The 110,961-nt window shown below is 53.6% G+C and carries 101 protein-coding genes and 2 pseudogenes (1 of these 103 running past the window's edge); 56 read left to right on the top strand and 47 right to left on the bottom strand.

Features of this window, described 5'->3' with window-relative positions; translation table 11 throughout:
- Positions 1-63: 63 nt before the first annotated feature.
- Together hyi and gcl are read right to left on the bottom strand one after the other, a co-directional pair.
- The gene (gene hyi / locus IAE39_RS03240; RefSeq protein WP_201199330.1) at positions 64-846 is read right to left on the bottom strand and encodes a hydroxypyruvate isomerase; all 783 of its coding nucleotides are present in this window, start codon (positions 844-846) and stop codon (positions 64-66) included.
- A gap of 54 nt (positions 847-900) precedes the next feature.
- Positions 901-2,676, bottom strand: coding sequence for a glyoxylate carboligase (gcl, locus tag IAE39_RS03235; RefSeq protein WP_201199329.1), 1,776 nt, complete (start codon positions 2,674-2,676; stop codon positions 901-903).
- A 257-nt stretch (positions 2,677-2,933) separates the two neighbouring features.
- Between gcl and IAE39_RS03230 the strand changes: the two genes are divergently transcribed.
- Positions 2,934-3,374 (top strand): GlcG/HbpS family heme-binding protein, encoded by a 441-nt coding sequence (locus tag IAE39_RS03230; RefSeq protein WP_043197231.1) that lies wholly within the window; start codon positions 2,934-2,936, stop codon positions 3,372-3,374.
- 122 nt (positions 3,375-3,496) lie between these two features.
- Here IAE39_RS03230 and IAE39_RS03225 read toward each other — a convergent pair whose 3' ends face one another.
- Positions 3,497-4,108 carry a TetR/AcrR family transcriptional regulator gene (locus IAE39_RS03225; protein WP_014590197.1) on the bottom strand — a complete coding sequence of 204 codons (612 nt, stop codon included), beginning with the start codon at positions 4,106-4,108 and terminating at the stop codon, positions 3,497-3,499.
- A gap of 132 nt (positions 4,109-4,240) precedes the next feature.
- Here IAE39_RS03225 and IAE39_RS03220 point away from each other — a divergent pair.
- From IAE39_RS03220 to IAE39_RS03200, 5 genes and pseudogenes are all read left to right on the top strand, one after another.
- Positions 4,241-4,969: pseudogene (locus IAE39_RS03220) on the top strand (DUF808 domain-containing protein); the annotation flags it as partial.
- 79 nt (positions 4,970-5,048) lie between these two features.
- Positions 5,049-6,497 carry a tyrosine-type recombinase/integrase gene (locus IAE39_RS03215; protein WP_236548388.1) on the top strand — a complete coding sequence of 483 codons (1,449 nt, stop codon included), beginning with the start codon at positions 5,049-5,051 and terminating at the stop codon, positions 6,495-6,497.
- Positions 6,494-8,443: a hypothetical protein gene (locus tag IAE39_RS03210; protein WP_201199326.1), complete on the top strand. Its 1,950-nt coding sequence runs from the start codon at positions 6,494-6,496 to the stop codon at positions 8,441-8,443. The genes IAE39_RS03215 and IAE39_RS03210 overlap by 4 nt, the downstream gene beginning before the upstream one ends.
- Positions 8,440-10,434, top strand: a complete 1,995-nt coding sequence (locus IAE39_RS03205; protein ID WP_201199325.1) for a hypothetical protein — start codon at positions 8,440-8,442, stop codon at positions 10,432-10,434. Before IAE39_RS03210 ends, IAE39_RS03205 begins: the two co-directional genes overlap by 4 nt.
- Positions 10,431-10,874, top strand: a complete 444-nt coding sequence (locus IAE39_RS03200) for a hypothetical protein (RefSeq protein ID WP_201199323.1) — start codon at positions 10,431-10,433, stop codon at positions 10,872-10,874. The genes IAE39_RS03205 and IAE39_RS03200 overlap by 4 nt, the downstream gene beginning before the upstream one ends.
- 43 nt (positions 10,875-10,917) lie before the next feature.
- Here IAE39_RS03200 and IAE39_RS03195 read toward each other — a convergent pair whose 3' ends face one another.
- Entirely contained in the window at positions 10,918-11,409 is a 492-nt protein-coding gene (locus tag IAE39_RS03195) for a helix-turn-helix domain-containing protein (protein ID WP_201199321.1), read from the bottom strand.
- A gap of 193 nt (positions 11,410-11,602) precedes the next feature.
- Here IAE39_RS03195 and IAE39_RS03190 point away from each other — a divergent pair, with 193 nt between their 5' ends.
- The 4 genes from IAE39_RS03190 to IAE39_RS03180 all read left to right on the top strand — a co-directional run bounded on the left by IAE39_RS03190 (position 11,603) and on the right by IAE39_RS03180 (position 14,150).
- Positions 11,603-11,830, top strand: coding sequence for a hypothetical protein (locus IAE39_RS03190; protein ID WP_201199319.1), 228 nt, complete (start codon positions 11,603-11,605; stop codon positions 11,828-11,830).
- A complete protein-coding gene (locus IAE39_RS30050) occupies positions 11,831-12,001 on the top strand; it encodes a DUF6957 family protein (RefSeq protein ID WP_442968417.1) in 171 nt (56 codons plus the stop codon).
- A 560-nt stretch (positions 12,002-12,561) separates the two neighbouring features.
- Complete coding sequence (locus IAE39_RS03185) at positions 12,562-12,945, top strand: hypothetical protein (RefSeq protein WP_201199318.1); 384 nt, start codon at positions 12,562-12,564, stop codon at positions 12,943-12,945.
- 623 nt (positions 12,946-13,568) lie between these two features.
- Positions 13,569-14,150: a hypothetical protein gene (locus IAE39_RS03180; RefSeq protein WP_201199317.1), complete on the top strand. Its 582-nt coding sequence runs from the start codon at positions 13,569-13,571 to the stop codon at positions 14,148-14,150.
- Positions 14,151-14,373: 223 nt separating this feature from the next.
- Here the strand turns inward: IAE39_RS03180 and IAE39_RS03175 are convergent, their stop codons facing one another.
- The 8 genes from IAE39_RS03175 to IAE39_RS03140 form a co-directional block, all read right to left on the bottom strand.
- On the bottom strand, positions 14,374-15,000 hold the full coding sequence (locus IAE39_RS03175; RefSeq protein ID WP_201199316.1) for an RraA family protein: 627 nt from the start codon (positions 14,998-15,000) through the stop codon (positions 14,374-14,376).
- A complete protein-coding gene (locus tag IAE39_RS03170; RefSeq protein ID WP_201199315.1) occupies positions 14,997-15,386 on the bottom strand; it encodes a RidA family protein in 390 nt (129 codons plus the stop codon). The genes IAE39_RS03175 and IAE39_RS03170 overlap by 4 nt, the downstream gene beginning before the upstream one ends.
- A 39-nt stretch (positions 15,387-15,425) precedes the next feature.
- The gene (locus tag IAE39_RS03165) at positions 15,426-16,733 is read right to left on the bottom strand and encodes an OprD family porin (RefSeq protein ID WP_201199314.1); all 1,308 of its coding nucleotides are present in this window, start codon (positions 16,731-16,733) and stop codon (positions 15,426-15,428) included.
- Between the two features lie 74 nt (positions 16,734-16,807).
- Positions 16,808-18,133, bottom strand: coding sequence for an MFS transporter (locus tag IAE39_RS03160; protein WP_201199313.1), 1,326 nt, complete (start codon positions 18,131-18,133; stop codon positions 16,808-16,810).
- Positions 18,134-18,272: 139 nt separating this feature from the next.
- Positions 18,273-19,499: a Zn-dependent hydrolase gene (locus IAE39_RS03155; RefSeq protein WP_201199312.1), complete on the bottom strand. Its 1,227-nt coding sequence runs from the start codon at positions 19,497-19,499 to the stop codon at positions 18,273-18,275.
- 28 nt (positions 19,500-19,527) lie between these two features.
- Complete coding sequence (locus IAE39_RS03150) at positions 19,528-20,457, bottom strand: 2-hydroxyacid dehydrogenase (RefSeq protein ID WP_201199310.1); 930 nt, start codon at positions 20,455-20,457, stop codon at positions 19,528-19,530.
- On the bottom strand, positions 20,454-21,209 hold the full coding sequence (locus tag IAE39_RS03145; protein WP_201199308.1) for a class II aldolase/adducin family protein: 756 nt from the start codon (positions 21,207-21,209) through the stop codon (positions 20,454-20,456). Before IAE39_RS03145 ends, IAE39_RS03150 begins: the two co-directional genes overlap by 4 nt.
- A 12-nt stretch (positions 21,210-21,221) precedes the next feature.
- Positions 21,222-22,517: an MFS transporter gene (locus IAE39_RS03140; protein WP_201199306.1), complete on the bottom strand. Its 1,296-nt coding sequence runs from the start codon at positions 22,515-22,517 to the stop codon at positions 21,222-21,224.
- A gap of 155 nt (positions 22,518-22,672) precedes the next feature.
- On the opposite strand from IAE39_RS03140, the gene IAE39_RS03135 reads away from it, so the two are divergent.
- The 5 genes from IAE39_RS03135 to IAE39_RS03115 all read left to right on the top strand — a co-directional run bounded on the left by IAE39_RS03135 (position 22,673) and on the right by IAE39_RS03115 (position 29,986).
- Positions 22,673-23,650 (top strand): LysR family transcriptional regulator, encoded by a 978-nt coding sequence (locus IAE39_RS03135; protein WP_201199304.1) that lies wholly within the window; start codon positions 22,673-22,675, stop codon positions 23,648-23,650.
- 70 nt (positions 23,651-23,720) lie between these two features.
- Positions 23,721-24,626: a LysR substrate-binding domain-containing protein gene (locus IAE39_RS03130; protein ID WP_201199302.1), complete on the top strand. Its 906-nt coding sequence runs from the start codon at positions 23,721-23,723 to the stop codon at positions 24,624-24,626.
- A gap of 120 nt (positions 24,627-24,746) precedes the next feature.
- Entirely contained in the window at positions 24,747-26,381 is a 1,635-nt protein-coding gene (locus IAE39_RS03125) for a hydantoinase B/oxoprolinase family protein (protein ID WP_201199300.1), read from the top strand.
- Positions 26,378-28,471: a hydantoinase/oxoprolinase family protein gene (locus IAE39_RS03120; protein WP_201199298.1), complete on the top strand. Its 2,094-nt coding sequence runs from the start codon at positions 26,378-26,380 to the stop codon at positions 28,469-28,471. Before IAE39_RS03125 ends, IAE39_RS03120 begins: the two co-directional genes overlap by 4 nt.
- A gap of 165 nt (positions 28,472-28,636) precedes the next feature.
- On the top strand, positions 28,637-29,986 hold the full coding sequence (locus tag IAE39_RS03115) for an MFS transporter (RefSeq protein ID WP_201199296.1): 1,350 nt from the start codon (positions 28,637-28,639) through the stop codon (positions 29,984-29,986).
- 87 nt (positions 29,987-30,073) lie between these two features.
- Here the strand turns inward: IAE39_RS03115 and IAE39_RS03110 are convergent, their stop codons facing one another.
- The 3 genes from IAE39_RS03110 to IAE39_RS03100 all read right to left on the bottom strand — a co-directional run bounded on the left by IAE39_RS03110 (position 30,074) and on the right by IAE39_RS03100 (position 32,488).
- The gene (locus tag IAE39_RS03110; protein WP_201199294.1) at positions 30,074-30,307 is read right to left on the bottom strand and encodes a ribbon-helix-helix protein, CopG family; all 234 of its coding nucleotides are present in this window, start codon (positions 30,305-30,307) and stop codon (positions 30,074-30,076) included.
- A gap of 18 nt (positions 30,308-30,325) precedes the next feature.
- The gene (locus tag IAE39_RS03105; protein WP_201199286.1) at positions 30,326-31,741 is read right to left on the bottom strand and encodes an amino acid permease; all 1,416 of its coding nucleotides are present in this window, start codon (positions 31,739-31,741) and stop codon (positions 30,326-30,328) included.
- A gap of 324 nt (positions 31,742-32,065) precedes the next feature.
- A complete protein-coding gene (locus IAE39_RS03100; RefSeq protein ID WP_201199284.1) occupies positions 32,066-32,488 on the bottom strand; it encodes an Lrp/AsnC family transcriptional regulator in 423 nt (140 codons plus the stop codon).
- 184 nt (positions 32,489-32,672) lie between these two features.
- Between IAE39_RS03100 and IAE39_RS03095 the strand changes: the two genes are divergently transcribed.
- Together IAE39_RS03095 and ctlX are read left to right on the top strand one after the other, a co-directional pair.
- Positions 32,673-33,725, top strand: coding sequence for an ornithine cyclodeaminase (locus tag IAE39_RS03095; RefSeq protein ID WP_201199282.1), 1,053 nt, complete (start codon positions 32,673-32,675; stop codon positions 33,723-33,725).
- A 34-nt stretch (positions 33,726-33,759) separates the two neighbouring features.
- Positions 33,760-34,698 (top strand): citrulline utilization hydrolase CtlX, encoded by a 939-nt coding sequence (gene ctlX, locus IAE39_RS03090; protein ID WP_236548377.1) that lies wholly within the window; start codon positions 33,760-33,762, stop codon positions 34,696-34,698.
- Between the two features lie 61 nt (positions 34,699-34,759).
- On the opposite strand, the gene IAE39_RS03085 is transcribed toward ctlX, so the two are convergent.
- Positions 34,760-35,947: an amino acid aminotransferase gene (locus IAE39_RS03085; protein WP_201199280.1), complete on the bottom strand. Its 1,188-nt coding sequence runs from the start codon at positions 35,945-35,947 to the stop codon at positions 34,760-34,762.
- A gap of 77 nt (positions 35,948-36,024) precedes the next feature.
- Positions 36,025-37,455, bottom strand: a complete 1,431-nt coding sequence (locus tag IAE39_RS03080) for a M20 family metallopeptidase (RefSeq protein ID WP_201199278.1) — start codon at positions 37,453-37,455, stop codon at positions 36,025-36,027.
- Between the two features lie 160 nt (positions 37,456-37,615).
- Between IAE39_RS03080 and IAE39_RS03075 the strand changes: the two genes are divergently transcribed.
- A complete protein-coding gene (locus IAE39_RS03075; RefSeq protein WP_201199277.1) occupies positions 37,616-38,617 on the top strand; it encodes a LysR family transcriptional regulator in 1,002 nt (333 codons plus the stop codon).
- Here IAE39_RS03075 and IAE39_RS03070 read toward each other — a convergent pair.
- From IAE39_RS03070 to IAE39_RS03055, 4 genes are all read right to left on the bottom strand, one after another.
- Positions 38,547-39,782, bottom strand: coding sequence for an OprD family outer membrane porin (locus IAE39_RS03070; protein ID WP_201199276.1), 1,236 nt, complete (start codon positions 39,780-39,782; stop codon positions 38,547-38,549). The two genes, IAE39_RS03075 and IAE39_RS03070, sit on opposite strands and share 71 nt — an antisense overlap.
- Positions 39,783-39,902: 120 nt before the next feature.
- Entirely contained in the window at positions 39,903-41,192 is a 1,290-nt protein-coding gene (locus tag IAE39_RS03065; protein WP_201199275.1) for an MFS transporter, read from the bottom strand.
- A 643-nt stretch (positions 41,193-41,835) separates the two neighbouring features.
- Positions 41,836-42,870: a histone deacetylase family protein gene (locus IAE39_RS03060; RefSeq protein WP_201199274.1), complete on the bottom strand. Its 1,035-nt coding sequence runs from the start codon at positions 42,868-42,870 to the stop codon at positions 41,836-41,838.
- A 209-nt stretch (positions 42,871-43,079) separates the two neighbouring features.
- Entirely contained in the window at positions 43,080-44,057 is a 978-nt protein-coding gene (locus tag IAE39_RS03055) for a LysR family transcriptional regulator (RefSeq protein ID WP_201199273.1), read from the bottom strand.
- A 168-nt stretch (positions 44,058-44,225) separates the two neighbouring features.
- On the opposite strand from IAE39_RS03055, the gene IAE39_RS03050 reads away from it, so the two are divergent.
- From IAE39_RS03050 to IAE39_RS03035, 4 genes are all read left to right on the top strand, one after another.
- Complete coding sequence (locus IAE39_RS03050; RefSeq protein ID WP_201199272.1) at positions 44,226-45,548, top strand: MFS transporter; 1,323 nt, start codon at positions 44,226-44,228, stop codon at positions 45,546-45,548.
- A gap of 39 nt (positions 45,549-45,587) precedes the next feature.
- Positions 45,588-46,886, top strand: coding sequence for an ArgE/DapE family deacylase (locus IAE39_RS03045; RefSeq protein WP_201199270.1), 1,299 nt, complete (start codon positions 45,588-45,590; stop codon positions 46,884-46,886).
- 299 nt (positions 46,887-47,185) lie between these two features.
- The gene (locus tag IAE39_RS03040; protein ID WP_201199269.1) at positions 47,186-48,478 is read left to right on the top strand and encodes an MFS transporter; all 1,293 of its coding nucleotides are present in this window, start codon (positions 47,186-47,188) and stop codon (positions 48,476-48,478) included.
- Between the two features lie 174 nt (positions 48,479-48,652).
- Positions 48,653-49,972 carry an OprD family porin gene (locus IAE39_RS03035; protein ID WP_201199267.1) on the top strand — a complete coding sequence of 440 codons (1,320 nt, stop codon included), beginning with the start codon at positions 48,653-48,655 and terminating at the stop codon, positions 49,970-49,972.
- Between the two features lie 36 nt (positions 49,973-50,008).
- Here the strand turns inward: IAE39_RS03035 and IAE39_RS03030 are convergent, their stop codons facing one another.
- Positions 50,009-51,427 (bottom strand): amino acid permease, encoded by a 1,419-nt coding sequence (locus IAE39_RS03030; protein ID WP_201199265.1) that lies wholly within the window; start codon positions 51,425-51,427, stop codon positions 50,009-50,011.
- Between the two features lie 338 nt (positions 51,428-51,765).
- Here IAE39_RS03030 and IAE39_RS03025 point away from each other — a divergent pair, with 338 nt between their 5' ends.
- On the top strand, positions 51,766-52,242 hold the full coding sequence (locus IAE39_RS03025) for an Lrp/AsnC family transcriptional regulator (RefSeq protein ID WP_201199263.1): 477 nt from the start codon (positions 51,766-51,768) through the stop codon (positions 52,240-52,242).
- Between the two features lie 33 nt (positions 52,243-52,275).
- On the opposite strand, the gene IAE39_RS03020 is transcribed toward IAE39_RS03025, so the two are convergent.
- The 3 genes from IAE39_RS03020 to IAE39_RS03010 all read right to left on the bottom strand — a co-directional run bounded on the left by IAE39_RS03020 (position 52,276) and on the right by IAE39_RS03010 (position 54,511).
- Positions 52,276-52,896, bottom strand: coding sequence for a cysteine hydrolase family protein (locus IAE39_RS03020; protein ID WP_201199261.1), 621 nt, complete (start codon positions 52,894-52,896; stop codon positions 52,276-52,278).
- A 394-nt stretch (positions 52,897-53,290) separates the two neighbouring features.
- A complete protein-coding gene (locus IAE39_RS03015; RefSeq protein WP_201199259.1) occupies positions 53,291-54,061 on the bottom strand; it encodes an SDR family NAD(P)-dependent oxidoreductase in 771 nt (256 codons plus the stop codon).
- Positions 54,062-54,097: 36 nt separating this feature from the next.
- Positions 54,098-54,511 (bottom strand): (R)-mandelonitrile lyase, encoded by a 414-nt coding sequence (locus tag IAE39_RS03010; protein WP_201199354.1) that lies wholly within the window; start codon positions 54,509-54,511, stop codon positions 54,098-54,100.
- A 132-nt stretch (positions 54,512-54,643) separates the two neighbouring features.
- Between IAE39_RS03010 and IAE39_RS03005 the strand changes: the two genes are divergently transcribed.
- The 3 genes from IAE39_RS03005 to IAE39_RS02995 all read left to right on the top strand — a co-directional run bounded on the left by IAE39_RS03005 (position 54,644) and on the right by IAE39_RS02995 (position 57,141).
- The gene (locus IAE39_RS03005; protein ID WP_201199258.1) at positions 54,644-55,543 is read left to right on the top strand and encodes a LysR family transcriptional regulator; all 900 of its coding nucleotides are present in this window, start codon (positions 54,644-54,646) and stop codon (positions 55,541-55,543) included.
- Positions 55,544-55,907: 364 nt separating this feature from the next.
- A complete protein-coding gene (locus tag IAE39_RS03000; RefSeq protein WP_201199257.1) occupies positions 55,908-56,075 on the top strand; it encodes a hypothetical protein in 168 nt (55 codons plus the stop codon).
- A gap of 157 nt (positions 56,076-56,232) precedes the next feature.
- Positions 56,233-57,141, top strand: a complete 909-nt coding sequence (locus IAE39_RS02995; protein WP_328825461.1) for an MBL fold metallo-hydrolase — start codon at positions 56,233-56,235, stop codon at positions 57,139-57,141.
- On the opposite strand, the gene IAE39_RS02990 is transcribed toward IAE39_RS02995, so the two are convergent.
- The 4 genes from IAE39_RS02990 to IAE39_RS02975 all read right to left on the bottom strand — a co-directional run bounded on the left by IAE39_RS02990 (position 57,138) and on the right by IAE39_RS02975 (position 62,355).
- Positions 57,138-58,028, bottom strand: a complete 891-nt coding sequence (locus IAE39_RS02990; protein WP_201199256.1) for a LysR substrate-binding domain-containing protein — start codon at positions 58,026-58,028, stop codon at positions 57,138-57,140. The genes IAE39_RS02995 and IAE39_RS02990 overlap by 4 nt on opposite strands.
- A gap of 1,049 nt (positions 58,029-59,077) precedes the next feature.
- Positions 59,078-59,665 (bottom strand): DUF3237 domain-containing protein, encoded by a 588-nt coding sequence (locus IAE39_RS02985; RefSeq protein ID WP_201199255.1) that lies wholly within the window; start codon positions 59,663-59,665, stop codon positions 59,078-59,080.
- Positions 59,666-59,736: 71 nt separating this feature from the next.
- Complete coding sequence (locus IAE39_RS02980) at positions 59,737-61,602, bottom strand: CocE/NonD family hydrolase (RefSeq protein ID WP_201199254.1); 1,866 nt, start codon at positions 61,600-61,602, stop codon at positions 59,737-59,739.
- A gap of 24 nt (positions 61,603-61,626) precedes the next feature.
- On the bottom strand, positions 61,627-62,355 hold the full coding sequence (locus IAE39_RS02975; RefSeq protein WP_201199247.1) for a TorF family putative porin: 729 nt from the start codon (positions 62,353-62,355) through the stop codon (positions 61,627-61,629).
- 218 nt (positions 62,356-62,573) lie between these two features.
- On the opposite strand from IAE39_RS02975, the gene IAE39_RS02970 reads away from it, so the two are divergent.
- From IAE39_RS02970 to IAE39_RS02950, 5 genes are all read left to right on the top strand, one after another.
- Positions 62,574-63,443 (top strand): AraC family transcriptional regulator, encoded by an 870-nt coding sequence (locus IAE39_RS02970; RefSeq protein WP_201199245.1) that lies wholly within the window; start codon positions 62,574-62,576, stop codon positions 63,441-63,443.
- Between the two features lie 215 nt (positions 63,444-63,658).
- Entirely contained in the window at positions 63,659-64,837 is a 1,179-nt protein-coding gene (mhpT, locus tag IAE39_RS02965) for a 3-(3-hydroxy-phenyl)propionate transporter MhpT (protein WP_201199243.1), read from the top strand.
- A 102-nt stretch (positions 64,838-64,939) separates the two neighbouring features.
- Positions 64,940-65,770 (top strand): p-hydroxycinnamoyl CoA hydratase/lyase, encoded by an 831-nt coding sequence (locus tag IAE39_RS02960; protein WP_201199241.1) that lies wholly within the window; start codon positions 64,940-64,942, stop codon positions 65,768-65,770.
- 60 nt (positions 65,771-65,830) lie between these two features.
- On the top strand, positions 65,831-67,273 hold the full coding sequence (locus IAE39_RS02955; protein WP_201199239.1) for an aldehyde dehydrogenase: 1,443 nt from the start codon (positions 65,831-65,833) through the stop codon (positions 67,271-67,273).
- 35 nt (positions 67,274-67,308) lie between these two features.
- Positions 67,309-69,189 carry a feruloyl-CoA synthase gene (locus tag IAE39_RS02950; RefSeq protein WP_201199237.1) on the top strand — a complete coding sequence of 627 codons (1,881 nt, stop codon included), beginning with the start codon at positions 67,309-67,311 and terminating at the stop codon, positions 69,187-69,189.
- Between the two features lie 219 nt (positions 69,190-69,408).
- On the opposite strand, the gene IAE39_RS02945 is transcribed toward IAE39_RS02950, so the two are convergent.
- Together IAE39_RS02945 and IAE39_RS02940 are read right to left on the bottom strand one after the other, a co-directional pair.
- On the bottom strand, positions 69,409-69,879 hold the full coding sequence (locus tag IAE39_RS02945; protein WP_201199235.1) for a MarR family winged helix-turn-helix transcriptional regulator: 471 nt from the start codon (positions 69,877-69,879) through the stop codon (positions 69,409-69,411).
- Positions 69,880-70,252: 373 nt separating this feature from the next.
- On the bottom strand, positions 70,253-70,867 hold the full coding sequence (locus IAE39_RS02940; RefSeq protein WP_201199226.1) for a TetR/AcrR family transcriptional regulator: 615 nt from the start codon (positions 70,865-70,867) through the stop codon (positions 70,253-70,255).
- A 203-nt stretch (positions 70,868-71,070) separates the two neighbouring features.
- Between IAE39_RS02940 and IAE39_RS02935 the strand changes: the two genes are divergently transcribed.
- From IAE39_RS02935 to IAE39_RS02920, 4 genes are all read left to right on the top strand, one after another.
- Positions 71,071-72,390, top strand: coding sequence for an alginate export family protein (locus IAE39_RS02935; protein ID WP_201199224.1), 1,320 nt, complete (start codon positions 71,071-71,073; stop codon positions 72,388-72,390).
- A gap of 17 nt (positions 72,391-72,407) precedes the next feature.
- Positions 72,408-74,075 (top strand): amidohydrolase, encoded by a 1,668-nt coding sequence (locus tag IAE39_RS02930; protein WP_201199222.1) that lies wholly within the window; start codon positions 72,408-72,410, stop codon positions 74,073-74,075.
- Positions 74,076-74,147: 72 nt separating this feature from the next.
- Positions 74,148-75,269 (top strand): MFS transporter, encoded by a 1,122-nt coding sequence (locus IAE39_RS02925; RefSeq protein WP_201199220.1) that lies wholly within the window; start codon positions 74,148-74,150, stop codon positions 75,267-75,269.
- 184 nt (positions 75,270-75,453) lie between these two features.
- The gene (locus IAE39_RS02920; RefSeq protein WP_201199218.1) at positions 75,454-75,672 is read left to right on the top strand and encodes a hypothetical protein; all 219 of its coding nucleotides are present in this window, start codon (positions 75,454-75,456) and stop codon (positions 75,670-75,672) included.
- A gap of 67 nt (positions 75,673-75,739) precedes the next feature.
- On the opposite strand, the gene IAE39_RS02915 is transcribed toward IAE39_RS02920, so the two are convergent.
- A complete protein-coding gene (locus tag IAE39_RS02915; RefSeq protein WP_201199216.1) occupies positions 75,740-76,609 on the bottom strand; it encodes a LysR family transcriptional regulator in 870 nt (289 codons plus the stop codon).
- Between the two features lie 109 nt (positions 76,610-76,718).
- On the opposite strand from IAE39_RS02915, the gene IAE39_RS02910 reads away from it, so the two are divergent.
- Positions 76,719-77,327 (top strand): LysE family translocator, encoded by a 609-nt coding sequence (locus tag IAE39_RS02910; protein WP_201199214.1) that lies wholly within the window; start codon positions 76,719-76,721, stop codon positions 77,325-77,327.
- A gap of 113 nt (positions 77,328-77,440) precedes the next feature.
- Here IAE39_RS02910 and IAE39_RS02905 read toward each other — a convergent pair whose 3' ends face one another.
- From IAE39_RS02905 to IAE39_RS02895, 3 genes are all read right to left on the bottom strand, one after another.
- Positions 77,441-78,610: a PAS domain-containing sensor histidine kinase gene (locus IAE39_RS02905; protein WP_201199212.1), complete on the bottom strand. Its 1,170-nt coding sequence runs from the start codon at positions 78,608-78,610 to the stop codon at positions 77,441-77,443.
- Positions 78,607-79,416 carry an alpha/beta fold hydrolase gene (locus IAE39_RS02900; protein ID WP_201199351.1) on the bottom strand — a complete coding sequence of 270 codons (810 nt, stop codon included), beginning with the start codon at positions 79,414-79,416 and terminating at the stop codon, positions 78,607-78,609. The genes IAE39_RS02905 and IAE39_RS02900 overlap by 4 nt, the downstream gene beginning before the upstream one ends.
- A 143-nt stretch (positions 79,417-79,559) precedes the next feature.
- A complete protein-coding gene (locus IAE39_RS02895) occupies positions 79,560-79,973 on the bottom strand; it encodes a response regulator (protein ID WP_201199348.1) in 414 nt (137 codons plus the stop codon).
- Between the two features lie 397 nt (positions 79,974-80,370).
- On the opposite strand from IAE39_RS02895, the gene ligD reads away from it, so the two are divergent.
- Entirely contained in the window at positions 80,371-83,148 is a 2,778-nt protein-coding gene (gene ligD, locus IAE39_RS02890; protein WP_236548373.1) for a DNA ligase D, read from the top strand.
- 92 nt (positions 83,149-83,240) lie between these two features.
- Here ligD and IAE39_RS02885 read toward each other — a convergent pair whose 3' ends face one another.
- Positions 83,241-83,603, bottom strand: a complete 363-nt coding sequence (locus IAE39_RS02885) for a response regulator (RefSeq protein WP_201199209.1) — start codon at positions 83,601-83,603, stop codon at positions 83,241-83,243.
- A gap of 155 nt (positions 83,604-83,758) precedes the next feature.
- Between IAE39_RS02885 and IAE39_RS02880 the strand changes: the two genes are divergently transcribed.
- Positions 83,759-84,892, top strand: a complete 1,134-nt coding sequence (locus IAE39_RS02880) for a sensor histidine kinase (RefSeq protein WP_201199207.1) — start codon at positions 83,759-83,761, stop codon at positions 84,890-84,892.
- Positions 84,893-84,951: 59 nt separating this feature from the next.
- Here the strand turns inward: IAE39_RS02880 and IAE39_RS02875 are convergent, their stop codons facing one another.
- On the bottom strand, positions 84,952-85,323 hold the full coding sequence (locus IAE39_RS02875; protein WP_201199345.1) for an NUDIX domain-containing protein: 372 nt from the start codon (positions 85,321-85,323) through the stop codon (positions 84,952-84,954).
- A gap of 207 nt (positions 85,324-85,530) precedes the next feature.
- Between IAE39_RS02875 and IAE39_RS02870 the strand changes: the two genes are divergently transcribed.
- A complete protein-coding gene (locus IAE39_RS02870; RefSeq protein ID WP_201199205.1) occupies positions 85,531-85,821 on the top strand; it encodes a hypothetical protein in 291 nt (96 codons plus the stop codon).
- Between the two features lie 241 nt (positions 85,822-86,062).
- Here IAE39_RS02870 and IAE39_RS29605 read toward each other — a convergent pair whose 3' ends face one another.
- Entirely contained in the window at positions 86,063-86,404 is a 342-nt protein-coding gene (locus tag IAE39_RS29605; RefSeq protein ID WP_236548372.1) for a hypothetical protein, read from the bottom strand.
- A 159-nt stretch (positions 86,405-86,563) separates the two neighbouring features.
- On the opposite strand from IAE39_RS29605, the gene IAE39_RS29600 reads away from it, so the two are divergent.
- Positions 86,564-86,797, top strand: coding sequence for a hypothetical protein (locus IAE39_RS29600; RefSeq protein ID WP_236548371.1), 234 nt, complete (start codon positions 86,564-86,566; stop codon positions 86,795-86,797).
- Between the two features lie 145 nt (positions 86,798-86,942).
- Here the strand turns inward: IAE39_RS29600 and IAE39_RS02865 are convergent, their stop codons facing one another.
- Positions 86,943-87,857: an AraC family transcriptional regulator gene (locus IAE39_RS02865; protein WP_201199203.1), complete on the bottom strand. Its 915-nt coding sequence runs from the start codon at positions 87,855-87,857 to the stop codon at positions 86,943-86,945.
- A 218-nt stretch (positions 87,858-88,075) separates the two neighbouring features.
- Between IAE39_RS02865 and IAE39_RS02860 the strand changes: the two genes are divergently transcribed.
- From IAE39_RS02860 to IAE39_RS02840, 5 genes are all read left to right on the top strand, one after another.
- Entirely contained in the window at positions 88,076-89,104 is a 1,029-nt protein-coding gene (locus IAE39_RS02860) for an alpha/beta hydrolase (protein WP_201199201.1), read from the top strand.
- Positions 89,105-89,183: 79 nt separating this feature from the next.
- Complete coding sequence (locus IAE39_RS02855) at positions 89,184-90,359, top strand: MFS transporter (protein WP_201199199.1); 1,176 nt, start codon at positions 89,184-89,186, stop codon at positions 90,357-90,359.
- A gap of 146 nt (positions 90,360-90,505) precedes the next feature.
- A complete protein-coding gene (locus tag IAE39_RS02850) occupies positions 90,506-90,904 on the top strand; it encodes an NUDIX domain-containing protein (RefSeq protein ID WP_201199197.1) in 399 nt (132 codons plus the stop codon).
- Positions 90,905-91,814: 910 nt separating this feature from the next.
- Positions 91,815-92,243 (top strand): LexA family protein, encoded by a 429-nt coding sequence (locus IAE39_RS02845; RefSeq protein WP_201199189.1) that lies wholly within the window; start codon positions 91,815-91,817, stop codon positions 92,241-92,243.
- Positions 92,230-93,510 carry a Y-family DNA polymerase gene (locus IAE39_RS02840; protein ID WP_201199187.1) on the top strand — a complete coding sequence of 427 codons (1,281 nt, stop codon included), beginning with the start codon at positions 92,230-92,232 and terminating at the stop codon, positions 93,508-93,510. Before IAE39_RS02845 ends, IAE39_RS02840 begins: the two co-directional genes overlap by 14 nt.
- A gap of 55 nt (positions 93,511-93,565) precedes the next feature.
- On the opposite strand, the gene drt4 is transcribed toward IAE39_RS02840, so the two are convergent.
- Positions 93,566-95,212, bottom strand: coding sequence for an antiviral reverse transcriptase Drt4 (gene drt4 / locus IAE39_RS02835; protein ID WP_328825455.1), 1,647 nt, complete (start codon positions 95,210-95,212; stop codon positions 93,566-93,568).
- A gap of 358 nt (positions 95,213-95,570) precedes the next feature.
- Between drt4 and IAE39_RS02830 the strand changes: the two genes are divergently transcribed.
- From IAE39_RS02830 to IAE39_RS29595, 3 genes are all read left to right on the top strand, one after another.
- On the top strand, positions 95,571-96,452 hold the full coding sequence (locus IAE39_RS02830; protein ID WP_201199185.1) for a restriction endonuclease: 882 nt from the start codon (positions 95,571-95,573) through the stop codon (positions 96,450-96,452).
- 81 nt (positions 96,453-96,533) lie between these two features.
- Entirely contained in the window at positions 96,534-96,902 is a 369-nt protein-coding gene (locus tag IAE39_RS02825) for a histone-like nucleoid-structuring protein, MvaT/MvaU family (protein WP_201199183.1), read from the top strand.
- 254 nt (positions 96,903-97,156) lie between these two features.
- Positions 97,157-97,447 carry a hypothetical protein gene (locus IAE39_RS29595; RefSeq protein ID WP_236548370.1) on the top strand — a complete coding sequence of 97 codons (291 nt, stop codon included), beginning with the start codon at positions 97,157-97,159 and terminating at the stop codon, positions 97,445-97,447.
- Positions 97,448-97,647: 200 nt separating this feature from the next.
- Here the strand turns inward: IAE39_RS29595 and IAE39_RS02820 are convergent, their stop codons facing one another.
- Positions 97,648-97,878, bottom strand: a complete 231-nt coding sequence (locus IAE39_RS02820; protein ID WP_110676602.1) for a hypothetical protein — start codon at positions 97,876-97,878, stop codon at positions 97,648-97,650.
- A 277-nt stretch (positions 97,879-98,155) separates the two neighbouring features.
- Between IAE39_RS02820 and IAE39_RS02815 the strand changes: the two genes are divergently transcribed.
- From IAE39_RS02815 to IAE39_RS02800, 4 genes and pseudogenes are all read left to right on the top strand, one after another.
- Complete coding sequence (locus tag IAE39_RS02815) at positions 98,156-98,386, top strand: hypothetical protein (protein WP_201199181.1); 231 nt, start codon at positions 98,156-98,158, stop codon at positions 98,384-98,386.
- A gap of 65 nt (positions 98,387-98,451) precedes the next feature.
- Positions 98,452-98,660, top strand: a pseudogene (locus IAE39_RS29590) (hypothetical protein).
- A 237-nt stretch (positions 98,661-98,897) separates the two neighbouring features.
- On the top strand, positions 98,898-100,643 hold the full coding sequence (locus IAE39_RS02805; RefSeq protein ID WP_201199177.1) for an ATP-dependent nuclease: 1,746 nt from the start codon (positions 98,898-98,900) through the stop codon (positions 100,641-100,643).
- Positions 100,644-100,656: 13 nt separating this feature from the next.
- Positions 100,657-102,390 (top strand): ATP-dependent helicase, encoded by a 1,734-nt coding sequence (locus tag IAE39_RS02800; RefSeq protein ID WP_201199175.1) that lies wholly within the window; start codon positions 100,657-100,659, stop codon positions 102,388-102,390.
- Between the two features lie 692 nt (positions 102,391-103,082).
- Here IAE39_RS02800 and IAE39_RS02795 read toward each other — a convergent pair.
- Entirely contained in the window at positions 103,083-103,712 is a 630-nt protein-coding gene (locus IAE39_RS02795) for an HAD family hydrolase (protein WP_236548368.1), read from the bottom strand.
- Between the two features lie 24 nt (positions 103,713-103,736).
- Positions 103,737-104,723, bottom strand: a complete 987-nt coding sequence (locus IAE39_RS02790; RefSeq protein WP_201199173.1) for a tyrosine-type recombinase/integrase — start codon at positions 104,721-104,723, stop codon at positions 103,737-103,739.
- Positions 104,724-104,869: 146 nt separating this feature from the next.
- Here IAE39_RS02790 and IAE39_RS29890 point away from each other — a divergent pair, with 146 nt between their 5' ends.
- Positions 104,870-105,001, top strand: a complete 132-nt coding sequence (locus IAE39_RS29890; RefSeq protein ID WP_268934101.1) for a hypothetical protein — start codon at positions 104,870-104,872, stop codon at positions 104,999-105,001.
- A gap of 231 nt (positions 105,002-105,232) precedes the next feature.
- A complete protein-coding gene (locus IAE39_RS29580) occupies positions 105,233-105,451 on the top strand; it encodes a hypothetical protein (protein ID WP_442968416.1) in 219 nt (72 codons plus the stop codon).
- A gap of 448 nt (positions 105,452-105,899) precedes the next feature.
- Here the strand turns inward: IAE39_RS29580 and IAE39_RS02785 are convergent, their stop codons facing one another.
- Complete coding sequence (locus IAE39_RS02785) at positions 105,900-106,232, bottom strand: DUF7693 family protein (RefSeq protein WP_201199170.1); 333 nt, start codon at positions 106,230-106,232, stop codon at positions 105,900-105,902.
- Positions 106,233-106,250: 18 nt separating this feature from the next.
- Positions 106,251-106,877 (bottom strand): histidine phosphatase family protein, encoded by a 627-nt coding sequence (locus tag IAE39_RS02780; protein ID WP_201199168.1) that lies wholly within the window; start codon positions 106,875-106,877, stop codon positions 106,251-106,253.
- A 190-nt stretch (positions 106,878-107,067) separates the two neighbouring features.
- Here IAE39_RS02780 and IAE39_RS02775 point away from each other — a divergent pair, with 190 nt between their 5' ends.
- Together IAE39_RS02775 and IAE39_RS02770 are read left to right on the top strand one after the other, a co-directional pair.
- Positions 107,068-107,382, top strand: a complete 315-nt coding sequence (locus IAE39_RS02775) for a hypothetical protein (protein WP_201199335.1) — start codon at positions 107,068-107,070, stop codon at positions 107,380-107,382.
- A 497-nt stretch (positions 107,383-107,879) separates the two neighbouring features.
- Entirely contained in the window at positions 107,880-108,389 is a 510-nt protein-coding gene (locus tag IAE39_RS02770; protein ID WP_201199166.1) for a GNAT family N-acetyltransferase, read from the top strand.
- 195 nt (positions 108,390-108,584) lie between these two features.
- Here IAE39_RS02770 and IAE39_RS02765 read toward each other — a convergent pair whose 3' ends face one another.
- Together IAE39_RS02765 and IAE39_RS02760 are read right to left on the bottom strand one after the other, a co-directional pair.
- Positions 108,585-110,864, bottom strand: coding sequence for a Mov34/MPN/PAD-1 family protein (locus tag IAE39_RS02765; RefSeq protein WP_201199164.1), 2,280 nt, complete (start codon positions 110,862-110,864; stop codon positions 108,585-108,587).
- Positions 110,861-110,961, bottom strand: the 3' end of a protein-coding gene (locus tag IAE39_RS02760) for a metallohydrolase (protein ID WP_201199161.1). Its footprint extends 1,075 nt past the window's final position; 101 of the gene's 1,176 nt are visible here — the last part of the coding sequence; its start codon lies beyond the right edge, outside the window — the gene reads right to left on this strand; its stop codon occupies positions 110,861-110,863. Before IAE39_RS02760 ends, IAE39_RS02765 begins: the two co-directional genes overlap by 4 nt.

Raw genomic sequence — 110,961 nt, 5'->3', positions numbered from 1 at the left:
CCCCCCCCCCCCCCCCCCCCCCCCCCCCCCCCCCCCCCGCTCCTACAAGGTGCGTGTGCGCCCTTAGATTGCGTTATGGGTCTTCAGCCAGCCCAGGCCTGCTTCGGTGGTGGTCAGCGGCTTGTACTCCGCGCCCACCCAGCCCTGGTAACCGATGCGGTCCAGGTGCTCGAACAGGAAGCGGTAGTTGATCTCGCCGGTGCCTGGCTCGTTGCGGCCGGGGTTGTCGGCCAGCTGGATGTGGTTGATCAGCTTCAGGTTGGCTTCCATGGTACGCGCCAGGTCACCTTCCATGATCTGCATGTGGTAGATGTCGTACTGCAGGAACAGGTTGTCGCTGCCCACTTCGGCCTGGATTTCCAGGGCCTGCTGGGTGGTGTTCAGGTAGAAGCCCGGGATGTCGCGGGTGTTGATCATTTCCATGACCAGGCGGATCCCGGCAGCTTTCAGCTTGTCAGCGGCATACTTGAGGTTGTCGACGAAGGTCTTGCGTACGTCGGCGCACTGCAGGCCTTGCGGGCGAATGCCAGCCAGGGCGTTGACCTGGGTGTTGCCCAGCACCTTGGCGTATTCGATGGCCTTGTCGACCCCGGCGCGGAACTCTTCGATGCGGTCAGGGTGGCAGGTGATCCCGCGCTCGCCCTTGGCCCAGTCGCCCGCCGGCAGGTTGAACAGCACCTGGGTCAGGCCGTTGGCGTCCAGCTGCTGCTTGATTTCGGCTGCGCTGAAGTCGTACGGGAAGAGGTATTCGACGCCGCTGAAACCAGCATCGGCGGCAGCCTTGAAGCGGGCCAGGAAGTCCTGTTCGGTGAACAGCATGGACAGGTTGGCAGCGAAGCGAGGCATGAGTTGTCTCCTTGCGATGAAGGCCCCCAGTGCAAGCCTGGGGGCGTCAGGCGATCAGTCCAGCATCGAGATGGCGGTTGGCGCGTCGTTGCCGACCAGCGCCAGGTCTTCGAACTCGTTGACCGCGTTGATCTCGGTGCCCATGGAAATGTTGGTCACACGCTCGAGGATCACTTCGACCACCACCGGCACGCGGAACTCTTCGGCCATCTTCTGCGCCTTGATCAGGGCAGGGGCGATTTCGGCCGGTTCGAATACGCGGATGGCCTTGCAGCCCAGGCCTTCGACCACGGCGACGTGGTCGACACCGTAGGTGGCAGCATCGGTCGAGTTGATGTTCTCGAACGCCAGTTGTACACAGTAATCCATGTCGAAGCCACGCTGCGCCTGACGGATCAGGCCCAGGTAGGCGTTGTTCACCAGCACGTGGACGTACGGCAGGTTGAACTGCGCACCCACTGCCAGTTCTTCGATCATGAACTGGAAGTCGTAGTCACCCGACAGCGCGACAACCTTGCGCTTTGGATCGGCCTTGACCACGCCCAGGGCAGCAGGGATGGTCCAGCCCAGTGGGCCGGCCTGGCCGCAGTTGATCCAGTGGCGTGGCTTGTACACGTGCAGGAACTGCGCGCCAGCGATCTGCGACAGGCCGATGGTGCTGACGTAAGTGGTGTCCTTGCCGAACACTTCGTTCATTTCCTGGTACACGCGCTGCGGCTTGACCGGGACGTTGTCGAAGTTGGTCTTGCGCTGCAGGCTGGCCTTGCGCTGCTGGCAGTCTTCCAGCCAGGCCTTGCGGCACTTCAGCTTGCCGGCGGCTTTCCACTCGCGGGCCACTTCGAGGAACACGTCCAGTGCCTTGCCAGCGTCGGAAACGATCCCCAGGTCCGGGGTGAACACGCGGCCGATCTGGGTCGGTTCGATGTCGACGTGCACGAACTTGCGGCCTTCGGTGTAGACGTCGACCGAGCCGGTGTGGCGGTTGGCCCAGCGGTTACCGATACCGAACACCAGGTCGGACTTCAGCAGGGTGGCGTTGCCGTAGCGGTGCGAAGTCTGCAGGCCGACCATGCCGACCATCTGCGCGTGGTCGTCCGGGATGGTGCCCCAGCCCATCAGGGTCGGGATCACCGGTACGCCGGTCAGTTCGGCGAACTCGACCAGCTTGTCACTGGCGTCGGCGTTGATGATGCCGCCACCGGCTACCAGCAGTGGGCGCTCGGCGTCATTGAGCAGGGCCAGGGCTTTTTCGGCCTGTACGCGGGTGGCGGACGGCTTGTTGATTGCCAGTGGCTCGTAGGCGTCGATGTCGAATTCGATTTCGGCCATCTGCACGTCGAACGGCAGGTCGATCAGTACCGGGCCCGGGCGGCCGGTGCGCATTTCATAGAAAGCTTTCTGGAAGGCGTAAGGCACCTGGCCTGGTTCCAGAACGGTGGTGGCCCACTTGGTCACCGGCTTGACGATGCTGGTGATGTCGACAGCCTGGAAGTCTTCTTTGTGCAGGCGCGCACGCGGAGCCTGGCCAGTGATGCAGAGAATCGGGATGGAGTCGGCCGAGGCGCTGTACAGGCCGGTGACCATGTCGGTACCGGCTGGGCCGGAGGTGCCGATGCACACACCGATGTTGCCCGGGTTGGCACGGGTGTAGCCCTCGGCCATGTGCGAGGCACCTTCGACGTGGCGAGCGAGGACGTGATCGATGCCACCGACTTTCTTCAGGGCCGAGTACAACGGGTTGATGGCAGCCCCTGGGATGCCGAACGCGGTATCTACACCTTCACGGCGCATGACCAGAACGGCTGCATCGATTGCTCTCATTTTGCTCATGGGTTGTGCCTCATCGATTTTGTAATTGTATACAACTTGCTTTGCGACAGAGTGTATTCACGGCTGGCGGCTCAGGTCAATGGGTTTTCATCGGCTGAAGAGGGTTTCGTCAGAGCACCCGTGAAAACGGGGGTTTGCGCCATCGCATACGATCGTTTCAAAATATTGTATACAAAAATACCTTTCGTTGTGTTCTATTTGTTGTATCGGTTTTCAACTGCCCTCAGGGCTTCTCACAACAAGAAGAGGACCTTTCCATGAACGTTTTGAACCTGAAAGTCGCTGTCAGCCTGGTAAATGCAGCGTTGGCGGCGGGCCGCAAGATCAACGCCGCGCCGCTGACCGTGGCGGTGCTGGATGCCGGCGGGCACCTGTTGGCACTGCAGCGTGAGGATGGCGCCAGCCTGATTCGCCCTGAAGTGGCCACGGGCAAAGCCTGGGGTGCGATTGCCCTGGGCAAGGGCTCGCGCCTGCTGGCGCTGGATGCGCAGCAGCGGCCGGCGTTTTTTGCTGCGTTGAACGGGATGGGGGAACGGCCGGTGGTGCCGGCACCGGGTGGGGTGCTGATTCGTGATCAGGACGGCAAGGTGCTGGGTGCTGTCGGGATCAGCGGCGATACGTCGGATATCGACGAGCAGTGCGCGATCAGTGCGATCGAGGAGGTGGGGTTGCGGGCGGATGCCGGGGTAGCAGCCTAAATCTTCATTGCCTGTTCTGGCCTATTCGCGGGTGAACCCGCTCCCACAGGAACTCCACAGCCTCCAGGCCTGTGGTAATCCTGTGGGAGCGGGTTCACCCGCGAAAAAGCCCCCACCGATGTTCAGGCTACCTCTGGCTCACAGCCCTTGAGCACCATGCGGATGATGGTCTCAGCCGCGGCGTCATAATCACTATCCGCCAGCTTTGCCTTACCCGTCACCGCAGAAATCTGCCAGTCGAAATCGGCATAAGTCTGTGTCGCCGCCCAGATGCTGAACATCAGGTGATGCGCATCCACATGGGCGATCTGCCCGCGGTCGATCCAGCGCTGGATGCACTCGATGTTGTGCCGTGCCTGTTCGTTCAACTGCTCCACCTGGTTCGGCGACAGGTGCGGGGCGCCGTGCATGATCTCGCTGGCAAACACCTTGGACGCATGCGGCAGGTCGCGCGAAATGCGGATCTTCGAGCGAATGTAGGCACTCAGCACTTCTTTCGGGTCGCCGTCGGCATTGAACGGCGTGGAGGCCTGCATGATCGGCGCGATGATGCTTTCCAGGACCTCGCGGTAGAGGTTGTCCTTGGACTTGAAATAGTAATACACGTTCGGCTTGGGCAGGCCGGCCTTGGCCGCGATATCGCTGGTCTTGGTGGCGGCGAAGCCCTTGTCGGCGAATTCCTCGCTTGCCGCGCGCAGGATCAGTTCCTTGTTGCGCTCGCGAATGGTGCTCATGGTCAGGGATCTTCCTCGTGTCTGGCCACCTCTAAGAGGGATCGGGCATGGTAGCACCGCGCTCGACGGGCGCTCAAGGCAGCGGCTTTGGGCTAGACTCGGGCTCATTCACACATCTGGAAACATCAAAACATGGCAGGAAGCAGTCTACTGGTACTGATCGACGACATCGCCACGCTGCTGGATGACGTTTCGCTGATGACCAAGGTCGCGGCAAAAAAGACCGCAGGCGTGCTCGGCGACGACCTTGCGCTGAATGCCCAGCAGGTGACCGGCGTGCGTGCCGATCGCGAGCTGCCGGTGGTGTGGGCGGTGGCCAAAGGCTCGATGCTGAACAAGGCCATCCTGGTGCCGGCGGCGCTGCTGATCAGTGCGTTCATCCCGTGGGCGGTGACGCCGCTGCTGATGCTGGGCGGTGCCTACCTGTGCTTCGAGGGTTTCGAAAAGCTGGCGCACAAGTTCTTGCACAGCAAGGATGAGGACGCCGCCGCGCACGAAGCGCGCAAGGAAGCCGTGGCGGATGCCAATGTCGACCTGGTGGCGTTCGAGAAAACCAAGATCAAGGGCGCGGTGCGCACCGACTTCATCCTTTCGGCGGAAATCATCGCCATTACCCTGGGGACTGTGGCGGATGCGCCGTTGCCGCAGCAGATCATCGTGCTGTCGGGCATTGCCATTGTCATGACCATCGGCGTTTACGGGCTGGTGGGCGGTATCGTCAAGCTGGATGACCTGGGGCTGTGGATGAGCAAGAAGGCATCGCGCCTGGCCCAGGTGCTTGGCAACGGCATTCTGCGGGCTGCGCCGTACATGATGAAGAGCCTGTCGGTGATCGGTACGGTGGCGATGTTCCTGGTGGGTAATCCAAAGGTAGGTGCATGGACGTCAAAATCAGCATGTGCTAGCATGTGGACAAATGGACATTCAGTGAGTGGGTCGAATGGTGGTGGGTATAAGGGGGTCAGGTACGCGTGATGATCGTTATGACTCGAGCGCACATCGCCTGCTGATACCAGAGTTTCGACTACTCAGCGTCTCTTTTGCTGTTTCAAATGATTCGGAAGCTCCAATCCCGCACGAGTTTCTCGAAAGTCCATCAGGGTATTTCCCGAACTTTCCTGTGATTATTCAAGGCAATGGCGAGCCTTGGGATATTGCAAATGCTTTCCTTGTCACGACTTTATTAAAAACAAGTTCATATGAGTCTCGAAGCTTTCGGGGTACTGCTGATCATCTTCTAGATTATTTAAGGTTCTTGGAGGATGAAGGTCTAAGCTACCTCTATTTTCCAGAAAATGATCTGCTGAAAGTTACTTATCGGTATCGTCAGCGTTTAATAGATCAGATTTTTTCGGGTGAGTTAAAGCGAAAGACAGGCAGTGCACGGATGAATGCCGTGGTGCGGTTCTATAAAGGAATAATGGATAGCGGCCTGGTTGCTAAGGAGTGCTTTGTTCATCAGCCGTATGAGGCTGTACAGCTATATCTGTCGATTGAGACTAATTTCGGCCTGACCAGGTTGCTCAAAGTCGAGTCTCATAATCTGGCTATTAGGGCTCCTAGGGCCAAGACGCCAGCCGGCTATATTAATGATGGCGGTTTGCTTAGGCCGCTGACAATCCAGCAGCAGGAGACTCTGCTTAAAGAGCTGTTGAAATCTTCGCGCGAGTACCAGCTGATTTTTTATTTGGCTTTGTTTACCGGCGCAAGAATGCAGACGATATGTACTATTCAAGTGAGGCATATCTGGAAGGATTTGGATGGCAACGGTGATCTTCGCTTGCCAATAGGTGCTGGTACTGGGGTGGACACGAAGTCTGGCACGAATATGACCTTGCTCATACCTGGGTGGTTAGTTCACGACTTAAAAGTGTATAGCCGTAGTAATGAATCGCAAAGGCGGCGCGGGAAGTCATTCTACGGAGAAACTGATGAAAATTACCTGTTTCTCGCAAATACAGGCTGTGAGTTTTATACAAGTAAACGTGAGATATTAGGTCGTGCAAATCCTAATGTCCATCAGCGTGCGAGTAGTTATGACCGCGCTTTCAACTCTATACGTGAAGGCGCGAATATTAGGCAATACATTTCCGATACATTGTTGCCTAGGATCAGAGAGCGTGACGAAAATTATCAAAGGTTTCGTTTTCATGATTTGCGGGCGTCGTTCGGGATGAATCTTTTAGAAGAAGAAATTCCTGTGCGTGGTACTACAGGTGCCCTTGATTATGTCCAGCAGCGCATGGGGCACAGTAGTAAAGAGATAACATTGCAGTATCTCAACTACAAGGCGGATTTGGCGAGAAAGATTGATGTGCAAAGTCGGTATGAGCACGGGCTATTTAAATATGTGAATTCAGCTCAAAAATCTGTCGGCGATCACTCATGAGTGATAAGTTTGTTAATCGGCCGGTTGTTCACCTTGAGTATGATGATATTGGTACTGAAGTGCTGCATCCCGAATTGGTCGTATTTATTTACAGGCAGTCTGTAAATAGTCCTAGCCGTAAAACCGCAGATCTGGGAAGTTTTTGTTACCGCTCGAGGAACAAAGTAGCAGGTAAAAAAGGCGTGGGTACTGCTGTAGACCTCGAAACACTGGATGTCGAGAGGATTCCAGTAGTTAAGCGGACTATAGACTTCTTGCGAAGTGCAGGTTCACGGTCGGTTGAAACCAGATATGGCGATTTCAAGAAATTCTATGACTGGATTGATTGCCAGGACATTTTCTACCGCTTCAATGATCCTGAGTCGATGAAGGCGGCCTATTGTGACTACTCTAGATATTTGAATCACATGTCCGATCTGGCGAGTGTCGGAAGCGGCGGCCTTAACAAAACTACTGCTAGTGGATACCAAAACTCGGCAGCTATTCTAGTCTCGTTAGTGCTGGGCATTCCTGTACGTAAGGTAAGGAGCTTCACATTTGTAATTCCTAGGAATCGCGGGAAAATTGATCGGCTCAGTAATCTCAGTTCTCAAGAAGAGCGTTCAAGGACTTTCTCTGCTCTTGTGAATTTCATTGATGAGGTGCATCGGATCGTAGTTGAGGGCGGCAGTCTGCCCATAAAATTCACCTCGCCAAATGACGAAGATTTTTATTATTATCTTCCTCAGCAGATAGGGGTAAAAAAGGAAGATTCTGAGTCGTTCGCTTACTATTTGAAGGCCTTCAGGGAATTCCCTAAGTTTGTTTCTGTGATTGAGTCTTTGGGGTTGGATGTTGAAGGGCAGCGTCGAAAAATTCTTCGGTCTGCTCATAGTAACTGCCGAAACTCAGTGCGCCGAATAATAAAGAACCCAAGGTGTCCAGCTGCAATTTGGCTAGCCAATCGGGCAATCAGTGCTGGTCTTATAACGTTTATTTCTGCAACGAGTACGAATTTGAGTGTGGCTCAGGAATTGGTTTTAGTTACTGAGCAGTTGGAACCAAGCACTCAAGGTAAAAGGTTTTCTGGTGCGAAAGGGCGAGCGGAAGGGAAGGAAGTATACCCAGAGTTCGGAGCGGATTACCTTCCTGTTTATAAAAAAATCAGGGATTTACGTTCGTGGTTGTTGAATGGGCGTGAAAGTTCCTTGTTATTCCCGTATCAAACAGAAGGAGGCTCGCTTTCGCGCCTGGAAAGATGGAGTCTTAAAGAGCTTAAGCGAATGTTTAGTGTTGCTTTGCCAAATACGGTGTGGGTAACGCCGACGCAGTGGCGCAAAGGGGTTGGATCTGAATACGTCAAATTGAGCGGCGGCGACACCGTGCTTGCTGCAGAAAAGCTTGGTAATTCAGAAGCTACAGTACGTCAACACTATGCTCGTCCTTCAGTAGATGATACTGCAAATGAACTCACAAATTTTTTTGACTCTGTTTACAATCAGGCCATCAGCCGTACTAGGTCATTAGACCAAATTCCTGTCAAGATTCAGAGTGCCGAGCGAGTATCAAACATCCCAACGGGCTACTGTGATAATTCCAAGGATTCGGCTCCTACACTCGCTGACGGGTTTACATCGTTAGCACCCGAGCCCTCCTGTGGCGAGCCTGCCACATGCCTCTTCTGTAGTTTTTATGGAGTCCATGCAGATGAGCAAGATATCAGGCGCTTGCTCTCCTTGCAGCATCTTTTGCGAGTGTCGAAGGGGGCGATGGCCAATGAACGATATCTTGATAAAATTTCACCCATGCTACATAGGATTGATGAGGTGTTAGCGGAAGTCGAGCAGGTCGCTAATGTTCAGCCGAACTTGGTTGCTTCAATTCGTGCCCAAGTAGAAGGTGGAGTGCTAGATAGTTTTTGGGAGATTCACTATAACACCTTTGTTTCGATAGGGTTGGTCTCATGAGTGTGCGTAACTATCTTGCTGGGGCAGGAGTGCCTGAAAACTCCATGCCTGATCTGCCGAAAAGTATCATTGGGTGTTTATTGAGAGATGATGAGCTTGTTGTGTCTCGGGCACCTGATGGAACGGTATTGTCTAGGGTGCGAGATTGTATATGGAATATGAAGCCTTACTGCGCTAACTCAGTAACTACCTGGAATTTTAGTAATTGGAGTAACACGCCAGGAAGGCTGAGAACTGAACTGATAATTTCTGAAATGCAGTCAATTCAGATGGTACGTTTGCATTTCCACTCTAGCCCAAGAAAGGTATCCTCAATTGGGATTTCCGGTCTCCGTCTGTTGGCAAAATTTGCCGAAAAAAACTCATTCAGTATTGAAGAGGTTTTAACCAATCCCGTCTACCAGATGATGTTACTAAGCAGTCTGTCGAGTGCCAAGAAATCAACCGTTTTTCAAGTTGCCGGGTTGGTGAGTGAGCTTTATTATATTAGGGTGTCACATCCTCTTTTTATTTTGGCGCCGGTTGATTATAAGTTTGTTGAGGCGGTGGGTAATGTGGCGGGGGCTTATGGGGAATATCGTAAGTCTATCGAGCAAACCAAGTTAATTCCTTCAAGGATTTATGCGAGTATTGTTGCAGGCTTTGATGAGGAGCTGCTGTTCTTTAATGCTCATGCAGATGGTCTGGAGCAGTTTTTTGCTAAGAGGTCAGTAGATAAGCACTATGGCGCAGGTCGGAAGAGCAGGACTGTGCCATGGCTTGATGCAATAAGAGAGTGTTCGATTGAAGAGTTGTGTGTCCGCTATAGTGTGACTAACATTCTAAATCTAGGTGCATATTTGAATTCCGTGCAGGCGATTGCAAAAAACTGGATTCATTTATTTACAGGTATGCGTGCTAGCGAAGTGAGAACATTACCCTCAGATGCCTTGGGCTCAATGCGGGTAGGTAATGAAGTAGTAACAGTTTTGGAGGGTTTTACCTCAAAAACCGCTGGCGAGAATCATGTCTCTACGTATTGGCTAAGCAGCCCGATTATAGAGCGGGCTATCACTGCTTCGCTATCAATCGGCCGGATGGCTGCGCTAAAACATGGGTGGGATAACTCGAACCCTAGTGCTTACCCGCTTTTTCCGATGCTGGGCAATGTTCAGAAGACTTCCTGTTCGTTTTTATATGCTTCCGCTCCTGTTGCAGGAATTGTATTGTTGGAAAGGCAAACTAACTTAATTTCACGGATCTCAGGCGCGCACATCATAGAAGCAGATATTGTAGAGTTGGAACGATTTGATGGATTCAAGGATTGGAGGTCTGATCCAGACTTTGCAGTCGGCAAGCCTTGGCCTTTGGCAACTCATCAGTTCAGACGCTCGCTCGCAGTCTACTCCGCTCGCTCTGGGATGGTCTCGTTAGGCTCATTAGCGAATCAGTTCAAGCACTTGACAGAGACCATGACCTCGTACTACCGAAGCGATCAAATTTTTGCTGTTAATTTCCTCGCATCTGAGGATCAACAAGCCATGACTCGCGAATTTGAATATGAACGGCGCGTGGCTGGGCTAATAAATTACGAAAGTGACGTTATTAATTCCTCAGGGAGACTTTGGGGCGGCGAGGGCAATCGAATCCAAGTATCTCGAGATCGTGGCAAGCCGCTGATCATCACGACTGACCGTGAGACCACAGCTCGCAAGTTTGAGAAGGGCGAGATGGTCTATAAAGAGAGCCCTCTGGGTGGCTGTACTAACCTGAACGCCTGCGACAGGATTGGCACCATTAGCGTTTTCGCTTGCCTGGACTGCCAGTATGCCGTGTTGGATAGTAATAAGAGCATCCGGAAGATCAGGTACGGCATCTCGAGGCTTCAGAAGAGTCGTGGCATGTTCCCGCCTACCAGTCCCTTCCACCTGCAGATCAATAAGGAAATCGACACTATTTACCAACAGGTGGAACGAGCCGGCTTTGGCCATGAAATCGAGGATCTGAAATGAGCGCTGAAGAGGACTACCTGGCTGCACTAGACCGACTGGAGCGCGATGAGCCTCAGATCCTGCCCAAAGGAACCCTGATCAACAACGACACAGTTGCGCTCGAAGCTGGTCGGAAGCGGGGCTCCATCAAGAAACTACGTCATCCTGACCTGTGTAAGAAAATCGACGAGGCCGCCGAGCGTCAGCGCTCTCATGTCGCGGTCGTTAACGTTTCGAGCGTCGAGGACGTAAAGAAATCCAAGACGACAGATGCGGAGAAGGCTCTCAAGGAAAAGTACAAGACTTTAGAGCGTGATTATAAAATAGCTCTTCAGAAGAATATTTCTCTAGTGTATGAGGTATTCACGTTGAAGAAAAAGATTGCAGATCTAGAAAAGAAAGGCAGCGAGCAGGATAGCAATGGACAGGGTGGTAACATACTTAACTTCCCCAAACCCTGAATACGAAATACAACTGCTGAGTTACTGCCGGGTATACGCAAGGTTACTCGGCCGAGTCGTCCTGGGTCTGAACCGCTCTCTTCAAGTACCTACGTACCGTCGCCTCGGACAACCCAAGCTCCCTGGCAATTTTTACCACTGGCACACCTTGAGAGCGTAGCTGCAGTGCAGCACTGATTTTCTGCTCCGAACCCATACTCAATGGCCGTCCACCTGGCTCATTGCGTTCGGACAGAGCCTGAGAGATGTGCTCGATGGCTCCGCTGTGCTTCAACTCAATGATCTGGGTTACCACCCGTTCGAGGCCGTGATCAATCAGTACCAGGTCAGGGGATGCTTGCAGTAAGAGCAGGGTAGCCGGCTCCAAGCCCAGCCCTTGAGCGAGCCGGTTCAGCAGATCGACACTGATGTTCACCTCTCCGCGCTCAATCTTTCCCATATAGGACAGATCAATGCCGGCAAAATCGTGCTGAGACAGCCCTTTGCTTCTTCGCACGCCGCGAACAACCGCTGCCAATGTTTCTGTCGGATCCATCTATTCCCCCATGTCGAAGCGGGGATGGAGCCACATTGCGTCCGATCATAACACGGTCTATCATCCGTATTATGATTGGTTTGAGTGTCACCTCTGCACCAAGCAAGTGGCCTCAGGTCAAGCGTTTCGGGAGTTATGCCTGGCGCTCCGTGGAGGCAGTTTGGTGAATATTGCCAGCTAGGAGGCAGCAGCAGTGGACGAGATTTCCATCGTGGCTGCGATGGGTAGCGGTCAGGCGGTGCTGGTGCATGGCGTAGATGGCAGTCGTGATTCGGTATTGGCGGAGGTGCGTGCTCGCTTCCCTGGCAAGCCTTATTGCCTGGTTGAGGATTGGTGGGTTTTGAAGGCCGACCTGACTTCGGACGAGCTTTTGAGGGGGTCATTCTGCAGGGCATCTGCCACTGATCCTGATTGCCCATAGGTGGTTGAGGATAGCCAGTATCGTTTCCAGTCTGGTGATTGGGTTCGCAGCAGCATGTGTGGGTCATTTCATGAAGGTGTCTTCTTCGAGACCAAGAACACTGTCTACGTATTGGTCGGCGACGGCCATGAGCAGACCGCGAGCCTCAAAGCCATTTTCTCTTTCTTTTAACCAAGGGTTCCGTCTCGGTGCCCGTGCTTTACGAGACCTGGATGTTTAGAACGACAGAAAGCCATAGGGTGGGCGTGCCTGGCATGTTCAATGAGGGCGAATCGATGTGGCATGCGGTCACGCGCTATATAGAGACGCACTACTACCACGTCACTGTTGAGTTGGATGGAAGTGAGAGGCGAGGGCGCTACGTCTTGATGCTGGATGATGAGCGGCTGCTACAGAGAGTCTTGGTCACCCAGTCTGATGACGCCTACGTGAAGAGTATTCAGGTAGTCACCCCGGGGCACATGAATGGTTCTGGCGACTGGAAGATGGAGCCTTTGGAGTGTGCGTTGGTTGGCCAGGACAAACATGAATGCTCTGTCAGCGTACTGACCGTGGACTGTGGACTCGTGTACCACACGTCACGGGACGAGGCTTTCGACGTGAGCGGCCTCGCTGATCGGACGCTGATTTTCCAGTCGAGCATGATTCGCCCTAACGTGGGCTAGCCGGTACAAGCATGAAGAGCATGATCTACCCCAAGTGGGTTAGAAGGATTAGGCATTGGAGCAAATATGATTGATACCGTAGCAGTCGAGTACCACGGCAAGCGCCATTCTGATTTCGATCTTCGGCGAATTATCAAGGCTGAGAGCCAAGGCTTCCCATTGCCCGTTACGGCGTACCTGACCGGCGTATTCATCAGGGCACGAGCAGCTGTTGGAGTGGTATTTGGGCATGCTAGGAAAGACTCGCTGGGTCGATTTGCGGACGGCCACATCATTCGCACGTCGGATGTCCTCGATGTTTCTAAGGAGGGTAGGTTTTGGGTGCTAACGACTGAAAACAGCCGCTACGTCATCGCGACTTTTCGCGCCGATGGAGGGCGTCAGAGCTTGCGCGAGTATTGGAGGTTTATGGGTGATTCAAATCACCTGACTCCGCGACGCTTGCAGTAGGAGAATTGCTTGGGCGCGCCGCTTCGCGGCCAGGCTGTCGTGCACCGAGCCTGGCGTCCGCCCAGTCTCGGCCCTGCGGGCTTCCATCCTTTTCGCCTTCGGCCCTTCTGGCCTGCGCGCTCCGCTTGCTCGGGGCGAAATCAGCCTTGTAAGGTTCTGAGTCCTTCAAAAGACATGATCAGTTAACTGAAGCGTGATACAAAATTCACTTCATGCCAGATCTAACGGGATATCTAGAGCATACTCTTAACTACACGTGTCCTTATCTTTGCTGATCGACGATTGATAAGGTGGAATGTTGAAGATCGTGCAAAATATATTGACATGCCAGAGTCAGAGTTATTAAACTGGCTCCATCTTGAAGTGGAGCGCTCACGGACACTGCAGGATCTCTGTAAGACCTCCGATCTCCATGTAAAGGCGCTATCAACGGTATGGATTACCGAGAAGCGTATAGAAAGCCCCTTTATTGGGGCTTTTTTTCGTCTTGAGTTTTATGTTGTCAGTGTCTCGGCGCATGGCCTGCCGCTCTAGAAAAATAATGTCAAAAAATACCAAGATTTTTACTCAAGGTTTACCAAATCCTACCGTTTGGATAGGTAAGGTATTATCTTGAGAGCGTTATGACCAATAGCCAATGCTGCAATTCCACAGCCTCCTTCATCGCCACCTCGACTTTCGAATTTCTTGATACTGCTGAGACCTATAGTGCTTCAGTAAGCTTCAGGAGCACCGGCCTCGTAGAGGCACTTTTGCATGATTTCCGCGTTGCCTTTACGCCATATCAAGCCCATCAGGTGGCTGCATGCCTGATACAGGCTATTGGGCACCTTGGAGTGTCATTAACGAATTCCTATGAGAGGAAAACGCTCAATCTGCTCGACTCGATTGGCCAATGGACTCAACTCATTCTGCCAAATCTCCCAGCGCCCGAGGCTGGAACTGCAGAGCTACGCCACCAAGGTTTTGGCCCTGCCTTTGTCGCTAGCGGGGTATTCCGGGATCCTGCACCACAAGTAGCTTTTGAAGACGAGAGTCAGGCTATTTATGACATCTCAGTCATGCCTCACAAGGATGCAATCATGCTCAAGTTTGGGTGGGTTGGCTGGATCTTTACCCCAAATGAAGCTGAATGGCTGGCCGATCAGCTATGGACTGCGGCGCTTTTGGCAGCAAAGCAGCCTGTTTACTCCATCAGCACCTAGGGCGAATCGATTGGGTGGCATTGAGATGCCTCGGCTATAGGATGGGCTAATAGCCGAGGTCGATTTCACCTGCATGGATGAGGACAGCTGTATGGAGGCTGCGCACCTAGACCCGTTGCACAAGCTGGGGGCTGCCTACAGATCTCAAGACGTCATTACGTGAGGCCGCTCAGTGTGGCTGAGTCTCCTTGGCCTTCCAGTAACTCACTTCCAGACTGTGCAACTAGCTGTTACTGCTACTCGTAGTCAACACCCTCTCCAATGGTTCCCCATTACGAAGTCGTGCCAGTAAGTTGGGTTCAGCCAAATCTGACTGCAGCGCTTTGTCTATCACTGGAGCCAGTGCTTCTGCAGGCAAGATCAGCACACCGTTATCATCGGCCAGAACGATATCGTTTGGATGAACCTCCACCCCTGCACAATTCACCGGTGTATTCAGCTCGCACCTCGTGCTGTTGATCAGCTTGGTAGTGAGCTGAGTGGCGCCGCGAGCAAACACTGGTAACTGACATACCTGGAGCTCGTTGAGATCAGTGACCACACCATCGACGATGATCCCTGCGGCCCCTGCGCAACGAGCAGCAAATTGTGTCACTGCCCCGACGCATGCATGGGCATGATCGCCAGTCATGTCGATTACCAAAACGTCCCCTGGCTTTAACGCGACTAAGGCACGGTTGACTGCGATGGCATCCGGTTCTGCCAGGCGTAGGGTCACGGCACGACCCACGATGCGTCCTCCAGGCACCATGGCCCGAACTACGTGGTCAACGAACCCACGCTCTAGGAAATGGCCTAGGGTGGCGAAGCTCACCTCGCGAAGCTTTGCGAGCAGCTCGTCATCGTTCATTTTGTTTGCCCCATGTCGATCAATTCTGCCACGCACTCGATTTCCAGGCTCACTCCCCAAAGCTGCACGCAAACGGTGGTGCGTGCTGGTGGCGCATGGCCGAGAATTTCCCGGTACACCTCATTGAATGTCCCAAGCTGATCGGGATCAGTCAGATACGCGTTCACCTTCACGATGTGCGACAGACTGGAGCCAGCGGCGTCTAGGATGGCCGATAGATTGGCGAAGGTCTGCCGAACCTGGTCTGCAAAACTTTCAGGCTGTTCTTCGAGGCTGCCGAGGGATGGAATCTGTCCGGCGGTGAATACCAGGTGCCCGGTAATCACTGCTTGGGAGTAGGGGCCTACGGGGCTGATGGTTCCGGGAGCACTGTGGATGCGTTGCATATTTTCTCCTGTCAGCCAGAGTACCGGCTGCGATAAGTGTCAGAAAAGCGCCAGGGTGTAACTGACGATGAGTCGGTTCTGATCTTGGTGCGGGTCGATCTCGGAGTGGAGCAAACCATGGCGCCAAGCCAGGCCGAGCCCTTTCAACGCACCGCCCTGAACGACATAGTCCAGGCCCATATCTCGCTCCCATTCGGAGGCGTCTTTACCGCTGGTGGTGCGGATGTCATCACCCTTCAGGTACATCAGGGAGAACTTCAGGCCAGGCACGCCCGCAGCTGCGAAGTCATAGCTGTACTGGGCGAAAGCGGTGCGCTCGCCGGCGCGGTTGAAGCTGGCGAGCATGCGGTCGGTATAAAGATAAAGACTGCCGCCGCCTGCTCCTTTGCCACTCAAGGAGCCTTGGTTGGGCTGAACGAAGTTGCTTGCATCGGATACCTGCTGATAGCCAGCCATGAATGCGTGGCCCTGGACGGAATAGGTCAGCGCGGCGCTCCAGGTGTGGTTATCGATCTTGCCGTCACCGTCCTCCGTGTAGCCGCCCACGCGGTATCCACTTGCGCGACCAGCAGCAGAGTCGTTTGCTCCATCGGCGAAGGTGCGGAAGTAGCGCAGATCAGTCCGCAGCGATTGGCCTTCGGAGAGCGGAAGCGTGTGGGTGAGGCCTACGAAGTGCTGGGTGTAATAGTCCTCGAGGTTGGCAATGTAGTATTGCGCCGTGAGTTGTTTGCCGATCCGGTAGTCGCCACCCGCGAAGAGGAACTGGTCGCTCTCACGGGTGCCGCCGGCTACGGCCAATCCAGTACGGTCACTGGAGGCACGGCCCGTAGCCCGATTGAGCCGCCCGCCGGTAAGGGTCAGGCCATCCAGGTCGGTTGAGGTGATCTGGGCCCCCTCGAACGTTTGGGGCAGCAGGCGACCATCGTTGTAGGTCAGCACCGGCAGCTTGGGCATCAGCGTGCCGTATCGCAGTTCGGTGTTGGCGACTTTCAGCTTAGGTGTCAGGCCCATGCGGCTCCACTGTTGGGACGCGCCACTGCCGTCGTCGGGGATCATGCTGCTGCCCCGGTGGCGACCATCGCCGCTATCGAGCGTCACGCCCATCAATCCCAGGGCATCCACGCCGACCCCAATTGGCCCTTCGGTGTAGCCGGATTTGAAGTCGAGCACGAAGGCCTGGGCCCACTCTTCGGTTTTGCTTTGGCCGAGGCTACCGGCTTGGTCGCGAAAGTCGTTGTTGAAGTAAAAATTGCGCAGGCCAAGGTTCGCATGGCTGTCGCCCACCAGATCGGCTTGAGCGAAAGGGGACAAGGCGAAAACGCCTGCACTCATCAGGTACTTTTTCATCGGGAAACTCTTCAAGCGGAAGTAGAAATCACTCGCCTTGTGGGCGAGAGAAAGCTCAGGGGGACAGCGCGGAATTACTGCCGTGCTTGGTCGATATCCCGTTTGAAGGTCTCGGTGAGTAGCAGCAGCGCGATCAGAGAAACAACTGCTGAGCCGATCATGTACCAGGCAATTGATGAGCCTTTGCCAGTCCACGACAGCAATGCGGTGGTAACCAGAGGAGTTGCAGCGCTTCCGAGGAGGCCGGAAAGCATGTAGCTGATCGACAAGCCCGAGTAACGCACTCGAGTGCCGAACAACTCGGCGAGGAATGTGGCAATGGGGCCGTAGTTGGCCGCGAATGCCGTCATCATCAGCATGTAACCGGCGAACGCCAGGCCGAGCACTTTGGAATCCATCAGCCAGAACATCGGGAAAGCCACGAGTGCCTCGGCGATGATCCCGCCGATGATTATCGGCTTGCGGCCAACCTTGTCTGAGAGGGCGCCGAAGAACGGCAGCATGGCGATACAGGCAGCGCAGGAAACCAGCACTACCGTGAGCATTTCGCCACGTGTGAAGCCCAAGGTCTGGGTGCCGTAGGTCAGGCCGAAGGCCACGATCAGGTTGTAGGAGGTGCCAGTGGACATAGTTGCCACACCACCCAGGACTACCTGCTTCCAGTATTTGCGGAACACTTCGAACAGCGGCACTTTGACCTGGGTGCCTTTGTTCTCCACCGCTTTGAACGACGGTGTCTCGTGGATGTTGAGGCGGATGTACAAGCCCAGTCCGATCAGCAGAACGCTGAGCAGGAACGGGACACGCCACCCCCAGTCCAGCAACTGCTCGTTGGTCAGTGTGGTGGCGAACATCAGGAACACGAGGTTGGCCAGCATCGTCCCCGCAGGTACGCCGATTTGAACCCACGAGCCGTACAGTCCACGCTGATGTTTGGGAGCGTGCTCCACGGCCATCAGAACAGCGCCGCCCCATTCCCCACCCAAGGCCAGGCCCTGGATGATGCGCAGTGTCAGCAACATGATCGGCGCCCAGATGCCCACCGACTCATAGCTCGGCAAGAGGCCGATGGCGAAGGTGGCCGCACCCATGGTCAGCAGCGAGATGAGCAGCATCGATTTACGGCCCAGTCGATCACCAAAGTGTCCGAATAGTGCTGCGCCGATCATCCGTGCGCCGTAGGCTGAAGCAAAGGTGCCGAAGGCGAGGAGGGTGCCTACGAGGGGATCAAAGCCTGGAAAGAAGATCTTGTTGAATACCAGGGCCGATGCCGTGGCGAAAAGGAAAAGGTCATACCACTCAACGGTGGTGCCGATTACGCTAGCAACCGCGACTTTTTTCATGTCGGCGGTGCGTTGTGGTTGCGCGCCGGCAACCTCGGTGTACGCAGGACTGGTCATTGCCGTTATCTCCCGAAAGATGGGTTCTCGTTGTTCTTGGCAGCTGAAAGTGGTGCGGGTCTTTCTTGTTTTTGGGCAAAGCGTTCCCGTGGGCCCAGCTTTCTTGAATTGGCTGGGCGCATGGGTGGATCTGGCTAAGTCAGCGCCTGTCGGCGCGGGTCATTACGGCGTTAAGCAGTACGTCGCAGCCCATGGTCACGTCGTTGGGCAAGGCGTCTTCGGCTTCGTTATGGCTCAGGCCTCCAACGCAGGGGATGAACACCATAGTGGTTGGGCAGTGACGGGCTAGGTGAATGGCGTCATGGCCGGCGCCGCTGACGATTTGCTGGTACGGGTAGCCCAGGCCTTCGATGGCTGTGCGTACTGCATTGATGCAGGCCGGATCGAAAGGTGTGGCCGGGCTCAGCCAGTGGCGGCTGATTTGAACTTGCAAGCCACGCTTGGTGGCGATCTGGTCGATGAGAGCACGGGCGCTGGCTTCCATGTCAGCGATGGCGGCGTCTTCGTGATGGCGAAGGTCGAGGGTAAGCGCCACGTGGCCAGGTATGGTGTTGCGGGAGGAACGGGCGATTTGCAATTGGCCAACGGTAACGAGACCTTTGGGTGCGAAGTCGCGTGACAGTTGTTCCAGTGCGGTGATCATTTCCCCTACTCCGAACAAGGAGTCGCGGCGCAGAGGCATTGGCGTGGTGCCTGCGTGAGCGGCCTGTCCACTGATCTCGATGTCCAGCCAGCAGATCGCTTGCCCACCCGTGACTAACCCTACGGGCAGGCCAGCATCCTCCAGGATTGGGCCTTGCTCGATGTGTGCTTCGAAGTACGCGTCGAACTCACGGCCCAGAGGAAGCTCACCCGCGTAGCCGGTTTGTTCCAACGCTTCGGCCACGCTGACGCCTTCAGCATCGCGGCTGGACAGCGCTTGGGCTAGGGGCAGCTCGCCCGTGAACACCGCTGAGCCGAGCATGGCAGGAGTGAAACGAGCGCCTTCTTCGTTCGTCCAGACCGCGATTTCCAGTGGGCGCTCGAGCTGCAGGCCTTTGTCTTGAAGGCTGCGTACCACTTCCAAACCGGCGAGCACGCCGTAAATGCCGTCGAAGCGACCTCCTTTGGGTTGGGTATCCAGATGGCTACCCATGACGACAGGGGCAAGGGCGTCATTGCGGCCTGGCAGGCGGGCGAACAGGTTGCCGATGGCATCGACCTGGATGCTCATCCCGGCCTCGCGGCACCAGTTAGCAAACAGCTCGCGTCCATCTCGGTCTTCTTTCGACAGTGCTAAGCGGCAGTTGCCGCCTTTGGCGGTTGGGCCGACCTTGGCCATGTCCATGAGGCTGTCCCACAGCCGGGTGCCGTTGCATGTATGCATGATGTGAATCCTCAAACAGGCGGCGGGATCAGTATCCGAGCGCAGGGTCTACTTGGTTTAGGAGCGGTTCAGCGCAGGCCAAGCGCCGAGCGTTCTCGGCCACCTGCTGTGCAATGCAGTCGTGAGAAGCGCATGAGGCCATGTGGGGTGTGACGACGATTCCCGGCGTGCTCCAGAGGCGACTGTCCAATGGCAGCGGCTCTTTCTCGAACACATCGAGAAGCGCACCGCGCAGTCGGCCACTGTTGACGGCGTTGACCAGGTCATCTACCTGCAGGTGGTGACCGCGTCCGCAGTTGATCACTGCTGCGTTTGGCGCCAAGGCTTCAAAGGTCTTCTGGCAGAGGATGCCGCGAGTGGCATCGGTTAATGGCAGCAGGTTGATCAACAGGTCGAGACCATCCAGGAACTGATCGAACTCCGCTGGGCCCGAGAATGTGCGCACGCTGGTCAGCTGCTTGGCACTCCTCGACCAACCTCGGACTGCATATCCGGCCTCGACCAACTCGCCGGCAATAGCTCCTCCAAGGGAGCCGAGCCCCATGACGCCGATGCGGTATTCACCAGCGAGGCGTTGAGGGTGACGTTGCCATACCTGTTGCTGTTGTTGGGCAAGTGCTCGGTCGAAGTCCCGATGGTAGTGGATGACCGCCCAGCGAACATACTCCGCCATGCCTTGGCGGTGAGCAGGGTCTACGACTCTGCACACTGGCAATGCTGGCTGGCTCGGGTCGTTGGCCAGGTGATCAACACCAGCAGCCACCGAGTGGATCAGCTTAAGATTGGGCAGGGCATTGAGGCTGCCTGCGGGTGGGAACCAGCAAGCAGCCACCTGTGCATCCTGGGCAGCAGGGTCGTCGGCCAGCACTACGCGTAGATGTGGAGCGCTACGAGCGAAGGCAGATTGCAGCTGACCCAGGAGGGCTTGGTCAGTTGACAGCAGAACTAGCGGCTTCATGAGCAGTACGACTCGCGTTGGTTTTCGATCAAGGTGAGTGCTGCGTTCCAGCTCATGTTCATAATTTCCGCCGCTTCATCCCGCTTGAATTGTTCGGCTGTATGGCGGCATACCTCTTCGCTTGGATAAATCAGCTTGGTGCCACCTGCCAAAGCCTGAACCTGGGCCTGGCAAGCGCGCTCCAGGAAGTGGATTTCGTGGAATGCTTCCGCAACGCTGGAGCCCCCGGCGAGCAGGCCATGGTTCCTCAGGATCATTGCTTTGTGCATACCGAGATCAGCAATCAGGCGTTCACGCTCGTCGAGAGACAGGGCGATCCCCTCGTACTGGTGATAGGCCAAGTTGCCGTAAAACTTTAACGCGTGTTGGCTGATCGGGAGCAGGCCCTGTTCCTGTGCTGATACCGCTATGCCCGCAGCAGTGTGCGTATGGATCACGCAGTGCATGTCCGGGCGGGCCATGTGGATCGCCGAGTGGATCACGAAGCCGGCAGCATTCACCCGGCGTTCACCAAAAGCCTCGTCGACGACGTTGCCATGCTGGTCAATTCGTACCAGGTCACTGGCGCGCATCCGGTCGAAGATTACGCCGTATTGGTTGATCAGGAAGTGATGCTCAGGCCCAGGAATACGCAGGGTGATGTGGGTGTCGATCAAGTCGGTCATGCGGAAGTGCGCCACCATCCGGTACAGCGCGGCCAGTTCGCAGCGTGCCTGCCATTCGACATCGCTAATGTTGTGCGGCTTGCTCATGAATACTCCTAGTTAACGTGCGATGGCGGGGGTGGGGTGCTTTTGCTCGCCACGCAGGCGAGAGAGGCCACAGACGCCGATCAAGGAAAGCGTGGAGAGCGCGGTGAAGAACACGGCGAGTGGCAGCCACTGGCCGGCGAATCGGTCGGCCAGCAAAGTGCCGATGATCGGCGTGCTACCCCCAGCGATGGCGCAAATCAACTGGTAGGCGAGAGATATCCCCGAGTAGCGCAGGTGTGCGGGGAACGCTTGGGTCATGTAGCCTGCGATAACCGCATACAGGGCCGACAAGATCACCACTGCCAAGGCAATGCCCAGGGTCATCAGAATCAAGTTCTGGGTGCCTACTAGAACGAACATCGGATATGGCACAGCCATGCATAGCAGGGCGACCAGCTTCAGGAAGCGGCCTTCGCCAATGCGCTCAGCAAGCAATGCCGCCAATGGCTGGGTCAGGAACTGGAGGATGGTCACTAGGAAGAGGCAGTCGAGAATCGTAGCCCGGTCGATTCCTTGGTAGGTGGTGACGTAGGTGATCATGAAGGTGTTGGTGAAGAAGAAACCGGCGGAGCCGATGGTCACCGCGAGGGCCGCGAACAGGATCTGTTTCCAGCAGTCACGCACCACTTCCAGTACCGGGTATTTGACGACTTCTTGCTTGGCTTTGGCGGCCTGGAACTCAGGGCTCTCTTCCACGCCAAAACGGATTGCCAGGCCAACCAGCATCAGCACGCCACTGGCCAGGAACGGCAGGCGCCAACCCCAGCTCAGGAACTCTTCAGGTTCTAAGGACGAGACCAGGCGGAATGCGATGAGTGCAAGCAGAAGCCCAGCAGGGCTGCCGAGCTGAGCGAACGAGGCGTAGAACACTTTGCGTTTGGCCGGCGCATGCTCACTAGCCATCAGGACGGCACCACCCCACTCACCGCCGACGGAGATCCCCTGGACAATTCGCAGGGCAATCAAACCGATGGGGGCCCAGACGCCAGCACTGGCGTAGCTAGGTAGCAGGCCGATGCCTGTGGTGGCCAGGCCCATGAGAACCATGGTGACCAGCAGCATTTTTTTACGGCCCAGACGGTCGCCCAGATGGCCAAACACCATGCCTGCCATTGGTCTGGCAACGAAGCCTACGGCGAAGGTGCCGAATGCTGCCAGGGTGCTGAGCAAAGGGTTGCTGCTCGGGAAAAACACCTGTCCCAACACCAGTGCAGCGGCCGTGGCGTAGATGTAGAAGTCGTAGAACTCGATAGTGGTGCCGACAAATGCGGCAGCTGCCGCACGACGCGGCTGGTTGGACGTATGCATACAAGGCCCTTTTTAGAGTTATAGGCAGGTGGGCAGGTCTGGCTAAGCCGGTCGCGCTCTGTTCGGCGCTTTCGGGTTTTATCGCCCCAGGGCTATGATTAGTCAATTTGCTATATCTTATCCGTCGTATTAGCAGCGCTACTAATGGGCCATAAATGAATCCGCCGACTTCAAGATCTGATGCATTGGTCAACAAATGGGAAGGGCGTCGATTTCTGAACGACCGCCTGGACTGGAACCTTCTGCGTACTTATCTCGCCATAGGCCAAGAAGGGAGCATCAGCAGAGCTGCAGCGAGACTGCACGTGACACAGTCAGCTGTCAGCCAGGCACTCCGACGCCTTGAAGAACAACTCGGTTGCGCCCTGGTGCTGAGAGGTGGGTCGCGCTTCGACCTCACCGCAGCTGGCGAAGAGGTGCTGCGCATCGCTATCGATATTTATGGTGACGTGTCACGGATAAGTGCTGCGGTCGAACAGGAGAACGATGGCGTAGCAGGCAAGGTAAGGCTGCTGAGCATTAGTCGCGTGGAGTCGAAGATCTACGATAAATTTCTGGGCGATTTCCATGAGGCTCACCCGCTTGTTGAGCTCGAAATTGAGGTCATGCGAAGCGCCGACATCATCAGTTCGTTGCTACAAAAAACAGCGACTGCCGGTCTCGGCCTATGCCGAATTCCGCAACCGAAGTTGGAGCAGCGCCAGTTACTAAGCCACCGGTACGCATTTTACTGCGGAGTTCGACACCGGCTATTTGGACGCAGTGACGTGACCTTGGAGGCGATGCGTGGAGAAAACTTTGTGAGCTTCGTCAGCGACCAATTGGGTGGAAATCTATCTCCGCTTGCGACTTTTCGTGACCAGCATGGGTTCACCGGAAAAATACTCGCGTCATCTTCGAGCTTCGAAGAGATACACCGCTTGGTGTGTGCGGGCTTTGGAGTAGGGTGCATGCCAGATCACCTGCTCCATGAAGATTTGGAAAAGGGATTGCTGTGGCGGTTGCCTCCGAATGAAGGCATCGTTGATGTGGATCTGCATCTGCTTTGGAACCGTGAACAGAAAATGACGACAGCAGAGGGCGTGTTCCTGGAAGGGTTTCAGCACGCTCTTGCCCAAGCCATGATCGATTGATGGTGGTGCTGATCCGCACGAGTATCCTCTGTGTTCAATCCTGATAGCCTGAGTCTTGACTTGAGTAACCATGCGAACTGATCTGAAACACCTGCGCTACTTCGTTGTCCTGGCTGAGCAGCGCCACTTCGGGCGTGCAGCTGAAATTCTGCACATGGCCCAGCCTCCGCTTTCTCAACAGATAAAGGCGCTGGAATCCTCTCTAGGGGTTGAGCTATTCGACCGAAGCGTCCGCCCTATTGGCTTGACCGCTGCTGGCAGAGCTTTGTTTCGGGAGGCCCGCCAGATACTGGCCCAGGTCGAGCGAGCCGAAACCATCACCCGAAGGGCTGGCACTGTTGAGCATGGCCAGCTTCGTATAAGCCTCACGGGAACAGCGACTCTAGAATTCGCAGCACCAGTTATCTCGCTATTCAAGGAGCGATTTCCACACGTTCATTTGTCGTTGCAGGAAATGTCCTCTCCGCAGCAACAGCAGGCAGTCGAGAAAGGAGAAGTCCATATAGGTTTTGTCAGGCCTCCGGTCATCCAGGACAACCTAGAGGTAGCCCTCGTCCACCAGGAGCCATTTATTGTCGCTCTCCCTAGTCATCACCCACTTGCGGGCGCGGACGGGGTGCGCCTGCAGGCGCTAGGTGAAACCCCACTGGTAGTCTTTGATAGCGAAGATGCTCCAGGTTTCCGCGACCTGATTTCACACCTATGTGCCACTGCTGGCTATCGTCCTTCTTCCATCCAGGAGGGGCATCAGGTCAGCACTATGCTGTGCCTCGTGGCGAGCAATGCTGGATTTGCGCTTGTCCCGCAATCGGCTCGACGTATTCGGATCGAGGGTGTCACCTTCCAAACGTTGCTGGATGAGAGCCCGTTTATTGAGCTCTACGCAATCAGTTCTAGAGGCAAAAAGGGGCCGTTCGTGGGTGACTTCTTGCAGGCGGTTGATGACTGCCGAGCTTCAAAATTTCTACGACACTGATGGATTTGAATTTCGGACATTTTTATAAAAAACTAATAATAGGATACGTAGCCGATATTGGACGGCCCAAGCGACTGGTCATTACTCTCGTCGTTACCTGGACGAATGAGATAATTACAAATGAACCAGCTCGTTGATCCGATTACCCAATCGGTCATTCAGCATCGCCTTTACGCGATCGCCGAAGAGATGGGCGAGGCTATGCTTCGTACCACCTACTCGCAAATCCTTAACGCAAGCCGGGACTTCTCTATCGGGATTCTTGACCGGGAAAGTCGGCTCATCTCTCAAGCAGATCACATCCCTATTCACGTTGGGGCCCTCACCTGGGCGGTCAAGGCCGTGGAGCAACGCTTCGGCGATGACATCCTGCCAGGCGATGTCATCCTTTTGAATGACCCTTACAATGGCGGTAGCCACCTACCTGACCTCACAGCGTTCGTGCCCGTCTTTGAAGGTGATCAGCGGCTCTACTGGACTGTCGTTCGTGCCCACATGGGCGATATTGGCGGAGCAACGCACGGAGCATATAACCCCCAGGCGTCCGAGATCTGGCAGGAAGGCTTGCGAATTCCGCCGATGAAATTGGTCGAGGCAGGGAAGGTTCGTGAAGATCTCTTAGACATGATCCTACTGAATGTCAGGCTGCCACGTGATTTCCGAGGCGATCTCTCGGCTATGATCGGCGCGGCCAATTTTGGTGAGCGGAGTGTCGCCAAACTGCTCAATCAGTATGGCGGCGATACTGTCGGCAATGCTGTAAACGCCATCCTCGACAACGCGGAGCGACGTTCTCGAGAGGTCGTTGCGACATGGGAGGATGGTGTTTATTACGGTGAAGCATTCTTGGATGATGACGGTCACGGTCGCAGTGACATAGCCATCCGCGCAAAGGTCACCAAGCGAGGGAGCGATCTCGATATTGATCTCTCTGGATCAGATCCGCAATCCAAGGGGTTCACGAACTCCTCATACGCAAACAGCGAAGCTGCCATCACGATGGCTTTCGCATATTTGATCGATGCTGATATTCCTAAGAATGATGGCACCTTCCGTCTTCTGACCACTCACCTGAAGCCTGGTACGGTTGTATGCGCAGACAACAACGCGGCTGTCACGCTTTCCACCACCCATCCATCAAATGAGATCGTAGAGGCGATCATTCGTGCGCTTGCTCCGGCGTGTCCGGATCGCGCCATGGGTGGGTGGAGTCGTCGATTCCGTATTTCCGTGAAGGGTGACAACCCACGTACCGGCAAACCATTCATCTGGCACTTGTTCCATGCTCGTCCTGGCGGTGGTGCAAGCCCTGTAGGAGACGGTTGGTCAGGTGCGGGCGAGTGGCACTCAGTTGGTGGCATCAAATTCGGCAGTATTGAAGTCACTGAAGCCCGTTTCCCCTTGCTCTTCGAAACTCATGAGTTCCGTGCAGGATCTGGCGGAGATGGCCAGTACCGAGGTGGTATGGGTACACACATGAATCTGCGTGTTGAAGTTCCTGCCCTTGCTCACACAGCGGGTGAGGGTGTGCGGCATGGCTCAGCCGGCATCCTCGGTGGATGTGATGGTCAGCCCCATGATTACACCCTGCTGAGTGGCGATCAGATCCGCAAGCTCAAGACCAAAGAGTTCGGTGTCCGTATCGCACCAGGTGATCTGCTTCAGGTTCGCTCTGCGGGTGGAGGTGGATGGGGAGCGCCTGAGAAACGGTCACCTGCCGCTCGCCAGCGTGACGTTTCGGATGAGTTGGTTTGAGACAGACTTTAAGGGGAAGAACAATCATGGTCGCGCAGTACATCATCGGTATCGACGTTGGCGGTACGTTCACTGATTTGGTCGCAACAGATGACGCCGGTAAAGTCACTTTCACCAAATCTCCATCCACGCCTCAAGATCAATCCATCGGCGTGATCGAAGGTCTTCGTCGTATGGCCGAATTACTCGCTATGCCGTTGACGGAGTTGTTATCCAGAACCAAACGTATCGTGCATGGCACCACCGTGGCTACCAACGCGTTGCTTGAGCGTAAAGGGGCAAAGACAGCGCTTTTGACGACCCTGGGGCATCGAGATGTTCTTGAGATGCGTGAGGGGCTGAAGCCCGAGCGATACAACCTTTCGATGATTCCACCTGAGCCACTGGTTCCAAGGGAGCTTCGTCGTGGCGTTAAAGAGCGGATGGGCTGGGATGGCAACGCCATCCAGGAGCTCGACGAGTCGTCGCTGCTAGAGCAGATTGAGGTGCTCAAAAAGCATGATGTTAAGGCTGTTGCGGTGTGCTACCTACATTCGTACAGGAACTCGGCGCATGAGCAGAGAACTGCCGAGATCTTGAGGCAGCACCTGCCAGACGCCTACGTCTCTCTGTCCTGCGAAGTTCTCCCTCAGATCAAAGAATATGAGCGGGTCTCTACTACGGTGGTGAACGCTTACGTTGGCCCGGCGATGCAGCTCTATCTGAGCAACTTGCGTAGCAAGCTTCAGGCTGAAGGGCTGGCCAATCCCTTGTTCATCATTCTTTCGCACGGTGGCATCACCTCTGTAGAGGACGCTGTTCGGCTTTCAGCTGCTACGGCTTTGTCAGGCCCAGCTGGTGGCATTGCAGGCACCCTAGCTTGCGGGGCAATCATGGGTCGACCTGATTTGATCCCTTTCGATATGGGGGGTACGAGTACAGATATCTCGTTGATCAGTGATGGCCAAGCAGTGTTGAGTGCTGAGCGCGGCCTTGCGGGTGAGCGAATTGCGATGCGTAGCTTCGACATCCTTTCCATCGCGTCGGGAGGTGGGTCAATCGCTCACTTGGATGGAGGAGGGGCTTTTGACGTCGGCCCTCAAAGTGCTGGGTCGTGGCCAGGGCCTGTGTGCTACGACAGGGGAGGCGATCAGCCGACGGTGACGGATGCCAACCTTCTGATGGGGTATCTCGATGCCGACAATTTCTTGGGTGGCCGCGCCAAGCTCAATCTGGCAGCGACTGAAGAGGCGATGGCTGTTTTAGGGGATCGGCTTCAACTGACTCCAATCGAAACAGCGGCAGGGATTCTCCGACTTATCAATATCAAAATGGCGGACGGTGTGCGTTTGATGACCCTTCGACGGGGGGTTGATCCACGTAATTTCGCGCTCCTGAGTTTCGGTGGGGCGGCAGGTTTGCATGCAACCGAGGTTGCTCGCGAACTAGACATCAAGAGCGTTATCGTTCCGACTGTCGCATCTGTGCTCTCTGCATGGGGCATGCTGGCAAGTGACCTTCGATTCGAGCTCAGCCGCAGCCACTTGGCCGATATCAATTTACTCACTGGTGAAAGCCTGAAGTCATTGTTCGATGATCTAGAGCAAGATGCTCGCTGCAGAGCGGGCTTCGCTCAGGCTGGAGATACTCCAATAAGAATTGAGCGCTCAGCTCAGATGCGCTATGGAGAACAAATCTATGAAGTAGAGGTCAGCCTCGAAGGTCTGGATATCAACAGCCCCGATCTATGTGACAAGCTGACTAATCTATTCCATCGACGTCATGAAGAGCTCTATACGTACTGCTCACCAGGCCAAGAGGTAGTGCTGGTGAATCTGCATGTGGCAGTGGTCGGTGAAGTGCCTCGCAGTGATGGTAATACAGCCGCATCCCAGCCCTTCGGTAACACCATCAAACGGCACAAGCGAATTTACACCCATGGTGAATGGGCAGAGGTTCCCGTCTATGACATGGATCGTTTGAGTGCTGGTCAGCAGATTGAAGGGCCTGCGGTGGTCGAGGCTGAAACCACTACCGTGATCCTTCATGCTGGTGATCTGGCTTCTGTGACTCAGCATGGGTGGTTGGATATATCCGTGGCTCCCCGCTGATTGCCGGTGCCCGGCGCATTCAAGTGCTGGGCATCTAAGACAAGAGTGACGGATCCGTTCGCAAAGGTGCGAAATTGAAAATTGCCTGAGTTTCACCCCGGGATCGGTCAGGCCGAGCCCAAAGAGCCGGGAAATCCACCCGCAATATAATTACAGGGGCCACTCATGAAAGAGCACGTGGATTTTACTTCGCGTAGTATTGAAATAGACAGCACAGCGGGGACAGCCTCCGCTACGCGTCCTGAGCTGAAGCGCGTGGTCTGCGCAGCCGTTGCGGGAAGCATAATCGAATGGTTTGAGTTTTCAGTTTACGGCTATCTCGCAGCCGTGATGGGGAAGGTGTTCTTTTCCTCTAGTACCCCCGCAGTACAAATTATTGCTTCCTTAGCTGCATTCGCCATCGCTTTTCTCGCTCGACCGTTCGGCGGGATTATTTGCGGCGCGCTTGGTGACCGTCTTGGCCGAAAGCAGGTGCTGAACATGACCTTATTCGTCATGGCGCTCTCCACGTTCGCAATTGGACTAATTCCCAGTCACGAAACTATCGGCATCGCCGCTCCTATCCTCCTGGTGGTCATGAGGCTTTTACAAGGGCTGTCAGCTGGAGGAGAGGTCAGTGCTGCTGCAATCTATGTCGCAGAGCACTGCGATGACCGCCATCGTACCTTGATGACGGGTTGGGTTGAAGTGGGTGCAATGGCGGGGTTTCTGATGGGCGCTCTCGCCGCCTTTGGATTGTACCAGGTCTTTACCGACGATGAAATGCTGGAATGGGCCTGGCGTATCCCGTTTTATTTTGCTGCGCCGCTTGCGTTGATCGGCTTATATATCCGTCGGCGCCTTGAAGAGTCGCCCCTGTTTATTGAGGCTCAAAGTAAAGGTGAGGTTGAGCGACTTTCAATAGCTGCCCAGATTGCTCGGCTTGGTGCATACAAATCTGCCATGTTACAGGCGGCAGGAATGGTGATAGTTACAAATATTACGCTGTTCACTGTTTTGAGTTATTTGCCGACTTATTTGAGCAAAAATCTCAATTTGTCGAGCGGCCAAGCTTTGGCAATGAGCTTGGCGCCTATGACAGTTTTGGTTGTTCTCATTCCCTTTCTTGCAGCTCTTGCAGATAGGATTGGACGCCGATTTATGATGATCCTTGGTAGCATTGGAGTATTGGTTCTGGCGATTCCTTGTTTTAAGGCGCTGGGTAGCGGTGATGTGGTTATGCAGGTGGGGGCACTTGTCGTTTTGAACGTGTGCTTGGCGCTTTTAACTGCCTGTATCTTTGCTCAAGTTCCTTCACTATTTCCGACGAAAGTCAGATTCATGGGGATGGCGATCAGCTACAACGTTACGATTGCGTTGTTCGCGGGTACTGCACCTATGATCAACGCCTGGCTTACAGAGGTCACAGGCAATCCTGTCATGCCGGCATACTACATGATGTTTGGGGCTGTAATCGGGCTCTGGGCACTGCTGAGCTCTAAGGACAGGACGGGCCAACCAATGGCTCAGGATTGAAAGAGAAGGTAGGTGCAACCCCAAGACCCCTTGCAAAAAGTTGCAAGGGGTCTTCTTGTGAAGGTCGTGACCATCACGGATAATTTTTCACGTTTCGTTGACACTACTGCGACTGTAGACGCTGTTTCTGATTGTGTCCGTTTCTAAGTCCTTGTCACCCAGCATGTCTTCAACACCCAACCCTGCTTCGACTTTTTCTAACCAATATAACACGGCAGTTCTCATGAACCAGTGAGGAGTGCGATCCAAAGATGCTGCTGCTTCCTTGATTCTTTCCTTGGTGTCAATGTCGAGCTTTATGCCTGCTGTGGTCAGATTCATCTAAGCCTCCCTCGGGCGTCAAGGTAATGTGCTGATTAAATTTCGAGCCTTGATATTTTTTTGGCGATAGGTGAGTAAGAGTCCAATATACCAGAAGGGAACGATATATAGGGCTATACGAGTGTCAGGTTCGAGGGTGAGCAGGCAAAGTACAAAAATCAGGAAGAGTTGAGTTGCCGCTGCTGTAAGCCGGCCACCGGGTAGTTTGAATTTCGAACGACTATGCTCAGTTGGAGAACTTCGGCGGTAGGCGAAGTAAGACAAGATGATAAGCGACCAAGTAACGATGATCATCACAGCAGAGATAGTCGATACGAGCGTGAAGACCGCCATGACGTCCGGGATCACGAACAGCAACGTGAGTGCGATGGTCATGCAAAGTCCCGAAAACATAAGAGCGCGGGTGGGGGTACCGGAGCCCGACAATCTTCCAAAAATCTTGGGTGCCTGATTCTGGTGGGCCAATCCATGCAGCATGCGTGAGCCCGAATAGACCCCGCTGTTCGCGGAGGAAGCTGCAGAGGTCATGACAACAAAGTTAATCATACCGGCAGCAGCTGGCAAACCTCCTAGGAGAAACAGTTCGACAAATGGACTGCGATTCGCAGGTACGAAGGCCCAGGAAGATACGCTGATTATGCAGGCGAGCGCTGCGATGTAAAAAAGCAGAATACGCAGAGGGATGGCGTTGATGGCTTTTGGAAGAGTTTTTTCCGGGTTGTGTGCTTCAGCTGCTGCAGTACCTATAAGCTCAGTACCTACGAACGAGAAGACCGCAATTTGGAAGCCGGCCAAGAAGCCAAAGATTCCGTGCGGCATCATTACGCCGTGTTCGACCAAATGGCCGAAGGATGCGGTCACACCATTTGGCGAGGTGAACGATGTCGCAACCATCACCAAGCCCGTTATCACAAGGGCGACAATGGCGATAATTTTTATTAGTCCAAACCAGAATTCCACTTCACCGAATGCCTTCACCGCTAGCATGTTGAGGGCCACTAGGAGAAACATGGTACCAAACGCTGGTATCCAGGTGGGAAGATCGGGATACCAGTATTGAAGAAAACCAGCGACCACAACCACATCACCAACAGCTACCACTATCCAGCTAAGCCAGTAAGACCAACTGATAATGTAGCCAGCTCGAGGGCCCAAGTGGTGGTGCACAAGCTCTGCGAATGATCCCATCTCCAGGTTGGCGAGAAGCATCTCCCCCATAGCTCGCATGATACAGAAAACAAAGAAGCCGATGATCGCGTAGACCAGTAGAATTGATGAACCGGACATGGCAATCATCTTCCCAGAGCCCATGAATAGGCCTGTTCCGATGGCGCCACTAATGGCAATAAGCTGAATATGCCTATTTTGAAGTCGTCTCTTCAGCGATTGTCGGTCGCTGTTGTTCGCCTCTTGCGAGTGGCATTCGGTATGCATCACGTGACCTCTTGTTCTTTTTGTTAGGGAACGGTTACCCCGCCCTCATGTCGAAGGTGAAATACGTTTAGGGCCATGAAGGTAAGGAATCTGGTTGATGAGGATTGATTATAGGGGAAACACGAAAACGGGCTGAGTGGATGATCATTTTGGAACGAGAGTTTTAGTTGTGACGAAGCACCTTGTGGGTCTGTTTGCGTCCATTTTGCCAGCGGTACTTGTCAACAGGAACATGACAAATTGCCATGCTCAAACCGAAGGCATAGCAAATTGTTCATCTAAATTTGCAATTTGCTATGTTTAGCTGGCCGCACTCGAGATGGTCTACATTTTGAACGTGGACAAGAGAATGCTCGTCTCAGTGTTCTCGATGTGCTGGATAGACCGGATTGTGTTCAGCGCCTTGTCGAATGCCTCTAGGGTTTCAGCCCGCAGTTCAGCCATCAGATCCCAGCGCCCATTGGTCGTATGAATCGCTACCACATTGGGGTGCCCGCGCAGTGCGTGCTTGACCTCAGCGGCGTGGTGGCCGCTGATACTGATGCTGGTAACTGCGCGAACGCCCCGCTCGATGGAGTCGGATTGGAGGCGGACTGTGTAGCCCATGATGATGCCTTGCTCTTCAAGTCTATCGAGGCGGTTTTGAACGGTCGCACGAGCGACCTTCAACTTCTTGGCAAGGGTCATGACAGGGGTACGAGCGTTGTCACGTAGAAGAGCGATCAGCTCCCGATCAGTGTTATCCATAAGCTGAGCACCATGCATTTTGTTGTTTGTGGTGAGCAGATTGTCTAAAAAATTGAGAAATATGGCAACCTGTACGCTTCAAATTGCACCAGTCTTTCATCAGAATTTTGGAGGCGGGAAAAATTCATAAAAAAGCGTTCGCCGAACAACTGAGATCGCGAACGCACTCACAAGGTGCTTAATAATGACGCATTTCATCGACGTTCCTACAATGTCCGATCTCGTTCACGACATCGGCGTAGTTGATTTCTTGGGTGAGCTTTCAGAAGTCATTCGTGAAGACTTCAAACGCTGGCCAGAGTTCGACAAATCTGCTCGTGTAGCTAGCCACTCAGATGTAGGGGTGATCGAATTGATGCCGGTGGCTGATACCAGCCAATATGCGTTCAAATATGTGAACGGTCATCCTTCCAATACGTTCAAAGACTTGCATACCGTAATGGCTTTCGGCGTACTAGCCGATGTGCAGACCGGCTACCCCGTACTGTTGTCCGAACTCACAATCGCTACCGCTTTGCGTACCGCCGCGACTTCGCTGATGGCTGCAAAAGCTTTGGCCCGCCCGAACTCTCGCAAAATGGCCCTAATCGGTAACGGAGCTCAAAGCGAATTCCAAGCTCTGGCTTTCCATAAACACATGGGCATCGAAGAGATCGTGGCCTATGACGTCGATCCACTGGCGACTGCGAAGCTCGTGCGCAATCTGCAGGAATACACCGGCTTGAAGATCACCCGTGCAGAAAGCATCGCTGATGCAGTCCGTGGTGCGGATATCGTGACCACCGTCACAGCTGATAAAGCCTATGCCACCATCATTACTCCGGAAATGCTTGAGCCAGGCATGCACCTCAACGCCGTTGGCGGCGATTGTCCAGGTAAAACTGAACTGCACGCTGATGTGCTGCGCAAATCCCGTGTTTTTGTTGAGTACGAGCCTCAGACCCGCATCGAGGGTGATATCCAACAGCTTGAGTCCGACTCTCCAGTTGTTGACCTGTGGCGGGTACTGACCGGTGAGCAGGAAGGTCGTCAGAGCATTGATCAAGTGACTGTTTTTGATTCCGTTGGTTTTGCACTAGAAGATTACTCGGTGCTGCGTTATGTATTGGAACAGGCCGAGAAACGTGGTGCTGGAACGAAGATTGATTTAGTTCCTTGGGTTGAGGATGATCCGAAGGATCTGTTTAGCCACACACGTGGGCGCTCCGCCAAAAAACGCATCCGACGCGTTGCTTAAATTCAAAATCAGCATCCAACATCGGTATTTCTAGATGGCAATTCCTACGCGTTCGATTCAAGCACCTGCGGCTGTGGTGATGGTTAGGCCACACGCTTTCACTCCTAATCCGGAAACGGCTGCAGACAACTCGTTCCAAAGCTCTAACCCTGATATCGCCGCGCAAACCCTTGCGGAGGTAGCAAGGGAAGAGGTCAGTCAGGCTGCGGGCAAGTTGGAGGCCGAGGGTGTCCGGGTTCATCTCTTCGATGACTTCGGTGAAAACAACACTCCTGACTCGGTGTTCCCGAACAACTGGTTTTCCACCCATCCCGGTGGCCATGTTGCCATCTACTCGATGTACTCACCCAACCGGCGTAGAGAGAGGCGAGTCGACGTCATCGAGATGCTCAAACAAGAGTATCGGGTTCAAGATGTCATCGATTACTCCGGCCTCGAGCGTGACGAGTTGTTTCTGGAGGGCACTGGGGCAATGGTGTTCGATCACATGTGCCGTGTGGCCTATACCGCTCGGTCAAATCGTGCCGACCCTATTGCCCTAGAACGTTTCAGCACCCACTTCAACTTTGAGCCGATGGTTTTTGACACGGCTGACGAGAAGGGTACCCCGATCTATCACACGAACGTCTTGATGTGTGTTGCAACCGAGTTTGCCTTGGTGGGCTTCGATACCTTTACCAACAAGGCCCGTGCCGCCGAGGTTCGAATGAGGCTGATGGAGTCAGGACGAGATGTAATCGATCTGACCAATCAGCAGATAAACGAATTCGCAGGCAATGCCATAGAACTCTCCGGTCGCGATGGTCGAATCCTGGTTCTCTCCCGTCGGGCCTTCAACAGTTTGAAGAGCGAGCAGCGTGAACGGATCGAACGGTCGGCCAGATTGGTGCCTTTGGATGTTCCCACTATCGAGATGGCGGGAGGATCGGTGAGATGCATGATTGCGGGGATTCATCTCTCACCTCGATATTAAACGTTATACCCCACCCAGGCTGGGTGGGGTTACTTGCCCGCAGACGAGAGGGGCTTAAGATCTATAAAACCTCAGCGATAGACTTTGCAACATATTCGAGATTATTATCGTTCAGGCCGGCGATACACAGCCTTCCATTCTCAAGCATATAGATACCGTATCTGTCTCGCAGTATGCGAACCTGATCACGACCAAGATTAGTATAGGCAAACATACCGATCTGAGAAATTAAGTATTCGTGGTTATGATTTGGGGCTTCAGAGCTCAGGCAAGCATGCAATTTGAAGCGTGTGGCATGTAGGCGAGAGCGCATTGAGTCTAGTTCAGTCTGCCAAATATTATATAGCTCGGGGTTGCTCAGGATCTCGCAAACTAAAGCTGAGCCGAAGTTGGGTGGGGTAGAGTATGTTGAGCGAATGCACAACTTTAGTTGTCCAAGGACTCGTTCAGTTAGTTCTGGATTTGTGCAGATGACTGACAGTGAGCCAACACGCTCGCCGTATAGCGAAAATACTTTGGAGAATGAATTCGCAACCAGTGCTGTCACTCCACTTGATGCTACGATCTTAAAAACTTTTGAATCATGCTCAAAACCTTTTCCCAGTCCTAGGTAAGCGGCGTCCAACAACGGAATAAGCTTGAGTTTGCCACAAATACTGAAGATTGTTTGCCACTGCTCCAGCGAGAGATCTAGCCCGGTTGGGTTATGGCAGCAAGCATGCAGTACGATAATGTCGTATGAAGATGCGGATTGAAGCGTTTTTATTAAATGTGCGAAATCAATGCTGCAGTTGTCGGGAGACTTGTAGGGATAGTGCATGATTTTGAATCCTGCGCTAGAAAATATGCCTGCATGATTGTCCCATGTTGGCGAGCTTAGCCAAGCTCGGCTGTTTGGGTATGTTCGTGCCATAAAGTCAGCTGCTATTCTAAGAGCGCCTGACCCGCCAATCGATTGAATGGTTACGATTTTTGATTTGTCTGATATATACCCAAATAAATGGTTTTGTACAAGGTCTCGATACTTGGGACTACCTTCAATCGGCAAGTAGAAATTTCCAAGATTTTCCTGTGCGTCAAGAAAGGCTTTCGCCGCTTTAACCGATTTAAGTTTAGGAATGTTGCCCGCCTCGTCATGGTATAGGCCTACGCTGAGGTTGACTTTTTTCGCTCGGTGATCGCGCTTGTAGTGATCCATAATGGAAAGAATCGGATCGCCCGCATAGGGTTTTAAGTGATCAAATATCATTATCAATCTCGTGTTATTTATCGTGCACATCAATGAAATTGTGGGTTCTGGATTGCCAGTGCTTGCGGTTACTTGGTTTAAATTGGTTTCTTAATAGAGTTTATTTTGGGCTGTTTATCGGTTTCTCCTAGATCCCAGAACACACCTGTGGCTGCTTTCAAACCTTGTTCAACGATGTCGAGCAATACATGCTCGTCAGGAGCGTGTTGCTTACAGGAAGGGTAGGAGTGGGGCAACCAGACAGTGGGAAGTTGCAGAACGTCGGAAAAGCAATGGTTAGGGATAGTGCCCCCAAGGTTTGGCAGGATACATACAGGTAAATTCAGAGATTTGCTCACTGAATCAGAAACGAAGTTCACCCACGGATGATCAATGTCCAAGCGGGTAGCTGCATAGCCACCTTCAAGTACAACTGTTACCTCGTTAAAGCCTTGCTCATCTAAGTGAGTACGCAAATTATCAATCAGATTTTTCCAATCTGTCCCAGGGACGAAGCGTAATTGGCAGACTATTTCGGCTTTACCCGGAACTGCTCCGATGACATTAATGGTATCCCCCGCATGTATCCCCACAATTTCCAGCGTGTTATAGCCATACAATTGCTCGCCGGCTGTGAGGCTTGGTTCCCCCCAGTTTGGATTTAGTAATGGGTCAAAATCTTGACCGCCAACCGGTAGGTCGCGAATGAGCGTTGAGATTTCTGATGTGAGAGCTGGCGGCTTAAGAAATTCCAGCAATAACTGACCGCTGCCTGAAACTATTGTTGATAAAGCATTGCAAAGAACGATTGCCGGGTTAGTTATAATTCCGCCCCAGTTTCCGGAGTGTCGAGAACCATTTTTAGTATCTAAGGAAAGACGAAACTGACATACACCACGAGATCCAAGGAAAATGGTGGGTATGTCATGACGCACGCGGGGCCCATCGGAAGCCAAAAATAGGTCAGCAGACAGCAAGTCTGCGTTTTGTTTACAGGTTAATTCGAGTCCTGGTGAGCCTATCTCTTCGGCCATTTCAAAAATTATTTTGATGTTGAAGCCCAAGCGTTTATTTCGAGTTCGCCAAACAGCTTCAATGGCGGTCAGATTGATCGTATGCTGACCTTTGTTGTCCGCCGTTCCACGACCATATAGTCGGTCTTCTTCCGCAGTTAGAGTCCAGGGGCTGACGCCGTTATGCCATTTCCCTTCTTGTCCAGCCGTCACATCGCCGTGAGCGTAAGTTAGTAATGTCAACAAAGAAGGCGATTCAATGCGCTCAGCGAACAAAAGTGGTGGCTTTCCTCGGACAGGATTCTCTAGTATCTTGCATTTAAAGTCCATTCGTTCTAGGGTGGGCCGGATCTCATGTTCAAGGTACTCCCTGAGAATCGTCGCGCTTTCTGGATTCTGACTCTCAGTTTGCAAGGAAATCCTGCGTTGAAGGATTGAATGAAGTTTTCCGCTTTTGAAATAATCCATAGCTGTGTTGATTGCAGTTGTTCGTGAGGCGTTAACGATTGTATGCATTTCATTCTCCGGTTGTACGTGGCATCAAATTGCAAGCTAAATGCTCGACCGTTGGCTTTTGGCAGGTTAATGTATGGTCTAAGCTTTCAACAATTATCAAGTTTTCAAGCGTGATTTGTCTTTTTAGCAAACCTGCTTCTGAGATGATTTGGAGAAAATAGTGGAAAAAATATTGCTCGATCTTTCCGTTAGGTATTTTCACAGCGTGGCTAGGACAGGCTCTCTGTCCGCCGCTGCAGAGGAGCTTCATGTTGCTGTTTCAGCTGTAAGTCGCCAAATAAGTAACTTGGAAGAGGCTCTAGGATTGCCGCTATTCGAGCGCAAGCCTCGGGGGATGCAATTAACTGGTCAGGGAGAAATATTATTGGCCTACGCTAATCGTAATCATTTAGAGATTTCAAATGTTATTGCGGAAATGCGAGGATTACATACACTACAGCAGAAAAAAATTTCCATTGCTTGCCCGGAAGGTATTGCTTGGGAGCTTCTGCCACGGGTTTGCGCGCAGTTTCGCTCACTTCATCCAGGAGCAAGCTTCGATCTCCAAGTAGTCGATTCCTCCCGAGCGTCGCAGTTGGTGAAAGACGGCGTGGCGGATATCGCACTGACTTTTAGTTTGACTCCTATACTGGGGGTTGAGGTTACTCTCAGTTGTGAGGCGCCTATCTATGCTCTGATGAAATCTGATCATGTACTTGCCGCAACGGGGTATGTGTCGGTGCTGGAGTTGGCCGATTACCCGCTTGCTCTACCCTACGAGGACTCCACCATTCGCTACTTGTTCGACATTGCCTGTCACTTACAAGGTGTATCTATTTCACCAGCGTATACCAGTCATTCGCTCGGAGCTATTTACAATGCTGTTATTAATTCCAGTGACGTTATCGCTTTGAGTGGGATCGCCACTGTGAGTGGCGTGATAGATAGGGATGGCCTAGTACTGGTGCCTATAAAAGACTCGCAGCTGCGGCAGCGCAGCCTCCAGGTTCAGATAATGTCTGGACGAAAGTTTCCCGCGTTAATCCTAGACTTTCTCATCCATTTGGAAGAAAAACTTATCGCGGCAGGGAGCTCGCCCGTCCATCACAGTCTTACCGAAGGCTCACGGCGTAAGTCAGGGCAATCCGGTTTTCTTCGTAACGCGAGGAGCCGCGCACGTTGACCCCAATATTCATCCAACTAAGCCCCAAGCCTTCAAAATATCCGCTTTGTACAGCATAGCTCAGTATGAACGCTCTTTCGGTCTCTCGACTTTGGTCAGCTAACGATATGGAATTCCCTTCTATCCATCGAGCTGTCCACCTTAATCCAACTAAGCCCTGTGCGGAAAAATCATAGTCATGCCGTAATTGCCATGAGCGTTCACCTGGTTTTACAAATCCTAATGCTGACCAATTTACCAAATATGGCGCAGGAGTGTAGTTGTTTAGTGTCGGGAAAGGATCTTTGCCCAGCATCCGCTGGTATGCTAGGGTCATCACATGTCCATCTTTGGCAATGCTCGACTTGATTCCATATGAGCGATTATCAATGCGTCCGGCTGTCTTTTCCTCCAATTCTTTGTTGTCGTAGTATCGTGCATCGGTTTTTATTTTGAGCTTATCGCGAATAAGCAATTCGTAGCTGGCTCCGAAATAATATTGTCGGTAGATGTTGTCCAGTTGAGCGTAGTAAATGTCTGTCGTCAGGTTGGAGGCCATAAGATTAGAAGCCCCAATGAAAGTAAGGTCGTCACTTGACTGTGCTGGTGAGTCTCCCCATAGATATAAATTTTCTCGATTTGACGATTCGCGACCAGTGATGCTCCATATTTTGCCTCCTGTGATTGTAGTGTTTGTAATTTCTCTTGTCTCCAATATTGCTCCTTCAAAGCGCGTGGGTAGTTGGCGGCTGGGGTCGTAAGAAATTATAGGAAGACTAGGATGAAGCTCACCAATTCGAAGTTCAGTTTCCGAGTGTCGTATTTTCATTGTGCCGCTTAGACGGCCATATTGTCCTACAGGGGAGCCATCAGCTTTTGCTGGAAGAACCCCATCTGGCGAGCGTGCTTTACTACCATCAAGGCGGAAGGCGTAGTCGGCATTAAGGTCTAAGCCTAGCTGAAGAGGCGTATCAGTATAGCCAGATTTAAATTGCAATATGAACCCTTGCGTCCAGCTGCCAGTGCGCGATTTAACAGCATCATGATTCTTGAAGTTTCGGTCTATATATAAGTTTTTGACGTCAAGCTTCAATTCGCTTTTATCAAAAATGCTAGCGTTTGCTTTTTCTTGTGTGAAAGCAATTAAAAATATCGTTCCGAGTAAATGATGTCGTACTGAAGGCATGGCTATGTCCCGGGTTGTTGTTATTTTATTTTAGGTGCGGCCATTGCCGGAGCGCTAACTATCTGCTCCGGCACATCTGTAGTGTTTAGGTGTCTTCTAGAATGCAATGACTGTCTGATTTTACTCGGTTGTTAGCTTTCTCTTTATTCCGAACAAGGAGATCAGGCTCAATAGGCCAGTTGTAAGTAGATACCAGCTTGGCGCCATTGTGTCATTGCTGATGTCTATAAGCCATGTTATGAAGAATGGCGTGAAACTACCAAAAATAGTGGTGCCAATGTTGTAGCTCAGAGCCATGCCAGTGGCTCGCACGGCGGTTGGGAATAACTCTGACATCAATGCAGGTAGGCCGCCAAAGTAAACGCATTTCAGTACTGTCATCCAAAAAAGTACTAAAAGCAGCGATGGTAGAGTTGGCTCATGCGACAGGAACACGAACGCGGGATAAATGGTGCATGTGAATACAATGACCGACCAGAACATTAAGCGTGTACGACCTATTGAGTCGCTCAGATGGCCTATAAATGGCGTTAAGATGGCCAGGACTGCGCCGCTTAATAACGTTCCCGTAAAGCCGACTGATGCGGTGAGGCCTAAATTTTTCACAGCATATGTTGGCATAAATATGATCACATAACTCACTGAAGTGGACATGATTAAAGAGCCAATTGCGAGTGCTAGTGAAGCTTTATGCGTTTTCAAAATGGCACTGATGGGTGCATGGCTATGACTGCTTTTGCTGAACTCTTCCGCATCTTGTATGTGCTTGCGGATGTAAAGACCAATTGGGCCTATTAGTAATCCAAAGAGGAATGGTATGCGCCATCCCCAGCTTTCCAGCTGGGATTGAGTTAGCATGGAGCTTAATGCTATTCCAAATCCTGAGGCTAGTAATGCGCTAATACCTTGACTCGCAAACATAAAGCTTGAGATGAGCCCTTTTCGCTCTGGAGCATGCTCAACCAGCAGTGCCGTTGCACTGCCGAACTCTCCCCCGGCTGAAAAGCCTTGAATAAGCCGAGCGGCGAAAATACCAATAGGGGCTAGGATCCCAATTGTCTCAAAGGTCGGCATGGTCGCTATGATAAAAGTCCCTGCCATCATCAACCATATTGAAACAAGCATTGCGGACTTACGCCCGACGCGATCTGCATATGATCCAAGTACAATGGCGCCTAAAGGCCTTATAAGGTAAGATGCGGCGAATGTACCTAATGCCAGTAATAGTGATACAGTTTCGTCATTGCTTGGGAAAAACAACTTGGAAATTGTCATGGCGAAAAAGCCATATACTATCAAGTCGAACCATTCAAGTGCGTTGCCGATTGATGATGCTACCACAAGTTTGTATAGCTTGTTTTGCGGCAGTCGACCGGCCACGGTGTTATTTGTTGCCTGCGCAGTTGTCATTGTTATTAAGCTCTCCGGCAGTATAGAGTGGCAAAGGAGGACGGTGTGCAGCCTCCATGTGATCCTAGGAGCCAAGAAGCCTTACCACAATTATGCTTTTCAGAAGCATTCCTTGCCGTACAGGCAAACCTACTCCAGATGCTGTGCCGGATGGGATTGAGCGCTTGGTAGGCTCAAAAATGGCGTGGGTGCCAGAAATTTAGGCGAGATGTTAGAGGGCGGCGCTTCTTGATCACTAGCTAGAATAAGTAAGATAGCGTTAGCAGAGCGCGGCTGGGCTCGCCACCCCAAATCTAACTGGAGAGCCGATCGATAAGTGTTAATTTTCCATCTTTATGTGCCTGGGTGTCTTGGTTTCTTTGTATGGGTTTCTGTACCTTGGGTTATAAAGTCTGTGTTTAACAATTTTTCTGTGATGGCGAGTCTAGATTTAAACTAAAATCCCCGCTCGAGAGCGTAATGCTGTTCACTTAGGGCTGCTTTGCAGCCCATCGCGGCACAAGGCCGCTCCTACACCGACCGCGTAAGCCAACATCTCAGGGCTCACGCGGTCATTGTGGGAGCGGCCTTGTGCCGCGAAAGGGCCGCACAGCGGCCCCGGCGATCTTAAGTGAACAGCATTACGCTCGAGAGCGGGGATTTTTCAAAAAATTTTACTGTCGTAGCCCTGCAGCGTGTTCACTGCGTTAATACCTATTTCGTCTACCATATAGCCGCCCTCCATCACGAACAGAGTTGGGATACCTACTTCGGCAATGGCTTCCCCCATTTGAATAAAGTTTTCGCTGGTCAAGCGAAAGTGGCTGATAGGATCGTGCTCGAAGGTGTCAACTCCAAGAGAGATGATCAGGAAGTCGGGCTGGTGAGCCTGTACGCGCTTCAGAGAGTCCGCCAATGCCACGCTGAACGTGTCCCACTGTGTGCCTCGAGGCAGCGGGTAGTTAGCATTGAAGCCTTCACCGATACCTACGCCTTTCTCATCTGCGAACCCCGAGAAGTAGGGGTAGGAGACAGAAGGATCACCATGGATAGAGGCGAAGAAGACATCGTTCCGGTCGTAGAAGATGTTCTGCGTGCCGTTGCCGTGATGGAAATCCACGTCCAGAATTGCGACACGCTTTGCACCACGACGAAGGCAGCGTTCTGCCGCGATAGCAGCATTGTTTAGGTAGCAGTAGCCACCCATGTATTCCCGAGCGGCGTGGTGCCCTGGCGGGCGGCACAAAGCGAATGCACCAAGCTCCCCTTCTATCACCCGCTCCATTCCTGTCAAAGCGACATCTGCGCTACTGCGGACGGCTTCCCAAGTTCCCTGGGTGATAGGTGCACCGGCGTCCATAGCGTAAAAGCCCAGCTTGCCATCAATGAATCCTGGTTCCTTATCGATGGCCAAGTCACGCACTGGCCATACAAGGGGCAGTGCGTCATGCGTTTTTCCGGTGGCCACCCACTCCTGCCAAGCGTTTTCCAGGAACGTCACGTAACGCTCGCTGTGTGCTGGGACATAGTTGGAACGGTCGAAGCGCTGCTCTGAAATGACATCGCCAAGGCCCTCGCTTTTAACGCGAGCCAGGACGGTATCTGCTCTTTGCGGATTTTCAAACGACGGTTTCAAGGATCCATCCTTGAGTTCTGTGCCGTGATGAAGCCGGTGGTTGGAGCTAAAAATGGTGATCACTATTTTTGTTCCTAGATCGTATTGTCGGTGACAAAAATATTCCCTCTTCTGATGAAAAATTGCTTTGCTTTAGACTCCCATCACAGGGGGGTAACTGAAATTATTTTCTAGTGAGCATGAGGTTGTTGAAAGATTTTTGTTTTTCTACACCTAATGGCCCGGTTCAATGGGCACATAGTCTTTAGACCCTAATCTTCAGCAGCCGCCAATTACTCAACCGATATGGCTGGTAGGGTTGCGAGCAAGCGGTGAGGAAGGGGATAAGTCTCGATATGAGCTTTGAATGCGTCCAGAAACGTTCTCTCTGCTGCAGTCCGTTGAGCATCTTCATGCCATAGAAAGTAGAGATTTGCGGTACAGACTCCCTCATCCGGAGGGAGACGCCAGAGCCTACCTTCCTCTAGGTCAGCTTGGACGCTATGTTCAGGGAGACAACCAATGCCGAAGCCAGCTACTAGGAGACGTTTGACCTCATCGTACTGAGAAGAGCTTGCTACTACCGTTCCCGAGAACCCTCGCTGATCCCGGAAGATCGTGAGTGGGGACAAGCTATCGCCAAGTGCATCGCTGGTGAAAGAAACGAAATTCTCACCCAGAAGATCCTCCATCGTGAGGTCGGATTTGCCATAGAGGTCATGGTATTGGCCGCAGAACAAGCCGTAGGTCTGCTGCAGGAAAATTTTGTGCTCCAATCGCTTTGGGATTTGCTTGCAAAGGGCGATTCCAGCAGTGGCACCTTTCTGCTGGATGATCTTAACAATTTCACTGCTGGGCATGACCTCAAGCTCAACTTCGATGCGGGGATGAGCCTTATGAAACTTTGCCCAGAACGCGTCGTAGACGGCGGAGTGGATGCGGCTTGCGACCAACACGTTGATCCTGCCCACGGTCTGCTCTTCCGCATCTGAAACGTTGCTCGCCAACTGAGCCACATTGCCATAAATGGTATCGGCGGCGGCCAGCACCTCTTCCCCTGCAGCCGTGAGGTAGAACCGACTATGGTGACGCTCGATCAACCGTCGCCCGAACTGATCCTCAAGCCGGCGTAGCGCCTGGCTTACGGCGGATTGGGTGACGTGCAATTTTACCGCAGCAGAGCTGATGCTTTTCTCTCTTGCGATCACCAGAAAAGTCCGAAGTAGATTCCAGTCAAGGCGATCACTGATACGGTGATTTTTGTCTTTCATCTGCGGCCATCATTTCACTTATTTCCGGGTTGCTATGTAGCAAACCTCATTCAGCGACCCTAGCACAAGACATTAATTTAACTAATGTTCAGCTTAAGAATACGGAAATTGACCGAATGTCTCGGTGAGCGCATAAATCTCACAACAAATCTAAGAGAGGCCTTCACCATGACCGGGACATCCCATGTGCCGGCTGCAAAACAGCCCGTGCGCGCTGCCACTGCAGCATTCATTGGTACCACAATCGAGTGGTACGATTTTTATATCTATGCGACAGCAGCAGCTTTGGTCTTCGGGAAGGTTTTCTTCCCTACGGGTGATGCGTTCTTGAGCACCATGGCGGCATTCGGCACCTTTGCTGTTGGGTTCCTGGCACGCCCCTTGGGCGGGTTCGTCTTTGGCCACTTGGGCGACCGTGTTGGTCGTAAGAAAGCCCTCATGGTCACTTTGGTCATCATGGGCATTGCGACAGTTGGCATCGGCCTTCTGCCCAGTTATGAACAGGCTGGCATTCTGGCTCCGATCCTCTTGATTGTGTTGCGTCTGGCTCAAGGCTTGGCGGTCGGCGGAGAGTGGGGCGGGGCAGTGCTTATGGCGGGCGAACATGCCTCGGCCAAACGCCGAACCTTCGCTGCCTCTTTTGCACAGCTGGGTAGCCCGGCTGGCTTGATTCTTTCGTTGCTGGCTTTCCGCATGGTCACTTCCATGGACGAAGCTGATTTCGTTAGCTGGGGTTGGCGCATCCCGTTCTTGATCAGTGCTGTGCTTCTCCTGGTCGGCTACTTCATCCGAATTGGCGTCAGTGAGTCTCCAGATTTCGCCAAAGTGCTGGAGGAAAAAGAAACCACTGAGATTCCTGCACGAGAAGTGTTCCGGACTGCATGGCGCACGCTTCTCCTGTGCATGGGCGTTTGTACCGTGGCGATTGGCGGTATCTACTTCACCAATACCTTCATGTTGTCCTATGCCTCCCAAACGCTGGGACTGGATCGCCGGATGATCTTGGATTGCCTGTTCGTCGTCGCGATCATCCAGTTCTTCATTCAGCCGCTGGCCGCATGGTTTGCTGAAACTGTTGGCACGTCTCGGGTGCTGATCTTCGCTGCTGCAGCATCGGTGGCTGCGCCGTACCCAATGTTCATGCTGGTCAGCCAAGGCACCAGCCTCAGCATCATCGTCGGTATCGCTATTGTTCTGGTCTTCATGGCCGCCATTTACTCGGCTATGGCGGGCTTCATCAGCTCTGCATTCGAGACCCGGATTCGTTACACCGGGATCTCCCTTTCCTACCAATTCTGCGGTGCGATTGCTGGTGGCCTGACTCCTTTGATTGGCACCTGGCTGACCCACATCTACCCCAATCAGTGGTTCCCTCTCGCCGTTTTCTACTCCGTGCTTTCGGCGATCACCTTGGTTTCCGTGATCGGCCTGTCGATTCACAAGAGGCGTCGTGACCCGCATCTTGGCACTGCGACTGCCCATCAGGCCTGACCCGTAAACCTTTCATAAAAACCAATCTAGGAATCAACCATGACTAGCACTACCGGTCAGAATCAGCTGACGCCTGAACAGGTTCATCGCATCCTGAAAGCAGTCGATGACAACTTCGACGCTCAATTGCGATTCACCCAAGATCTCGTTCGCATCCCGTCGTTGCGTGAGCAGGAACACACTGCCCAGGACTTCCTCTACGAGGCCATGCACAAGCGCGGCTTTTCGATGGATCGTTGGAAGATCGACGTGGAGGACATCAAGTCCCACCCAGGCTTCGGGCCCGTTACCGTCTCCTACGAAAACGCCTTCAACGTTGTAGGCACCTATCGTCCTGAGCAGCAGACTGGGCGTTCGCTGATCTTGAATGGTCATATCGACGTGGTTCCAACCGGCCCGGTCGAAAACTGGGCCCGCTCTCCTTGGGATCCAGCGATCATCGACGGTTGGCTGTATGGTCGCGGTTCGGCGGACATGAAAGCCGGTCTCGTAGCGAACCTGTTTGCCTACGACGCTATCAAGGCCGCCGGCTATGCACCTGGGGCCCCGATTTACTTCCAGTCGGTGGTCGAGGAAGAATGCACCGGCAATGGTGCGCTTGCAGCGCTGCTTCGTGGTTACAAGGCGGATGCCGTCATCATTCCTGAGCCTGAAGAGAACATGCTGGTTCGGGCCAACGTGGGTGTGCTCTGGTTCAAGGTCAAGGTCAAGGGCCGTCCAACGCACAACCGCGAAATGGAGACTGGCGTTAACGCCATCGATGCTGCCTACGCCGCCATGGAAGCTCTACGCAAGATCGAGTCTAAATGGAACGGTCAGCACCATTGCCATCGTCACTTCGAGCATCTGGATCACCCGATTAATTTCAACATCGGCAAGATCGTTGGCGGCGACTGGCCTTCGACTGTACCACCATGGTGCGAATTCGAAGTGCGTGCCGCCATCTACCCTGGCACCACTGCCGATGAAGCCCGTGCCGAGATCGAGGCATGCCTGGCCGAGGCTGCATCTGATCCTCGCCTTGGTGGTCTTGCTCCTGAGGTCACCTTCAACGGCTTCTACGCCGAGGGCTACGTGCTGGAGGAAGGTTCTGACGCTGAAAACACTCTGCGCGATTGCCACCGGATCGCGTTCGAGAGTGAGCTTGAGTCCTTCACCACGCCTGGTTACCTCGATGCTCGTGTTTTCGTTATCTACGGCGACATGCCTACGCTCGTTTACGGGCCCAAGTCGCTGGACATCCATGGATTTGATGAGCGTGTGCACATCGAGTCCCTGAGACTGATCACGAAAAGCATCGCATTGTTTATTGCTCAATGGTGCAACCTGCAGGATTGATACGCGCTCTATTGCTCCTAGCCTGGCGGGATGCCAGGCACTTTGGATGGGTCTCACCCTCCTTGCCCCGTCAGGATGACCGCTTGTCGGGGCTTTTTTTTAGATTCTGAAAGATCGGATCACTTCCGGCGCGATGGAATTCGCACCAACAGCGGACATTATTTCGGCTTATTTTCAGCTTAAATATTAGTAAATTGATTGATCCAATGAAGTTGGCGATAAACCCAACAAGCGCCATTTAGAGAATCTCGCTGCAGTCCAGATATTCCCTGCCTAACAAAAAAAATGAAGGGTACATCATGAAGAGCAAATCACAATCGCGGCGTGCGGCGGCGGCAGCATTTGCCGGCACGACCATCGAATTTTACGACTTCTATATTTACGCTACGGCGGCGGCACTGGTGCTAGGGCAGGTCTTCTTCCCAAGTTCAGATCCGTTACTGAGCACCTTGGCCGCGTTCGGCACGTTCGCAGTCGGCTTCATTGCGCGGCCAATGGCCGGCATGGTCTTCGGGCATTTGGGTGATCGACTGGGCCGCAAGAAAATGTTGCTGTTCACGATGGTTTTGATGGGCTTGGCCACGACCGCTATTGGCCTTCTTCCGAGTTACGCAGCCGTTGGCATGTGGGCACCTATCGGGCTCATCGTCCTGCGATTCATCCAAGGGATCTCCGTCGGTGGTGAGTGGGGCGGTGCGGTTCTTATGGCCAGCGAGCATGCGCCGGCCAAACGCAAGACCTTCTACGCGTCCTTCGCTCAATTGGGGAGTCCAGCAGGTCTTCTCCTCGCACTGATCGCATTCCGGGTGGTATCGACACTGTCACCAGAGGATTTCCTTGCGTGGGGATGGCGCATTCCCTTCCTCATGAGTGGCGTGCTGATGTTGGTGGGCTTGGCTATCCGGTTCGGTGTAGAGGAATCGCCAGAATTTGTTGAGGCCAAATCAAAGAACGAGGTCGTCAAATTCCCTGTTAGCGAAGTCATCCGCACATGCTGGCGACAGATCTTGTTTGCGGCCCTTGCCGTAACAATCGGTTCGGCGGGCTTCTTCTTCACCAACACCTTCATGATCACTTATGTCACCCAATACCAGGGTATTGATAGGGCAACGATCCTCGACTGTCTGTTCATCGTGACAGTTTTCCAGCTCATTTCTCAGCCAGTCAGTGCTCTCATCGCTGAGCGAGTGGGAGAGTCGCGGTTTCTGATGTGGGCTGCATTGCTGTCGATTGTGGTTCCGTATCCCATGTTCGTCTTGGTCACGACCCAGAAGTTGGGCCTGATGATCCTTGGCATCACGCTCTGCGTGGTGACCATTTCTGCATTGTATGCAGTCGTGGCAGGCTTCATCGCACAGGCATTTCCAGCACACCTTCGCTACTCGGGAATATCCATGGCGTACCAGCTCATTTGCGCCATCGCAGGTGGCACCACACCAATCATTGGCACCATGCTAGCCAACCAGTTCTCGGGGCAGTGGCTTCCGCTGGCGTTGTTCTTCAGCGCGCTTTCAGCGCTATCGCTAATCGGCGTTATGGGTGTGCACCGGCTGCGTACCGAAAATCAAGGTGTTGCCGTGGCTACTCGGTGATGCCAGCCACTCTGGCTACATGATTCAAAACTGAACGTGTAGCCGAACCAATCGACTCTGTCTTTGAGCTGCTGATAGCGCTGAGGTGCTATCGGTTCTTTCAACCCTGTCTTCAACGCAATCACCCTCTGCAAGGAGGGTGGGCGTAGCCGTGTCCCAAAAATGAGGTTTCCAATGAATAATCTGCTTCGCTCGCTGATTCCTGGCGCCCTGGTATTGCCCCTTAGTTGTGTCGCCTACGCTGATTTTTTGGCAGACAGCAAGGCGAACCTCAAGCTTCGCAACTTCTACTTCAGCAATGACTACCGTGACCGTCCAGGCCCTGCCGGACAAAGTCGAATCGAGGAATGGGCCCAGGGCGCAGTGCTGGATTTCCAATCGGGTTTCACAGAGGGCCCGGTAGGCGTTGGCGTTGATGCTATGGCTCTCCTTGGGGTAACGCTGGACAGTGGTGATGGCCGGCATCGGGGTAGCAGCATGATCCCAAACAAAGGTGATGGTGCTGCCGATCAGTGGGGGCGATTAGGCGTTACTCCAAAACTTCGCTGGTCGAAGACCGAGCTGCGTTACGGCACGCTGCTGCCAAACCTACCTGTGATTACCTACAACGACAGCCGTACTCTGCCGCAGACGTTCGAAGGGGCTCTGCTGACGTCCCACGAGCTTGAGAAACTGACCTTCACAGCAGGCCGCATCACGAAGGCAACAGGACGTGGGTCGACGGATCGCACCGGCCTAGCTGTCTCAGGTGGTACTCGTCAAAGTGATGCGATGGTATTGGCTGGTGTGGATTATCAAATTGGGGAGAAAGGTCTGGCCCAGTATTATTTTGCCAACCTAGAAGATTATTACGATCAGCATTTCCTTGGTCTTCAAAATACTTGGCAGCTCGCCCCTGGCCAGAGCCTGAAGGCTGATCTCCGCTACTTCCGCACCACTGCTGATGATGCCAATAAAAGCGCAGAAGGGCGCGTGTCGGGCTACCGCGTAGGTGGATTCACTGAAAGTGCTGACGGCAAGATCGACAACCACCTCTGGACGGCGGCCCTGACTTATCAGGTGGGTGGGAATGCGGTGATGATGGGTTATCAGCAAGTTTCCAATGGCAGCAATTTTGTGCAACAGAGCCAGGGAACGTTGCCAGATAAGGGCGCGGGTGCCTCATCGCTATACATCTACACCGACCGCATGATGGCTGCTTTCAACCGGGCAGGCGAAAGGTCTGTGTTTGGTCAGTACAGCTACGACTTTGCCGCGATGGGTGTGCCGGGCTTGAAGGCATTCGTCATGTACGTAAAAGGTGAAGGAATCAACACCGCAACAGGCCCAGAGCTCAGCGAGTGGGAGCGCGACATGGGCATCGATTATGTGGTGCAAAGTGGCACTTTCAAAGGTCTTGGTTTCGGTTGGCGACACGGCTTGATGCATTCGGATATCGACCCGAATCAGGTGCAGAATCGTGTCTTCCTGAACTACACGCTGGCACTCTTTTAGATGAGAAGGCCCCCTTCGCGGAAGGGGGCCCTTGAGTCAGTTCACTGCCCGATAGGCTGATGGATCGACATCAGCTTTCTTAGAGCGGTATGAGAAGAACAGGAAGATGAACCACAGGGGCATCACGTACAGCGCCATACGTGTGTCGGGCTGAAGAGAAAGCACCCACACCCCGAACAGTAGGAAGCTCAGGCATGCAGCAACTGTAGCCCGACCACCAGGCATCTTGAAGATGCTCGCCTCGTGAAGCTCTGGTGCCTTTTTTCGGTACGCCAGATAGCCGAGCAGGATCATCATCCAAATGTACAGATTCAGAATCGCTGAGACGGTGGAAATCAGCGTGAACAGCTCCATGACGTTCGGGAACATCACCAGCAGGCACAATCCGCAGAACATCGCTATCCCTGTAAAAGCCACCCCCATCACCGGAACGCCAGCACGCGACAGCTTGGCGAAAAATGCTGGAGCCGAGCGGCGCAGCGCCAGGCCGAAAAGCATCCTGCAGCTCGCATATACGCCGCTATTGGCCGAAGAGGCCGCAGAGGTGAGAACGACAAAGTTGATGATCCCCGCAGCAGCTGGGAAACCAGCAAACAAAAAGAGCTCTACGAAGGGGCTGCGGTCTGCCGGCACATGGCTCCAGGACGTCACACTGATGATGCAGGCTAGGGACAGCACGTAGAAGATCAGGATTCGGAACGGGATCGTGTTGATCGCCTTGGGGAGATTGCGTTCCGGATTTTTGGCTTCGGCAGCGGTGGTGCCGATCAGCTCTGTGCCTGCGAAGGAGAAGATGGCGATCTGGAAGCCGGCGAAGAAACCGCTGATTCCGTGAGGCAGCATCGAGCCTTTCTCGAACAGGTTGTTCAGGGATGCTGTGACACCCTCAGGGGACTGGTAGGACATTCCTATCAAGATAAATGCGGTCATGATCATCGCCACGATGGCCACGATTTTGATGATCGCAAACCAGAACTCAACCTCACCAAAAAGCTTAACCGCTAGCATATTGAGGATCAGCAGCAGCCCCATGGTTACGCTTGCCGTTGCCCAGGTCGGGACATCCGGAAACCAGAACTGGAAGAAACCCGCGACCACAATGACATCAGCAATCACTGCGACGCTCCAGCTCAGCCAGTATGACCAGCTCAACATAAACCCTGCACGGGGGCCCAAGTAGTGGGCAACAACGTCTGCAAATGACCTGAATCTGAGGTCACTCAACAACAGTTCGCCCATAGCGCGCATGATGAAAAAAAGGAAGAAGCCTACAATCATGTACACGAGGATAATAGATGTTCCGGACAGAGCAATTACCTTACCGGAACCCATGAATAATCCTGTTCCGATGGCGCCTCCGATGGAGATAAACTGAATATGTCGGTTGGTGAGCGCTCGCTTCAGGTGAGGGTCGGTATGAGTGGTGTCATTCTGAGTAATTGTATGTGGTTCCATGCTCAGCCTCTTTCTTGTCGAAAAGTTTTGTTGGGCAGGCTCAATTGCCGCTTTGCGGGAGCATCGCGGTCGCTGATTCTTTGGTTTTTATCTTGCAGCGATGTAATGCTCGCTCAAGTGAGCTGGAAATACTTTGCTAACTTAGGGCAGGCTGTGAGCATTTGAGCAAATGTTTTCTGGTGTTTGTGTGTAATCAGGAATTATTTTGCGCGAAAGTATGACAGCTTTGGCGCGCTTGCGTCTGATCAACCGGATCCTAGAGGTGGTTTTGCTTGACGAATTATTTTTTGCGCAATAAGGTCGTCAGGTGAAAAATTACTGCGGTGTGGGCTTCGGAAATGAGTAGGATCACCCTCGATAACGTTGATCGTTCAATGCTTCGCCTACTGCAAGCTGATGGGGCAATGTCCAGCATCGCTGTTGGCGAAAAGCTATCGCTTAGTACAACGCCTACCTGGAGGCGAAGAAAGCGACTGGAAGATGAGGGGGTAATAACGGGGTATGAGGCGACTATCAGTCGAAGGGCGATTGGGCTGAATTTAACGGCGTTTGTTCAGATCAGCTTTAACATGCACACGGATAAAGCTGCTGATGATTTCGAAGAGGTAATGCGAAATAACCCCTACGTATTGTCGTGTCATAAAATAACTGGTGATGCTGATTATATTTTGCAGATTGTAGCTGCGGATCTGGATGCATACGGTGAGTTCGTTGAAAGGGTTCTCCGAACACAGCCTGGAATATCATCTATCCATTCCAGCTTGGCGTTGAGAGAAATCAAAGACACTCACCGTTTGCCTATCCCTGATCAGTAGGTGCTTCGTCACCTGCGCCTACTAGGATGGAAGTTATTCGTTGCGTTGGATGCGATTGAGATTGGCGTTATCCACTTCCAACAGGCTCAGCACCTGGTTGTGATCCAGAGTCGTGCAGAACTCACCGTTCATGCTGGTTATGGAGAGACTATGAATGGTCTCAGGGTCATGGTCGACTCCGTCGATACCAATTTGGTTGGTAGTGGCGCAGCCGTCGTGCATCAGGTAAGTATCATAGCCCATATTACCGGCCATGCGAACGGTTGTTTCAACGCAGTAGTTGGTGAAGAAACCAGTGATGACCAACCGGGTGATACCACGACGGCGCAACTCTAGCTCCAATGTAGTACCGATGAAGGAGCTGTTCACGTCCTTCCAGATGATCAGCTCGCCAGGATTTGGCAGCAATTCATCCATGAATGCGCCACCTGGCTGACTGATCTTCAGTGGCGATACTTTCTGGCGAGAGTCATGCTGGGTATAGATAACAGTCAGGCCCGCTCGACGCCATTCTGCCAACACAGCGGCCATATTTGGTTCGGCGTCTGGGTTGTTGCGACGGCCTGTTGGCCCGCCCCAATGGCTCAAGTCATTTACGCCCTTTTGTACATCAATGAGCAGGTAAGCGGTTTCTTTGCCAAACTTTTTAATCATAACGGTATAAGCCCTGAAGAGTTTTTATTTAAGCCAGCGCCCGATTAATTTCGAAGCTGGAGTATGTTGCTTCGAGAAAAATATATGATGAATGAAGTGTTGGTGCTTTGCTTAATTCAAATGGCTATCAGGATTTTTTAGAAAGTTTTTTCTATTGAGTGGTGTGGGCTAGAAATTTTTTGCACTCCCATGTTGGGCCGGCTAGTCTTGGTAGCTGGGTAGGCAGTTGCAGGCTCCTGAACGGGACGCACAATCATGTAATCGTCTCCACGCGGCTCCATAGCTATGCGAGTCAGACCGGGTGTCTCGTTCGTCAACGTAACGCTGAGCACCCGGCTGGTTAGATCGACACGGTGCAAACCCCGCGATGGGCGCCCGAATCAATCTCGCTTGCTCAGCGTGCGGTGTAGCCGCCATCAATAGGCAAAGCGACTCCAACGATGAAGGTTGAGGCAGTGCTACAAAGCCAGAGCACAGCATCAGCGATTTCTTTAGCTGTGCCCAGACGTCGGATAGGTACATCCTTCATCATGTCGTTCATTATTTCCGTCTCACCCTTGAGCATATCTGCGACCATCGGTGTCTCGATGATCCCTGGGCATATTGCGTTGATGCGAATGCCTTGGGCGGCATATTCAAGTGCCGCGCTCTTGGTCATGCCCAATAGGCCATGCTTGGCGGCATGATAAGCAGCTCGGCCTGGTACTCCGACCAGGCCGCCAAGTGAGGAATTGTTGACGATTGCTCCGGAGCCCTGCTTTCGCATCTCAGCTAGCTGGTACTTCATGCAAAGCCATACACCACGAAGGTTGATGGCGTTTATCCGGTCGAATACCTCACTTGTGACATCGGCAGTTTCGACGGCGGGACTTTGGATGCCTGCGTTGTTGAACGCCATGTCTAATCTTCCAAAGGATGCGACGGTTTTCTCAACCATTGATTTGACATATGCCTCGTCCGATATATCACCAGGCACACCAATCACTCGGTAACCAGCATCCGTCAATTGCTGAGTCACTGCTTCGAGGGCAATGTCATTAATATCAGCCAGAGCAACCGAGGCTCCTGCTTCGGCAAAAGCACGAGCTGTTGCCAGCCCCATGCCTGATGCAGCTCCCGTGACCAGAGCTACCTGCCCGGAGAAGTCATACGTGATTTCGTTCATACATACCTCTACTATTGGTTCAACGATTGGATTTAGCTAGCCCTTCTTGACCGGCCCACTCAGGTAGGTCTCATCTGTAACGGGCTCGAACCAGTTCACAGGCCTACCGTCCAAGGATTCGTTGATTGCGATGTGTTGCATTGCGGTGGTATCAGTTGCTCCATGCCAATGACGACGACCGCAATCGCACCAGATCAGATCACCCGCCCGAATTTCCGTTTTAGGGCCCTCCTCACATTGCGTCCATCCCACTCCATCCGTGACCAGCAGAACCTGGCCAAGCGGATGTGTATGCCAGTTGGTTCGTGCTCCAGGCTCAAAGTTAACGACTGCAACCCCGACCCGCGCCGGCTCGGGGGCTGTAAAGATGCGGTCTATTCGCACCCGCCCAGTAAACCACTCAGCCGGCCCTGAGATGGCTTTGCTCGAGCCTGCCCGGTGAATTTGCATGCCGGCGTCACTCTGTTCGATGTCGATCACGCTGCTTACCTCGTTTCAATCTTCAGTCAGAAAACTGTAGCGGGGAGCGGTTGATTCGTGTATCTGTGAAATAGTGAAATCGGTATGAAGTGGTGCTAAACAATGCTTGCGGACAGTTTGCGTGATCTGGTGGTTTTCGTTGCTGTGGCAAGGGAAAGTAATTTCACTCGGGCAGCGGCTCATCTCGGCGTTTCGCCTTCGGCGGTGAGCCAAACCATCCGGGCACTGGAGGAACGACTGGGAGCGAGGTTGTTAACTCGCACCACCCGCAGTGTTACTCGCACGGAGGCCGGTGAAAAATTGCTCCGGGACATCGCTCCACTTCTGGAACAGATAGAAATGCATTTGGGAGCTCTGGCAGATCTAGGGCAGCGACCCTCAGGTACAGTGCGTATAACCGCTGATGAATTTGCCGCACGCAATGTTCTGTGGCCAAGGCTCAAGCCGGTGCTTGATATGTATCCAGAAGTAGTCATCGAGCTGATTACCGATTATGGCCTCACTGACATCGTCGCCGACCGCATCGACGCCGGCGTGCGGCTCGGCGGAATTATTGATGCTGATATGGTAGCGGTGCCTATCGGGCCTCCCATGCGAATGGTCACTGTAGCGTCGCCGGCGTACTTAACACGGCACGGTTTACCATCTCAACCCGATGATTTGATGAGTCACCGTTGTATTAACCTGCGATTACCCACGCATGGAGGGTTGTATCCTTGGGAGTTTATTGATGAAGGGAATGAGTTTAGGATAAGGGTGAAGGGCCCGTTGATTATGAATAGTGTCTTTCAAATTCTGGATGCGTGTTTATCGGGAGTAGGTATAGCTCAACTGCCCGATGCCCAGATTCAGCCATTTCTCGTTAGCGGCGAACTCGTAGAAATTCTTAAAAGTTGGTCAGATGAATTTCCGGGATATCATATTTACTACCCGTCAAGAAGACAGCAAACGGCTGCCTTCAAGGTAGTTCTGGATGCGATACGAAATGACCAAGTTCTGTAATTAACGCTTATGCAAAAGTCGTGCACCTTATGAGGCTCCTCCCCCCCCTCGAAGCCTATAATCTACAAAACCGGGGATGGCCTAATCCTTAGATTATCTAGAGCGTATTAGCCGAGGCGGAGCTTAAGTACATCATTGCAGTGGTTGCGATGATTGGAGTGACTCGGATATCCGACAAATCAGGCAACCGTCGGACGCTTACTTGGAGTTGTCTACTGGTAGCATGTATAGGGTATCTCTTGCCTTGCCTCTATTCGGATAATAGCTCGGGCTAACAATCGCTACTTCTGGCTCATATGTAGCTATGCCGGTATTTTGGATTTCGCCTAAATTAAAATTCAGTGGGATGGCTGTCGAAACAGGCGTGGCTGCCATCAACTCTATTGGTCAACTCAGTGGTATAGTGATTCCGATGTTGGTCGGTTTTATCAATGACCTTACCCGGGTGGCTTACCTGGGGATGATGTCCATTGCACCGCTGCTCTTGCTAGGAGTGGCAATAGTGTTATGGATTGTTCCCAAAAACATTTAATAATTTCATTATCCCAAGGCATGGAGAGATTTTGTTCAGTTTTTCTAAACTATTATCCTTCAGGAAATATGCATTGATATTTCGTGATCGGCACGGCTTGATGTGGCTTGGGGCGCCTGTTCCCGTGTCCAATAATAATACTGAGGATAATTGTCTCGTGCGCAAGCTATCGAAAATACTGGCCTTGACATCGATTTTTATCTCCTGCATATCTGGAGGTGTTCAGGCTGAGGATGTTACAAAGCCAAGCTCGCCTGCGTTTGTTGTGCACAAACTATCAGATTACCTTTATGCAATTGGTGAGCCTAACTATTACCAAAAAAATTATTCATATTTATTGGTGGGAGACAAGCAGGCGCTGATGTTTGATGCAGGTGCTAATCAGCAGGAAGACATCACGGAAGTGGCAAAACAAATCACTGACAAGCCTCTTGCGGTGTTGCCTTCTCATTTGCATTTTGATCACCTTGGCGGGCTTCACAACTTTCAGAGTGTTTACCTGGTAGATACTCCGTTTACCCGAAAATTTAAGCGAGAGGATGGCCTGTATCACGTCCCTGAGCCAGTTTATTTGGGTAATATTGATCATATGACGGTTCCGCCGTTCAAAGTGGCTCGACTGATTAAGCCAAATGAAAATATAGATCTTGGTGGACTTAGAGTCCGCTTGATAAGCGTTCCTGGCCATACGCAAGATGAGGTTGCGCTTTACGACGAAGCTCACAATGTTCTCCTGTCGGGTGACCACCTCTATCCTTCTTGGCTCTTGGCTGGAAATGTGAAGGACTATGTTTCGTCGCTTAACGCCACTCTCAAGATCATCAACCCGAAAACCGCGATTTATGGTGCGCATGCTGATGAAAATCCAACAAAAGTTCCAGCGATGACCTACGAGTCTGTAGTTGCGATACGGAATAAAATGATTGAAATACAGGCGGGCAGCGGCAAAAGTCAGGCCTTTAGTGATCCAGAGCTGATTAAAAGCTCAAAGGTATACAAGGTCGAGGATAACATCAGTATTTTGACTGATATTCAGTTCTCTGACGGTCGTGGATACGGCTACTAAACTGATTTATCCACAATCTTCAGCAAGCTATCGATGAACGCTCGGATCTCCGGGCGTTCTCGCATGTTCTCAGTACAGACAATGTAATAGTTGAATGTAGCTGGTACCGAGCTGGGTAGAGGACAGACCAACTTTCCTTCTCTTAGGTCGCGTGCGGATACTACCTCGTCGCTCAGCGCGACACCAAAACCATCGCGGGCTGCCTGTAGAACCAGACCGAAATCTTCGAAGTGAACGTCTCTAAAGCCAGTCCTCTTAAGACCTGATTCAGCCAGCCACTTCTTCCATTGGCTCCCATCGTCCTCATGGAGTAAACGGTGTTTGGCTAGGTCTTCCGCACTATGTATAGCGAGTGGCCCTCCTAGGAACGAAGGGCTGCATACGGGTATCATGCCTATCCCATGTAGAAGTCGCCACCAATAACCAGGCCAAGGTGGCGCTCCGTAAACCACTGCAATGTCCGCACGTTTCCAATCTACCTGCGCCATGTTGGGCGCCGTCACTACAGTGACTTTCACCGAGTTGGATTCGGCCATGAACCGCAGCAATGGTGATACTAACCACTCAGTGCCTTCAAACGGGGGAGTGGACAAGGTAATCTCAGTGACCTCGCGGTGCGCATGAGTGCCATGAAGTTCGCCCACGGCTTCCGCAATCTCGCCCATCGCTTTGGCTACCCTTTCTTGCAGTCGACGACCACTAGGTGTGAGAACAAGCTGTCGACCATGCTTTGAGAACAGCTCAACGTCCAAACTGGCCTGCAAGGCTTTGAGCTGCTGGCTAACAGCACCAGTCGTGACATGCAGTTCGACTGCCGCGCTGGACAGGCTACCTAGGCGTGCAACGCTTTCAAATACCTTGAAGGCGTGTAAAGGGGGGAGGGCCATCTCATCTCCTGGCGGGGCTCCAAAAACGGCAGAGAATGAAGCAATCTCTCTTCATGATCACTGCCTGAAGCGGATGGATGTAGCCTACCCCTTTTTTGCCTGCCTGGGGCATCTCAAAGTATCAGCATCCAGTATGCATAATGTGGCAGCTATTCTGGGCTGGCTTGGGGTCTACCGGTTCACTCACATCTCAACACAGGAAATGACGCGTCGGGGTTAATGGCTTCAGCGTTCATCTTCTCGCACATGGCCGCGCCCAGATCGCGAGTCGGAAAGCCTCTTTTAAGCCGTGCTTTCTCTTGATTGTCGTAAATGTCGAAACCCTCAGAGACGGTTCGAGCATAGTAACGAATACCTAACCGAAATGATTCCGTGTCAGATGGCACACCCGGAACAAGAACGAATCTTGGTTGCATTTTTTGCCTCCCCAAGAGGTAACTCCAGTATTAGCTGGATGGAGGCTTTTCCTCAAGATGGCTCATGCCTCCCTGAAGCCGCTCCGACAAGTGGTTTGGTATCGTAACGGTGCATAAGGTTGTGTTACGTCCTTCATGGCGCTACGCATGCCAAGCGCGACTATCCGTGCTTGGCAGCCCCTGCGCCTGCTCAGCCATTTTAAGCGAGAGTCCTTCCCCTGATTTTTCCCCATTCGAGCGCTTGTGCCACATGCTCACTGGGCAGTTTCGTATAGGCTTCCTCTAATCGAGCCAAGCCAGACCTCTCGTAAATGCCGATGAATAGCTGTGTATCGCCACTCAGGGAACGCCTCACCTGAACATCAAGCAGGGCTCCATCGGCGAGCCTCTCCTGATGAGAATGGTGCTGCAGGGTGGGGGCTGCCCATTCCCAAAATACTGCGCCTCGATGTAGCATCCCTGTCCCCGGTAGTCCTTTGAACAATCTCGGTTTGTTCAGTCAAAATCTTCTCTGTATCTGTGTTGCCGTTTTCTGTACAGGACTGGCTCTGATTTTGTGCGTTAATCTGAGAATTAAAAAACTCCCAAGCGAATAACCTTGAGAGTTTTAGAGTCGAATAATTTTTTTGGGGGCTATACCCCGTCTACTCGGTATATGCCTATAAGAACTTCTTTATCGTTCACATCGTCGATAGTGCCAATATACGTGTAGTCTTCGAGCCACTCATACTTGCCAGGTGGGGTGCTGAATGACGGAACTGTTCGGCAGTAATAGTCACTTTCACTCAGCTCTAAGCCTTTAGCTTGTTTTGCCAGTCCATCGGCTGTCGGTCGCCATAGTCCATAGTTACGAATGATGATGACTTCGCCATCTTCTGTTTTCAGTCGGTAAAGTGCGTCAATTTTGGTTACGCCGTCATTGCGCTCAACTGACATATCAGCGCCGCCAGGAATGACTTCACCTTTGATCCCGGAGCCAACAAATGATCCACCAATTATCGGATAGTTGATTCGATGACCTTCTGAGCCTTTGCCCATATCCTCATCGCTTCCGAGTTTAACATTAATTTGCATAACCAGTTCTGTTTTCACTCGATTAGGCTTGGTCTCCTTGAGTTCTACTCCCTGGGCTGCCCCTGTTGTGAATGAAAGCCAAGCACAGAATGCGGATGCGAATATCCAGTTAAAGGGCGGGTTGCTGCGAATACGTGTTAATCTCATTTTAGATATGTTCCTTGTTTTTTCGTTATAGCGAATATATTTAAATGCGTGATCAATAGCTTTATTGCGTTTTATTTTCTAAGGGGGTCGATCCGGCAGGGTTGCTTCAGAAGACTGTCACACTGGGGTTGTTGCTGGGTGACCGCTACGCCTTTTAGCTCACCGAGTACAAGGCTGGAAGGATGCGTTGCATCATGTAGCACTTGGTTGCGAGCGGGAAGGGCGAAGGTATCGAAACCATAACCTCCAGTGCGGCCAGGAGCGTCAATCCAGATTCTCAAACGTGTTCCAGCGCGGAATGAGTGTGAGAAGGGTGGAACCTCAATACGTCCAAGCGTGGGTGTCTCCGGCAGCATCGGTTCAATGGCATCTGGCGTATCAAGGCGCCATGGACGCACCGATGTGGACTTGTTTTCATCCAGCTTTCGGGCAGACATCCTGAGCCATCCGCGTTGAACGTAGACTTCCTGCCCATCTGGTAGCAATTGGGTGATCGTCACCTGGACATCCATGTCAGGCCCCATGGGCGTGGCTAACCAGATATCGGCGCTCGCAGGCCCGTAGGTGACCAAGTCACGCTTCAGCGGCTCAGAGGTGTAGGCCAGGCTTCCGTCTCTCCATCCGGACTTCAACTCACCCCAAGCATTGTCTACCTCGTAGGTATTCACGTCAGGGCCGGCAATTGGGTAGTTATACTCGTCAGGATCACCTTCCGACTCGCCATTCTCAACAAGCTTGCCACCTTTGTTGAGCGCAAATCTAATTGGAGTTACTTCTACGGGCAACTTATCTCGTTGGATCATCCAGGTAGGTTTGGCCGACTCGTTTAAATCGTGAGGTGTACTACGATTTACGCTCGTAGTTTCCTGCCAAATATCGACATGAGGCGATTTGTCGAAGCCGTTGTCTACACCTTTCACGAAGTGATCAAAAAACTTCACCAATTTTTCCCGAAACTGGTGAGATTCGTAAATGTCATGAGGGCCGTTGGTCTGTACTATCCACAATTGCTCGGGTTTTACTGTCTCATGATAATAGCCCTCACGCGCCATGACCGCCTCATCTTGCCAAGCCTCAAGGGACAATATTGGCACCTGGATCAGGTGAGTACGCTGGCGAATATTTCGTTGCTCAACCCAGTCATCACGAAGCGGATGGCGGATAAGCTGATAGGTCAGTGCGTGCTTACCGATGTCAGCTTCGTTTTTGGCCAATTGGGTCAGGCAGCGCTTGTCGCCCTCGCTCTGGGCGCTGGCCTTGACCGCAGCCCAACGCTGATCGAGATACCAATGCCACGCAGTAACGAACTCTGGAGCAGGAACCCCCCCAGGTGCCCAACTGTCGCCTCGAGCGTCTCCCAAAGCCATACCAGGGGCGATGGCCTTCAGGCTTGATGGGCGTTGTGAGGCCGTCATTAGTTGAGACATGCCAGCCCACGACCAACCAAACATTCCAACCTTACCGTTCGACCAGCTCTTTTTTGCAATCAGTTCAATCGCGTCATGGCCGTCAGTGCCATAAGCAGGCCCTAGAAAATCGAAGGTTCCCTGTGAGCAGCCAGTACCTCGAGCTTGTACGCCTACAACAGCGTATCCCAAACCTACTAGCTGCTTATCGAGATCAACGGAAAAGGTTTCGTCATCCGCCAGATATGCGCTTCCGCCAATGCTTCCTGAATCGTATCCGCTATAACGAACCAACACCGGGAATTGGCCGGTACTGTCGGGAAGGAGGGCCGAATAGCGAAGCTCTGTTCCATCGGCGGTTTTGAGATATCCTGTTTCGCGCTTGCCCCAGAACTCCTTCCACTGCCGCTTTGGAATATTGCTTGTGTCTTGCCCTGGCACATCCTGAGCAAGCGCAGAGGTTGCGGCGAGCCCTATAGCGATGCTAAAAGTGGTGAAGCGCACGAGTCTATTAATCTTGCGGATACGCATGAGGCACCTCTGTAGCCAAAAAAATCAAAACAGTTTCGAAGCCGAAAGCATAACGGTCGCAGAGCAAATGTCGTCTAAGCCTTGTGTGGATTCGCACTCCGTTCTAGAAAGATCCGTATCAACGTAAGACAGTCGCCAATTTACTCCGACGAAATCTTTATTTACGCCGACTTCCCAGTCGCGGTAGCCACTGCGTGTGCTTCCGCTTGAGCTGATAAATATTGGGTCTTTGGCATCAGAATAGCCCCATCTGAAATCGATTGACGACCCATAGGGTAGGTCAAGAGAGTACCCAGCCCATATTACACTTCGGTCATCACCATACGGTTTCACCTCTTTGGTATATTTCATACCCAGCGTGAAGTCGTAGGCGGTAATTGTGCCGATCCATTCACCATAATTGAATTGACTATCTTTCGGGTAGTCGTATTCATAGTAAATTAGCGATGCGCTTATATTGTCGGTGAGCGATTTGATTATTCCGGCGTAGTAATCATATTCGCGACGTGTATCTGTGTCGAAATCGACATTGGAGGTAAATACGCCCAGTAAAAGTCCACTCGAGTGTTGGAGGCTCACGTCAAACTGAAGAGTAGGATTATTTCGAGTCTGAGATATGCCGCCCGTCCGGTAATCACTTGCGCCCGTCACTAGGAGGTTAAGAGAAAGGTCGTGGTTGATTTCCACTGCGTGTGCTGTCAGTGAACTGGCCAAGGCAACAGCTGCGCCAAGGCACAGGGTGCTCTGTTTCATGTGCTCCGCTCCGTTCTTATTTTTGATGGCAGATTGGCACTAATGTAGTTATTGCGATTATCTATTTTTCTTCAGGCCTCGATGCGGTAAGGCCATGACGAGGCTCCGGCTCCCAAGCTACAGCCTTCGCTCACGCTCAATCTATCCACCTTGCGAACAAACGCAAAGGAGCTTAGGTTTATAGTTAACGTCATTAACAAGGTGTTGAAGGTGAGCTTATGCCGATCCGTGTGGTGGAGACAACTGAGTTTTGTGATCGTCACGTTGCGCTGAGCGGGTGGGAGGAGAGCTACACACAGATGTCATCTGGCCGCTACCATGGAAAGCTCGTTCATGCTGAGATAAGCGGAATAGAGCTGTACGAGGAGAGCATGAATCTTCGTGTTGAGCAGGAGTTCCATGCTCCAGTCGACACCTTGGTTTTCAGTTTCGACCTGACAGAGAATACGCTGTACCTACTCGACGGCCAGACCTGTAATGGGTGGGTTACTCCAGAGCACTACCGTGAGGTCGCAGTCGTTCTCAAGCTTCCCGCGCACGCGCGCGGGCTTGCGCCTCTCGATCATCTCATTCTGCAACCACTACGCTCCCCCAGCTGCAGACCTTATGCAACCTTGCTTTCTGGCTACCTTAGCGGGGCTATGAACGGCAGGTTCGACATTGATCAGCCAGGGTTTTCCCAGCAGATCGCAGATGGATGCTTCTTGCTCCTAGATGAGGCTGCCCATCATGAGCCACATCGCCGCACCAATTGCTACTCGCGGCGGATTGTGGAAGGCGTGAAGCAGCTCGCACATGACTCCCCGTTTGACTGTTTGAGCATCCTTGACATGGCTGCAGCTACAGGCGTGTCGGTTCGACACGTTCAGCAATCTTTTTTGAGATATGCAGGCATGTCGCCGACTGCATGGCTAAAAAACCGCCGCTTGAATGCGGCTAGGCGAGACCTTCTGCGTGCGGATCCTACAGAAGTGACCGTGGCAGAAATCGCTATGCGATGGTCTTTTTGGCACCTGGGAAGATTTTCACACGCCTATCACACCCTGTTCGGTGAGTACCCCAAAACGACCCTCCGACGCGCCCTGTAGGGCGCGCCTCAATTTTGTTCGCTAGCTTTTGCATGTAAAGCTATCGAATTTTCGATAGGACAAGATCGCATTTCGGATAGCTGCCTCAACTATATCAACAAAATCATTAGGTTACTGACGGCTACGAGCCGTAGATTGGCCGCTGGCGCTAAATTAGTTAATGTTGTTAACCTTTGTGCATTGCATGGCGTCTTAAAACAAATAGAGTCCTACCTATGCCTGCCACAGCCTCTCGAGCTAGCCTCACAGTCGTACTTTGTTTCCTGGTGGCCCTTATTGAAGGGCTAGATCTTCAGTCGGTCGGTATTGCAGCCTCCGGTATCAAACAGAGCTATCAGCTCGACTCAGCTGGTTTGGGGTGGGTCTTCAGTGCAGGTTTGATTGGACTGCTGCCTGGATCGTTCTATGGAGGTTTGCTGGCTGACCGATTAGGACGCAAAACTGTTTTAATCGGCGCAGTAATGCTATTCGGTATTTTCTCTATAGTCACCGTGTTGACGGATACCTTCGCCTCTCTAATCGTTGCTCGACTATTCACGGGGATAGGCCTTGGTGCGGCGCTTCCTAATTTGATTGCCCTTTGTGCTGAAGCTGTAGACGAACGAAAACGTAGTACCGCAGTTAGTATCATGTACTGCGGCGTACCGCTTGGAGGGGCTTTGGCGTCCTTGCTCGGGGTATCTTACGGAGACGACTGGAGACTGGTATTTGTTGTGGGAGGCGTGGCGCCTTTACTGATAGTGCCGATGTTAATTGTTTGGCTTCAGGAGTCGACATCTTTTCAAAAGCCGTATGCTATTGATGGTTCCTCGACACTCAATGCGCTCTGTGGCGCAGGGCGCATGGGCACCACCCTCTGCCTATGGATTTCGTACTTTTTCACTCTGACAGTGATGTATATGCTGCTGAACTGGTTACCTTCGCTGTTGTTGGGGCTTGGGTTCAACCAGTTAGATGCCGCTCAGGTACAGGTCTCGTTCAATATTGGTGGGGCAATAGGTTCATTACTAGGCGGCTTTTTGTTAGATCGCTTTAACAAGACGCTTGTAATCTGCTTCGTCTATGCCGGTCTAGTGGCTAGCCTCCTTGGTGTCGCATCTGTGACATCTGTGGGATCAATGCTTATTGTGGGTTTTTTAGCTGGTGGGTTTGTGATTGCCGCTCAGTTGCTCTTATATGCCACCACACCTTCACTGTACCCGACTCACTTTCGTGCGACCGGCGTAGGGGCAGCGGTCGCCATAGGGCGCCTAGGATCAGTCGCGGGCCCACTAATTGCTGGCCAGATTTTAGCCGCTGGTATCGGTAGCGCTGGCGTCATATACGCCGCCACTCCAGGTGTTTGTATCGCCGCTGCGGTTCTTGTACGAGGTATGAGTAAACAGGCTGTTTGACTGTAAGTGCAAATAGTACCCAGGCATGTTCCCATGCAAAAATCAAGTAGTTAGCCATGGGCCTGAACTTGAAATAACAATGAAAAAAGAGAGGTTTATTGTATGAGTAAGTATAGTGATCGCTGGCAGACTGTTAAGGTTACTGTTGAACAAGGCATTGCCTGGGTGAGTCTCAATCGACCGGAAAAGCGAAACGCGATGAGCCCTACTCTGAATCGCGAAATGCTTGAGGTGTTGGACGCGGTTGAGCAGGATCCAGATGCTGGAGTGCTTGTGCTCACCGGAGAAGGTACCGCATGGACAGCAGGAATGGATCTCAAAGAATACTTCCGCGAGGTTGATCAAGCTCCGGAGATTTTCCAAGAAAAGATTCGGCGCGAGGCTTCCGAGTGGCAATGGCGCCGTCTGCGCCTTTACAGCAAACCGACCATTGCGATGGTGAATGGCTGGTGCTTTGGTGGAGGTTTCAGTCCCCTGGTGGCTTGCGATCTCGCAATCAGTGCCGATGAGGCCACGTTCGGGCTTTCGGAAATCAATTGGGGTATACCGCCCGGAAACCTCGTCAGCAAAGCGATGGCTGATACTGTCGGCCACCGAGAGTCTCTGTTTTACATCATGACTGGCAAGACGTTCAGCGGTCAGAAAGCGGCTCAGATGGGATTGGTGAATAGCAGCGTGCCCTTTGCCGATTTGAAAGCCGCTGTTACTGAGCTCGCAATGAATCTGCTGGAGAAAAACCCGGTAGTTCTAAGGGCGGCTAAGAACGGTTTCAAACGGTGTCGAGAACTCACTTGGGAGCAGGGTGAGGACTACCTCTACGCCAAGCTCGACCAAGCCCAGCTGCGTGACCCCGAGGGGGGGCGGGCCCAAGGCCTCAAGCAGTTTTTGGACGATAAGTCGATCAAGCCCGGGCTTGAGACCTACCGCCGCTGACTTATCTATGGGCGGCTGAAGTCACTTGCCGCCCATTTCTCTGAACTGAGGAAAATGGGCATGTTCGACGTTCCACTACTCATTGATGGCATTCAGGTACAGGCTTCGAATGGCGCTACTTACGACCGCATCAGCCCTTTCACCGGTGAAGTCGTTAGCCGAGTTGCAGCAGCCTCGCTGGAAGATGCTGATAAAGCTGTGACAGCCGCTCAACGCGCATTCCCCGCTTGGGCCTCTCTTGGCCCAGGTGAAAGACGGGCGCGTCTCACCAGAGCAGCGGAGCTTCTGGAGTCGCGGGCTTCGGAGTTCATGTCGATGGCTACTGAGACAGGCGCCACTGAGAGGTGGTACGGCTTCAACGTCAAACTCGCGGCCAACATGCTGCGCGATGCAGCCGCCATGACTACCCAGATCAAAGGGGAAATTATTGCTTCAGATGTGCCTGGTAGCTTCAGCATGGCTGTCAGGCAGCCGTGCGGAGTGGTCTTAGGTATCGCTCCTTGGAATGCCCCGCTTATTTTGGCTACTCGAGCAATAGCGATGCCGTTGGCGTGCGGTAACACGGTTGTGCTCAAAACATCTGAATGCAGCCCAGCAGCACATGCCTTGATAGGGGAGGTGCTCCAGTCGGCTGAGCTGGGTGATGGGGTTGTGAATGTGATCAGTAATGCACCAGCTGACGCTCCCGCTATCGTTGAACGGCTCATTAGCAACCCGGCAGTTAGGAGGGTTAATTTCACTGGGTCAACGGGCGTGGGTCGTATTATCGGGCAACTCGCGGGTAAATACCTGAAACCAGCAGTTCTTGAGTTAGGGGGGAAGGCCCCTTTCCTGGTGCTGGATGATGCCGATGTAAACTGTGCTGTTGAGGCTGCGGCATTTGGCGCCTATTTCAATCAAGGACAAATATGCATGTCAACTGAGCGGTTGATCGTTGATGAGTCCATAGCAAATGAGTTCGCAGAACGAATGACTCTCAAAACCCAGTCCTTGGTGGCGGGCCCGCCAGGTGAGGCGGTGCTCGGCTCGCTCATTGATGAAGCTGCGGCCCGACGCGTCTTAGCGCTCGTCCAAGATGCAGTCCAGAACGGCGCTTCTTTGTTGGCCGGGGGTGGAATTGAGGGAAGTGTGATGCAGCCTGTCTTGCTTGACCACGTAACTCCAGCAATGCGCCTTTATTATGAGGAGTCCTTTGGCCCGGTAGCTGTAATCGTCAGAGGCAAAGGAGATGAGGAGCTGCTGAAGCTAGCCAACGATTCAGAGTTTGGCTTATCAGCGGCGATCTTCAGCAAGAGTTCTTCCCGAGCCCTGGCATTAGCGCAACGTTTGGAGTCCGGTATATGCCATATTAATGGCCCTACGGTACATGATGAAGCTCCAATGCCTTTCGGCGGCGTAAAGTCGAGTGGCTATGGAAGTTTCGGATCAAGCGCGAGCATTGACCATTTTACACAGTTGCGCTGGATCACAATGCAGAACGGCCCTAGGCAATACCCCATTTAATATTTTCTAACTCGTGAGAAATCATGCTTAGTTAGATGGAGGTTAAAATATTGAACAATAACTCCTCCTTGCAAGCCTCCACTCCGTTTCGTCCGGTGGAGATTGGAGCGCCGGTTGTGAATATTGAGCAGCGAGATGGTTGTTTTTATCTTTCCTCGCTAGAAAAGCTCAAGGAGGCGCCGCCTAGAATTCTAGATCGTCTGGTGTACTGGGCCGAAGCCAGGCCGAACACAACCTTTGTGGCTCGCCGTGGATCGGATGGTGAGTGGCACCGCATAAGTTATAAAGAGATGCTTCAAAGGGTTCGGACTGTGGCGGCCCATCTAGTGAAGTACGAGCTAAGTCCCTCTAGACCAATTCTGATATTGTCTGGGAACGATCTGGAACACCTCCAGATGACTCTGGCAGCATATTATCTCGGTGTCCCAGTATGTCCGGCATCTCCTGCCTACTCAACTGTCGCAACAGATTTTGCAAAACTAAAATATATTGTCGACTTACTTGAGCCTGGTTTGGTCATGGCGAGTGATGGCCAAGCATATGAAAGGGCGATTTGTGCTGTCATTCCTGATGCGACTCCGGTAGTTATTGCCACTGGAGGTGTCACTAATAGGATTACAATTCCCTTCAGTGATTTTGCTACTGAGGTGGATTTGTCATTCGCGGATCTCGCGTTTTCCTGTACTGACTCTGGCACTATCGCCAAGTTTTTATTTACGAGTGGCTCTACAAAGTTGCCCAAGGCGGTTATCACTACTCAAGGCATGCTCACCAGTAATCAACAAATGCTCCTTCAAACTTTTCCTGAGTTTGGCATAGATCCACCTGTCTTGGTTGATTGGCTGCCCTGGAACCATACTTTCGGCGGAAGCCATAATGTGGGCATCGTTTTGTACAATGGGGGAACACTGTATTTAGACGATGGGCGCCCAACCCCCCAACACTTCGGTGAAACTCTACGGAACTTGCGTGAAATCGCCCCCACCGCTTACCTGACTGTTCCAAAGGGCTGGGAGGAACTGGTGGTCGCTTTGGAAGCAGACGCTGCTCTTCGCTCGACGTTCTTCTCGAAAATCAAAATGTTGTTCTTTGCAGGTGCTGGACTCAGTCAAGCTGTATGGAACCGTCTCGACCGTATCGCAGAAAAGCACTGTAACGAGCGAATTAGGATCATGGCCGGCCTAGGTATGACTGAGACGGCCCCTTCCTGCACATTTACAACCGGCCCTGTGGCTATTGCTGGCTATGTGGGGCTGCCTGCGCCTGGATGTGAGGTCAAACTGGCGCCGGTCGATGGGAAATTAGAGGCCCGCTTCCGAGGGCCACATGTCATGCCTGGCTATTGGAAGCAGGATGACTTGAATCGAAACGCCTTTGATGACGAAGGGTACTACCGTTCGGGCGATGCATTGTGCTTCGCAGACCAGGAGCATCCGGAGTGGGGGTTAATGTTCGATGGCCGGATAGCCGAGGACTTCAAACTGAGCACGGGTGTATTCGTAAGCGTGGGGCCACTGCGTGCAAGAGTTATTCTTGAGGGTGCGCCTTACATCCAAGATGTGGTAGTGACAGCGCCCAATCGGCAGCAGATCGGACTCATGGTTTTCCCCCATTATGAGCAATGCCGCTCATTGGCATCGATGCCTGATGACCCTATCGAAAAGGTCTTGTCTTCTGCGCCTGTCAGGGCGTGGCTTTTGCAGCTACTTGAAAGCATCAATCGAACATCCACTGGCACTGCGTCCTTTGTTGCTTGGGCTTATCTAGTACCAGAGCCGCCGAGCTTGAACGCTGGGGAAATCACTGATAAAGGCTCACTGAACCAGCAAAACGTGCTCAGTCGGCGAGCTGAGCTGGTGGAAAAGCTTTACAATGATCCCCTTTCTCTCTGTGTAGTTGCTCCGCAGCCTCGGTGAAATGAGCTCTACGCGGTAGGTAAGTTGCGCTAGGCATACCATTCGGCACGCCTGGTATGTCTAGCGCATTTCCAGAACGTTTAAGTCCACACATAGTAGGCCTGCGAAAAGCATTTGACGTCTGCAAAGTATAATTTAGTTGGTGCGAGATTAGGCTAGTTTGGACTCTTAATGTATTTCCAATGACTCAGGTCGCTCTTTCTCTGAAGCAGCGGTTTCTCAGGTGTCGCGATAAATTTTCCTCAGGGCTTTCATTAGCCCATCTTTTTCTTCGGTAGTAAGAGATCTTGTTGATTCTAAGTCACTTTCTATTGCAACTTGCTTTAGCTTTTCAAGCAGCTGTTCGCCAGACCTGCTCAGAAAAATTCCATACGAGCGCTTGTCAGGCTTGCATCTAACCCTGACGGCAATTGCCCGCAGCTCTAGTTTATTTAGCAAGAGAACTAACTGCGGGGGCTCAATAGCTAGGGATTTAGCAAGATCTGCCTGCATCAGGCCAGGATTTTGATCAATGATGGACATGGCGGTAAATTGGGCCGGTCGGAGGTCATGCTCTGCCAAAGCAGACACCAGATGCTGGTAGACTTTGTTCTGAGCTCTGCGAAGCGCATATCCCACGAGGTCATCCAATGATGTGTCTAGTGGCTCATCGCTATCATTTGTCAGTTCCACCTGTTCTCGTTTAGACATCCGACTTCCCTCAAAATGGCTAACTGCATTATGCATTTTGGGTGGCGATTCATCAATCCATCGATGGCATGATGTTTGATTGGGCGTCGTCGTTAAAAACTGAGGATGTTTGAGTCTGCTCTTGATGTGAGTAAGTAAAACAACTCCTACCTCCTTAGATGCTCCGCTAGTTTCCTTTAAGCGAAATTAATAGGTGGCCTGGTGCAGTCACGAGCGATGATTCTTGACCGAATCAGAGACCATCCGCTCGCCCAGTGCTCTCAAGGTCGTGTTTTTCGCGGTTCAGAGTAGCGGGCAGGGCGCTGAGCTGACGGCGTTCGCTTCTGGGCCTGTTGCAAAAGGTGAGCACCCGATTATGGCAAGGGGATTGCGGCTACGTCGATCTCATGCCTACCAAAAGCAACTCGAACATCTGCTTAACCTGGGAGGCATGATCCTCAAAATTTGGTTCTTCTTGACTTGCCAGTCTCAGAAATTGCAGATGCCCGTAGTCGTTCACCAGAAACGCTACGTAGTCAACGTCAAGGTCTTCCCTCAACATCCCACGCTGTTTGAATTCACTGAGTACCCAAGCGATTTCCTTAACGAGTAGAGCATTGACCTTCCGATATGCGGCTGGCAGCCCAGACCCTGACTGCCCAATAATTTGAGGTAAAAGCTCCCGCCATAGAGCCGCTGGAAGCATGCCGAACGCATGCTCAACGACCTGACGTTCCAATTGGAGCAGGGCCTGCGCAGGGTCGTCGATCTGGGCGATGCACTGTCGGGTCGCGATGACTGCACGAGCATCAGCCTCGCGCAGTGTTTCGAGCAAGATTTCCTGCTTGCTCTTGAAATAAGCGAATACGGTGGGGGCGGATACCCCCGCAGCCTTCGCTATCTGCTCAATAGTGGTGCCTTGATAGCCCTGCCGGGCAAACAGGGCCACCGCTGCCTCGCTAATGGCCTCTCGCCTAGCGGCTTTCTGCTGTTCCCGCAAACCAATCATCGAATGCCTTCGCTCCCCTTGAATGGTCACAGCATACAGGGTTCTGGATCTGCAAAAATTCTTTATTGACTAAAATATTTTATGTGTTAAAAATTCTTCACGCCGGCGGAGACCGGCCTGCACATCAGTCCAACCACTAAACGCTTGCTGCACCGTTCTTGCTGCCCTGTAGACAACAAAAACTACTGATACAGGAATTTCTTATGCGTACCTTTCTAGGCACCTTTGTGCTTGGCGGTCTTCTTACGCCATTTGCATGGGGGGAAAATGACTTCACTCTTGGTGAGGTTCATGGCAAAAGCACCTTGTCTGCAGGGGCTGCGAGCCTCACCACTCACGGAATTAATTTTGGCGCCGGTCGCACTGATCAGCGCAGTGGTTTGTCTGCGAGTGATAAGGCGAACTGGCAGGAGTTGTACCTGAAACCAGGCGTCGCCCTGCGACTTGCCGTTGACGATGAACGTGTGATTGAAACCGCTGTGTCGGTCGTAGCGAGCCAAACTTGGGGCGACGGCGACGCGGGGGGCTACACCCGTGGCGGCGATGGCCAAGTGGCAATTGAGCAAGCATACATTGGAGCAGGCCAAGGTAACTGGAGCTTGCGACTAGGCAATCAGGATTACCGGGTAGGCAGCGGGTTCATCGTTATGGACGGCAACTTCGACGTCCTTGGCCAAGGGAGCTACTGGTTAGGCCCGCGTTCAGCCTTCCATGACGGGGCATTGTTGAGCTACCAGCACGACTCTATCGGTGCCCAAGCTTTCAGCTTAGCCGTCTCCGACCGCTATCAAGGCGACTATCGACTGAATGGTTTGAATGTGGATTTCCGTCTAGTCGATAGCGCCACTCTCGGTGCGCTGGCAATGGCCGTGGAATCTACCGGGCACGGCGAGCGGTTCGAAGCGCCCCGTGACGGTATGCAAGTGTACAACCTGCGTCTATTGGACGCGCAATTTCTAGGATTTAACGACCTTACCTTCAATGCCGAACACGCCCTACAGCGGGGGCACGGTAGAGGGGTGAGCTATAGCGCTGAAGCTTGGTATGCACAAGCCGATTACCGCTTCAGTGATTTGCCTCTTCAGCCTCAGCTGGGCTATCGACACGCTCGTTTCTCGGGTGACCCCGACCCGTCAGATCAACGACAGAAAGGGTGGGATCCCTTGGCCAAGGGATTCATTGACTGGAGCACCTGGCTAGTTGGTGACGTCGTGGGTAACTACCTGCTGTTCAATTCCAACGAGCGGGTCGATCAATACCGCGCCCGCATTCAACTGAACCCCGCCGTGGCGCTAGGCGCCATCCACTATCAATTTTCCCTTGATCAAGCCAATTACCAGGGTGTCGCGGTTACCAGTCGACGGTTCGCCGATGAAAACACGATCTATCTGGACTGGTCTCCCACCGAACGCATTTTCGCCTCGGCATCATTCAACTGGGTCAAGCCCAAAGCCGCAGCGCGTCAGGTGTTCGGCGATAGCACTTTCCGTGCACTCGAAATGTACTTGACCTACCGCTACTGACTATTGAGAGACTGACAATGACCTTGCCCGCCGATTATCTGATTCATAACGCCCGCGTCTATACGGTCGATGCTCACAAACCATGGGCCCAAGCCTTGGCGGTACGTGCCGAGCGTATCGTGCACGTAGGTGACAACGCTTCAGTGCAGGCCTTTGTCGGCCCTGATACGAAATTCATCGATGCCGACGGTAAGCTGGTTTTGCCAGGCTTCGTTGAATCCCATTGGCACTTCAGCACTACCGCGTTTGCGTTCCAGGCTTTCATCAATCATGAAGACCCTGAGCAAATGCTAGAACTGCTGAAGCGCTACGTCGACGAGCACCCAGAAGAGAAAGCCATCACCGGCATGGGCTGGATCCAGGCTTTGGTGCCTCCACATCTGCTACGCCGCGAAACCTTGGATGCGATTTGCCCCGATAAACCAGTGTGTCTTATGGCGACCGATTACCACACTATGTGGGTCAATACTAAAGCCTTAGAAATTGCTGGCATCGACCGTGACACGCCCCCGGTGGAAGATGGCGCTAGTTGGTTCGAGAAAGACCCCGTCAATGGTGAACCGACTGGCGTGGTGGTGGACGGTGCCGCGTACTTTTTGCTCATGAAGCGCATAAGCGACGCCGGCTACCTGCCTACCGGCATTGACCTGTATCTGCGTTCCATCGCCGTGTGGCAGGAGAAGTTAGTAGCTGCCGGTATCACCACAGTATTTGACGCGGGCTTTCTCGATCCCAGCGGCGATCAGGATCTGCTCTATGAAACTCTTCAGCAGCTAGAGCGCGAAGACCGCCTGAAATTACGGGTGGTGGGGAGCTATATCTCTCTAGGCGAAGAAGAAGATCCAGTGGCCATTCTGCGAGATATGCGTGAGCGCTACCACTCCCCATTGGTGCGTGCACAGGCGCTGAAAATGATGCTCGATGGCACCGAAATGAATCACACCGCTTTCCTGCTGGAGCCATACTGCGACAAGCCCGACAGCTGTGGCAGCACTGTCATGCCGGTGGAAATTTTCGAGCGCAATGTGCGTGAAGCAGACCGCCATGGCATTGATGTCATGATCCATGCTGTAGGGGATGCTGCGGTGCGCTTGGCGCTGGATGTAATCGAACGCACCAATTCCGTGAACCCTCCCCGTGACCGGCGTCATGTGATCACTCACGCCTTCCTCACTCATCCAGACGACATTCCCCGCTTCCGTCAAGTTGGAGCTCTGGCGAATACTCAGTTGCAGTGGGGCGTGGTAGACGCCTACTCCGAAGCCATCCGCCGCTCCTACGGCGATGCCCGGTGGCGCTCGATGTACAAATTCCGAAGTTTCGTTGACCAAGGCGTTACCGTTTCCATCGGTATGGACGGTCTTGCTTGCCAGTGTCGGTGCCAGCACCGTCCAGTTGAACACATTGAATCGGGTCACACCCGCCAGCTCGCCGGAGAGCCCGATGCGCCAGTTATGCCGGATATCCACGAGAAGCTGAGTATTCCTCAGTTGATCGCAGCCTATACCCTGCACGGTGCTTATCAGCTCCGTCTAGAGCATGAGATCGGCTCGCTAACTGAAGGCAAACGCGCAGATGTAATCATCCTTGAGCGTGACCTGTTTGAGTTGAATAAACACGACATCGGCAAGACCGAAGTAGCACTGACCATGATGAATGGCCGCGTAGTTCACAACGCCCTTTGACCTTCGCGGCCACTAGGCCGCCTTGCCTGGAACCAGCCCATGACATCTCGCCACGGTCTCGTCACACGCACCATGTTCATCTACATCGCCATCGCCTCGACCATGATCGTCGGTGTTGGCCCCGTGTTCTTGGGCATGCTCGCCCGCAAATTCGCCCTGCCGCTGGAGCAGCAGGGCTGGGTGCTGTCAGTGGAGATGGCGGGGGTAATTGGCGGCACGTTGTTCAGCTCCCCTATCGAGCGTCGTGTGGGCACTCGCTTGCTGACTCTCGGTGGCGCCTTGGTGGGTCTTGCTGCCAACCTCAGCTGCGCGCAAGCGGGAGATTTTGTCGGCCTTCTAGTGTGTCGGCTTGTGGCTGGCATCGGCGGAGGACTGCTGTACAGTAGTGCTCTAACCGCGCTGGGACGTCTCCCTGAACAAGCGCGTTCTTATGGGGCAATGCTGTTCTTGCAGACTCTACTCTTTGCTTCATTTGCATCTGTTTTGCCAGTGATCGCTGAGCTATACGGGGTGAATATGGCCATCAATGCTCTGGCGGCCTGGTTCGGCCTCATTGTCCTGATATGCCATTGGTTGCCCGATGTGCGCGTGCTGCAAACCAACGACAGTTGTGAGGTCACAGTGCAATCGCAGGGCAGCGGTAAGGTAGGGCTATGCGCTCTGCTGGGCATGTTGTGCCTGCAGCTGGGCATTTACTCGGTTTGGGGCTTTCTCGAAAACCTGGCGGTGGAAGGTGGTGTCGCGCTGATCGACGTTGGCTGGGCCCTTGGACTTGGCCTTTTAGGTGGACTACCTGGCTCGGCCTTACCCAGCTTGTTTGGCAAGCGCTTGGCGGGAAATCTTATGATTGGCCTTGGCTCGCTCGCGGTACTTTGCTCATTAGGTATGCTATCGCGAGGCGTGCACCAGGCGATGGAGCTTGCCGTGGTTGTATTCGTGATGAACTTCGGCTGGACTTTAGCGCTGACATATTACATGGCGACCGTTGCCACCAATGATTCGAATAATCGTCTAGCTCCTGCCATCGGATTCATTCAAGTAGCGGCTGCTGCGCTTGCACCCGCAGGAGTTGCAGCATTACTGCCTTATGCTGGGGAGCAGGTCATCTATGTCCTCGCAGCCCTTGCGATCATCGCGGGCGGGTTCGCTCAGTGCCTATTGCTACGAGCGCAGCGGAAGGTAATCCGGGCATGAGAAGGGCAGATACGAGTGCACGAGCCGGTACTGGCCCGGCTGCGGAGCTTGAATCTCGAACGAATGCTGACGTGAGCGGGTCAATGAAATCAGCTGAGTTTGACGCGTAGTTGCTCAGCTTCAAGGGCATTGGGCCGAAGACATTGGAAATCTTAAAGCGTGAAGCTGTTCAGGGAGAAAATTGATGCGCGTAGTCGGATGGCTTCTTACCGCGTTTGGATGTGCCGTCTTTGTCGTGATCATGGGGTTGATCACCATGGCGATGATGGGAGAACTCTCTCATCCAGTTCAACAACTCCTGGTGAGCCTTTTCATTTTTGGGGTGTCTGGCCTATTAATTTTGACTGGTGCGCGTCTGCGTACCCGCAGCAAGCCTCTGTTGCCCATCATACTCACCACTTGATGATCTGAACCGAAGGGGGGGGGCAGTCGACAGTCAACTGTTGGGGGCCAATGTCATCAAGTCTGAATCACTTCGGCGTTGGAAGCCTCAAGGTAGTGATCAAGAAGGCTCGTAGCATGTCTACAGCCTTTGAGCCTTGTGATGCTTTGCTTCGGTAGACGACTACCTCGACCGAATCGAGCGGCGCGAGATTATGGTCTGTTCCGAGGATCTGAAGCGAATCGGGCACGGTGCATCTCGCCAATGCAGCCACTGCAATCCCACTCTCCACCTCCGCCAGCTGACCCGTCAGGCTGGAGCTGTTGTAGACCACCTTGTAATTTCTTCCCTGCATCGCGAGGGAGTTGACTGCGATTTGTCGTGCCAGATTACCAGGCTCATAGACAGCGACTGGGAGAGGGTCACGGTTCCACAACTCGAATTGCTGAGAACCAACCCATACCATCATTTCCCTGAACAACACCGCGCCCCGCTTGGGTTGGTCACGAGATACCAGTGCCAGGTCAAGCTCGTCCGATGTCACTCTGGGAATGATTGAAGCTGATTGCTCACAGTCCAGTTCAATGTCGATGCCAGGATAGCGGGGAGCGAATCGCTTGAGGACAGGCGTCAGGTACGCAGCTGCGTAGTCTTCCGCCACGCCCAGTCGAATCCTTCCTCTCAATAGCTCGCCATGAAATGCGGCTTGGGTTTCGGCATGTAGCGCGAGCATACGTCGGGCGTAACCCAGGAGTGTTTGTCCCTTGAGCGTCAGCTCCAGAATTCGTGGCCCCCTGATGAGCAGCTGGCAATTCAGGGCGCCTTCCAGTTTTTTAATTTGCATGCTGACAGCCGACTGAGACCGGTGTACCTCTACCGCCGCGTTGGACAGTGATCCAGAGTCCACGACCGCCACGAAGCACTTAAGCCAATCAATCTGCAAATCCTGAATGTTCATTTCTTGTATTCGATAAGCGGATAGTAGTCTGTTGGATTATGCGCTTTTCTTAATGCTTGGGCATCGTCAGTATCAGGCCACTAGCCACCCTGAGCTTCGCGGAGCTGCCATGCAATTTGAAACCTGGATCCTCTATCTCCTCACGTGTATGGGAATTGCGGTTGTGCCGGGCCCGAATGCTCTATTGGTGCTTACCCATGGTGCTATCCACGGCACACGTTGCACCTTGTCCACCATTTCCGGAAGGGTACTCGGATTTATGGTTGTGATCTCGCTCTGCGCTGTAGGGCTGGGCGTGCTGATTCAGACGTCGATCTCGCTTTTCACGGGGTTGAAAATTGTCGGCGCTCTGTATTTGATCTGGCTTGGAATTACGCTCTGGCGTTCTCCTCCTATAAGCCTGGAAACCACGGAATTGAAGGTCAGCAGCAACTGGGTGCTGTTTCGCCAAGGTCTGATATCGGCAATTTCCAACCCTAAAGCGCTACTGCTCTACACGGCCTTTATCCCACCGTTCTTGAATCCAGCCAATAACGTCTACGTGCAGTCGGCGGTGATCTCACTGACCTATGCGGTGGTCGAGTTCATCGTGGAGTTCTTGGTAGCGAGCGCAGCACAAAGTGTGCGGCCTTGGTTCGCTCGTGTCGGCCAGCGCTTCAATCGTTTCTGCGGGGGGCTGTTCGTGGCCTTCGGCATCGCTCTACCTATACATTCGTGACTGTGAGAGCTCAGTGAAGGGAACGCGTGACTGGCGTCGACCGTCGAAACTTTATCCCTCATTGATCAATTCAGGCAGCTACGCAGATGACCTTTATCGTATGGTTCGCCATGCTAGCGAAGAGGGAGCTGGATCTGAAACGCCGTGCCCCTATCGGGCGATGAACACACGTTGACTGTCCCACCGTGAGCATTCGTGATTTCGCGGACGATGAAAAGTCCAAGGCCCACAGACCTCACGTGGTCTGTTCGGTCACTCGCGCGGGTCATCGGCTCGAATAGGTCGGGAATGAGGGATTGGGGGATGACTTGCCCATGATTGTGAACCGAGACCCATAGGGCGCCGCTCCTCAGCTCCGTCGTGATGGTTATTGGATGTCGGAGATCACCGTAGGCCACACTGTTAGCGACCAAGTTGCCGATCATCTGTTGAGTCCTATCGGGATCGACCTCTGCCCAGCCTGCACCTTTTGACAGATGTCGAATTTGGGCGTGGGCAAACGCCACTCGCAGTTCGCCGACGCTTTGATCGACGAGCCGGCACACATCAATGAGCTGACGCTTGATCTGTAACCCTTGACCGATCCGTACCGAGGCCAGATCAAGGAGATCGGCGATCATCCTGTGAGCGCGCTCAGAAGACGAGACGATGCTGCTCAACAACTTCTGCTCCCTATCACACCGCTCTACACGACCCAGCAGCTCCGAGGCCATTTTGATGGCCGTTAGCGGATTTTTAAGATCATGACTGGCAATGGCGATCATTTGCTCTGCAAAGGAGGCTCTTCGCTCTGAATGCTCGTAAGCCAGAGCGAGCGCAGCCTGGGCATTCCTCAAGTCGCGCTCAGCCGTCGCTTTCTCTGACAGCAATTCTTCCGCACGTTTGCGTGCTGCAAGCAGTTCACGTTCATACCGATCACGCTCAACGGTGCCGAAGAAGGCTAGTTCGTTGCGAACGCCCTCTGCATGTTCACGTCTTGCACCATTGAGCAGCATGGTGATGACGTGGCCCTTGGTGTGCAGTAGATCGAGCTTCACTTCTGCGACTGAACCCTGGAGCTTCATCAACGGGGCCCAGTGGGTCTGATGAAAAATCCGGCCACCCATGGTCAACAGCTCTTGGAAGCGCCGGCCACGCAGATCGAATGGACTAGAACCGATCCACGTGGCAAAGGTGCGATTAGCACTGAGAATGGTGCCGTCCTCGGTAGTCACAACAAGCCCACAGGGAGCTTGATCCAATAGCGCTGCTGCGTCGGTAGGGCCCCACGCATCCTCGCTCATGGTGTAGAGAACCGCGAGTCAAGAAAAGCGTCCATAGCCTCTATGCATGCATGTGGGGCGCTCATGTGCGGACAGTGTCCAATGTTGGGCACTAGGCACAGCTCGCTGTTCGGTAAGACGCTGTTCAGATACTCGCCTACTGCGATTGGGGCGATCAGATCTTCGGTGGATTGCAGGATCAAGGTTGGGGTTTGCAGGCCGACTACGTCCTTTCGATTGTCCGAAAGGAAAGTCACGCGGGCAAACTGCTTAGCGATTTCCGGATCTGTTCGACAGAAGCTGTTGGTCAGCTCATCGCTCAATTCCGGTTGACCTGGCGCTCCCATGATTACCGGCGCCATGTTACTCGACCAGCCGAGATAATTACTGTCCAAGGTGTCGAGCAAGGAATGGATATCGTCTTCCACGAACCCACCGGTATATCCGTCTGAATCGATGTAACAGGGTGACGGCCCTACCATGACGTGTGCAGCTACGCGGCCAGGGCGGGCACCATCGGCCAACGCGGCGATCATGGCGCTGACTGAATGCCCCACCAAAATGACTTGGCCTTCGGCAAATTCATCGATGATTTCATTCAAGTCTTTCGCGTAACCGTCCAGGGTGCTGTATTTCTCGGCGCAGTAGGCGCTCAGATCAGACCCACCTGCACCCACGTGATCGAGAAGAACAACGCGAAAGCGTTGTGAATAATGCGGAAGAATGTAATTCCACATGGATTGATCACAGCCAAAGCCGTGCAAAAAGATCAGCGTCGCGCAGCCGCACCCGCGTACCTTTACGTTATTCCTTCGCTGAAGATGCACTGCGCGGGCCTTTTTAAGCTCGTAGCCAGGCAGGCTAGAGTGATGTGATAGTGGGTATTTGGCGGTCAAGTAGCAAGCGTTATCCACTGCCACGAATTTGTACTGACCTGTTCCTTGCGATTGGATCGTGGTCTCAGACACCATCAACGAGAGAGATTATCGTAATTACCCAACGTCCCTAGCTCACCGGCGATGATCTCGTGTAGCCGAGTCAGGGGCCAGGGCTTAGGCAAGAAAACCGCGCCGTCGGGTAAGGCTCCACCGGCTAATTCGTAGTAGCCACTCATGACGATGATGCGCGTCTGAGGTTTCTGCTGATGAGCTATCCAGGCCAGATCCACGCCGTTTAGCAAACCTGGCGTTTGAACGTCGCTGAGCAGCAGCTCCCAATCTTTTGAAGCCAGTTCTTCACGCCCCTCATCGGCGGTAATTACCGCTTTAACGTAAGCTCCCCAATCTTCGAGATAGTAGGTCAAGAGTTCACGAATCATGGGTTCGTCCTCTACGATGAGGACACGGGGTGGAGGGGTTGTCGTAACGTTATCCAGCTCTTTCATGTCGGTACCCGAAATTCGCCTGCCTGAAAGAAACGACATCCAGGTCTTCTTGCTGATCGGCAGCAAGACATGGCAGCGCGCCATCAGTCTGACATCGTGTTCTCTCCAAAAATTCACTCAGCCTACTTATGCCGTCTCACTCATCCTTGACAGCAACCGTACCGAGCGATGATGAGTAAGTCATTCCAAGCCACTTGCGCTATTGTCTGAGGCACTAGCGAATCATTCGGGCAGTCGGAAAGGTATCCGTCCTGAACGTACATTGGGTTGGCGTATTGATGGTGCAAGAGGTTGAAGATGGCTATGGTTTACACAGCTGCCCATTCGGCTCTCGCGCTGAACTGAAGCCCTTTCTACCCCCTCGAATTTGGACACGGTCTCAGAGGGGATTCGGGATATGGACGACACGGCCCTGGCATTCATGATCTTCGCGACGGAACACCCGGACGCGCTTGCCCAAGTCCAAGGCTTGAGTGAAGCGGAAGCGCTGGAGGCTGGCGAGCCGCTGTCGGCCCTGCGTGACACCATGGTAATCCAGACCCTCACGGCGGAAGCCAACAAGCGAGGCGTTTCCCTCGATGGGCTGGTTAAAGCGCTTATCGGGGAGAGCGACGTCGAAGAAGACCCGAGCGTCCCAGGCCTGGAAAAGTACAACCGGATGCGGGATTTCAACGCCTCACCGGAACCATCGGGTGCGGGGAAATCCACTAAACATTTGAAGCGCGCAGCTGCTCATGCCTTGCAGTTTTGCGTTCAAAAGCACGATGCCACTCGACTGCACTACGACTTCCGCCTGGAGCTCGACGGCACGCTCAAGAGCTGGGCGATTCCCAAGGGCCCATGCCTGGATCCGAAGGTGAAGCGGCTCTCGGTGCATGTTGAAGATCACCCGCTTGATTACGCCTCCTTCGAAGGCACGATTCCGGAAGGGCACTATGGTGCCGGGGATGTCATCGTCTGGGATCGTGGAGTATGGTTTCCTCAAGGCGACCCGGCTGAGGCCTACAAGAAAGGCCGTATGAAGTTCGAACTGCAGGGCGAAAAACTCTCGGGCCTATGGAACCTTGTCCGGACGAACATCGAGGGCAAGCAGGAGCAGTGGTTTCTGATCAAGCATCAGGACGAGGCCGCTAAGCCGCTTGCTGATTTCGACGTGGTGGTCGAGATGCCCAACAGTGTCCTGAGCGACCGTACCATCATCCCCAAGAATCGCGGTCGGGCCAAGGCAGCGTCATCCAGGCCGAATCCTCCCACCACCGTCACCGCGCCGAGCACAGAAGGCGCTGTGGCTGCAGAACTGCCAGAGAAGCTCTCTCCGCAGCTAGCGACCCTGGTGGACTCCAGCCCTCGAAGCGAGGAGTGGCGCTACGAAATCAAGTTCGATGGCTATCGCATGCTGTGCCGCGTCGATGGGGATGACGTCCGGCTGTTCACTCGCAATGGTCACGATTGGACAGCGAAGTTGCCCAAGCAGGCCGCTGCAATCGCCTCGCTCGGACTTGAGTCCGCCTGGCTTGACGGCGAGATCGTTATACCGGATGAAAACGGCGTGCCGAATTTCCAACTGCTACAGAACGCATTCGACGCCGGCAAGAGCCAAGGAATCGTTTACTACCTGTTCGACCTGCCATACCTTAATGGTGCGGATCTTCGGCAGGTGCCTGTAGCGAGTCGTCGTGGTTTGTTGAAGCAGATTTTCGATGACTCGACCGACCCGCTGCTGAGGTTCTCCGAAGACTTCACCGAAGACGTCGACGCATTGATGAACAGTGCCTGCCAGATGCGCATGGAAGGGCTGATTGGCAAGCGCTTGGGTAGTCCTTATGTATCGCGGCGCAGTGACAGCTGGATCAAACTCAAGTGCAAACATCGCCAGGAGTTCGTCATTGTCGGCTATACCGACCCGAAGGGTGCGAGGAGCGGCTTTGGGGCACTCGCCCTTGCCCTCAATGATGAAGACAGTGGAAAGCTGCGATACGCCGGCAAGGTCGGTACTGGGTTCACCGAGTCGACTCTCGCCACCATCCTGGAAACGCTACTGCCGCTGGAGCAGAAACAGGCGCCGGTGATGAACCCACCGAAAGGTGTCGACGGCAAAGGCATTCACTGGCTGCAGCCGACGCTGCTGGCCGAGGTCACCTTCGCTGAGATCACCTCGGACGGTGTGGTCAGGCACGCGGTGTTCCAAGGTATCCGGACGGACAAACCTGTCCAGGATATTACGGAGGAGAAGCCGGCGCTTGCGCCGAAGGAGCGAAGGTCAGCCAGGGCGAGATCGGAGGATAAGGGCTCCGCGACCAAGGTGCGGATCACCCACCCTGAGCGTGTGATAGATCCCAGCAGCGGCCTCACCAAACTAGACCTGGCCGAATACTACGCTCTGGTCTCACCCTGGCTTCTTCCTCACCTGAAAGGCCGGCCCATTGCTCTGGTCAGGGCGCCCGAGGGGATCACCGGTGAGCTGTTTTTCCAGAAGAACGCTGACCGCCTCGCCATCCCGAACATCACCATGGTGCCGAAGGCCGAAGCTGGTAAAGCGGGTATGGTCATCAACAGTGTCGAGGCCCTGGTCGGTGCCGTGCAGATGAGCACCATCGAACTGCACTCCTGGAACGGCACGACCCACCACATCGAGCAGCCCGACCGCTTCGTGTTGGATCTCGACCCCGATCCCGCGCTGCCTTGGAAGGCCATGGTCGAAGCCACGCAGCTGACCTTGGTAGTGCTCGATGAGTTGGGTCTGCAGTCGTTTCTCAAAACCAGTGGCGGCAAGGGCATTCACATCATGGTGCCGCTCACGCCTAAAGCTTCGTGGGAAGAAGTGAAGGACTTCAGCCAGGCCATCGTGAAGTACATCGCCAAGCTGATCCCGGATCGGTTCTCAGCCGTGTTAGGCCCGAAGAATCGTATCGGCAAGATCTTCATCGACTACTTGCGCAATGGCAAAGGTGCGACCACCGCCAACGTCTTTTCGGCGCGGGCAAGGGAGGGGCTACCGGTATCGGTGCCGATCTTCAGGGAGGAGATCGTCGAGCTGCAGTCGGCGGCCAAGTGGAACATCAAGAATGTCCATCAGCGCCTGGATGAATTGGGCAATGACGACCCGTGGACAGAAATGTATGGTTTGAAGCAGTACATCACCGCTGAGATGAAAAAGCGGATCGGTATGAAATAAGACGCAGGGTGGATGACGTTGTCTCGCTAGACACAATCACTACTCGCGGCGTTTAGGCCGGGGTTCCCTCAGCGTGCGACATCCTTACCATCTCACCTAGGTTTGACCAAGTCATCGATAGCGTTACTCAGCATTTCAAGTGTGCATGGCTTGGCGATGAACCGGGCATTCGCAGGCAGTAGTCCCGGCTTAGGCACCATATGGCCCGAAACAATGATGACAGGCAGCTGAGGCGGGGTTGACCAGATGATCCTGGCCAATTCCATCCCATCGACCTGACCTGGCATGCGGACATCGGTGATGACGAGGTCGAACGGCACAGAGTCAGCCAACTGCAGCAGCGCCTGATCGGCATTCGAGCACTGGATGACATCGTGACCAAGATGGCTCACGGCCTCGGTCATCAGCCAGCGAAGGATTTCATCATCTTCTACGACCAGTACCCTAAATTGCATGGTTCAGCACTCATTGTTATCTCACCATTAGTACCCGCTTATAACGCGCCGTTTCAAAACCCTGACCGGTGGTGCTTGGTCGTTGCTTTGACCGACCTTGTCGATACGCTAGTCTGTGGTAGACCTCAGGGCCGCGCGAAAGGCCAAGGATTACTATGAGACTCTACGAATTCATTGACACCAGCCTGGAGGAGATTCTCCAGGCTTGGGAAGACTTTGCCCGTTCCGTTGAAACGGATTTACCGGAGCAAGATGCAGCTGGACTGCGAAATCACTCGGAGAAAATCTTGCGCACCGTGTCTGCGGACATGCGCACGTCACAGAGTGATTTCCAGCAGTCTGAGAAGGCTCAGGGTAGAGGGCCTACCCAATCCAGCGATACAGCTGCTGAAACTCACGCGATCACTCGCCTGATCGCGGGCTTTACCATGGATCAAATGGTTTCCGAATATCGAGCACTGCGCTCCAGCGTGTTGACGCTCTGGCTGGCTCAGGAAGCGTTTGACGAGACCTACCATGTCCAAGACATGATTCGATTCAATGAAGCCATAGACCAGGCCCTTGTCGAGTCAATTGCAGCCTACGGCAAGGCTGTCGAGTCGACGCGAAAGATGGTGCTGGGTGTGCTGGGACACGACCTGCGCTCGCCGCTGGGCGCCGTGTTGATGGCTGGCGCTTTGATCCTTCGTCAACCTGGTCTGGATGAGAAGGGCAGAGTCCTGGCGACTCAAGTCTGCAACAGTGCCCGGCGTGCCAATAACATGGTGAATGATTTGCTGGATCTGGCGCGCTGCAACCTGGGTACAGGTATTCCGGTTCACCTGGAGCAGGTCGAGCTCAATGCCGTGTGCCGCTCGGTTGTTGCTGAAATGAGCACCGCCTTCCCCAAGGCGCACATCAACCTCATAGAGTCTGCGCATATTGCCGGTCAATATGACGCGGCTCGTATCGCCCAGGTGTTTTCCAACCTGGTGGGCAATGCACTTCGCCATGGTGATCCAACATCCCCCGTAACGATCACCTTAAAAGATGGCGTGGATGGCCCTCGCGTCAGTGTACACAACTCGGGGCAGCCGATTCCCCCGGAAGCCATGCCTAATTTGTTCAGGCCTGAAGGCCGATACTCGAGCTACGCCCATGAGGAAAAAGGTGCGTCAGCTGGTCTAGGCCTGGGCCTGTTTATCGCCTCTGAGATTGTGACCAGTCACGGTGGGAGGATCGAAGTGGAGTCCACGGCCCAAGGCGGAACAACGTTTGATGTCGTATTGCGTGTCGTTGATGGTCAATGAGCTGCGGCTGCTAGCTATGAGGACGCATGTCCGCACAAGGCCTGAAAAAAAGCAGTGAGTTAAAGCAGGCCAGCAAGAATCAGCAGCTCAATGTTGGTGGGCTTAACGTTCGCAGTCGCGAGCTCATCTACCTTGAACCAGCGGCATTCCACGATCTCGTCCGAGGGCCGGGGTTGCAACGAATCCGAGACGGACATTTGGTAGAGATAGTGTTCCTCGGTCTCGAACACATGGTGCGCAAGAAACCGGGCGTCGGTAAGCGGTAGCGTGGTTTCCTCGCTCAGCTCCCTCTGCGCGGCTTCTAGATGATTTTCGCCGGGATCAATCTTACCTCCTGGCAACGACCACTCTGGTGCCTCCTTGCGCACCAGAAGGATTTTGCCTTCCTGCATGCAGATCACTGTCGAATGCCGTTCTCGCATGTCGTTCATCATTTGCTCTCCTTTAGAAATGGAGAACAACGGATAGGGTGGAGGTTCAGTCAGAGGCGCCAATGGTAGGGAGCGGAAAATATCCGCAAAGCTGCACAGCCTGTCACACCAGAAATCCATAATCCGCTGGCCGGTCATTACTTCGCCGCTTCGCTGGGCTATGGTGATTGAACCTAAAAAATAAGACTAAAGTCGTAGGAGCTCGGAATGCGGATTCGTGGTGATATTTTCTGGAACTGGGCAGACCCGACGCTTCATCATAGGACTCACGACGAGACCTTGGACAACGGCACGACGATGGATGTCCAGGTGCGGCTGTCGCGAACAGGCAACACTCAGATGTTCATCGGCGTCTACGCCGGCACTGGGATGGTGCTCCACGAGGAAGCCTTCGATACCCGCCCGGGAGAGTCGATGACTCGAGCCCTGGCATGGGGCGTGGGGCGAGCACGATGCTTTGCAACCAATCGTCAGCCTGCTGAACGGCAGTTAGCGTAAGGCTAAAGTTACGAAGATGGTGGCGGCGACCTAATGGCCGCCACCCAAGTGATTCCAGTCGCTGTACGCCGACTTCAAAAATTGGGGAAGGCGAGGAAGCTCACGCCTGATTTCGCTCAACGCTTCAGGGCTTCGAATCCACTCTGTTAGCCAAGCGATCAGTAGCGGTCGAGTAGTGGGGCAGGGCGCTACTTGCTGTTCAAGCTCGTCGGCTACCTGGGCCAGAAGCTCTAAGTGCGCATCAAGCTCTGCAATCTGATTTGCCATGGACATCCACCTCTTTCACGTTCTGGCGGGAGCTTGCTCCACTGCACTCTATCCCAATCTCAGCCAAGGCTCGTCCTCTGCCAGCGCCCCACACCATCGCCCGCGTGACCGTCTCGCCAGGCCGCTTAGCGTAAGCCTCTTCAATCCGGGCCAAGCCAGAGCGCTCATAGATCCCAATGAATAACTGAGTGTCGCCGGTGCGGGAAAGCCTCACTTGGACATCCAGTCGTGCTCCGTCCACGAGCATTTCTTCATGGGAATGGTGCTGCAGGCTCGGATCGGCCCAAGCCCAAAATACTGCTCCACGATGTCGCATCCTTGCCTCCTGATTACATCTCCATCAGGACAGCCTAGCCCGTTTCGTCTGTATCAGTGCTTTCAATCATCTTGGGGCATTTCAAAGCCGTAAGAGCTGTGAGTTGCCTTGATGCTTTCACATAGTCGGACTAATACTAAAGGACTGCTACGAAGAGGGATGGTCATGCAGACACGCTTTGTTGTAATCCCCGCCATGCCACAAGAGAAAGAGCAATTTCCTCGGCGTATTGGCGTCTCGACTGCCCTAGGTGCAGGGTACGATCTCTATGATACTGATGGCAAAACACGGCTAGCTTTGAACTATCCCACGCGGGCTGAGGCCGAGTACAACTGTGCGAGTCGGAATAGCCAGGAAGGGGCGGTCGGGAGCTGTCTGGTAGGGCACGGATGAGACCTGTGCGTTCACGTTCTTCGTGACAAATGAAGGCCTGCGGCATGGCATGCCAATAGGAGTTTCGATCATACCTAGGGTTAGCACGAGTCTCCGGTATGACAGGTAAAAAGTAAGTCACATTTGGTCAGTGCACGCTCTCGTTTCACGTTCCCTGGCGCAACTCAGCGATATCGCGCTTTGGCGGCGAGCCGAACTGCCGGCCATATTCCCGACTGAACTGGGAGGGGCTTTCGTAACCGACCTTGAAGGCTGCGGTTGCGGCATCTAGATTCTCGTTAAGCATTAATCGTTTCGCCTCGTTCAACCTCAACCACTTCTGATACTGCAGCGGGCTCATGGCGGTGAGTTGGCGGAAATACTGATGGAAGGTCGAGAGCCCCATCTGCACCTGGGACGCCAGTTCCTCCACCCGTAGCGGGGTGGCGTAATTGAGCTTCATCCAGTCGATAGCCTTCGCGATTCTGTGGCCCTTGCTACCAACCGAGGCGATGTTCCTGAGCAGCCGAGCCTGGTCGCTCAACAAGAGCCGGTAGTGAATTTCCCGCTGAAGCAATGGCCACAGCACCGCAATCGCCTCGGGCTCCTCGAGGAGCTCAATCAGCCGAGCGAAGCTTTCAAGCAGCTTCGGACTGGCTAATCCCACACCTGCGCTACTGGGGACAAGATCCCCATTCACGGGGAGCCGACCGTCTTGCGCGATCAACTCAGCCAGCGTGCGCAGGTCAAGCTTGAATACCAGGCCCAGGCAAGGTTCGGTCTCGCTGGCCTGCGTCACCGCAGAATGTGCAGGTATGTTCAACGAGGTGATCAGAAATCGAGTTGTGTCGTAGGGGTAGGCATCCCCACCGATGATCATTTCCTTGGCGCCCTGGACGACCAATACGATGCTCGGCTCGACGATACACGTGACCGGTGGGGCCGGTACGTTACGTCGGTAGACGCTGACGTCCGGAATACGTGTCGGGAAATCGCCAGCGCTAGGCGCATGGGTGCCGATGACTCTGCACAGGGTTGCTAATGAGCTCGAGGTTGAGTCTGGATGTGCGGTGGCGGGCATGGTTGGGATTCCGATCATCGTATGAGACGACACTACCCGTGCCTCCCATTATCTGTCCACGCCCGCTCAGGGTGCTCTGGAGGTTTAGGCAAGAAAACTACCTGTTTGCTCTACTGATGCGCCGCTGTTCGCTAGGAAGATGGGTGCCAAGTGAGGTGGCTCGGATACTGAGCCATGCCCCTCGCAATACATCCATTTCGAGCAAACAGGAGATGTACATGAAAACTTGGTTTTTAGCGTTTGCCTTGATGGCCAGTTCACTTACTGCAGGAGCAGCGGACATGTCTCATGGCGCCAACAATTTCTTCAAGAGCGAACAGGTTTCACTCGAGCGGGTTTCCTTCAAAAACCAATTCCAGATGACTACCGTCGGAAACCTGTTTGTACCCAAAAACCTCAACAGGAACAGTCAATATCCGTCCATCATCGTTGGTCATCCAATGGGCGCGGTGAAAGAGCAGAGCTCGAATCTCTACGCGCAGAAATTAGCCGAGCAAGGCTTCGTGACCCTGGCCATCGACTTGTCGTTCTGGGGGGAGAGTGAGGGCCGTCCGCGCAACCTGGTGTCCCCGGACATCTATGCCGAAGACTTCAGTGCAGCTGTCGACTACCTCGGTTCTCAAAGCTTCGTGGATCGTAATCGGATCGGCGTCCTGGGGATCTGCGGCAGTGGCAGTTTTGCTATCAGCGCTGCCAAGATCGACCCACGCATGAAAGCCATTGCCACGGTCAGCATGTACGACATGGGCGCCGCCAACCGAAATGGACTCAAGCATGGTGTATCGGTAGAGCAGCGCAAACAAGCCATCGCCGAAGCGGTCGCTCAACGTGATACCGAGTTTGCCGGTGGTGAGACCAAATACACCAGCGGTACGGTGGAGAAACTGACCGCAAATTCCAATGCCATTGAACGTGAGTTTTACGACTTCTACCGCACTCCTCGGGGGGAGTTCACTCCGAAGGGCTTGTCTGCAGAGCTGACAACGCATCCCACGCTGACCAGCAATGTCAGGTTCATGAACTTCTATCCATTCAATGACATCGAGACCATCTCGCCACGCCCGATGCTGTTCATCGCAGGCGAGAACGCTCACTCCCGTGAGTTCAGCGATGAGGCATATCGCCTTGCCGGCGAACCTAAAGAGTTGGTGATCGTACCAGGCGCAGGCCATGTCGATCTTTACGACCGCGTTGAGCTGATCCCCTTCAGCAAGCTGGCAGCTTTCTTCCGCGAAAACCTCAAGTAACGCCCGCTGACTTCCCAAGCCCAACGACAGTTGGGCTTGGGAATCTGCGTCTTTAAAATTGATACCCCCGAGAACTGCTATGAACAGCTCAGCGATCCCACTTCAACATTCAAGTCGCCAGATATGGAGCGCTGTGCTGGCAATGTCACTCTGCGCATTTGCTCTGGTGGCTTCTGAATTTTTACCTGTGAGCCTGCTTACTCCAATCGCATACGATCTTTCGCTGACTGAGGGACAAGCTGGACAGGCCATCTCGATCTCGGGCTTCTTCGCCGTAATCACCAGTCTCCTGCTCTCAGCCATGACCAAGGGGATCGACCGCAAGCCGGTTCTATTGGCTACCACAGCGTTAATGCTGGTTTCCGGGGTAATGGTAGCGATGGCGCCCAACTATCTGACATTAATGGTGGGGCGAGCGGTGCTGGGCATTGCAGTTGGTGGGTACTGGTCGATGTCCACAGCAGTTATGATGCGCATCGCCCCTGAAGCGCTTGTTCCGAAAGCCATTGCTTTGATGCAGGGCGGGACTGCGTTAGCCACAGCAATTGCTGCCCCGGTCGGAAGTTACTTGGGCGGTATGATTGGCTGGAGAGGGGCATTCATCTGCGTTGTGCCTTTGGCTGCATTGGCGTTGATCTGGCAGGCCCTCACACTCCCGGCGATGCCAGCCCAGAGAAGTAAGGTGTCGGCCATGGTATCACTTCGCTTGTTGAGTGACCGTAGGATCGCCTTGGGCATGGCTGCTGTCGCATTCCTATTTATGGGACAGTTCTCCTTATTTACCTACCTGCGGCCTTTCCTAGAAATGGTCACGCATGTAGATGTGCCCACCCTCTCGCTCCTGCTACTCATTATCGGTGCAGCAGGTTTGGTAGGTACGATGCTAATCGGCCCGCTCGTTACCCGGTGTCTAAACAGAGTGCTGCTGGCAATACCGTTAATCATGGCGGTCATCGCATTTTCCATAGTGCCGGTTGGTGGTTGGGTTGCTCCTGTCGCCGTGTTGCTCGGCTTCTGGGGATTGGTAGCGACTTGTGCTCCAGTGGGGTGGTTCACCTGGCTGGCCAAGGCCCTGCCGGAAAATGCGGAGGCCGGAGGTGGGTTGATGGTCGCGGTAATACAGCTGGCCATAACCGCTGGTGCTACTGCGGGGGGAATGCTTTACGACGGTGTGGGTTACCAAGCCACGTTCATTGCTAGTGGCGTTTTCTTGCTCGCTGCAACTGTACTTACCCTTATCACGAGTCGCACGTAGCCCAGTCAACTGCGACTCTATCGCTTGATAAATGGCAGCTGTGCCTATCAGGTTGAACGAGTGGACACCAAGGTGAGTCTTCAGGGAATAAGTCTCCACTCGCCACAGCGAGACGGAATGATCCTAATGACGAGCTGAGTGTGTGCATGCGGGAGAAAAAAGAGCGAAAAGCCAAGATCAAGGCCAGGGCAACGATAATCTGTCTTCGAAGCGGCAGGATTCTTCTAGTACGAAAAAAATGCGGGAAGTGGAATTTTCCTGGCGGTGCCATCGAGCCAGGTGAGTCGCCTGCCGCAGCGGCTGCACGGGAGCTTCAAGAGGAGACGTCCATCGAAGGCCACGGCTTGTTTCCCCTATGCACTGTTCAGGTCGGTCTAACTGTCCACCACGTGTTCACCACGCATTTCGATGATGAAGAGAGGCCTGTCGCTTGCAATGAGATCGTGGCCTGCAAATGGGTGCTCAGGGACAAGCTCACTCCCGCGATGCTGAATGCGACAGCCGCTGGGCTTTTATCAAGTCGGTTGCCAGCCTTGACCACGTAGAGCTCATCAAGACAACTTGCCGAGGTGATGACTACCCGTCTCTCGGCTACGGTATAACGAGAGACCTAGGTTCCTGTCGGTGGCCCAGCAACCTGCTTCAGCCCTCGCTAGCTCCAGGGATCTGGGAGCAGAATGTTCTCTCTTCCCCCATGGATTTCCATGCTCAATACAGCTCCGAGAGTGTTCGCCACGGTCTCCCAGTGCGCAGCTTTAGCCTTGTACTCCTCAACGTTTCTCCATCCGCCTCGCTCTGCGGTCAGTGCAGCAATAGCGCAGTTAGATGATTGTTCACAAGCAGCCCCATACGCGGCTAGCAAATGGCGGTTCTGGGGAGTGTCCGGCCACTGTTGATCCTGCTCGAAGTCCAATCTACTGATTGCATGAGTGCATCCTGCCAGGGATAAGGTTGACATCTGATTACTCCTTCCAAGATGGAGTCTGCTTTGGGGCGGCTCTCGATCCCCCCTTCCTACAGCCAAGTACACGACTCAAGGATTTCTAGCACCGCCTGTCGCTGCAGTAACCGCTAGGGAGCTACTGCGCCAGGTGGTGGATCTCTTGATGCAGCATCATCCACTTGCGGATCAGGCTGGCGTTGATTCCATGCCTGCTGGTGACGCTGGACACGGTTAAGCGTTCATATCGCGGGTCGACGATAAGTTAAGGCGTAGTACGCTCACTAAGTGAGCAAAGAATGCAAGCGGAGCGCGCCGGCCAGGATGGGCCAAAGGCGTGAGGATGGACGCCCGGTAGGGCCGTACCTAGGCGCAGCCTGGGTGCGGTTTACGACAGCCGTGCCCCGCAGGGGGCCACGCTCGAGGTGCCGGCCATCTAATCTGCCCTGTGGTGGATTGACCAAGTGATGCCAAAACGCTTAACTGTACACATATACAGTATAGGCGTTTTCGTCATGTTCACCATCCTCGGCCCCCTCGAACCCAGCGGCACAAAGCTCCCACTATTTTCCTTTCACGTCCCTGCAGGCTTTCCCTCGCCGGCAGCCGATCACCTTGAGAAGCGTATCTCGCTTGATGAGCTGCTCGACGTCCGGGCTCCGCACATCTACCTGGTGCGTGTGGAAGGGGACAGCATGATCGGCGCCGGCATCTACCCCGGCGACTTGGTGATAGTTGACCGCTCCATCGAAGCTGAGCCTGGCCACATCGTCATCGCTGCCGTGAACTGCGAGCCGTTGTGCAAACGACTTGCCCGGGACGGCAGTCAAGTGGTGCTCAAATCGGAGAACCCGCGCTACCCGTCTAGGTACCTTCTCGAAGGGGAGGAGCTCCAGGTATGGGGTGTCGTGACCTACAGCGTGCGAAGCCATGACAAAGCCTGAGCGAGTCTTCGCCCTCATTGACTGCAACTCCTTCTACGCGAGTTGTGAGCGGGTGTTCCGCCTCGACCTTCGCACGAAGCCTGTGGTCGTGCTTAGTAACAACGATGGTTGCGTGATCGCACGCTCGGCGGATGCCAAGCCGTTCGTGAAGATGGGCGAACCTTACTTCCAGATCAAAGACAAGCTCCGAAAGCATGGCATCGTGGCGTGCTCGTCGAATTACCAGCTCTACGGTGACATGAGCGAGAGGGTCATGTCGGTGATCGAGTCCATGGTACCGGCAGCAGAGGTGTACAGCATCGACGAAGCCTTTGCTGAGCTCACCGGTATGCCTGGCGACTTGGAGCGGCTTGGGCGACAGATCCGGGCAGAGGTGTACCGCCGCACAGGCATCCCAGTCGGCGTCGGCATTGCTACGACAAAGACGCTGGCCAAGCTCGCCAATCATGCCGCGAAAAAATGGCAGAACCATACCGGTGGAGTAGTGGATCTACGAGACCAAACGAAGCGCGACTGGGTACTCAAGAAATGCGACGCAGGAGACGTCTGGGGCATTGGCCGTCGTCTGTCCGCCCACCTGGCGGCTATGGGCATCCGTACCGCTTGGGAGCTTGCGCATGCCGATGCCTGGTCGCTCAGAAAACAGTTCAGCGTGGTGCTGGAAAAGACAGTCCGCGAGCTTGGCGGTACCACCTGCCTCGACCTCGATGAGCCCGACCCGCCGAAACAGGAGATCTGCTCAAGCCGGATGTTCGGTACCCGGCTGACCGAGCTGGCTCCGATAAAAGAGGCCGTGGCCACTTACACCTCGCGAGCCGCTGAAAAGCTCCGCGCTCAGCAGTCGCTTTGCAAGCGCCTACGGGTGAGCATCCGCACGGGTATGTTCAATCCGGATGAGGCCAAGTATGCCAACGGCATTCTAGTCGAGTTGCCATATCCCACGGATGACACGCGTTTGCTGACAAAGGCAGCCCAAGAGGGCGTGGAGAGGGTGTTCCGTGAGGGCTTCCGGTACAGCAAAGCAGAGGTGCTGCTGCTCGACCTGAGCCAGCCGAACGAAATCACGGGTGATCTGTTCGCGGCGGCTCAGCCAGTGGCGAGTGAAAAGCTGATGGGAGTGCTCGATGCCGTGAATGGTAGATGGGGTAGGGGCACCATGCGGCTGGCCAGCGTGCCTGTGGATCCGAGCTGGGGTATGCGTCGGGAAATGATGAGCCAGAGTTTCACAACGCGGGTCGATGAGCTCTGGACGGTCTACTGCAAATAGAGCGGTAGTTAATGTGCAAGGCCAGGGCACCTGTATACCCTGGCCGTTAGCTACCTCAACGCTTACCTTCCAGGTAATCTTGGAAATTAACCGGAAATTCACCTTCATCCCTAAATGGGTTGGAGTAATAGAAACAATAGTCCTCAGCTTTAGAGTCCTTCTCAGGAGGGTTTAAAAATTGGACATCATGTTTCTTGAGAACTTCAAATGTCGTGTCCTCCGGATAAGGGTTGCCGATCATTTCGTGGAAGAACAGCTGGTACAATAAGATCCAGTTCTGATCGAGCTCATAGAGAGTGCTTTTTTCGATTATCGCGTTTGCATATGCGACCGCTGATTCTATTCCAGATTCAAAGGTGCTGAGCAAGGTGATCGCGGCTGCGTCTAAGGTTTGGATTACTAGGGCTACATTTTCTTCAGTTGGCTGGGATTTCAGGTTTTTCAAGTAGTACATTGCCCAGCACATCCCATCAGTACGCCGGTGTGTCGCGTTGATCTCAAGAATTTTATTGAGTTTCAGTACCACGAGATCCTTGTCGTAGTAATCGGAGGTGGCATCAATTTTTTCCAGCATTGGCAGCAGAATTGGATAATGCCAGGCTAGGTTGAGAACATACTGGAATACCGTTCCTGCGGTATCGTTCTGCGCTCGATGGCAGATCAGTCCGACGGCAAGCTTCAAAACGCTTCCATCAGGTTCTGCTTTATTTAGTTGCACGGCGTAGTCTAGGAAATTTATTGCCTCTTGCGTGGAAAGTGTCACGGCTCCATTAGAGTCGGTTCTCCAGGGAGTGACATTGTTTAGCTTAGTGACCCAGGAGTCGATTGAAGGATCTGGAAGCGCGGTGATTTTGGTCTTGTTTAGGTTAAGCGCGAGGCGGTACTTGGCTAGCTCGATGTTAAGGGCTCTAATAAATTCTTGGGCTTCAAGGTGGGTGTCGCAATAAGCTGTGTAGTCATCGATGTATCGCATGAATCGAAACTTTCCCGCCAGCTCTTTATCCACTGCAGCAAGAATTATTTCTACTGCGATGCTTGAGGTGCAGGGGCCAATAGGTAGGCCAGATGTCTCGTTGCGCTTTGCATTCCGTAGCACTGCATCAAGTCCGGAACTCCAATGCCCATTTTTGCGATCACGCAGCCCTTCTTTGGCCTGTTCATAGCCTTGAATAGCCCATTCCAGCGAATGGGTATAAATTGATCCGAAGCAATTTGCCACGTCGGCATGGGCTCTAAAGGCGGCGGCAAAGCTGATTTCTAAGTTATTTTTCGTTTTGGTTTCATGGTCTTCATAATTCATAATGAATAGGCGCCCATCATTATGCTGCTGCGGGGTGATGGCGCTGTTCTTATCTTGCATCAATTCCCAAATTTCTTGCCTGTGCTCTTTTATTTTGGCGTAAATTCTCGAGTATGCTAGCGGGTGGATTAATCCTAGAACTCTTGGGACATTGTTGAATCGCGTTGCTCGATATTCTACTAAGTCAAACCAATAGAGTCTGCGATCCTTGGATAGTTCTGCTCGTGCCAGTTCTTCCGCAATTTCTGGTGTGAAGCGCTTTGTTGAAAAGCAGGGTGGGAGTTCGGTGGATGAGTCTTTTTGGTTGGGGAAGTAGTTCCAGCGGGTAAGAGCCTCAAGGAAATGCCTTTCCTCATCATGAAACATAGCGATGTTTGATGATGGGGCAGTAAATTCTTTCACGGCTATATGCCTCCTGCAGTGTTAGCTCGATACGATGGGCTGGTTGGTCGGAGTTATCGCATAAACTCTATAGAAAAGCACTACTACCATTTGCTCTGCTCCTCAAGGATGTACTCTGGCAAAGATGGCCAGCCACTACATTTGGTACGCTGTGATGTGCCTTATGGCAGGTCACCTGTCGAGCGGTGTTGCGAGAAGAGAAATAAAGACGCCGGGCCCCAGGCAGGCTCACTTTGCTATAGCTTCAAAGTCCTGCTGTGTGAACCATCCCTACCTTGGATGAGGCTCTACACTTGGGTCTGACTGGGTGATTTTGAGCTGCCCTGTGACTGTGCTGCGGGACAAGGAAAGGCAAGGTATGGCAAATTTTAAGTCCACTGAGATGCGGTTCCTCGATTCGGTTTTTGGTATGGGGGGCGGGTATGTTCTCGACTTCTCCGACCGCACCATGGGCGTGTTTTTCCTAGAGGAACTCAACATTGACATCGATCATGAGATGTTCAAGAAGGAAGGCACCTCCAAAGCCAAGCGCTTGCGATACCTCCTACAAAATGTAGATCGGCCCACAGCTTGCCGAGTGCTTGAGGCCCTATGGACGTATCGCCAAACGCTGCGACAGGAAACCAAAGCTGAGGAGACCATCGTCAATGCTGAGGGTCGTTTCCTATCACTTTTGGAGTCGGCTCGCTCGCCTGGCCAGGTGGGTGATGTAATAGTAAATCCGCTTGCCGCTGCCGCCGTGGTTGATCAATGGCCGCTTTACGACACCTTGAGAAAGCGGCTATATGAAATTCGAGACCTAGCTCCCCATGCTCGGGGCTATGCCTTCGAAGGCTTTTTGAAGGACTTGTTCGACAGCTCGCGATTACAAGCGCGAGCACCATTTCGGCTGGTTGGGGAGCAAATTGACGGTAGCTTCCAGCTCGGAAACGAAACCTACTTGGTGGAGGCGAAGTGGGTACGAGATCCCATTGGCGCCAATGAACTACACGGATTTCACGGGAAGGTCGATCAGAAAGCTGCATGGGCCCGTGGCTTGTTCATCAGCTATGGGGGCTTCACCTCGGTCGGGTTGCAAGCATTCGGTCGTGGTCGAAAAGTGATATGCATGTCTGGTGACGATATCTACAAGGCGCTTGGACGGCGCATTCCGATTGCAGATGTGATTGAGCGGAAAGTACGAGCTGCGGCTGAGACCGGAGCGGCATTCGTAACTTTGGACGAGCTTTTCGGTGAATGAAGCCTCTGCCAGGAAAACAAAAAACTCGGCGATGGTTTAGGATGTCAGCCAGTTCCCTACTAGACCTAAAAAGGATTACCTATGTCTCGCTTGGCTGAGTTCCGTCAACTCGAGCAACAACTTGCCGCCCAGCTCGCTGAGCTCGAAGCACTCAAAGGCAGCTCCGAGCTGCAGAAAGAAATTCAATTTGAGACCAAACTGCGTGACTTGCTGGCCGAGTACGGTTACAGCTTGCGCGACATTATCAACATTTTGGATCCTCAAGCCAACCGTCGTGCCGCTGCCCCAGCAGCAGCTGAGAAGGCCCCGCGTCGTGCGCGCCAGGTTAAGCAGTATAAGAATCCCCACAACGGCGAGCTCATCGAAACCAAGGGCGGCAATCACAAGCTGCTCAAGGAATGGAAAGCTGAGTACGGTTCTGACGTGGTGGAAGGCTGGCTTGCCCAGTAACACGTTCTATCGGTAGATTGCTAAAGCCTCCTGATGGGGGCTTTTTCTATGGTGATGGGGCCACGTTTTGGCAGGCGCGGGTGCTGACCCGCTTCGTGGAGCATCAACACCTGCAGCGTATGCCTAGGGCTCTGTTTTGTAGGGATTTTCTGCCGGTTGTCTGAATTAGGGCAGTCACTCTCCTGGAAGGTTGAAACGTCATCATCCCGCGCTATGGTTGATGGACTATAAGACTAAAGTCGTAGGAGAGCGGCATGCGTATACGCGGTGAAGTTTTTTGGGCTTGGGCCGATCCTGTGCTTCATCACCGGAGCCATGACGAGGAGCTGGATGACGGCACCTCGATTGATGTCCAAGTGAGGCTTTCCAGAACTGGCCAGACACAGATGTTCATCGGCGTGTACGCGGGCTGTGGCATGGCCCTTCACGAAGAGGCATTCGACTCTCGACTAGGTGAGTCGATGACTCGGGCCTTGGCTTGGGGAGTGGATCGTGCAAGGCGACTCGCGACTGATCAGCGGCCTACAGTGAAGCAAGTGGCCTAGTCGTCAAAGTCAGCACTCTGGTGGTCGCTGAGCACTTATGCCAGCGATCACGGATTCTTGGCTTCCTGCGATGAAGGTCATTGCGGGCAAAAGAAAGCCCGCTGGGGGCGGGCAAGGGAGCTTCTATCACACGTAGGGATAGCTAACGTTCCCACACCGCATGTGAAAAAGCCGTGAAGACTATTGGACGCGACGGGCTATCACCCACGGTTTGAGTGAACCCAGGCTGTGTAAGCCGAAACTAGGCCCTGCGGAATGCTCGGCAAACCCTGCTCAAGCTCGGCCAATCTTGATGGACTACCTACCCAGTCGGTGACCCAGGTGATCAATCTCAATCGGGATGCGGGGCACGGTGCTACCTGCTGCTCAAGCTCATCCGCGATACGGGCCAAACGCTCGATGCTGTCGTCGAGTTGGGTAATCTGATCCATGATTCCGCTCCTTGGGGGATAGCCCAAACATAACATGTCGAAATCGGGCGCCATCGAAGCGTGACAAATTTTGACCCTACTTTCCCCCCATTGCGGCGTGGCTTTGCCTCAGCGGAACAATCTCTCCATCTGGGCGACGCATCGCCATTCCCAGCTAAAACTCACCTCGTTCCAGCGACCAATCTGTTCTCATCGCAGGAGCATTTCGTCCGTAGTACCTATGCAGCCGGGCAGTTTCCGAATACTGTATGCCCATACAGCTATAGAGAATGCCGCCATGACAGGCACCAATCTGCCCGTAATGTCGATCCAAGAGTGGCGACAGCTGCTCAACGACACCGAGGCCCTGCTCATCGCCCCTAAGAAGCATCACAGGGAGCTTCTGCATCACGCATACGCACTACGTGACATGCATGCCGTCGATTCAGGAACCTTGGCCGACATGTTGGAGCTCGCGGATGAAGCATTGATGTACGCTCACTCCGTCCAAGCTGATCAGCAGTGGTAGGCTAAATACAAGCCTTGCTGGCATGACGTCGTGTGGGGTCGCTGTGGCGAAAGGGGGGAGGGATTGTGAAACTAAATCTGAGCAAGGTACTTATGCCAGACCACCCTCTGTACACGAGGCCGTTGAAGCTCTAAAGGTCTACCATCAGGCCCAGGCTGCGGGGGTAGTTGGAGCGTAGCTGGAGCACCTTCGGTTGATGGCTGAACATCGTTTCCAGGCGGTCACCGACTACCAACTGCACGCCCTTGGCAGGCCTGCTGAGAAAGGTCATTAACAGATGGCCTACATCGTCGCCGTTCGCTGCAAACAGCTACCGGCCAAAAGCGGTCGTAGTATCGACGTCTTTACCGGGTCTAGGTGTGCCCGAGCTAACTGCCCAGAAGCAGACGTTACAGAGCATGCGCTTGCACCTTTAAACTCCATCATGTTCGACCCTACACTGCCTTCCCAGGGACGCGCCGCTGGTGCGAGCTGCGGTAGCTAATAATAGAACCAAGGATGGGGCGCTAACATGCATCTGGCTGAACTGAATATCCGCAACTTTCGCAAGCTGCGTGACGTGCACCTACGTTTTCAGCCCGGCCTGAATGTTCTGGTTGGAGCGAATAACGTAGGCAAGAGTGCTGTAGTCGATGCGCTACGAGCCCTGCTGGCTGGTTATGAAGAGCCATACCCCCGATTCGGAGCTGAAGATCGGCACCGTTCTCCGCAGGGAGAGCAGGCTGGAGACATTGAGTTCCACTACGTCTTCCGAGGGTTGAGGCCCGATGACGAGGCTGATTTTCTGGCAGCGCTCAAGCCTATCGCCGGCGGCCAAGTAGAAGCGCATTTCCATGTGTGCTACTCAGATGCCGACCAAGGAGGGCGCTTACGAGTGCGTCGCTGGTGTGGCGATTACCAAGAGGTGTCCCTGACTGCAGACATGATCGAAAACTTGCGAGGGGTCTATCTGCAGCCGCTTCGTGATGCAGCGCAAGGCCTGCGTCCAGGGAGGAGCAGTCAGCTTTCGCGCCTATTGCACCTACTGACAGATGATGCGGGGCGCCAAGGCATCAACGAAGCATTGCAGCGACTGGATGATGAGCTTCGGGATCATGCACCTATTCGAGGTACACAGACAGCAATTGCTGATCGTCACAATGCGATGCTCGGAGCGCAACTGCGCCAAGCTCTCAACGTTGGACTGAGTGCCTCCGACTTTCAACGGCTGTCTACTAGGTTGACACTTTCTGTGGACGACTTCGAACTCGAGCAGAACGGCCTAGGTTTCAACAACCTGATCTTTATGGCTGTGGTACTCAGTGAGCTTGCCCGAAACTCTGACGCTGCATATCGCGGCCTGATCGTGGAGGAGCCGGAAGCTCACCTCCATCCTCAACTGCAGGCTGTGCTTTTGAGATATCTGGCGAGCTTGCAAGAGGTGGAGGGGGAGCAACCTGTTCAGCTCTTCGTGACGAGCCATTCACCCAACTTTGCCAGTAACGCAAATCTTGATTGCCTCGTGTGCTTGGTGGAGTCGGAGGGACGCGTCGAGACGTTCTTCCCGCGCGAAGTAAGGTTTGGAAACGGCAAGCGGGAGAAGCTAGAGCGCTATCTCGATGTTACCCGCGCGGAACTGTTCTTTGCGCGTCGGGTTATTTTCGTAGAAGGGGCCGCAGAGATGATGCTCGTCGATGCTCTGGCAACCGCAGCAGGTTTCGACTTGCGTGGGCATGGAGTGAGCCTGATCAGCGTCGAGGGGCTCAATTTTGACTCCTTCCTTCCGCTGTTTGGCGAGAACGCTCTGAAAATTCCTGTCGCGTTGATCACAGACGCCGACCCATCAGGAGTCGTGGTTCCCGGTCAACCAGCCCAACCCCTGTATCCAGCTTTAGGCGCCGCAGTTCAGGTTTCCGACAACACCGCGAATATGCTAGAGCTACAGGACAGATATGTCCGTGTTTTTCATGGCGTTAAAACACTGGAATACGACTTAGCTCTACACCCAATCAACCGCACAGCCATGTCGAGTGCTTTAGCTGAGTTTCATCCTCAGATTGCTGAGAGCCTTGAGGTCGTGGTCAATGCAGCCCCAGACGATGCAGCCAAAGCGCGCGCCCTGTTTTGTGGGATGTTTGAGCGCCCATCTACCCAGAAAAATGTACAGAAAGGCCGCTTTGGACAGAGCCTGGCCTATGTAATTGGGGAGGGAGCGGCCTGTGAGGTTCCGCCCTACATACTTGATGCTATCGCACATGTGTGCCAGATGCCGGGCTAGGAGCGTAGGCCGAATGATAGAGCCATCCCCAGAGCAGCAGCTCGTCATTGATGCTCCTTTTTTACCGCTAGCCGTTACGGCATGTGCGGGAAGTGGTAAGACGGCTACTGCGATTCAGCGTCTGGTCGAAATGCGCCGGCGCTTTGCTGGATCGAAGGGACGCATAGCGCTGCTGTCATTCTCTAATGTTGCAGTAGAGACTTTTCGCAAAGGTTACCAGGAGCTTTCTCAAACACTGCCGAGCGGATCCGGTCGAAACAGGGTTGATATAGATACCTTGGATGGCTTCATCACGACCCAGGTCATGAAGGCTCATGCTCATCGAACAATGGGGGCTAACCAGACGGCTTTTCTAGTGACCGGTGGGGAGCCTTTCCTTGCCGGGTTCAATTGCCCAACGCGGGATCACCCGATACCTGTAAGCGAGATCAAGGTTCGATTCGACGCAGGTCAGCCGCACTTCTACTACACAGTCCATGGCAACGAGATGCTGCTCAACCAGGCGGATGCTAGCCGTGTGGTTGCTCGACTGGGACGCTTGGGCGGCTATACGCACGATCTGGGCCGCTATTGGTGCTACCGCGTCCTAAGCGAGCAGCCCGTGGTGCTAAGAGCTTTGGCTCGACGCTACCCTCATATCATCGTCGATGAAGCTCAGGACATTGGAGCCCTGCATCAGGAACTTCTGGAGCTTCTAATCGGTGCAGGTGTGCAAGTGTCGCTTATTGGCGATCCAAGTCAGGCAATCTACGAGTTCGCCGATGCCGACGGTCTCTTCTTGCGGAACTACCATGAGCGGGATGGCGTTGCTCCCTACCGCCTGACCCGAAACTATCGCTCCCTGCCTTCTATTCTGAACATCGCGAATCACCTTTCGGGAAGGGCAGATGATCCTGATCGTGATCACGCCGCCCCACCCCTAGGGGCCTACTTCATTGGCTATAGTGAGCAGGCGCTTCCTTCACTGCTGGATGCTTTCCATGCAGCCCTTGATCGGCAAGCAATCAACCCAGATAGAGCTGCTGTCGTATGTCGCGCGGCTGCAATGGCCTCCAGATTGTCGGGAGAAAAAGATCCTGAAGGCCGGGGAGCAGTAAAGCTGTTTGCTGAAGCTGCATTACTTCGAGATCAGCGCTCCGATTTTCTAGGGGCATTCAGGATGGTCGCGCGTGGCGTTTTCAGCCAGTTGGATAGCCCACCCCCTGGACTGCTCAATAGGTTGAGTGGCGTCGCTCATCACCATGAATTGCGCGAGCTGCGACGTCGACTGTGGTTGTTCACCAGAGATCCTGCTCAAGGTTTACCGGCTTCAAGTTTGCCAGCCTCAGGCGAATGGCTTCCTCTGCTACAAGAACGAGTTGCTCAGCTACTTCGTGAAATCCAGCGTGATTTTGGTCTGGCGTCATTGGATGGGCTGACACGCCGGCTAACACGCGCTTTGCTGCCTGCCGGGCCTCTTAGCCCGGAGCTTGAAGTCGAGGTTGAGCAGGAGCCTAAGGCCCGGGTGAAAACCGTTCACCAGGTTAAAGGCGAAAGTATTGATGCCGTCTTGTATGTGGCCAATCGGGCCAACATCGAAGCCATGCTGAACGGAGTGGATACTGAGGTAGGGCGTATTGGGTATGTAGCTGTAACTCGCGCTCGCAACCTACTTTGGTTGGCAGTACCGACGGCCGCTTTGGCTGTCCTGAGAGCAGGACTAGAGCAGGCCGGATTTCTCGAGATAGACCAGGTTCCAGGGGAATAATGGACGATGGTACATGTGAGCTGGTGTTGGTAATGGAGGAGGGTCGTGACATGCTGGTTAATCGACAAATGCGCAGCCTAGAAAACGTGTGGCACCGAGCGCTGGCTATGCGAACTTGGCTGTCGGGCCCTGTTTTCCGTGACCTTGAAAGATTCGTTATGACCTGGAACGCCGAGATGGAGTACCTGGATACACCCCGTGCCAGCCGGCAGGATGGGTGCTGATAATGAAGAGGACGATTCTAGGAATGGCTGAGGCTGGAGAGCCCTTTTTACAGCAAGCCCTCGGAGCCATCCGTGCTCACCAGAAAGCAGTCGATGAAGGACGCCCTGCGGATGAGGTGGATCGGCTCCGCCTGGAGGCTGACCACCTATACCAAACTGTCATCGACTATCAATTGCACAAGGCTGGCAAACTGGGTCAGACGCAGCACTGATTGGCAAAATGGCAAGCGGAGCGCGCCGGCCCACGATGCGCCAAAGGCGAGAGGATGGAGACCCGATAGGGCCGCACCCTGGCGAAGCCAGGGTACGCTTCACGACAGCTGTCCCTGCAACGGTGAGCCCTAAGCGTTGCGCCTTGGCTCAGCGGCGGAACGCTGTTGCCGCATGCCTATGGTCATCCAGGCCTATCAGCAGGGGAGAGATGAGAGGCGCAAGGTTCAGCATTGAAGCGTCCTCGCCGCTGCATGGTTACTCCAAGATGAGGTGAGCAAATTGCACCAAATCCTGGATGGGCGAAGCACCCGAGCGATCTAAGTAGTGACCTTTAACGCCAACTGCTCGGGCACCGTCTCGATCACATCGGGCTGAGTCGCCTACCATCCACGCCTCAGATGCAGTTGCCACGGCAGATTGCCCCGGCCTGGCGTCAATCATCTCCAATAGGGCCTGGTAGATACGAGGATCGGGTTTAGCAGCACCGATCTCGAAGCTGAATGCATAGGCGTCCATGCTCGGAAACAGCCGCTGCACTGCCGTGCCATACGGCTTGGCGAGGTTGCTGCAGATTCCGAGAGCAACGCCACGCTCGCGGAGCATGGCGACCGCCTCAATTGCATCGGGATATGCCTCGATGGAGTTGAGCTCGGCCTGCAGAGCGGACTCGATCTCGACCCGCCGAGGTTCTGAAAGCCGGATGCCGAGGTGCACGGCGAGCTCATGCAGATCCAGGTTCAGCGTCATGATGACGTGTGCATCACCAGAGTGAGGGCGCCGGCCTTGCTTGATGCCTTCCCGCAGCAGTTGGCCGTAAGGGTTCGTTCTGTGGCCTATCCGCACAACCGTGCCGAACGCATCAAATATGGCTGTTTTGGTCATCATCGCTCCCACCCTGATCGTCACATTTCAATCACTTCGCTTGGTCTTCAAGGTGCCGTCCAGGTAACGCATTGTCATCAATACGGGCCAATGGCCCATTTGCATTTCCACCCTTGAAAGCGGATTAACCCCGCTGGCCACCTTCATAGCTGCGTTCCACTTTACGGACATACGAATCGTGAGAGGACTGACTTTGGCTGGATCAATGCCAGCTTTATCTGCCCAAGCTTCGCACACTTTTCTGAGGGCCAAAGGCGACATGGAAATGTCTGGGCTTCTTTTGGATTGGAACAGAAGGGCGTTCTCTTCCAGGTTCGCGGTAGTGATGAAGCGGCTGATGGGTGTCCAGTATTTGTGAGGCACTGTGACTCGCGCTTTTTTGGGGCCACGAGAAACAAAGAGGGAGCGCTCCTGATCTACAGAAAAGTCGCTGGGCCTCGCCCTTAGATATTCCCCTGTCCGCAGTCCGGCCATCATGCAGCTCATCAGTGCCTGATCACGCAGGCTCTCCGTGGCCGTGATGGCCCTGCTGAGAGCTTCGAGTTCTTCACCGGTTAGCAATTGGGAGGAGAGCTGTTGTGCTGACCTCGCCATTCGATCCCTCAAGACCCGCATATCCGACCCACTGGACGGTTCACCATGACGTGGCGGCTGGAAAACGCTACTCGGTACCTTGAAGGCCGAGAGGGCGCGAAAGCGTAGCGACTTTATCATCTGCGCCATCGCCGCTTGGTCTGAGGAAAACCAGTCGCTGGGTGTCATAGCCGCTTTGATGGAGAGCATCAGGGCCTGCTTCACGGCAGACTGACTTGGGAAGGTACCTGCTGGCATCTGCTCTGTCGCGGAAGCCGCGAGATCCTGGTAGCCGCTGTAGCCAAGTCCTTGGGCAAGAAGCTCCAGGGCTGATGTGTGGGTGAGTGGGTTTGGGCCACGCCACAGCTTTTGCAGGTCTTTGGCGATCTTTTTCAGGCCAGTGTTACGGAGGAGGTCGTTCGGATGTACTGGTACGCGCATTGGCAGTTCTCCAATAACGTCGAGGCGTCGGCTGCCCGCTGACTATTGTCGAAATGCGTGCGTTGAGAAGGGTATAACAACCTGTGGCACTGAGGCCTTCGCGAGCCGACCGCCCGATCCAGATACATCGGTCGCGGGAAACTATCATGTCGGTCTTCGAACTGTCCAGCGAGGGGAGTGGTGACCTTGACGTTCAGGACTGGGCATATACCTTGAATGACATCACCATCGGCCTGCACATGGCCAGCATTCGAGGACAACAGTGTGAACGTGGGTGAGTTGATAGAGGAGCTCCGAAAATACGATCCTGAGCTGCCTGTTCTGATTCCAAGATCCGATTGCTCGGCATTGGAAGACGCTGTTGCGTGTTATTCAGACGTCGTCCGCGAAGGACGAATCATGGGTTATGAGTCGCTGAGCTGGTTCCTCGGGGAGCCTGACGATCCTTATCCCGAAAAGCATCAAGTGGTCGTTATCGACACAAGTCCTCCTATCCCGACGTGAGCGAAATGACGATGAAGCGGAAGGATCTCAGCAGAGCGTTGATGCCAGACGACCCCATGTACGCCCAGGCCGTGGAGGCTATGAGGCGGTATCACGAAGCCGAAGCGGGAGGGGTGACAGGTGCAGAACTGGAGCGCTTACGGCTAATTGCTGAGCACCAATTTCAAGCAGTGACGGACTATCAGCTGGGTGCGCTCGGTGGCCCAACTCCTGGGTGTCATTAGGGGAGCGTCTAGCTCGGAGGACGGCTGCAGTTTCGGCTTCCCGGGCCAATTGAAGTGGGTTAGCAGAGGCTCATCAACGCTTCTCCTGACGCGAACCGAGCTCCCTAAGCTCTTTTGCGTGATCACTGGCAATGCGATCAAGCGTCTCTTGTCTTAAGAATGCTGGCCGCTCGCGATTTCGCTTACGTTCGTATGCATCAGAGATCTGCTTATCGGTTCCCTTACTCGGGTCTGTGGTCATAGGTGGGCCCTGAGATGCCCTGCTGGTGGGATGCAACAACATCAATCATATCCTCTGCTGCAGCCTAGGTAATGCGTTCGAATCAATAAGCAAGCGGAGCGCGCAGACCAGGAGGGTCGGAGGTGCGAGGATGGGAGCCCGGAGGGCCGAGCCACGCAGTGGCTTGGTTTACGACAGCCGTCCCCAACGGGGCGCGCCAGAGGGCTTCTAGAGCGCTTTTAACATGCGCTCCAGGCTCTGATGCTCCCAAGCGGATAGCAGCGCAATTGGATCTGTCCGAGCGCCTGGATCAAAATTCCATCGCTGCCCACCTGGGCTCGCCGCCTGTTCGCAGTAGTCGAGCTCATCGCAATCGTTGTAAATCGAGATGCGCCACCCTTCCACATCCACTTCAAAGTGGCAGGCGTAAACGTCGTCCCACGTCTGTGAGCCAACCTTCGTCATTCCCCGGCGTCCAAGCACGACTTCGCGCAGCACCTGGTAAACCTCCCGTGCCGTGAGCTCGTTTGGAGATGTATCGTCGGAGTCGTTGAGTCCCATAAAAGCCAGTCTAGCTCCTCAGTAATTGCGTTTGCCGAGTGCCCAAGGTGCGTCGGGAACGCTCCTCGAAATGGAGAAACCAAAGCAGTTCGGGATGTGATTATCTATTTCATATCTTCGCCAGTCAGCCATGGCACGTCCATCGATAATCTGAGGTTTGGTTTCCAGCAGCCAAGCGATTGCGTTCAGGAACTGCCCATGGGAGAAAATGATGATTTCTGCGGCTGAATGTTCAGCGATTCGATAGAGACAGGCCTGCGCTCGAGCGACAAAATCCAGGAAAGACTCTGCGCCGCATCCGTCGCGATGTGCGGGATCAGCTTTCAGCCAGTATTCATCTACCCAGCCCTTCCGCTGAGCGACTGTAGTGTCGACGCAGCGAGTAGGCTCCAGATACGTGAACTCTTGGATCGGCCAAGTCTCAACAGGCGCGCAGGGGAAGGCAGCTGCTGTTGCTAAGGCTGTGGCCTGCGCTCGTGCAAAGGGTGAGGCGGCAATAAGGTCAGGAGCAGTCGAAAATGACCTGGCCACCGTCTGTGCCTGATGCAAGCCGAGGGCGGTCAAAGGGATGCTTTCATGATCACGGCTCGGATGGCCCGCGTTAGCCGCACTCTCGCCATGTCGAACAAACCTGACTCGTTGCATTGATGATCGTCCTTGTCTGAATAGGATCTTGCTGACTCGCCTGTGCCAGGTTTGCCACATGCAGATTCTGACCTTGGTCAGTCCTGCTTGCCAGGAGACCTTGGACGCCCATGCCCTTGTGAAACCGTTTGAAACGAGCACCAAGGATGATGAGTCATCTCTTCAGGACTCGAATGCGGAGACAACCGCGATGTATCCGATAACACCGGATGGCCGATATTTCCTTGTCAACAAAAGGCTCTGGCGTTGCTCCAACCCATCCTTGCCTGACGAGGAGCGCCAGAAGCTTGTGAAGGAGCTCATGCGCGCCAGGCGAGATGTGAAGCAGGCGAAATCTGATCTGGACGATAACGCCCTCAAGTCCGCAAGGGAGGCGATTAACATCGCCAAGATAGCCTTGGGAGAGCGAGGCCCCGTCTGGTGGACTGACGGTAGTCCTGACTATAACCGGCACAAGGTCACCAACACGCCCTATGCGGATTGGTTCACGTCGTTAAAATCGTGATCTGCCATGTTGAGGCATAGGCGTGCCCGCTCGATGGCGATTCGGGGCGCCGAGCGCTGCGAGGCCATTGAAACCTTTCGATCCGTAGGCTAGGGTAGAGGCGATACCACTCTCTGGAGCACACAAATGACCCATCGCGAAGAAGACTGGATCTAAGCCGTACAGGGAGACTCCCGCGTTACGCAGCAGCTGCTGGATGTTCCAGCCCTGCCGGTAGCCGCACGTATCTGTTTCTGCTGAAGGTCTTTGCCTTGGTTGAACAGTAGCCGTGTACATAGCCAGAATTGGTAGGTGGAGAGCTTATTTGGCGTAAGGTTTCCACCCAACATCGTTACCCTACGTCCCGCATTACCCTCGCGAATGCGCTCTCGCAGCGTCCAGCTTTTCAGCCGATTGCCTGTCTTAGCCTCAGCACCTGCTTGTCCATGCTTTCAGCTGATGCGCTTAGCGCGCTGGCGATTTACCATTACGCCTTCGATCCTCAGCAAGGCTTTGACATGTCCGATTACGAAATCCGCACCATTACACCTAGCGACGCGCTGAATTGTCATCGCATTGAGCATCGCTCTTGGTTGGGTGATGGGACGGCGACACTGGACGATTTTGAAGAATGGATTGAACAGCGACCTGAAAATTTCCTCGTCCTAGAAAAGGATGGAGATTTGGTAGGTTTTGTTCATTTTGGCCATTCGGATGACGATTTCATCACGGAAGAGGGCTTCAGGGATCAATGCAATCAAGGGCCAAGCGCACGATATGCTCATATCAGATCAGTTGCGGTTGATGATCCTGGTAGCGAGGTTATCTCAATTGGAACTTTGCTAGGTCGTGCTTTCGATCACTTTGAGAGCTTAGGTAAAGAAAGTGTTCGCCTGCGGTGCAGGGATCAATACGTTGACCGTTTGAAAGATAAAGGCTTCAGATATATTGAGGCGATGACTTCCGATGACATCAGCACCTGGCACCAAATGGGGGTGGTGAAAGGTTGCTTCCCGTGGGTGGGATAGTCGGAGCGTAGCGCTCGCCACATTACGCAGACCATCTGCAGGTGGTTTTGAAGTGTAGTGAGAAAAACCGCCCGAGGGCGGTTTAGGGGTGTTGCTCGAAGTCTCTGGCTCTTTTTTTCGGGCTTCGGGCGTGCCAATAATTAGGTCGCTTCTTCCAGTAGAGGCATCGGTATCAGGGACATGCCGTTGCCGCTTTCATGGCTTATCCATGAATTCTTCAAAGCATGATCCGATAGAGACTGTGCAATCGGTTTCTCCCATGATGAACATGACAACTGGCAATCCATCATTTGCCATTGTCAGGGCTAAAGATGCTAGTAGATTCATATCATCTGAGCTTGGGCGGGACGAGTGCCTGGGTGGGTGAGAGTGCCAATCACCGATGTAATCGACAATCCCAGCCGTTCTTCGGCGAGTCTCAAGCAACACTTCTTCCTGTCCCTCGTATCCTCGGATGAAGGATGTAGGTGTGGATATACTATCGGGAGGAGCTGGCATGCCTTTGACAATACTGATCGTTTTTAACTGGTGGTCAGTGTAACCAAGCAAGATTCCCCCCGTTTCATTCGGTAGTGCTTGGTATCTAAGGCTGCGGATTTGTTCAATAAATCCTTCATCCCAGCGGACTGTCCAGCCGTCCGAACGTGCCTCCTTCGAAGCAAAAATAGTTATTTCGTGTGCCCCGACCGCGCCGGTTTCGTCGTCTACCTCCCAAACGCACGCTCTCGCTTCCGGCTTGGCATGACTAAGCCTTACCTGACGACTTAGCAATGATGCGTGAAGGCGAATGAGCTCGACTGAAAGCTGAAGCGAAATATCTCTACACCCATTCCCAACCCATTCACCTTTGCTGTGGCCGTCGAGGTGGAGTTCACCCCAAGGCGATTCGAGTATCGCACGATAGTATTGTGCTTCAATACTCGATATGCGGATGCCTCTGTCATAGGCTTCAAGAAGCAATGCTGAGCTCATCCCCGAAGGAGATAGGAATACGCTTACGGTACGAGGGGTTCCGCTACGTTCACCCAACTCTCTCGGCACGTGCAACGTTGTCGTGGCGTCCACCAGTAAGCTTGCATGGTTTAGTGCTGCCGAGATGTCCACATTTTCATCGACAACGCTAGCATCAATCGCCACGTGCGGTGGTTGTTCAGGAAATATTTGATCCAGGATATTTTTAACAGCTTTAACTTTCGGGGCCCCGATCGATGGATCCAGAATGATGTGTCGTGTCAGGTTGTGGGGCATGGCTTGATCCGGATCGATCAAAGTCCATTGACCCCAAGCCTCTCTTGTCCAAATTTCCACCATGGCGCTGCCAAGAGCACCAACACCGGCTACAATACCTTGAAACTCAGAACTCGTAGAATCTAGCCGTGACAGTGACCGGATGAGCGGCTTGTCCAGCTTATATCGTAATTGAGTCGGAAGAATCGATATCGCTTTCCATCGTTCCTCTAGTGCATGGCCTACAAGTTCGATGGCGCTCCACTTACCTTGGTATTGATCATAAAACAATAAACCACAAGCTTCACCGAGCTCTAGCAGTGAACTGGTGACCCAGTAAGCAAGGTCGTCAACCTTATCCACTTTGCCGTTACGGAGCCGAGGAACAGATAGCAAAATCAGGACGCATTTTGGACGCTGTTCCTTGGATGAAAGATCAGTGACCGCAAGTAACTGTTTGATTGCTTTGGCAAGCTCGTCAAAGAAGGAGCCCCCACGTTTTTTCACCCATTGTTCAAGGTCGCCGAGGGTCGCTGGGAAACGCTCGACGCGCGAGCTTTCAACGGGCGGCAAGTTAACACGAAGGGTAGGTATGCCTTTCATTCCCAAAGCTGTTGCTGCGCTTGCATCTACGTAGTATCCAAGGTAAGTGGTTACCTCAGTGCTACCTGACTCGGCTTCCACAAGAATCAAGCGGCGGGCAGTATTCAAAGACTCCTGGGCATGTCTGGCTGGCAAGATTATTTGAAACGGTGTATTGAAGAACAGCTGTTCCAACGGCTGGTCGCCTTGGTGGAGCGAGTTTTCCGCTGACTCTCTTAACCACCAAAGCACCCGAGCGAGAAACTTTTGAGGTGTCCATGAGCGCTGAATCTCTGTCCAGGTACTGTTGTACAGGCATAAGGAAAGGGGCTCACCAGTACGTGTGTAATTTTGATGACCTAGGACTGGGAACTCTTTCCTTAAAACTCTCACTCCAACGGGTGGGTCTTCCTGCATGTTCACAGTGAGCGCAAGCCACTCCTTGCGCAAGATCCCGTTTGGGTTGTGGGCGCCGACCGAGCCGTCGCCGGCCTTAACCACAATTATCTCGGTTAAGCCTGCGCCGTCTGAAAGTGACCGAACCTCCTGGATCTGGAAGTATTCATGCCTTTCGCATGCCCGATAAACCTCTTTAGACAAGGGTAGTGACAGTGCCTGCGCACCCTCTGCGAGTGTGGTGCCCCACTCGATCAGATTGAGGCTCACTTCTTTGCTCCTGCCCTAGGCGCCGCCGCTGCAACAGCACTGCTCGCCGCTGCAATCCCGACTGCTGCCCTCACCAAACCAGATGATGTAATCTCGA

The organism is Pseudomonas sp. S37 (assembly GCF_016658545.1).
GTDB lineage: Bacteria > Pseudomonadota > Gammaproteobacteria > Pseudomonadales > Pseudomonadaceae > Aquipseudomonas.
The sequence above is the reverse complement of the archived record's forward strand: the minus strand, read 5'-3'. Positions and strand labels throughout refer to the sequence as shown.

What these genes read in the sequence shown, in the direction of transcription:
- hyi (WP_201199330.1), bottom strand. Translation starts at nt 846, where the DNA reads ATGCCTCGCTTCGCTGCCAACCTGTCCATGCTGTTCACCGAACAGGAC.
- gcl (WP_201199329.1), bottom strand. Translation starts at nt 2,676, where the DNA reads ATGAGCAAAATGAGAGCAATCGATGCAGCCGTTCTGGTCATGCGCCGT.
- IAE39_RS03230 (WP_043197231.1), top strand. Translation starts at nt 2,934, where the DNA reads ATGAACGTTTTGAACCTGAAAGTCGCTGTCAGCCTGGTAAATGCAGCG.
- IAE39_RS03225 (WP_014590197.1), bottom strand. Translation starts at nt 4,108, where the DNA reads ATGAGCACCATTCGCGAGCGCAACAAGGAACTGATCCTGCGCGCGGCA.
- IAE39_RS03215 (WP_236548388.1), top strand. Translation starts at nt 5,049, where the DNA reads ATGGTGGTGGGTATAAGGGGGTCAGGTACGCGTGATGATCGTTATGAC.
- IAE39_RS03210 (WP_201199326.1), top strand. Translation starts at nt 6,494, where the DNA reads ATGAGTGATAAGTTTGTTAATCGGCCGGTTGTTCACCTTGAGTATGAT.
- IAE39_RS03205 (WP_201199325.1), top strand. Translation starts at nt 8,440, where the DNA reads ATGAGTGTGCGTAACTATCTTGCTGGGGCAGGAGTGCCTGAAAACTCC.
- IAE39_RS03200 (WP_201199323.1), top strand. Translation starts at nt 10,431, where the DNA reads ATGAGCGCTGAAGAGGACTACCTGGCTGCACTAGACCGACTGGAGCGC.
- IAE39_RS03195 (WP_201199321.1), bottom strand. Translation starts at nt 11,409, where the DNA reads ATGGATCCGACAGAAACATTGGCAGCGGTTGTTCGCGGCGTGCGAAGA.
- IAE39_RS03185 (WP_201199318.1), top strand. Translation starts at nt 12,562, where the DNA reads ATGATTGATACCGTAGCAGTCGAGTACCACGGCAAGCGCCATTCTGAT.
- IAE39_RS03180 (WP_201199317.1), top strand. Translation starts at nt 13,569, where the DNA reads ATGACCAATAGCCAATGCTGCAATTCCACAGCCTCCTTCATCGCCACC.
- IAE39_RS03175 (WP_201199316.1), bottom strand. Translation starts at nt 15,000, where the DNA reads ATGAACGATGACGAGCTGCTCGCAAAGCTTCGCGAGGTGAGCTTCGCC.
- IAE39_RS03170 (WP_201199315.1), bottom strand. Translation starts at nt 15,386, where the DNA reads ATGCAACGCATCCACAGTGCTCCCGGAACCATCAGCCCCGTAGGCCCC.
- IAE39_RS03165 (WP_201199314.1), bottom strand. Translation starts at nt 16,733, where the DNA reads ATGAAAAAGTACCTGATGAGTGCAGGCGTTTTCGCCTTGTCCCCTTTC.
- IAE39_RS03160 (WP_201199313.1), bottom strand. Translation starts at nt 18,133, where the DNA reads ATGACCAGTCCTGCGTACACCGAGGTTGCCGGCGCGCAACCACAACGC.
- IAE39_RS03155 (WP_201199312.1), bottom strand. Translation starts at nt 19,499, where the DNA reads ATGCATACATGCAACGGCACCCGGCTGTGGGACAGCCTCATGGACATG.
- IAE39_RS03150 (WP_201199310.1), bottom strand. Translation starts at nt 20,457, where the DNA reads ATGAAGCCGCTAGTTCTGCTGTCAACTGACCAAGCCCTCCTGGGTCAG.
- IAE39_RS03145 (WP_201199308.1), bottom strand. Translation starts at nt 21,209, where the DNA reads ATGAGCAAGCCGCACAACATTAGCGATGTCGAATGGCAGGCACGCTGC.
- IAE39_RS03140 (WP_201199306.1), bottom strand. Translation starts at nt 22,517, where the DNA reads ATGCATACGTCCAACCAGCCGCGTCGTGCGGCAGCTGCCGCATTTGTC.
- IAE39_RS03135 (WP_201199304.1), top strand. Translation starts at nt 22,673, where the DNA reads ATGAATCCGCCGACTTCAAGATCTGATGCATTGGTCAACAAATGGGAA.
- IAE39_RS03130 (WP_201199302.1), top strand. Translation starts at nt 23,721, where the DNA reads ATGCGAACTGATCTGAAACACCTGCGCTACTTCGTTGTCCTGGCTGAG.
- IAE39_RS03125 (WP_201199300.1), top strand. Translation starts at nt 24,747, where the DNA reads ATGAACCAGCTCGTTGATCCGATTACCCAATCGGTCATTCAGCATCGC.
- IAE39_RS03115 (WP_201199296.1), top strand. Translation starts at nt 28,637, where the DNA reads ATGAAAGAGCACGTGGATTTTACTTCGCGTAGTATTGAAATAGACAGC.
- IAE39_RS03110 (WP_201199294.1), bottom strand. Translation starts at nt 30,307, where the DNA reads ATGAATCTGACCACAGCAGGCATAAAGCTCGACATTGACACCAAGGAA.
- IAE39_RS03105 (WP_201199286.1), bottom strand. Translation starts at nt 31,741, where the DNA reads ATGCATACCGAATGCCACTCGCAAGAGGCGAACAACAGCGACCGACAA.
- IAE39_RS03100 (WP_201199284.1), bottom strand. Translation starts at nt 32,488, where the DNA reads ATGGATAACACTGATCGGGAGCTGATCGCTCTTCTACGTGACAACGCT.
- IAE39_RS03095 (WP_201199282.1), top strand. Translation starts at nt 32,673, where the DNA reads ATGACGCATTTCATCGACGTTCCTACAATGTCCGATCTCGTTCACGAC.
- ctlX (WP_236548377.1), top strand. Translation starts at nt 33,760, where the DNA reads ATGGCAATTCCTACGCGTTCGATTCAAGCACCTGCGGCTGTGGTGATG.
- IAE39_RS03085 (WP_201199280.1), bottom strand. Translation starts at nt 35,947, where the DNA reads ATGATATTTGATCACTTAAAACCCTATGCGGGCGATCCGATTCTTTCC.
- IAE39_RS03080 (WP_201199278.1), bottom strand. Translation starts at nt 37,455, where the DNA reads ATGCATACAATCGTTAACGCCTCACGAACAACTGCAATCAACACAGCT.
- IAE39_RS03070 (WP_201199276.1), bottom strand. Translation starts at nt 39,782, where the DNA reads ATGCCTTCAGTACGACATCATTTACTCGGAACGATATTTTTAATTGCT.
- IAE39_RS03065 (WP_201199275.1), bottom strand. Translation starts at nt 41,192, where the DNA reads ATGACAACTGCGCAGGCAACAAATAACACCGTGGCCGGTCGACTGCCG.
- IAE39_RS03055 (WP_201199273.1), bottom strand. Translation starts at nt 44,057, where the DNA reads ATGAAAGACAAAAATCACCGTATCAGTGATCGCCTTGACTGGAATCTA.
- IAE39_RS03050 (WP_201199272.1), top strand. Translation starts at nt 44,226, where the DNA reads ATGACCGGGACATCCCATGTGCCGGCTGCAAAACAGCCCGTGCGCGCT.
- IAE39_RS03045 (WP_201199270.1), top strand. Translation starts at nt 45,588, where the DNA reads ATGACTAGCACTACCGGTCAGAATCAGCTGACGCCTGAACAGGTTCAT.
- IAE39_RS03040 (WP_201199269.1), top strand. Translation starts at nt 47,186, where the DNA reads ATGAAGAGCAAATCACAATCGCGGCGTGCGGCGGCGGCAGCATTTGCC.
- IAE39_RS03035 (WP_201199267.1), top strand. Translation starts at nt 48,653, where the DNA reads ATGAATAATCTGCTTCGCTCGCTGATTCCTGGCGCCCTGGTATTGCCC.
- IAE39_RS03030 (WP_201199265.1), bottom strand. Translation starts at nt 51,427, where the DNA reads ATGGAACCACATACAATTACTCAGAATGACACCACTCATACCGACCCT.
- IAE39_RS03025 (WP_201199263.1), top strand. Translation starts at nt 51,766, where the DNA reads ATGAGTAGGATCACCCTCGATAACGTTGATCGTTCAATGCTTCGCCTA.
- IAE39_RS03020 (WP_201199261.1), bottom strand. Translation starts at nt 52,896, where the DNA reads ATGATTAAAAAGTTTGGCAAAGAAACCGCTTACCTGCTCATTGATGTA.
- IAE39_RS03015 (WP_201199259.1), bottom strand. Translation starts at nt 54,061, where the DNA reads ATGAACGAAATCACGTATGACTTCTCCGGGCAGGTAGCTCTGGTCACG.
- IAE39_RS03010 (WP_201199354.1), bottom strand. Translation starts at nt 54,511, where the DNA reads ATGCAAATTCACCGGGCAGGCTCGAGCAAAGCCATCTCAGGGCCGGCT.
- IAE39_RS03005 (WP_201199258.1), top strand. Translation starts at nt 54,644, where the DNA reads ATGCTTGCGGACAGTTTGCGTGATCTGGTGGTTTTCGTTGCTGTGGCA.
- IAE39_RS02990 (WP_201199256.1), bottom strand. Translation starts at nt 58,028, where the DNA reads ATGGCCCTCCCCCCTTTACACGCCTTCAAGGTATTTGAAAGCGTTGCA.
- IAE39_RS02985 (WP_201199255.1), bottom strand. Translation starts at nt 59,665, where the DNA reads ATGAGATTAACACGTATTCGCAGCAACCCGCCCTTTAACTGGATATTC.
- IAE39_RS02980 (WP_201199254.1), bottom strand. Translation starts at nt 61,602, where the DNA reads ATGCGTATCCGCAAGATTAATAGACTCGTGCGCTTCACCACTTTTAGC.
- IAE39_RS02975 (WP_201199247.1), bottom strand. Translation starts at nt 62,355, where the DNA reads ATGAAACAGAGCACCCTGTGCCTTGGCGCAGCTGTTGCCTTGGCCAGT.
- IAE39_RS02970 (WP_201199245.1), top strand. Translation starts at nt 62,574, where the DNA reads ATGCCGATCCGTGTGGTGGAGACAACTGAGTTTTGTGATCGTCACGTT.
- mhpT (WP_201199243.1), top strand. Translation starts at nt 63,659, where the DNA reads ATGCCTGCCACAGCCTCTCGAGCTAGCCTCACAGTCGTACTTTGTTTC.
- IAE39_RS02960 (WP_201199241.1), top strand. Translation starts at nt 64,940, where the DNA reads ATGAGTAAGTATAGTGATCGCTGGCAGACTGTTAAGGTTACTGTTGAA.
- IAE39_RS02955 (WP_201199239.1), top strand. Translation starts at nt 65,831, where the DNA reads ATGTTCGACGTTCCACTACTCATTGATGGCATTCAGGTACAGGCTTCG.
- IAE39_RS02950 (WP_201199237.1), top strand. Translation starts at nt 67,309, where the DNA reads ATGGAGGTTAAAATATTGAACAATAACTCCTCCTTGCAAGCCTCCACT.
- IAE39_RS02945 (WP_201199235.1), bottom strand. Translation starts at nt 69,879, where the DNA reads ATGTCTAAACGAGAACAGGTGGAACTGACAAATGATAGCGATGAGCCA.
- IAE39_RS02940 (WP_201199226.1), bottom strand. Translation starts at nt 70,867, where the DNA reads ATGATTGGTTTGCGGGAACAGCAGAAAGCCGCTAGGCGAGAGGCCATT.
- IAE39_RS02935 (WP_201199224.1), top strand. Translation starts at nt 71,071, where the DNA reads ATGCGTACCTTTCTAGGCACCTTTGTGCTTGGCGGTCTTCTTACGCCA.
- IAE39_RS02930 (WP_201199222.1), top strand. Translation starts at nt 72,408, where the DNA reads ATGACCTTGCCCGCCGATTATCTGATTCATAACGCCCGCGTCTATACG.
- IAE39_RS02925 (WP_201199220.1), top strand. Translation starts at nt 74,148, where the DNA reads ATGTTCATCTACATCGCCATCGCCTCGACCATGATCGTCGGTGTTGGC.
- IAE39_RS02920 (WP_201199218.1), top strand. Translation starts at nt 75,454, where the DNA reads ATGCGCGTAGTCGGATGGCTTCTTACCGCGTTTGGATGTGCCGTCTTT.
- IAE39_RS02915 (WP_201199216.1), bottom strand. Translation starts at nt 76,609, where the DNA reads ATGAACATTCAGGATTTGCAGATTGATTGGCTTAAGTGCTTCGTGGCG.
- IAE39_RS02910 (WP_201199214.1), top strand. Translation starts at nt 76,719, where the DNA reads ATGCAATTTGAAACCTGGATCCTCTATCTCCTCACGTGTATGGGAATT.
- IAE39_RS02905 (WP_201199212.1), bottom strand. Translation starts at nt 78,610, where the DNA reads ATGAGCGAGGATGCGTGGGGCCCTACCGACGCAGCAGCGCTATTGGAT.
- IAE39_RS02895 (WP_201199348.1), bottom strand. Translation starts at nt 79,973, where the DNA reads ATGAAAGAGCTGGATAACGTTACGACAACCCCTCCACCCCGTGTCCTC.
- ligD (WP_236548373.1), top strand. Translation starts at nt 80,371, where the DNA reads ATGGACGACACGGCCCTGGCATTCATGATCTTCGCGACGGAACACCCG.
- IAE39_RS02885 (WP_201199209.1), bottom strand. Translation starts at nt 83,603, where the DNA reads ATGCAATTTAGGGTACTGGTCGTAGAAGATGATGAAATCCTTCGCTGG.
- IAE39_RS02880 (WP_201199207.1), top strand. Translation starts at nt 83,759, where the DNA reads ATGAGACTCTACGAATTCATTGACACCAGCCTGGAGGAGATTCTCCAG.
- IAE39_RS02875 (WP_201199345.1), bottom strand. Translation starts at nt 85,323, where the DNA reads ATGAACGACATGCGAGAACGGCATTCGACAGTGATCTGCATGCAGGAA.
- IAE39_RS02870 (WP_201199205.1), top strand. Translation starts at nt 85,531, where the DNA reads ATGCGGATTCGTGGTGATATTTTCTGGAACTGGGCAGACCCGACGCTT.
- IAE39_RS29605 (WP_236548372.1), bottom strand. Translation starts at nt 86,404, where the DNA reads ATGCGACATCGTGGAGCAGTATTTTGGGCTTGGGCCGATCCGAGCCTG.
- IAE39_RS29600 (WP_236548371.1), top strand. Translation starts at nt 86,564, where the DNA reads ATGGTCATGCAGACACGCTTTGTTGTAATCCCCGCCATGCCACAAGAG.
- IAE39_RS02865 (WP_201199203.1), bottom strand. Translation starts at nt 87,857, where the DNA reads ATGCCCGCCACCGCACATCCAGACTCAACCTCGAGCTCATTAGCAACC.
- IAE39_RS02860 (WP_201199201.1), top strand. Translation starts at nt 88,076, where the DNA reads ATGAAAACTTGGTTTTTAGCGTTTGCCTTGATGGCCAGTTCACTTACT.
- IAE39_RS02855 (WP_201199199.1), top strand. Translation starts at nt 89,184, where the DNA reads ATGAACAGCTCAGCGATCCCACTTCAACATTCAAGTCGCCAGATATGG.
- IAE39_RS02850 (WP_201199197.1), top strand. Translation starts at nt 90,506, where the DNA reads ATGCGGGAGAAAAAAGAGCGAAAAGCCAAGATCAAGGCCAGGGCAACG.
- IAE39_RS02845 (WP_201199189.1), top strand. Translation starts at nt 91,815, where the DNA reads ATGTTCACCATCCTCGGCCCCCTCGAACCCAGCGGCACAAAGCTCCCA.
- IAE39_RS02840 (WP_201199187.1), top strand. Translation starts at nt 92,230, where the DNA reads ATGACAAAGCCTGAGCGAGTCTTCGCCCTCATTGACTGCAACTCCTTC.
- IAE39_RS02830 (WP_201199185.1), top strand. Translation starts at nt 95,571, where the DNA reads ATGGCAAATTTTAAGTCCACTGAGATGCGGTTCCTCGATTCGGTTTTT.
- IAE39_RS02825 (WP_201199183.1), top strand. Translation starts at nt 96,534, where the DNA reads ATGTCTCGCTTGGCTGAGTTCCGTCAACTCGAGCAACAACTTGCCGCC.
- IAE39_RS29595 (WP_236548370.1), top strand. Translation starts at nt 97,157, where the DNA reads ATGCGTATACGCGGTGAAGTTTTTTGGGCTTGGGCCGATCCTGTGCTT.
- IAE39_RS02820 (WP_110676602.1), bottom strand. Translation starts at nt 97,878, where the DNA reads ATGGATCAGATTACCCAACTCGACGACAGCATCGAGCGTTTGGCCCGT.
- IAE39_RS02815 (WP_201199181.1), top strand. Translation starts at nt 98,156, where the DNA reads ATGACAGGCACCAATCTGCCCGTAATGTCGATCCAAGAGTGGCGACAG.
- IAE39_RS02805 (WP_201199177.1), top strand. Translation starts at nt 98,898, where the DNA reads ATGCATCTGGCTGAACTGAATATCCGCAACTTTCGCAAGCTGCGTGAC.
- IAE39_RS02800 (WP_201199175.1), top strand. Translation starts at nt 100,657, where the DNA reads ATGATAGAGCCATCCCCAGAGCAGCAGCTCGTCATTGATGCTCCTTTT.
- IAE39_RS02795 (WP_236548368.1), bottom strand. Translation starts at nt 103,712, where the DNA reads ATGATGACCAAAACAGCCATATTTGATGCGTTCGGCACGGTTGTGCGG.
- IAE39_RS02790 (WP_201199173.1), bottom strand. Translation starts at nt 104,723, where the DNA reads ATGCGCGTACCAGTACATCCGAACGACCTCCTCCGTAACACTGGCCTG.
- IAE39_RS29890 (WP_268934101.1), top strand. Translation starts at nt 104,870, where the DNA reads ATGTCGGTCTTCGAACTGTCCAGCGAGGGGAGTGGTGACCTTGACGTT.
- IAE39_RS29580 (WP_442968416.1), top strand. Translation starts at nt 105,233, where the DNA reads ATGACGATGAAGCGGAAGGATCTCAGCAGAGCGTTGATGCCAGACGAC.
- IAE39_RS02785 (WP_201199170.1), bottom strand. Translation starts at nt 106,232, where the DNA reads ATGGGACTCAACGACTCCGACGATACATCTCCAAACGAGCTCACGGCA.
- IAE39_RS02780 (WP_201199168.1), bottom strand. Translation starts at nt 106,877, where the DNA reads ATGCAACGAGTCAGGTTTGTTCGACATGGCGAGAGTGCGGCTAACGCG.
- IAE39_RS02775 (WP_201199335.1), top strand. Translation starts at nt 107,068, where the DNA reads ATGTATCCGATAACACCGGATGGCCGATATTTCCTTGTCAACAAAAGG.
- IAE39_RS02770 (WP_201199166.1), top strand. Translation starts at nt 107,880, where the DNA reads ATGTCCGATTACGAAATCCGCACCATTACACCTAGCGACGCGCTGAAT.